This window comes from Ruficoccus amylovorans (assembly GCF_014230085.1).
Lineage (GTDB): Bacteria > Verrucomicrobiota > Verrucomicrobiia > Opitutales > Cerasicoccaceae > Ruficoccus > Ruficoccus amylovorans.
Genome location: NZ_JACHVB010000014.1, coordinates 114,101 through 229,443 on the forward strand (window position 1 = coordinate 114,101; position 115,343 = coordinate 229,443).

Below are 115,343 nucleotides of genomic sequence, written 5' to 3' on the forward strand. Positions count from 1 at the left end.
CCGACCTCAAGGGCGTGCGCCCCGGCAAGCGTGCAGAAGTGCGCTTCATGGGCCACTACGACGAGCCGCTCGACGGCGTGGTTCAGAGCGTGGGGTGGGGGATATTCCGCGCCGACGGGGCCGAGGGGCAGAATCTTTTACCGGTCGTCGCGCCAACGGTGGACTGGGTCCGGCTGGCCCAGCGCTTCCCGGTGCGGGTGCACCTGCTCAATCCCCCGGCGGACCTGCCGCTGCGTGTTGGGACGACGGCCTCCGTGCTCATCCTGCCGGACGCGGTGGAGTACGCGCAGATTCCGGACAACACTCCGACGTTGACCGACGGGCGCGGGGACCCTGTCGCCGTGCCGGAGTATGCGCGGCGTATCGTCAGTCTGGCCCCGAGCACCACCGAGCTTGTTTACGCGCTGGGCGCGGGGGACCGCTTGATCGCGGACACGGAATTTTGTCGCTACCCGGTGCAGGCCCTGGCCTTACCCAAGGTGCAGGGGTTTGACTCGCCCAATGCCGAGGCCCTGCTTGAACTGAACCCCGACCTGGTTCTGGTCTCGGACATCACCCGTCCGGACACGGTGAAGCGTCTGCGCGACCTGGGGCTGTGTGTCTTTGTCCTGCCTTCCAAGGGCCTCGACGGGTTGGTTCGCGACATCGAATTGCTGGGCAACGTCCTCGACCGCGATGAGCAGGCGGCGGACCTGCTGGCCTCCTTTGAGCTGCTTCGCGCCAGCCTGGCCATGCGCTTCGCGGGGCTTCCCGAGGAGGAGCGGCCCCGGGTTTTTCTCTCGTATGGAGCGCTGGAAACCTACACTGCCGGGCCGGGGACGTTCCCGGACCAGTTGATCCGTGAGGCCGGAGGGCGCAACATCGCGGCGGGCGTCAAGGGCGAGTGGGTGGAGCTTTCGCAGGAGACACTGGTCGAGAGCGACCCGCAGGTTATTCTGTTGCCGGGCGATATTTCGCAACCGGTCGAGCAGGCCGGAGAGCTGCTGCTCGCGCGTTACCGGGCGGACCCGGTCTGGAGCAAGCTCGATGCCGTGCGTACGGGGAGGATTTTTATTATTGATAATACCCTGTTCAACATCCCCGGACCGCGCCTGACCGTGGCGCTGGAGGCGTTGGCCGATACGTTTCATCCCGCCTCGCCGGAGGCGGAAGAAGAAAGCGGCAGCCCGTCACCGGCCAGTGCAGAACCCGCCGAAGCCCCCACCGCCGCCGAGGGGATTAGCCCGGAAGTGTTCGCGCAACCGGGCGATCCGGATCAGGACCCGTCTGGCATCTTTACTGCGCCCGCCTCGGAGGCGGACCTGCTGACTCCTGCCCCGGCTGGCGTGGACAAGGCTCCGTGAGGAACGGTCGGGCTCTTCTGCCGCGTGTGTGGAAATGTTGTTGGGCTATACCGTGATTTAGGGGTGACAGGGCGAGGAAGCGGGCTAGTTTTCCCTCAATGAGTCTGGATAGTTTTCTGCAAAACCTGCGTTCGCTGGCCGAGTTTATTTTAAAAGTGCCGTACGGGACGGGGGCGTTTTATCTGCTGCTGGGGGTGGTGCTGTTTTCGCTGCTGATCGTGGGCAAGCTGATGTCGTCGGCCTTCGGTGGGGGCAGCCGGGGCTTTGTGCCGGTGTTCCTCTCGCAGGTGATCGTGGTCGTGCTGGCCCTGGCTTGCGCGGCGTTGACGCAGACTCTGCTCGCGCCGCAGGTCAACAGCGTGCCCCTGCTGCACGGCTCCATTATCGCGGCGGCGGCGATAGGGGGCGTGATCGGCGTCCTGATGACCAGCCGTCTGCTGCTGGGGGTCGTGCCGGGCGTGGGGATTGTCATCACCCTGCTGACCCTCGCGCTGAGCTACGGCGTGCTCTGGGGGGCGGAAAAGCTTCTCCATTCCGTGGGCCAAAGTGAGCAGATAATTGAGCAGTATCAGGCGCGTGTGGCGGAATAAGCCAAGCTGCGTTCTGGTAGATTCTGGATGATTTTTTTCAAAAGCTTTCAGGGGTGATTGACTTTTAGCTGTAAAATTCCTTTATTGAAAACCCGTGACTAACCCCCAACGCACTGTTCCCGCTCCGAAAAAAGTCCAACTCATGGCCACCTGCCTGTGCGACGCGTTTTTTGACGACGTTGCCGTGGCCACCGTCCAGGTGCTGGAGTACCTGGGGGTCGAGGTTGGCTTCCCGGCTGACCAGACCTGTTGCGGCCAGCCCGCTTTCAATGCCGGAGACTGGAAAGCCTCGCGCAAGGTCGTCCGCCACGTCGTGGATACCTTCAAGGGCGAGGACCCGGTCGTGGTGCCATCCGGCTCCTGCGCGGCCATGCTCTTTCACGGTGCGCTGCTGGAGTTTGAAAATGAGCCCGACCTGTCCGAGGTCAAGCAACTGGCCAACCGCTCCTGGGAACTGCTCGACTACATCGTCAACGGCCTGGGCGTGAGGGAGTGGCCCGGCTCGTTTCCACACCGGGTGTCCTTTCACCGTTCCTGCCACCTGCGCGGGACGTGCAGCGGCCCCGCCGCCATGAATCTGATGAAGTCCATCGACGGCCTGGAGTTGGCTACCTTTGGCGAGGCCGAGCAGTGCTGCGGCTTCGGCGGGGCGTTCTCGGTCAGCCACCCGAATATTTCGGCCCGTATGGGCGAGCTGAAGCTTGAGCACATCATCGCCGCGAACCCCGAGTACCTCGTCGCAGCCGACATGGGTTGCCTGCTCCATCTCGGGGGCATTGTGGACAAGTCCGGGATCGAGCTTCCGCGGCTGCACGTGGCGCAGGTGCTGCGCGACGCCCTTGTCTCCGCCAACCTTTTACCCGCCGCCTGACCATGCCGACCAAGACCCAGCAGGACATCGACCGCTACGCCCGCGACCTCAACCCCGAGGTTTACACCTCGGTGTACGGCGGGACCAAGGCGACCACGGAAAAGCGCCACGACGTGCTTTTCCACGACTACCCGGACCCGGACCTGCTGCGGCGTACGGCGGGCGAGGTCAAGCAGCACACGCTGGAAAACCTCGATACCTACCTGCCCAAGGCGGAGGCCGCGCTCAAGGCCAACGGGGCGCAGGTGCACTTCGCCGCCGACGGCGACGCCGCCAACCGCATCATCCTTGAGATCATGAAGGCCAACGGGGCCAAGAGCATGGTCAAGTCGAAGAGCATGGTCAGCGAGGAGACCGGCCTGGGCCACTTCCTCGAAGACAACGGCATGAAGTGCCTGGAAACCGACCTGGGCGAGTTCATCATCCAGATCGACCACGACCACCCGTCGCACATCGTCAAGCCCATTGCCCACAAGAACCGTCGCGACATTGCCAAGAGCTTCGAGCGCGAGGGGTTGGGCGACTACAATGACGACCCGGCCACCATCACCCGCCGGGCGCGCGAATTCCTGCGCGGCAAGTATTTCGAGGCCGATGTCGGCCTGACGGGCGCGAACTTCGTCTCCGCCGAGAGCGGACGGCTCGCCATCGTGACCAACGAGGGCAACGCCCGCTTCTGCATGGCCGCGACTCCGATCCACATCGGCATCGTCGGGATCGAAAAACTCATCCCGCACGACCGCGACCTGGCGCTGTTTACCTCGCTCATCGGACGCTCCGGCACCGGCCAGCACCTGACCGTTTACACGCAGTTCATCAACGGTCCCAGGCGCTTCGGCCAGCCCGATGGCCCCGAGCAGATGCACGTGGTTTTCGTCGATAACAAGCGCACGGAAGTGCTCGCTTCCAATTGCCGGGAAATCCTGCGCTGCATCCGCTGCGGCGCTTGCCTGAATGTCTGCCCGGTGTACCGGCAGGCCAGTGGCCACGCCTACCGCAGCGTCTATCCGGGACCGGTTGGCGCGGTGCTCAGCCCGCTGCTGGCGGGCACGCGCTTCCCAGAGCTGGCTGACCTGCCCAAGGCGTCCAGCCTCTGCGGCGCTTGCAACGAGGTCTGCCCGGTCAATATCCCGATCCCCGATCTGCTTCTGCGCCTGCGTGACAAGGCCAAGACCGAGCACGCGGGCCGGGCCATGAAGGGCACCCCGCCGATGGGGATGTACGGCCTGCTGGCTAGCCAGCCGCACGCCTGGCGCGCCGCCATGACGATGGGCGCGGCCATGAACCTGACCCCGAACGCCGTCATGAACATCATCCCTCCGGCGGCGGCCTGGAACTCCTGCCGCCAGCTCCCGAAGTGGCGCGGCGGCAAATTCCGCCACTGGATGAAAGAACGCGGCAAAAACTGATCAACCCCGAATACTTTACCGGACAATGCAAGACGATCGCGAACTGGTCATGTCGAGAATCCGCGAGGCGCTGGCCCCGCTCAAGGAACGGGCGCAGTACCCCGAGTACGACCCGGAGCTTCCCGTGTGCCGGGCGCACCCGGAGTTCGCGGACGACTGGGAGCTTTTCAGCCATAAAATGAAGCAGGTCAACGGCACGCCGCTCAAGGGACTCGACGCCCTCGGCCAGTGGCTGGCACAGCAGGGCTTCAAACTCGGCTACTGCGACCCGGCGCTGGTCGAGACGGTCAGGGCGCATCCCGCTTTCGCCGGGATCACGCTGGAGACGACTTTCGAGCGCTCGCGGGTGGACGACTACACCTTTGGCATCACGCAGGCCTCGGGCGCCATCGCCGAGACCGGCAGCATCGTTCTCAAGGACAGCGAAACCTCGTCCCGCCTCGGCGCGCTCGCACCCTGGACACACATCGCGATCCTGAAGCGCGCGCGACTGTATCCGGATTCCATTACAGCGATCAGCCACTTCGGTGATGATCCGTCGATCATCTGGGCCACCGGCCCCTCAAAGACCGCCGATGTGGAGGGCATCCTCATCGAGGGTGTGCACGGTCCCGGTGTGCAGGTCTGCTGCCTGCTGGATTAACCGCTGGGTGTGAGGGCCTGACCTGGTAAACTGCTTAAAGCCTCACTTTTGGCTAGTCCGGTCGCCGTGAGTACCAGGCGCGGATGAGCAGCGATTGCCAGAACTGAACGGGCGTGGGGAGTCCGCTGGCACGCAGGAAGTCTTCGATGGCTGCCGGTGGGAGCACATTGACGTGTTCGCGCAGTGTTTGCTCGATCTGTGAGGCCTGTTCGGCGGATGCGCCGCTGAGCTTGTGCAGGGCCTTCCAGGGCTCAATGATGCTGGCGAACTGCGGGGCGTCCGTATCGAAACTTATCTCGGCGTTGATGAGGGTGCCGCCGGGCTTGAGCAATCCGGCCATTTGCGTGAACATTTGCTGACGCTCCCGGTTGTCGCGGATGAAGTGGGTCACGAGCAGGCAGAGCACGGCGTCGTACCCTGCATCGAGGTCCAGCTCGGAGAGATAGGCGTTGTGCAGCTCGCAGCGTTCGAGGATGTTCTCTCGTTCGAGTTTTTCCCTGCACAAAGCCAGCATTGAGGCAGACGGCTCGATCCCGGTGAAGCGCCAGCAGGGGTGGTCACGGGCCAGCATCAGGATCTCCGTCCCGGTCCCGGTTCCGACGCAGAGCACGCGGGCGTCGGCGGGAAGGTCCGCCAACGTCAGCCGGATGAGGAAGTGAAGATTCTCGCTGACCGGAGCTATCTTGCGCGCTTTTTCGTCGTAGACGGAAGAGGTCTTTTGATCGAAGAACCTGGCGGTGTTTTCAGAAGGCATAGCGATAGAGAACGGCAAGATGACTGCTTGACCATGAATGAAGGCGGAGAGGCAAACCATGAGAGGCCGATGCCCGCTCACGCGGTATTTCCGGGATGGGTCGCGGCTATGCGGGTGTCATTGCGCAGAACAACCCCACCGTCGGGCAGCCGTCTTTCTGGCACGCAAGAAGGGTGGCTGATTAACTGATCCAGCCGGACCCCATCAATGTCCAGTGCGGTCAGGCCCTAGAACCAGCCTTTTTTGCCTTCGATGTAGGTGGCGGCAAATTCGGCGTCGCTGCGGGTCAGGTAGATGATGCCTTCGATCAGGCCGATGATCCCCACCACCCAGGCGAGGAAGCCGACGGAGATGACGCTGACCAGAAGCATGATGATCCCTTCCTTGGTGTAGCCGAGGATGAACTTGTGAACCCCGAAGGCACCCAGGAGGATGCCGCAGATGCCAGCGGCGATTTTCTTGCCGGATACGTCTGAAGATACTGCGTCTGTCATAAGAGTAAGGATTAGCGGTTGGGAGAGTGTGAGAGTGGTTTTAGTAGCGGTTTTGCTCAAGCTGTTGCCGGAACTCCTCAAGAAAGTTGGGCGAAGATGCACCGATAACGCCGATGAAGACGATAAAGAGCAGGGCCAGTACGATCGAGAGCAGGGTTATCACCCCCATGATGATGATGAGCAGCTTGATCTTGTTTTGCGCGGTGATCGCGGTCATCAGGTCGCCGCTGAGGGCGGCGTCGCGGGCGCGGTTGGCGGCCTGCCACATGAGCACACCCATCCAGATCGGCAACCAGGCGAAAATGATCCCGATGCCGAAGCTTCCGATGATATAGATGCCCGCGTACAGGAACTGGAGCACGGCCATGAGTTTCAACCAGAAACCGGACTTGGCCAGCGGTTCACTCAGGGCGATGACGGCCGCTTCCTGGATATTCGAGCCGCCACCGAGGTGGCTCGTGGTTTCGGGAAAGGTGGGGGCAGGCATGGCACTGGCCGGACTGGCCATCGGCGTACCGAGCTTGATCGGGCCGGGGGCGGTATGCTTCGGACCGGCAAAGAGGTCGGAGAACTCCGGCAGCTCACCCAAGGGGCGGGCGGGCTCCGAACCCCGGCGCACCAGCGTCTGGGCATTTGCGCGGCCCTGCTGGGCCCATTCGCGGATGGTCATTGCTGAGACGGGGCCGTACTCTTTGCCGTCTCCTCCAGTGATGGTGTAGTCTTCCACAGCGGTAAATAAAGTAGTCAGCGTACTTATCTGTAGGGAAACTAACGCTTACGCCGATAGCAGTGCAAGCCTGATTCCTGATCGGTGGCAAAAGGCGTTTTTTTGATTTTTCCTTCACAGGGATTCCCGCTAGGGTGCGCCCTTATGAGTACCTTCAGACCGGCGACGCTGTCCGACCAGATCTACCGCGAGTTGCAGCGGCGCATCTTGCGCTGTGAGCTGGCTCCGGGGGAGCGTCTGGTCGAAAAGGCACTCTGCGAGGAGCTGGCCGTGTCGCGCGCCAGCCTGCGGGAGGCGCTTAACCGGTTGGCCCAGGACAAGCTCGTTACGCTCAAGCCCAACTGCGGCTTCAGCGTCACCCCGATCACGATTGAGAGCTTCCGCAACGTGTGCGAACTGCGGCGCGTGGTCGAGTCGCAGGTCGCGGCGCTGGCCGCCGAGCGCGCCACTCCCGCCGACATCGCGCAAATGCGCCTGAGCGCGGTGGTCGATTGCGCCTTCGACGACAAGGACGCCTTTGCGGTTTATTGTGAGAGCAACCGCGCCTTTCACCAGAGCATTGCCGAGTGCATCGACAACCTTCTGCTGGAGGACATCGTACTGGCCGCGCTCGACAAGGACCAGCAGCCCATTTACTACGGGATCGATATCTCGGTCTGCACGCGTCCGCTCGATGTGACCGCCGAGCACCTGGCTATCGTTGACGCTATCGAGGCCCGTGATCCGGCCCGTGCCCGCGACCTGATGGCCCAGCATATCGGTAAAAAAGAGGACCGCATCCTCGACGCCCTCAAAGCCAAAGACATCCCAGCATGAGCATGACCAAGACCGAACGCGCCGCCTGGATCGCGGACGAGTTGCAGCGGCTTTTCCCGCAACCGAAAATCCCCCTCGACCACAAAGACCCGTACACACTGTTGGTAGCCGTGCTGCTTTCGGCACAATGCACCGACGTGCGGGTCAACCAGGTGACGCCGCTTCTTTTCGCCCGGGCGGACAACCCGGCAGACATGGCGCGTGTGCCAGTGGAGGAGATTCAGGCCATCATCCGCCCTTGCGGGCTGGCCCCGGCCAAGGCCAAGGGCATCAGCGGCCTTTCGAAGATTATTATGGAAAAACACCGGGGCGAGGTGCCCCGCACGCTGGAGGAGTTGGAGGCGCTGCCAGGGGTGGGGCACAAGACGGCCTCGGTCGTCATGGTACAGGCTTTCGGCCAGCCGGCCTTTCCCGTCGATACGCACATTCACCGCCTGGCCCAGCGCTGGGAGCTTTCCAGCGGAAAAAACGTCGTCCAGACCGAGCGCGACCTCAAGCGGCTTTTCCCGGAAGAGAAGTGGCACGACCTGCACTTGCAAATCATCTACTACGGGCGCGAAGTCTGCCCCGCCCGCGGTTGTGACGGGTTGCGTTGCCCGGTTTGCCAGACCTGTTTCCCTGATCGCAAGCGCCCGCGCAAACGCAAACCGGCTTGAGGGTTTTTTATTCCGCCGGAGGCGAGTCACTCGTCACCGCGTCGTTTTCTGAGGCGGAGGGGTTGGCCGGGAATTCACCTGCGGAGGGAGAGGGCGGGGTGGTCGCTTCTGGATTCAGGAAGCGGATTTTCCCATCGACGAGGAAAATGTTCTGTTTTGCACCTGAGTCATTCTCATTAGTAAGGGGGTTCTCGGACTCTTCGTAGCGCAGGTTGCGCATCTCGGCGGTGTTTACTTTTTTCGCGCTGAGGGCAAAGAGACTTTTCGAGAGCCAGTTGTCGGGCATTGGGTAGTCGCGCGAGGCGATATTGAACAACAGGCAGGTGTTGTCAAAAAGCGCGTGCGCACTGCTCAGGGGCAATACGGCCAGGCAACCGACGGCCAGCCAGCAGGGTAATGAATGGGGGTAGGGCATGCCATTTATCCTGACCATGTGTCGGGATGGTGACAACTGAAAACTGGCCGTAACAAGCATTGGCAAGAGGATGAATCGGGCTTGCTATCCGTTGTCGCGGTTAGTAGGACAAACAACGTGAAATTTTGTCGCGGGCCGGGAAATTATGGCACAGGCCCGCTGATTTACCCCTCGTCTGTGGTTTTATTAAAATGCCGATAAGCTGCTTGTTAGCAATAGATTAAATAGACGTAGACATCGGTCTTTCGCCCGACGCCGGTCTGGAACGCTTTGTGCAAATCCGTTCACCATGAGTATGGACTTAAACCAATTTACCCAGAAAGCCCGTGAAGGCTTCATGGAGGCGCAGGCCGAGGCCCGCCGCCGCCACCATCAGCAGGTCGATACCTGGCACCTGCTTTACGCTTTAATCAACCAGCAGGAGGGCATCGTACCGGCCATCCTGCAAAAGCTCAACGTCACCCCGAGCGCGGTCGCGCTGGCGGTGGGACGTGAGCTTGACCGCCTCCCCGCCGTGACCGGCAGCGTGGACGCCTCGAATATCTACATCACCCAGGCCCTGCAGGACGCCGTGACCAAGGCCGAGGCCGCCGCCAAGCGACTCAAGGACGAGTACATCAGCGTGGAACACCTCTTTCTCGGGCTGCTCGAAAGTTCCGAATCGGGGCTGAAAAAGCTTTTCTCCAGCTTCGGGCTGACCGCCGACAAGGCGCTTGCCGCCATGCAGCAGGTGCGCGGCAACCAGCGCGTCACCTCGGAGAACCCGGAGGCGACCTACGAGGCTTTGCAGAAGTACGGCATCGACCTCGTCGAGCAGGTGAAAAAGGGCAAACTCGACCCCGTTATCGGCCGCGACGAGGAGATCCGCCGCGTCATTCGCATCCTTTCGCGCAAAACGAAAAACAACCCCGTCCTCATCGGCGAGCCCGGCGTCGGCAAGACCGCCATCGTTGAGGGCCTGGCCCAGCGCATCGTGCGCGGCGACGTGCCCGAGGGCTTGAAGGACAAGACCATCTTTTCGCTCGATATGGCCTCGCTCGTGGCCGGTGCCAAGTTCCGGGGCGAGTTCGAAGAGCGGCTCAAGGCCGTGCTGCAGGAGATCAAAAGCAGTGACGGGCGCATCCTGCTCTTTATTGACGAGCTTCACACCATCGTTGGGGCGGGCAAGACCGAGGGCGCGATGGACGCGGGCAATATGCTCAAACCCATGCTCGCCCGCGGCGAACTGCACTGCATCGGCGCGACCACGCTCGACGAGTACCGCAAGTATATCGAAAAGGACGCCGCGCTCGAACGCCGCTTCCAGACCGTCATGGTGGACCAGCCCACGGTCGAGGACACGATCTCGATCCTGCGCGGGCTCAAGGAACGCTTCGAGGTGCACCACGGGGTGCGCATTCAGGATAACGCGCTCGTGCAGGCCGCCGTGCTTTCGCACCGGTATATTTCCGACCGCTTCCTGCCGGACAAGGCCATCGACCTGGTGGACGAGGCTTGTGCCGAGATCCGCACCGAGATGGACTCCATGCCCGCCGAGCTGGACGCGCTCAACCGCCGCGTCATGCAGCTTGAGATCGAGGAAGCCGCGCTGACCAAGGAAAAGGACGACGCCTCCAGGAAGCGTCTCGAAGACCTGCGCAAGGAGCTGGCCGAGCTGCGCGAGCAGACGCACGCCATGCGCACGCGCTGGGAGAACGAGAAGGCCGAGCTGGGCAAGGGCCAGAAGGTCCGCGAGCAGATCGAGCAGGTCCGCCGCGAGATGGAGCAGGCCGAGCGCGATTACAATCTCCAGAAGCTGGCCGAACTTCGCCACGGCAAATTGCCCCAGCTTGAGGCCGAACTCCAGAAGCTCGAAGCCCAGGAAAAATCCGGCGAACACCCGGCTCACACCCTGGTGAAGGAGGAGGTTTCCGCCGAGGAGATCGCCGCCATCGTGGGCCGCTGGACGGGCATCCCCGTCTCGCGTCTGGTCGAGGGCGAAAAGGAAAAGCTCCTCCACCTGGAGGACATCCTGCATGACCGTGTGATCGGGCAGGACGAGGCCGTCACGCTCGTTTCCGAGGCCATCCTGCGCGCCCGCTCCGGGATCAAGGACCCGCGCCGCCCGATTGGCTCGTTCCTCTTCCTCGGCCCGACCGGGGTGGGTAAGACCGAACTGGCCAAGACCCTGGCGGAGTCGCTCTTTGACACCGAGCAGAACATTGTCCGCATCGACATGTCCGAGTACATGGAAAAGCACGCCGTGGCCCGGCTCATCGGTGCGCCTCCGGGGTACGTCGGCTACGAGGAGGGCGGTCAGCTCACCGAAGCCGTTCGCCGCAAGCCGTACTCGGTCGTGCTCTTCGACGAAATCGAAAAGGCGCACCCGGACGTTTTCAACACGCTCCTGCAGATCCTCGACGACGGTCGCCTGACCGACTCGCAGGGCCGCAACGTGGACTTCAAGAACACGGTCATTATCATGACTTCGAACGTCGGTTCACGCTTTCTCATCGACGGCGTGACCGGGGGAGAAATCCCCGAGAGCATCCGCGAGTCCGTCATGACCGAGCTTCGCGCCGGGTTCCGTCCGGAGTTCCTCAACCGCATCGACGACATCATCCTGTTCAAACCGCTCACGCTGGAAGAAATCACGAGGATCGTGGACCTGCTCGTGGCTGACCTGAACAAGCGGCTCGAAGACCGCGGCGTGACCGTTGCACTCGATGCCGAGGCCCGCTCGTGGGTGGCCGAGAAGGGCTTTGATCCAGTTTATGGGGCGCGCCCGCTCAAGCGCTTCCTTCAGAAACAGGTCGAGACCCGTCTGGCCCGGGCCCTTATCGCCGGCGAGGTCGGGGACGGGGCCACCGTCACCTTCACCATCAAGGATGGCGAACTGGCAATGGATACGTGAAGCGCAGGATAATGAGGGCTGGCGACCCTGCGCCGCCACAAGGACGGCTCTCCAGAGCGAATTACATTTCGATGCCTCCGGTTTTTCCGGAGGCATTTTTTATAGGGGTTGTCAGTCGCGTCGCCTGGCGCTGTGTCAAAAAGGCGCAATTTTACAATTTGATGCGTTACAAGTGTGAAATCATCCCTGTAGTGTACGCTGCATGCCCGAGAGCATTCTGATCGTTGACGACGAGAAACATACCCGCGAGGGTCTGGCGGTGGCGCTGGAGGACGACTACGACGTGTACCAGGCGCGTGACGCCGACGAGGCTTTTCGCCTGCTCGACGAGGAGCCCTTCGACGTGGTGCTGACAGACCTGCGCATGGCGGGTAAGTCCGGGCTCAAGGTCATCGACCACGCCCTGCAACTCCCGCAGCGCCCGGTGTGCATCATGATGACCGCCTACGGCAATGTGCAGACCGCGGTCGAGGCGATGAAGCACGGGGCCTTCGATTTCCTGACCAAGCCCCTGAATCTGGAAAAGCTTGAAATCCTGATCAAGCGTGCGATCCAGTCGCGCAAGCTGGAGAGCGAGAACAAGCAGCTCCACCAGCGCCTGGACCGCAAGTTCAGCTTCGAGGGGATCGTGGGCAACTCCGCCGCGCTCAACCACGTGCTTGAGCAGGTGCGGCAAGTCGCGCCTTCGCGGGCCACCGTCATGCTCTACGGCGAGACCGGCACTGGCAAGGAGCTGGTCGCGCAGATGGTCCACCAGAACAGCGGACGGGCGCGCGGGCCTTTCGTCCCGGTTCACTGCGCGGCCATTCCGGCGAATCTGCTGGAGAGCGAGCTGTTCGGGCACGAGAAGGGGGCCTTTACCGGGGCATCCGAGCGGCGCATCGGGCGCTTCGAGGCCGCCGATGGCGGCACGCTCTTCCTTGACGAGATCGGCGAGATCGATGCTCCCACCCAGGTCAAGCTTCTGCGCTTTCTGGAAACGCGCTCGCTGGAGCGCCTGGGCAGCCTCAAGTCTATCCAGGTCGATGTGCGCCTGGTCTGCGCCACCAACCGCGACCTCAAGGAGCAGGTGGACAAGGGCGAATTCCGCGAAGACCTTTACTATCGCCTGAACGTCGTCCCGATCCGTCTGCCCGCCCTGCGGGAGCGCCCGGACGACATCCCGCTGCTGCTGCACCACTTCATGGAGCAGTTCGCGCAGGAGAACGACACCCCGCCAGTGCGGCTGACCGCCGAGGCCCTCAACGTGCTCAAGCACTACAACTGGCCGGGCAACATCCGCGAACTGCGCAACTTCTGCGAAAACACTGTGGTCATGAAGCGGGGCGGGGAAGTGACCGAGTACGACCTGGAGCCGCGTTTCTACGAGTCGGGCAAGCCGGCTTCGCCCGCCGCGACGCGCAGTGAGCCGGTTCTGGCCAACCCCTTGTCCAAGGAGGAAAACGAGAAGCGCCTGCTGCGCAACGCGCTCATTGAGGCCCGGGGCAACCGCACCCGCGCCGCCGAGCTGATGGGAATCAGCCGCCGCACGCTGCACCGGAAACTTGCCCAGTGGCCGGAACTGGACGTGCATCCGTGATGTCGCCAGCGTTGTAAAAAGGTTGAAGCTCCTGAATTTACGTCTCTATACTCCGCATCTATTCCCATGAAATCCACGTTACTCTCACTGTTTGCCGCTTCCGTGCTGGTGCTGCCAGTCCACGCCGATGAAATCGATGTGGTCGGCTCCGACCTGCTTCAGGGGGCAGTGGCTGAGCCGCTGAAAGCCTTTGCCGAATCGAAAGACCTCGATATTGTCATCGACCTGTACGGCAGCATCCCGGCCATGTCGATGCTCCGTAATGACGAGGCGCAACTGGCGCTGATCGCCCGGCCCGACGACGGCACCAAGTTCAAGATCGACGGTTACGACGCCATCCCCTTTGCCTACCAGATCGCGGTCGTGGTGGTAAACACCGATAACCCGATAACCGAGCTCAGCCTGAAAGAGCTGGTCGGGATCTTCGGGACGTCTTCGGACCAGTACTACGGCCGTTGGGGCGACCTCGGCCTGACCGGCAACATCTCCAAACGCTCCATCCAGCCGATGATCGTGGAGATTCCCGATTCTGTGGCCCGCGAGTTGTTCAAGTCCAAGGTCCTCGATCGGGGTGCTTTCAAGTCGAACACGCTCACGATTGAGAATTTCGAAAAAAGCCCCGAACTGATGGTCAGCGATACCGGCGCCATTGGCATTTTCCCCTATGTGCCACGTCAGAGTAGCTTGCGTGCGGTCTCGATTTCCAGTGGTGAGCCGGGCGCTTTTGCCTACGGTCCCAGCCGCGAAAATGTCTATGACGGCTCCTACGTGCTCCGCCTGCCGTTCTATCTTGTATTTAAAAAAGAAAATAAGGCCGAATTGCGTGACATTCTGCGCTTTATGTTGAGTGAAGAGATGTCTAAGTCTTTGGTAGATAATGGGTTTGTGCCTCTTTCAGAAAATGTTAGAAAACGTACCAATCTGGAGCTTGACATAGGGTCCTGAAATCACCACATTACCGAACTTTCAATTAAGCGAGCGTAGCTCAGTTGGTAGAGCACTACCTTGCCAAGGTAGATGTCGAGAGTTCGAACCTCTTCGCTCGCTCCACTTTTAAGGCCCTCTTCGGAGGGCCTTTTTTGTGTCCGAATAGGGCGGGGTGATGCTGCTTTCAGGCAGTCTTTCACGAACCAGAGATTTAACAGGAAGGACGTGAAGAACGCGAAGGAAACGAAGAAAATGAGTAAAAGGGTTTCTTCGTGCCTTTGTGCCTCCGTGTGAGCCTCTCCATTTGATCAAACTTACTTAAAAAAGGTGTTACTTCCCGTCCTTTCTGTTCACTCTCTGATTTGCACGGCTGAGTGACTTCGGAGTTGATGCCCCGGTGTGCGCCCCTAGAGTGCCCGTATTGGATCAGGGAAGCATCATTCACGATTTGACACTGGTCGTCCTGTGCGCGGCGGCGGTGTCAGTTCTTTTCTATAAGCTGCGGCTGCCGGTCGTCCTCGGTTATCTGCTGGCGGGCGTCATTGTCGGCCCCTATACGCCGCTGCTGCCCTCGCTCAAGGACATGGGCTCGATCGAGCAGCTCAGCCAGCTCGGGGTGATCTTCCTGATGTTCTTCGTCGGGCTGGACTTCGATCTGGAGCGGTTGCGGCGGGTATTCTGGCCGGCCTTTATTGCGGCATTTTTCCAGACGATGCTGGTCATCATTATTGGCATCCTGTGCGCACCGCTGGTGGGCTACACGCCGCTGGAGGGGATTTTTCTCGGGGCGCTGCTGACCAACTCGGCCTCGGTCCTGTGTATCAAGATCCTGCGTGACAAGGGGCGGATCAAGCATGCCGATTCGCACATGGCCATCGGCATCCTCGTCTTTGAGGACATGGTGGCGATTATCCTGTTGGTCGTGCTTGGGGAGATCGGTCCCGCCGACAGCCTCCAGATCACCGCCGTGTACCGCATCTGTTTCCTCATCGGGGTGTTCGCGGTCGGGGTGTACTTTTTCGGGCGTGTGCTGGCCCCGTGGATCAGCCGCCAGCTCAAGGGCTCGAACTCGGGCGAAATTATCACCCTGGTCTCGGTGGCGCTCGCGCTCGGGTTGTCCGAGCTGGCGCAGTTCGCGAACTTCTCCATCGCGCTGGGATCGTTCCTGGCCGGGACGGTGATGGCCCAGACGCAGATCGTGGGCGACATTCAGCGTATTACCGACCCCTTCCGTAATCTTTTTTGCGCGATCTTCTTCGTCACCATCGGGATGCTGGTCGATCCGGTCTGGCTGGCCTCTAATTGGCTGGCCGTGGTCTTTATCGCGGTGCTGGTGGTCGTGGGCAAGACGGTGACTTGCTGGCTGGGGCTGTTTGTGGGCGGTCAGAGCGCCGAGACGGGCTTCCGCGCTTCGATTTCGAAGGCCAGCGTCGGGGAGTTCGGCTTTATCATCGCGGCGGTAGGGGCGGCTTCCGGGGCGACCGGCCCGAGCCTGCCCAGTATGGCGGTGGGCCTGGCCCTTGTTACCTACATGATCGTCCCGGTGCTCAATGCCGATCCCGGCCGCCTCTTCGGCTGGATTTCGGAAAAAACACCAGATCAGGTCAAGGTCGCCGGGCGCATTTACGAAAAAATGCTTGATGCGGTCGCCCGGCGGGTTGGGCGGATCACACTGCTGCGGCTGGCGCGTCGTCCGCTGATCCAGATCGTGGGGAATTTCCTCCTGCTCAACGGCCTGCTCATCATCGCCTACATGGGGGCGAAGTACTTCGAGCGCGTCCCGCCGCTGGCCGGGTACACCGCGTGGGTCAACACCGGGGTCTGGCTGCTGGCCGCGCTGGTGAGCCTGCCGTTCCTTTCTTCGATCATCCGCAACCTCGACGTGCTCATCCAGCTCGTGACCTCGACCGTGTTTGTCAGCAGCCGTCACCCGCAACTGCTCAGCGGGCGCATGACCAACCTCGTGCACACGGTCATGCTTTCAGTTGTGATCGTGCTCTTCGGCGGGATTTTCCTCTCGGCGGCCTCGTCGTTCTTTCCCTCGGGGGTGACGCTGGCGATGTTTATCGTCGTCGGCTGCGTGGCGCTAATCATGTTCTGGAAGTCGATCATCAACATCAACAGTCGGATGGAGTACCTCTTTCTCCAGAGCTTTCAGGAACAGACCGCCGAGAACGAGGAGCAACTGCGTCAGGCCACGCTGCGGGAGCTTTCGCACGTGCACCGCTGGCACATCGAGGTCGAGACGGTGACCATCGCCGAGGACTCCATCGCCTGCGGCATGTTGCTGCGCGAGATGCATCTGCGTAAAAAGACCGGAGCCTCCATCGTGGCGATCAGCCGCGGGGGCACGACCCACTACGACCCTTCGCCGGAGGTGCCGATCTTCGCCGGGGACAACCTCGTGCTCATCGGCTCCCAGGAGCAGCTCGACAATGCCCGCCGCACCCTGGCCACGAAGATGCCCGGCAAGCGGGCTGAAGAAAAACCCTTCCGTATCGAACGGGTCTTCGTCCGTGCTGACGCCTTCCTGGCCGGGCAGACGCTGGCCGGGTGTGACGTGCGCCACCGCTACCGGATCAGCGTGCTCGGCATCCAGCGAGGCAAGAAGCGTATCGCCCCGCCGCCCCCCGACGAGATCATCCACGTCGGCGACATCCTGCTCATCGTCGGTAACGACGAGTCGATCCAGATTTTTAAGGACGCCATCGAAACCGATACCGAAATCCTTCCCGCCGAGCCGCCGCCCGAAGGGGACGAGTTGGAGGCTGCGGGGGAAGCGGTCCGCGAAGAAACTGCCGCCTCTGAAGAGTGTGGAGACGCGCCTGCGCCGGACCCGGAAGAAGATGGGCCGGACAAGCCGAGAGGCTAAATATTTCGACGGATTTATAGATTAGCTAGTTGAATTATAGAACTTACAGATATTCTAAAAAATAATTGTAAAGCCAGGCCTCTTTTGGCTTAACAATACCCGCCGGGGCTGTCACATTGGGCGACTTATGACGCCTGTTGACGAGAATCGGACTGAACGTGTGGACCGCCTGGACGGTGTGCACGCCTGGCATCCGTTCACGCAGATGAGCGAGCATAGGGCGCACCCGCGGCTCTTTATCGAGCGGGGCGAGGGCTGCTGGCTTTACGATACCGAGGGCAACCGCTACCTCGATGGTAACGCCTCCATCTGGACCAACGTCCACGGCCACAACGACCCCGACCTCAACGCCGCCCTCGTCGGCCAACTCGAACGCATTGCCCACAGCACGACGCTCGGGCTGGCGCACCCGACCGGCACCCGCTTGAGCGAAAAGCTCGCCTCCATCGCGCCTGAAGGGTTGCAACGGGTTTTTTACAGCGACAACGGTTCCAACGCGGTCGAGATCGCCCTAAAGCTTTCCTTCCAGTACTGGCAGCTCGCCGGTCAGCCGGAAAAGACCGGCGTCATCGCGCTCAACGGGGCCTACCACGGCGACACCTTCGGGACCATGTCGGTGGGCGACAGCGGCGGCTTTCACGGGCGCTTCAGCCCGTGGTGCTTCCCGGCGGACCGCGTGCCCGCGCCCGTCTGCGACGAGGCCGGCGGGATCGTTCACGCCTCCGACATGAGCGCCAGCCTGGCCCGGCTGGACGAACTTCTGGCTGAAAAAGCCGCCACCACCGCCTGCCTCATCATGGAGCCCTGGGTGCAGGGCTCGGCGGGAATGCGCTTGCAGCCGCGCGGTTTTCTCAAGGAAGTGGCCGCGCGTTGCCGCCGGGCGGGAGTCCACCTCATTCTCGACGAGGTCTTTGTCGGCTTTGGGCGGGTGGGGCCGATGCTGGTCTGCCGTGAGGAGGGCGTGGAGCCGGATTTCCTCTGCCTGGCCAAGGGCCTGACCGCCGGTTACCTGCCGCTGGCCGCGACCCTCACGACCGAGGCCGTTTTCGAGGCTTTCCTCGGGCGCTTCGAGGAGTACAAGGCCTTTTACCACGGCCACACCTTTACCGGCAATCCGCTCGGGGCCGCCGTCGCCCACAAGAGCATTGAAAAAATCGAGGCCCGCATGGCCGACGGCCGCCACGCCGAGACGCTGGCCGCCTTCGAGGCCGCCGTCCTCAACTACGGGCTCGGTTCGGGCTTGTTCCCGGTCGTGCGCCAGCGCGGCCTGCTCGCGGCGCTGGAGCTTCCGGCCCGGCCCGTGGCCGAGCGCACCGGGCTCAAGGTCGCCCTGGAGGCGCGCAAGCACGGGCTCATTGCCCGCGCCCTCGGCGACACCCTGCTGGTGGTCCCGCCGCTGGTGATTTCATCCGACGAGATCGAATTTCTTTTCCAACAACTGACCCGCGCGACGCAGATCGTGCTCAACGCCTCGCCCAGCCCCACCGGGGCCTAATTGACTGAGACTATGACGACACTCGACCAACTGAAGGAAATCTACAACCTGCCCCTGACGACGCTGATCCTGCGAGCCCAGGAGGTGCACCACCGCCATCAGGACCCGGCGGGCGTGCAGCTGTGCACGCTCAAGTCGATCAAAACCGGCAAGTGCTCCGAGGACTGCAAGTACTGCCCGCAGTCTGCGCACAATGACACCGGGCTGGAGCCGGAAAAGCTGCTCGATACCGAGCGGGTTATGTTCGACGCCCGCCGGGCCAAGGCCGACGGGGCCACGCGCTTCTGCATGGGCGCGGCCTGGCGCAAGGTTTACACCAACAGCCAGTTCGAGAACATCCTCGAAACCGTCTCTTCGGTCAAGGCGCTCGACCTGGAGGTCTGCTGCACGTTGGGCATGCTCGATGTCAATCAGGCCCGCGCCCTCAAGGACGCCGGTTGCGACGTTTATAACCACAACATCGACAGCTCGCGCGAATTTTACAGCAAAATCATCACCACCCGCACCTACGACGACCGCCTCAACACGATCAAGAACGTGCGCGAGGCCGGGATGGAAGTCTGCTGCGGCGGCATCCTCGGGATGGGAGAAAGCGTCGATGACCGGCTGAAAATGCTCCTTGAGCTGGCCAACATGGACCCGCAGCCCGACTCCGTGCCGATCAACGCCCTGGTCGCCGTCAAGGGCACGCCGCTGGAGGATCAGCCCTTTGTGGACAGCATCGAGTTCGTGCGCACCATTGCCACGGCCCGCATCGCCATGCCGTACTCCATCGTCCGCCTCTCGGCCGGACGCAGCCAGATGTCCGAGGAAATGCACGCCCTGTGCTACCTCGCCGGGGCCAACAGCATCTTCTTGGGCGACCGCCTGCTGACCACGGAAAACCCGCGCCAGCACGAGGACCGCAAACTGCTGGACAAGCTCGGCCTGCACGACATGCACCCGGATAAGGCCCGCGAGATCCACGCTCGCAGCAAGGCCCAGTCCGAGAGCTGCGGCTGCGAATCCGCCTCTGCGGAATCCGCTGTCGTCGTCGAGGCCGGGAAAGCCGCCGAGCCCGTCCTTTCCTGACGCATCGCCATGCCCGTCTTCGTCATTACCGGCAACGACACCGGCGTGGGCAAGACCCGCGTCACTGCCGCGCTGGCGCGTGAACTCTCGCGCCTGGGCGGAGCCGTGCAGATCGTCAAGCCGGTCGAAACGGGCATTCTGCCCGGCGGCCACGGGGACGCCGAGACGGCCCTGCGTCACGCCTCCGGCAAGGCCGAGGCGCACACGCTGTTCCGTTTCGCCGAGCCGATGTCGCCGCCCGACGCGGCGAAGCGCGAGGGCTTTACCCTCACGTTGGAGTCGATGCTGGAGCGCTACCGCCGCCTTCCTCCCGCCGCCTGGCGGCTGGTCGAGGGCGCGGGCGGGATCGCCTCGCCGCTCGACACCGAGGGGCGCGATGTGTGCGACTTTGCCGCCGCTATCGGGGCGGACGCGCTCATCCTCGTGGTGGAGCACCGGCTGGGAGCGATTTGCCAGGCCCGTCTGGCGCACGCCTACGCGGCGCGGGCGGGCGTCCCGGTCTGGCTCTGGCTGAACCAGATCCGGCCCGAGTCGGAAGCGGTTCTCCTGTCCAACCGCGAGGCTCTGACCGGTTACAACCTGCCCCTGTGCGCCGTGCTTGGTCCCGACGCGCAGGAGCCCGACTGGCTGGAGCGGCCATGGCAAGCGACGCCTTCCCGGTGAGTTCTCCCGCTGCCTTGTCTGCGCGTCTCGCGAAGGAGCTAAACCAGCGCCGGGTCGAGGGGCTGGAGCGCGTCCTGCGTGTGCGCCGGGCGGAGGAATCCTTGCTCGACCTGGCCAACAACGACTACCTGCGCCTCTCCCGGCACCCGGAGGTGAAGGCTGCCGCGCTCGCGGCGACCGAACGCTGGGGTTGCTCCTCGGCGGCCTCGCCACTTATCACCGGCTACACCGAGGCACACGAGGGTTTGCTGGCGAAGTTACTGGCGTGGTGCGGCTTCCCGTGCGGGCTGGTCTGGAACACCGGTTTCGCCGCCAATTCGGCCGTCCTCAGCGGCCTGCCGAGACGGGGCGATCTCGTGCTGGCCGACCGGCTGATTCACAACAGCATGGTCAACGGTCTGCTCGCCTCCGGGGCGCGGCTGCAACGCTACCGCCACCTTGATCTCGACCACCTGAGTGAGCTGTTGGAGAAAGCAGCCGGCCAGTACGAGACGGTCTTTGTCGTGTCGGAGACGGTTTACAGCATGGACGGTGATTACCCGGACCTGCGGGCGATGGCCGCGCTGAAGGCCCGTCACGGCTTTGTCTGGATACTGGACGAGGCGCACGCGCTCGGCTGGTACGGCGAGCGCGGCAGCGGCCTGATCGAAGCCGCCGGCGTGGCCGCCGAAGTCGATATAATGGTCGGCACGCTTGGCAAGGGACTCGGCTCGATGGGGGCCTTTACGCTTTTCCGCGACGAGGTGCTGCGCCGCCACCTGGTCAACCACGCCGGGGAATTTATTTATTCGACCTACTTGCCGCCGTCCTGCGCCGCTGCCGCCGAAAAGTCCATCGACCTGATCCGCTCCAAGCCCGCCGAGCGCGCACGCCTGCACGCGCTGTCGCGGGAGTTTAGGGCGTTGTTGGCCGGGGGAACTGACACCAGCCGGGAAACCGATGACGAGAGTCGGGACGTGACTGCCGGGCCGGGTGGGGGAGCTTTCGATGGCGGGAATGATTCCGCCTGCGCGGACGCGCCGATTGTGCCGGTGCGCGTGCCGGATCCGGTCGCTGCCGCCGCCACGCTGCTTGAGCAGGGCATTCGTGTGGGGGCGATCCGCCCGCCGACCGTGCCCGCCGGGGAAGGACGCTTGCGCATTTCCCTCAACGCCGAACTCACCGCCGCCGACCTCCAGCGGGTCGCCGCCGCGGTCAACGCCGTCCGGGCATGAGGCACGTGCTCTGGATAAGCGGTTGGGCCTGTCCGGCACAAGCGACGCTGGATTTCGCGCGCGAGATTTGTCCGCAGGCGGAGCATCGCGTAGCGCTGCCCGTACCGGGTTGTATCGAAAATTTGGATACCGCATGGGCGGACATCGTCGTCGCTTATTCGACGGGGGCTTTCCTGCTTCTTGGAGCGCCGGATAAAATGCGCGCCGCCGGGACTGTCGTGCTGGTTGCGCCGTTCGCGGACTTCCGGGCCGAGTCCGGGCGGGGTGGAAAAACGCCCGCCGCCAAGCTGCGCTTTCTGCTGCGCTGGCTGCGCCGCGACCCGCTGGCAGCTGTATCCGATTTTTATGACAGAAGCGGACTGGGCGTGCCGCCTTCGACGCTGCCTTACACGCCGGAGCATTTAATCTGGGGCATCGAGCAACTCGCCACTGTGGCGCAGTCTGCGCTTGATTTGCAGTCGGCGTCCGACGGGGATCCGGCCCGCGCCCGCCCAACTGTGAGCGGGACAGCTCAGGCGAACGTGATAGCCCTGGCGGGCGATTGCGACGCGCTGCTCGATGCCGACGGGCTGCGTGGGGATTTTCCGGACTTGCAAGTCGTCGCTGGGGCCGGGCACGCGCTGGCTGATTTCAGAAAGGAGCTGGCCGATGCGCTTCGGTGAGCGGGCCCTGGAGTACGCCGAGCACGCCTTTGTGCAGCGGGACCTGATCGGGTGGGGGAGCCGTTGGCTGCCCGAGTCGTTGGATGGTCTCGATGTGCTGGAACTCGGAGCGGGGCCGGGGCTGCTGACCGGCGAACTGCTGAGCCGTGGCGCGGATCGCCTGCTGGCGACGGATCTGGCTCCGGGCATGGTTGAGGCCGGACGGGCGAACTATCCGCAGGCTCGCTGGGAGGTGATGAACGCGTGGAAGCCGCAGGGCGAGTACGACTATATTTGCTCCTCGGCGCTGCTCCAGTGGGCAGCAGATCCGGCTGCTGCCGCGATCCGGCTGGCCGAAGTGCTCCGTCCGGGCGGGCGGATGCTGCATCTGTTTTTTATCGACCCGACGCTGACGGAGTTCCGTCGTCTAGCCCCGGAATGGAATCCCTTTCACTGGCGCACGGAAGCGGCCTGGGCTGGGGCCTTTGCCGGTGTCCCCGGACTCGAAATCCTGCGGCGCGAGGCGGTCACACGCGAAATTATCTTCCCCAATACCCGTGAGCTATTGCGGTTCTTCCAACGCACCGGCGCGGTGAGCCGCAAGCGCGCGGAACCGGGCAAGCTGCGGCATTTTTTGCGTGAGTACGACCGGCATTTCGCCGTAAACGGCGGGGTGGTCAGTACTTGGACCTTCTTCCGCATCGAGGTCCAAAAGTCCGCCTCCAGCATCGTCGCCGTTTAGTTCTGTCGATGGAGTGAACCTGCCGCCGAGGCGATCAGGAGCCGTTGCGTTCGTGATCGCGGAGGATTGCCCGGGTGATGAAGTCGTAAGCCTCGTCCACTTCGTCGCAGTAGCGGAAAAAGTCGAGCGAGCCGCGGTCGAGGGTACCGAAGCGCACCATGGTCTCGAAGTTGATCAACTCCTGCCAGTACTCGCGACCGAATAGCACGATGGGGATGTAGCGCTTGGCCTTGCGGGTCTTCATCAGCGTGTAGATCTCGAAAAATTCGTCGAGCGTGCCAATGCCGCCGGGGAAGATGACCAGCGCGCGGGCAAAGTACATGAGCCAGAACTTGCGCATGGGGAAGGTCTCGAAGTGGAGCGAAAGGCCGGGCGTGATATAGGGGTTGGGACGCTGCTCGGTGGGGATTTCAATGTTGATCCCGATGGTGGGCTGGCCGGCCTGGCTGGCTCCCTTGTTGGCGGCCTCCATGATGCCGGGGCCGCCGCCGGTGGTGACGAGGTGCTGCTCGTCCGAGGCAAAGGTCGCCCGCGACCAGTGGGCAAGCTCACCGGCCAGGGACTCGGCCCCGGCGTAAAAGCGCGACATGTAGTGCTCGTGGCTGGCGCGGTCGAGTTCATCCCATTCCTCGCGGTCTTTCATGACCATGCCTCGGAACTCGCAGTGGAGGCGATCCATGACGGCCTGCGTCTCGGCGGGAGGCTTAATGCGGGCCGAGCCGAAGAAGACAATGGTATTGCGGACGCCTTTGCGGGCTAAATAGTCCGCCGGGTCGCGGAGTTCCTTTTGCAGTTGGGCGATCTGTTCGCGCAGTTCCTGTTCGATGGAGGCAGGGGTCATGGTTGGAATATCGTGTGAGGAAACAAAAGACGGGTAACGACGTGCAAGCCGTTGTCCGGCCCTTGGTTATGCGTGGTCTATACTTTCAGATCATTCTTGGCGCAGGGTGTTCCGCTGACGAATAAAAAAAGTCCCGGCCAGATGACCGGGACTTTTGAGAAATGTGGTTGAAGACCTGAGGGCTTACTCGGCGGGCGAGACGTCCAGGATCGGGTCGGGCTCGGGAACCGGGACCGGTTCGGCCGAGACCGGAGCCGGCGAGGCATCGATCACCTGGTTTTCCAGATCATTCAGGGCTTCCGTCAGTTCCGGGCTGATCGCCTGCGGCGGGTTGACGTTGTTGATCGTGACGGTGCCGTCTTCGTTGACGGTGCCGCTGAAGACCACTTCTTCACCCGGGGCGACTTCACCCGTGCTGAGGGTGTTGGAGTACAGGACGGTACCTTCGCTGTTGGCGACAGTCACGGTGTACACCATCTGGCCGTTGACCATTTCGGAGCTAACCTTGGTCACGAACTTGGTGCCGCGGATACCGGCGGAGCCGATCGGGGTGCTGACGGTATACTCGGACTGCGAGCTGAGGTGCTTGGTTTCACCGGCAGCCGTGCCGTTCTTGAGCGTCAGGTTCGTGCGGGACATGCTCGGGTCCTCAGTCAAGGTGAGGTAGGAGCCCTTCTTGGCGTCGAAGGCTTCCTGCTCGAACTCGGTGACTTCGAACTCGGAGTTCGGCCCGATACGGACGGAAGAGCCGTTGGAGAGGATGATAACGGCCGTGGACGCGTCTCCGGTCGTGAGGGTGGTGCCGTCACGGAAGATGTCGCCACGCTTGAGGGGACCGGTCTCGCCGGTGCTGTTGTTGGTCAAGGTGACTTCACCTTTGACCATCAAAGCCTTGATGTTGCCCTTGTCGAGCGCTTGAGCGTGCATCGCCACAGGAAAGAGAGTTGCCGCAAAAGCGGTCAGGCAGATGAGTTTCTTAATCATGGTGCAGGTAGATGATTGGTTTTTAGAATTATACATAACCAAACTACCTTTGGGGCGCTGTGCTGGCAAGCAAAATAACGGACGCAGAAACCCCTAGGGAATTGGCTTCAGCGGCGGTTTGGGGGTAGGCCTATTTAGCGTGGAGCGAGCGGGAGACCATCGCCGTCCCGAAAGGTGCCCTTGTGCAGAAGCCAGAAGTCCACCAGCGGCCAGATGGCGATGGCGACCATCATGGCAAGAATGAAGCCCACCGCGACGATGTAATGTTTTGTGGTAAAGGCCTGCCAGCCGTAGATAATTCCCGCTGCCAGACAGGCGAGGCTGCTCAGGAGTTGGAGGGTGCCGGTAACGAAGCGCCCTGCGTACAAGCGGTGGGCGCCGAAGCTGCCCAGTGTCACGCACAGGGCGAGGGTGGTGGCGTGGTCCCTGGGACTGTAGAGAAGGGGTGGGGGAGCTGCCTGATTTGTCATCTTTTATGAAAATCTCTTTTTTTAGACTCGTTTTAGCGGAGAAAGTTTTCAAACTTAATAACACTCAGCTATGCAGGTTCTTGGTATTGATATTGGCGGGTCGGGTATTAAAGGCAGCCCGGTTGACACGAACACGGGCGAAATGCTGGGCGAGCGTTTCCGTATCCCCACGCCGCAACCGGCGACGAAGGACGCAGTCCTCAAGACGATCGGGAAAATCGCGAAGAACTTTGACTGGAAAGGCCCGGTGGGCTGCGGTTTCCCGGGCGTCATCCATAAGGGAGTGATTGCCACGGCGGCCAATCTCGACGACTCGCTGAAAGGCGTCAATCTGGCCGAAGAGGTCGGAAAAACGGTCGGTCGTCCGGCTGTGGTCGTCAATGATGCCGATGCCGCCGGGCTGGCTATCATGCGTTTTGGCATCGGACGTGATGAAGAAGGCCTCGTCATGGTCATCACCATCGGCACAGGCATCGGCACGGCTATTTTCTATAACGGCGCGCTCATCCCGAACAGCGAATTGGGGCACGCCTACCTCAAGCTGAAAAAGGAATCCAAGATTCAGGATGCCGAAACCCTGGTCTCCGACTCGGCCCGCAAGCGGGACGATATTTCCTGGAAGCACTGGGGCGGGCGCTTCAACGAGTACCTCAAGCTGATGGAGCGGCTGGTCAACCCGCAGCTCTTCATCCTTGGGGGCGGCGCGGCCAGCAAGGGGGACAAGTTCCTCAAGTATCTCAAGGTGGATACGCCAGTGAAGACCGCTGCCCTGGAGAACCGGGCCGGCATTATCGGCGCGGCTATGGCTTCGCGCGAATTCGGTCAGTAGGGCCGGTGGGCGACATAGCCTCTGTTTAGGCAAGGAGGCTGCCGCCAAGAGGCAAAGGGAACCCGGACTGGATGGGAAAACCAGCCTACGCGGACTCGCTCCGTATCTGAACAGGCCCTAAAGCGTTTCAAATAAAGTCGTAGCCATCAAAAAAGGGCCGAATGGCTAAATGATTAAATGGTTAATTGTTATTTCCTACGTTCGGAATCCAACAATTAACAATTAGCCATTTAGCTATTCAAATCTTGTGGCTACAGTATTTTTTGAAACGCTCTAAAGCATCGACTGCTCGCCCTTGTTCTTGGCGCGCTGGTTGATCTTGCGGATGACGGAGGGGCCGTAGATTTCGCGCAGCTTCTGCTTGCGCAGGGAGACGGCCAGCTCGAAAGCCTTTTTTTCGCCGTACTTGCGGATGGAAAAGGAGGTGCATTTCTGCTGGCCGGGCCGGGGACGCCAACTCACCGAGTAGCATTCGCTGATGCGACCCTGGGAGTCCTTCTTCTTGGTCCGGCTGACACCGAGCACGCCCGTCGTGTTGCGGCTGTCGCGGTAGACCATGCGGCGTTCGCGCGGCTTGGAGGGGATTTTTTCCAGGTCAGAGTAGAGTTCGTCCCGGTAGGCCAGAGCGGCTTTCCAGGCTTCCTCGCGCCCCCCGGACTTGCGGTCACTGAAGAGGCGGGAGTAGGTCTTGCCATTGCGGTAGCCGCGCACGAACCACCCGTGCGTGGAGCCGGAGTCAATCCGGCTGATTCCTTTGGCGTTGCGCTCGTCAGTCATCTTGTGCGGTGGACACGTAATTGCGTTGATCCGTAGATAACTCTGTCTGGAGTCAGGATTAGAAAAAGATTATCTAATTCAAACAGAAAATCAACTGATAGTTTGGAAAAACGGCGTAATACGGACGGATACCCATCCAGATGGCTGTTTGCTGTCTGTCATTTTCACGTGAGAAAGTAAGAAGGCTGCCCGTGCGGTTGCTCCTGCAACAAGATGTTCCATCACCCGCATCTGCTTCTGGGAACTAAGGCGACTCTTCTGGTATATCTTTGCGCCAGCTTTCGCCGCTTTTACGCCGCTTAGCTACTACAGCCCCAAGCGACAGATTAAAGCGAAGATGCTCTATTGTGCTGTGAGCTAAGTTCCTCGCATAAGTTTTGGGGTGCAACCCAGTTTGGATGTTCCTCAGGGATTGTTGCTTTTAGCCAAGCTAAAAGCAACAACCCCAGACGCGATGCGGCAGCATCGAAAGTGCAGACTATGCCTGCTGCGGGGTTTGGGGGCGCATAGCCCCCAAAAATTATGCAGCAAACTTCGGTAACCGCACACTAGGTCTTAAAGCGGGAGATTTCGCTTTGGAGGATGTCGGCGCTGCGTCGGAGGTTGTCGAGCATGCGGTGGGTTTCGCGGACGGAGGCGGCGGTCTGCTGGGCGGATTCGCTGAGCGCGGCCATCGCCTCGTTGATTTGGCTGGCCCCGGCGGACTGGGACTGCATACCCTCCAGTATCTGGTCGAAGCGCGGGGGCAGGCCCTGCACCTGCTGGATGACTTCGGTCAGGCGCTGGCCGATGCCGATGATTTCCTCCACGCTTGACTCCACCTTGCGGGAAAAGGCGCTCATGCTGCTGACCCCGGTGCTGACCGCCCCGAGCATGTCCTTGACGCTGGACTCGATCTCCAGTGTGGAGACGGCGGCCTGATCGGCCAGGCGGCGGATCTCCGTCGCGACCACGGAAAAGCCGCGCCCGGCTTCGCCCGCCTTGCGGGCCTCGATGGAGGCGTTGAGCGAGAGCAGGTTCGTCTGGTCGGCCACCTTGGTCATGGTCAGGACGATGCTGCTGATGGCGGTGGCTTTGGCCTGAATGAGGTTGAGCTGGTCGGAGACCTCGGAGTTCGAGGACTGCAACTCGCCCATCGAGTGCTGGAGTTGCTGGAGAATATCGAGGTCGGCCTCGGCATCGACTGCGACTTGCTGGGTGATCTCGTTGACCTTGCGCATGGTGCTGGTCAGCTCCTGCGCGGTGGTGGAAATCTCGCGGGCGGTGGCGTTGACCTCGACGGAGGAGACGCCGGTCTGCTCGGCGGTGGTGACCTGCTGCCGGGTCGAGGAGGAGATGTGCTGCGCGGTTTTGGAAATCTCGCCCCCGGCGATTTTGACCTTGCCGATGAGGGACTTGAGACTCGCGGCCATGGTGCGGGTGGAGTTAGCGAGCTGGCCGATCTCGTTGTGGGCGCGACAGTCGATGCTGGTGGTCAGGTCGCCCTTGGCCATGCGGTTGGCGGCGAGCGTGAGATTGAGAATCGGCCGGGTGATAGTGCGGGAGAGCAGGAAGGCCACGATAAACACGATGATAGCGGTAGCGATCCCCATCCACAGGGAAATACGGGCCAGCCGGATGACGGGCTTGAAGACCTCGTCCTTGTCGATTTTGATAACAAGGCCCATGCGCAGGTTGGGCAGGTAGTTCCAGCCGGCGAGGACTTCATTGCCGCGATAGTCAGTCGTGAGGGCGCCGCCGCTCTCGCCACGCACGGCCCGCTGGACGGGCATGAGCGGCTGCCCCGGCTCGGGCGCATAGGGGACGGTGAACTTGAAGGCCGCGTTCGAGCTGTAACGCGGATCGTTGAGGAAGAGAATTTTATCGCCTTCGCGGGAAGCGAGGATGATGTCGCCGCTTTCGCTGATGCCGCCGTAGTTGTTGACGGCGGCGTAGATGTCCTCGTTTTTGGGAGCGAGGATGACGATGCCCAGGAAACGCCCTTCGTGCAGGACGGGAGAGCTCAGGTAGAGGGCGGGCTGGCCGGTGGCCGGGTCGAGCCGGAAATCCCCGGCCTGGTTGCTCATCATGCGCTCGGTGCGCTTGAAAAGGTCGCTCAACTCGCTGTTGAGGTTGTTCTCGGCCAGCAGGTCGAGCCGGTCTTCGGGCAGTTGCGGGATGGAGAAAACGATACGCCCCTGCGGGTTGACGAGGTAGAGGCGGTTAAAGCCGAGCTTGCTGACGAGTTTTTGCATCTCGGCCTGATGTTCCTGCTTGAACGCCTGGACGCCGGGGTGATGCGGGGGCGGGGCAGTTAGAAGCGGCGGTGCCTGAGGCACTTGGGCCGAGTCGTCCGGGGCGGGGGACTCGCTCGCGGAGCTTCCCGTCGGGGCGGCGGGAGAGGCGCTTTCGGCGGTGGCGCTGGCGGTCGAAGCGTTAACGGGTGCGGGTTGGGCGGCTTCCGTTGCAGTGGCCGTGTCTGGAGCGGCTTGGGAAGAGAGGCGGGCATCGTGCTCCAGGGTCAGCCAGACGCCTGGGCTCATGGCCACGAGCGAGGCGATGTTCTGCATCTCATACAGGTAGGTGCGGATGCTGTCGAGCTGGCGGGCGGCGATGGCTTCGAGGTACTGGGTCTCGGTCTTGAGCAGGGTTTTCTGGGAAAGCAGAAAGGTGACGGTGGCCACCACGGCCAGCGGAATGAGCGAAATGAGCAGGAAGTACGCGACCATGCGGCGGCCGATGCGGCTGCGTTCGGGGCGTGTCTCGTCCACCTGGGGGGAGGTGCGCGCGCCGCCCGGGGGCGTGGGCCGGGCCGAACGGGAACCGGAAGTGCCGAGTGGGAATGGATTGTCCGCTTGGGCCATGAGCGTGGGTGCGTCGGTGAGAGTGGTTTGACTTAGGGAGCGGGAACAGGCGCGGCGGATTTGCCGTCGCCGTCGCCGCATGAACAATCGCTGCACGCGCAACTGGGACACGCGCAACCGGAGGGGGAAGGAACGTCCGCTTTGGCGGCAGAGGCGTCCGCCGGGCAGCAATTTGGCGTCGCGAAAAGCGTGGCCTTGTCGCCTTGAGGGGCGTGTTGGGGGCGGAGGAGAGTGGCGAGGTCCTGCTGGTAGCGGTCGGTTTCGATCAGCGCGATGAAATCGCCGGTGTTGAGGGGGGCACTTTCCCCGTCGGTAAAGACTATAAACGTCGTGGTGTCATCCGCGTAGCGGGTCTTGAGCGGTTGGTAAAGCTCCGGCGCCAGGTAGTAAAGCCCGAGGAGGCCGTAGGCGCGCTGGACGGGTGAGCCGCCGGTGGCCCAGATGGAGAGGCCGTCGATGGGGTCGTCCGAAGCGAGGATTTGGCGGAAAGCCGTTTCGTCGGTCGAAAGCTCGATTTGGGCAGCGGACGTGTTGGCCGGGTGGAGGGCGAATGCGCCCTCGGCGGGGGCGGGGAAATGCTCCTCCCGGACGTGCTCGGGCAGGAAGCGCTTCAAGGTGCTGTCGTAGCGGCCCGCCTCGATGTTCTCGGTCAACTGCTCGTAATTGAGCGTGCTGACGCTACAACCCTCCATGGTGGGAACCTGGAGGTGCTGGTCGGCGAAGCGCGCCTTGCTCATCTCGTAGCGCTCGGGGTCGAGGTAGTAGAGGGCGACGAGGGCGTAGGCCTTGCCGACGTTGCCGCCGTCCCTGAACCACGCGCGGAAGCCCGCCTCCGGGTCGTCCGAGGTCATTATTTCGCGGAACTTCAGCTCTCCCGGCGACGTGGCCCCGGAGAAGCCGATTCCGCCGAAGGCGAAGACGCCGGGCTGGTTGCCGCTGATGGCGCGGGCCGGGGCTGCCGCTGTTGCGAGTAGCAGGAGGGTGAGGAGGAGCGGTTGGAGTCGGGCGCGCATGGGGGAGTCGTTGGCGGGTGTAAAACGGAAGCGGCGGGCAGGCCATCAGCGTGGCGCGTCCCAGGCGCCGCCCCACTGGCGGTTGAGGTTGGTGATGACGGCTTCCCACTCCTCCTTGCTGCGGAAGACCGGGTAGGGCTCGGGCCGGATGGGCACATCGCTTTGCCAGACGATTTCAAAGTTACCGTCGGCCTGGATACGACCGATGCGGACGGTCTTGTAGAGGTGCTGGTTTTGCGCGTCGACGAAGACCATGCCTTCGGGGGCCTGAAGACTTTGCGAGCCAAGGAATTGCAGGACAGCGTCGGTGTCGTAAAAGTTGCTGTAGGTCTTGATCTCGGCCTGGCGGGCGTCGGCCAGGCTTTTGGCCCAGAGCATGACGCCGTCGTAGGCAGCTTCCATCGGGTCGGACGCACTGGCCGTTTCGCCATACTGGGCACGGAGTGCCTCGATAAAGGCGCGGTTGGTGGGACTTTCGATGCTCTGGAAGTAGTTCCAGGCGGCGTAGTCGCCGACCATGTCGCGCACACCGGCCTCGCGCAGTTCGTTCTCGCCGATGCTGAAGGAAAGGGAGGGAATGTCCTTGGAGGTGATCCCGGCTTCGCGCAGCTTGCGGAACAGGAGGGTGTTGAGGCTGCCGTTGAGCGTGTTCAGGATGACGGAAGGACGGGTATCCTTGATTTGCTCCACGATCGCGTCCAGCTCGCCTTCGCGCAGGGCCTGCGTGCTCATGGGCAGGTAAACCTCCCCGGCGACTTCGGCTCCGAAGGCTTTTAGCTGGTCCTTGATAATGGTGTTGGCGGCGTGCGGGAAGAGGGTATCCGACCCGACGAGGAAGAACTTACTGCCCAGCGTTTCCATCGCCCAGTGTACGGCGGGGATGATCTGCTGGTTGGGCGCGGCCCCGAGATAAACGACGTTTGGGGAGCTTTCAATGCCCTCGTACTGCACCGGGTAAAAGAGCAGGCTGTCGTACTGCTCGACCACCGTCTTGACGGCCTTGCGGCTGGCGGAGGTCCAGCAGCCGAAGATCGCCACCACGTCCTCCTCGGTGATGAGGCGCTCGGCCTCGCGGGCAAAGGTGGCCGGATCGGAACGCCCGTCGGCGATGACCCACTCGACGCGCACGCCAGGGATCAGGCGCTGTTGGTTGACCTGCTCCAGCGCGAGCACGGTGGCGTCGATGACGGGCTTTTCCGAGGCGGCCATCGGCCCGCTCTGCGAGTGCAGGATCCCGACTTTGACCACCTGGCGGTGGTGGTCGGCCTTACCGCAGCCCGCCGCCAGGAGGACGAGCATGCCCGTTACGATCACTGCCAGCGCTTGACGGAAGCCATTCATCTGCCTGAGGATTGTTGGCAAAACCCGCTCAGTATCAACCTTTTTCGCGGGGGCGGAGAACGGTGCAGGCCACCCGGGCGGGAACAACGGCCGGTTTTCTCTTTCTACTTCAGGGGCTTTTGCTAATGTTGCGCGCTGGCCAGGTAAAATAGCTTTTACTTGTCCGCGCCGAAGCTGTGTTCTTCACTGTTTCGCGTATCTGCTGATTTGTCCGTACCGGTTATATGAAAATCCTCGCCTTCGTCTCGCTGATCCTCGCCCTTGTCCTGGCGGTGGCGGGACTGCTTGTGCCGGTGCAGTTTGGCTCCGTCCCGGCGGTATGGCTGGAGGCAGCCGGGCGCGTGCCCGGCGGGCAGTCGCTGGAGGACGAGGCGCAGGCTTACCTCGACTTGGGGAAGACAGGCCCGGCCCGCGTCCTCATGGAGGCGGACCGTCAGGCCCGCGAATTGAACGCCCTGCCGCCGTCGGGTTCGCCCCTGCCGCTGGAAATCGCGGCCTACCGGCAGGAACATCCGCAACTGGCCTATGTGGGCGGGCCGGATCCGTTTTTCGAGCAGTTTCTGGAACTGATCAAGCGCCCGAAAGAAGAGGGGCCGGTTTCCGTCAACGCCTTGCTCATCCCCGCCCGCAACCGGGCCGAGTTGCTGGCCTTTCTCAAAAACTCCAGCAACGCCACCGTGCTCAAGCTGCTCGAAACCCGAGACCTGACCACGGTGACGCGGTTCATGCCGGTGGCCACGCCGACGGGCGTCCCACTGGAAAGCGCTATTCTGACCTCGGCCCTCCTTGCGCAGGGGGACGATTTCCAGGCCGAGACGCTGCGCGCCATTCGGCGGCTGGCGGCGGCTGCGGTGGGCGGTGACTTACCCTCGGTGGACAAGCTGGAGGCCTTTTACCTTTCCGTGCTCGGCTCGGCCGCACGGATGGACTGGGTGACGCTGGCCGAGTGGACCACCCACGCCGGAACCTGGACCGACCTGGTCGCGCTGACCACGATCTTACGCCAGAACAGCGATTACCTGCCGCTGGTCTATGCCGCCGTGCTGCTCTCGGATGACCCGCAGGGCGTCGCCAACTACCTCAATCAGCCGGACGAAACCACCTGGCGCGACCTCGGCCTGGCCCTGGCCAACGGCAGGACCGCGCTCAATGCCGTGCTGGAGTCGGGGCGTCCCGTTTACCGGGCCCCGGCCTGGCTGGCCCCGCTGGTCGAACGTGTGCCCGAGTCCTGTGTGGACCTGGCCTGCCGCTACCCGCGGGCGGCCCTTGCGGTCAAGTTGGGGCTGTTTTTTCTGGCCGGGTTCTTTCTGGCCATGTTCCTCAAGCGCATGCTGGCCGGGCAGGCCATGCGGGAAGCCCGACGCCGGGGCCTGCTGGCAGTGCTGGTGGACGCCGGGCTGGGCGGCATGCTGGTGCTCATCCTCGTACTCGTGTCCGAGCCCAATCTCATGGCCCAGCCGGTTTCCGAGCCGGGCAAGAATTTTTTGGAGTTTGAATTCGCCAACCCTGTCGACATTATCAACGAACAAGCCATGGACATCACTCAATTCGACCAGGTCACCATGCTGGTGCTGCTGATTTTCTTCGTCATGCAGTTGCTGATCTACTCGGTCTGCCTGATCAAGCTCGCCCAGGTCCGCAATGCGCCGGTCCCTGCGGCGATGAAGCTCAAGCTGCTCGAAAACGAGGAAAACCTCTTCGATACCGGCCTTTATCTCGGTCTGACGGGCACCATCGTCTCGCTGCTCATGCTGGCGATGGGCATCGTGCAGGCGAGCCTTGTGGCGGCCTACGCTTCCACGCTCTTTGGGATTATCTTCGTCGCGATGCTGAAGATTTTCAACGTCCGCCCCCTGCGCCGCAAACTCATCCTTGAGGCCGGTGTCCGCTGACCATGCCCGTGATCGAGCCGCTGATTGACCGTTTTCCGATTCTTTTGCCATGAACCGCTCCCTGCTACTGGTGATCTGTGACTTCCTGCTGCTGAGCATGCTCGCGCTGGCGAAGTTCGACGAACCCGAGGAGGTGCAGCAGGAGCAGGTCACCGAGGCTGTCCAGCACGACACACTGGCCGACCAGGACCTGATCGAAGTGTTGCGTATGTCGCTGGAGAGCGAGCGCGACGATCGCGTGGAGCTGGCCACCGACCTGGAGCAGACTCGCAAGGAGCTCGACGAGCGCGAGCAGACGCTCAAGCAGAAGGAAGACAGCCTGAACAAGACCCAGGCCAATCTCGACGAGACCCAGCGCCGGGCCAAGGAACTGGAAGAGCAGCGGCAGAAACTGGCCAAGGAAGCCGCCCGCCTGGAAGACGAGCGCAAGCTCTTTGCCCAGCAGTTCGACGAGTCGCAGGACCGGCTGAAAAAGGCCGAGGCTGACCGCGTTGAGCTGGCCAAGAACCTCGGGCAGCTCAAGGAGGACTCCGCCTCCTCCAAGGAAAAACTCCGCCACCTGCAAGAGCAGATGCAGGAGAAAGAGGCCGCGCTGGCCGCCGCCAAGGCCGAGCGTGAAAGGCTGGCCGAGCAGGCCCGGCAGGCTGAGGAGGCCAAGCAGCAACTCTCGACGCGGCTGGAAGTCGCCCAGGCCCAGAGCCGCGTGCTGGAGGAGAGCCTCCAGACGGCCCGCGCCGACGTGCAGGTCACGCGGCAGGAGAAAGAGGTCGTCATGCAGCACGCCGACAAGCTGGCCGAGGGCGTGACCGTGCTGGCCCAGTCCACGGACCGCATTGCCGAGTCCACCGACCGTCTCAGCGAAGAGGTCAAAAAGAGCAACCCGCTCTCCCTCAACACGATTTACCAGAGCTACCTCAAAAACCGCGTCTCGGTGCGCTTCTCGACCGAGGAGAACGCTCTCATCGGCACCAGCAAGGGCGAGTACACCATCGGAACCAACCTTATCAAGGTAGACGACAAGGCCTTCGCTGTCATCCATCTGGAGGACACCCCCTTCAAGCTCGGCTCAGCGGGGCGGGGGCTGATCAACGTCGATGGGCGTATCCAGATCGGGGCCAAGGCCTACCGCTTCAAGCGCCTCTATTTCCTCTCCGCCGACCCGCGCCTGGCCGCCGTGCCCCTGCCGCTGACCACCGCCGAGGAGAACGGCGTGGAAACCTTTGTGCTGGCCGAGGACCCGCTGCGCTACCCCGAGGCCGTCCTGATTGACAGCGGCAACGGCGGCTACGGGGAAATTCCTTTCAAGCTCGACCCGCAGGACCAGCATTATCTCTCGATGCAGACTGACCTGTTTAACCGTATTTTCGGGGATTTCTCGCCCGGAACGGGGGATGCGGTCTTTGCCAAAACCGGCGACTGGATCGGGCTCATGGTCAACTCCGACACGGCCCCGGCCATTCTCAGCCTCGCCGTCAACGGCAGTATCGACCTGGGGGACCAATTCAACGCCGAAGCGACCCAGCAGGCGCTGGCCGCGCGTAAGGCCGCGCTCGCCCGCCTGCCTTCAAGTGTGCGCTGAGGGCGGTTTCATTCAGGCCAGTTTGTATTTTTGACCGCAAAGACGCAAAGAGGGAGAAACGACAGCTCCTTAAATCAACACGTAGTCGCCTGCTGGAAGGCCGAATGGCTAAATGGCATGAGGGGTACCCCTTTGATACATGCGCACCGCTGATCGTGGTTTTCCGTCAACCAGCGATAGCGCTTTGTGCCCTCTGTGTCTTTGTGGTTTTATAAAAAAAGCCGCCCGTGGTGTACGAGCGGCTTTTTTTCGCTGCGGGAGCGGTAAATATCTAGAAGAAACGGATGGTCTTGGAGGCCATACGCTCGTGTTCTTCGTCGGTGCAGGGGGCATCGATCGGCACATCGACGGCCTTTTCGCTGGGTTGCACGAGTTGGTTGCTGAGCATGTAGTTTTCCACTTCCTCGCCGCTGACATCGGCCAGCATCACCCCGTCGATCTCGACGCAGGGGGAAAGGGTCTGACCTGATTTTTCCACCATTTCGGCATAGTTTTCGGGGAAATTGATGATGTCGATATCCTCGTAGTCGATGCCGTACTTGCTGAAAATAGCGCGGACGCCGTTGCTCCATCCGCAGTGTGGCTTCAGGTATGCTTTTACTTTCATTGAGACTTTTTTGATTAGGTTATTGCTGTTGTTGGAGTGGAAACACTGTAGTATTAATGGGGCAGGACTACCAAAAGATCAACTGGTGCAACAACAAAAAGTTAACACTGCTGTCACAGATAAGTCCAGCTTTCATCTTGGCTCCCGGATATAACCGGCCTTGGCTGCCGTCTGATCGAGGGATGAGGGGGCGTGTCAGGGCCTGTCCGGTAAACGGAGTAATCTACGCTTGGAGCGGCGGCGGGTTTTGCCCATGCTGCGGCGATCATGGGCAGTGCGTGCGCAGGTGAAAAGGGGTCCGGGGGGCAGCTGTGCTGGTGGCAGTGGCCGAATGTCCTCGCTGTGGACGCGGCGCTCATCGCGGTCATCTGGCAGCAGTGGCTGGGGCGTCCGGGCATGGCGGCGGGCGCGGTCCTCGGGCTGTCCGTCTGGCTGATGTATACGGGTGATCGCTGGCTGGATGTGCGCGGCCTGCCACCGGAGCGCATCCTGACCGCCCGCCACCGCTTCGCCCGCCGTTGGGCAATGGAACTGCTCGTGGTCTGGGGCGCAGTGCTGGTAGCTGCCGCCGTGCTCTCGGTCGTCGGGTTGACGGTGGCGCAGTTCTCGGCGGGCGTGGCCCTGCTGGGGGTGTGCGTCCTTTATTCGGTGGCGGTCCACCGGCATCTGCGTGTGCCCAAGGAATTGCTGGTGGCGTTGATTTTCGCCGCCGGGACGGGGATTTTTCCGCTGACGTGGGATCACCTGGCTTTTCGGCTGGACGGGCTGGCGGCACTCTTTCTGCTGGCCTTTGCCAACTGCTCGCTGATCGCGTTTCGGGAGCTGTCCATCGACCGCGAAATGGGCCGCACCTCGCTGGCCCGGCAACACCCGGCGAGCCGCGTCTGGGCCTTTCGGGGGCTGGTGGTGGCGTTCGCGCTGGGGGTGGTTATGGCTGTTGGAGCTTCTCCGCAATACCTGATGGTCAGTGTGTGCGCGGCGGGGATGTTTGCGCTCGGGATGGGGGGGCGGCGGCTTTCCCCCGAACTTTTCCGCGTGCTGGCGGATTTGATTTTGCTGCTGCCGGGGCTGTGCCTGTTGTTCAACGCCTGATCCGAAGCCTGTCCGATGAAAAAGCGCGCCTCCACCGCCCCCCGCCTCGAAAACCGGCACCCTGGTTTTGACCGGGTGGCACGGGCCTATCCGGGGCTGGAATTCATCGGCTACGGGCGACGGCTGGAGGCGGGGCGGCTGGCGTTTCTGGACAAGCTGCGCCCATGCCGGAATCTCTTGCTGCTGGGGGAGGGGAACGGGCGGTTTTTGAAAAATCTCCTCCTGGCCAATCCCGACTGCGCGGCCACGGTGGTGGAAATCAGTCCGCGCATGATCGCCTGCGCTCGGGCCGCGCTCGGGCCGGAACTCTCCTCCCGCGTGCAGTGGATCGAGGCCAGCGTGCTCGATGTGAAATTACCGCGGGCCGCCTTCGACGCGGTGGTCACGCATTACCTCTTCGACTTGTTCGAGCCGCAGGGGCAGGCGCGGCTGGTGGCAACGGGGTTGCAGGCGCTCGCCCCCGGCGGCTGGTGGCAGGATACGGAATTTCTCGCAGACGGTCCGACCCGGCTGATTCGGCTGCGCAACCGGCTGCGGCTTGCGCTCAGCTACCGCTTGCTGGGGGCGTTGTGCGATTTTCCCGCCCGGCGGCTTACCGACCACACCCCGCTGATGCGTGCGGCGGGGTTACGGCTGGCGGACGAGAAAGACTTTGGACATCATTTCGCCGCCCGCCTTTGGCAGCGCCCGGACGCGGGCTGACCCGACACGGGGGGGCAGCGGGGAGATTTCCCTCCCGACGCGGTTGAAAGATCTGGAACTTGGGGCGTTTCAGCTTTTATAATCATAGTATGATTTTGCTTCGCCGCCTCATCTGCCTGCTGCTTTTTTCGCCGATTACGACCTTTGCCTTTAGTGACCTGCCGCTTTTCCCCAGCAAGTCCGAGCTTGTCGCGCTGAGCAACACCGATGGCGTCGTGCTCAATGCCGTTATTCACGATGTCTGGCCGGACCGGCAGAGTGTGCGTATTTTTGTGCGCGACAAGGGCGACTCTTTTGACCTGCCGTTGTCCGCCTTTGACGAGCCCTCGCAGCAGTTGCTGAAAGACTGGTACTTCAAGCGCCTGATCAGCGAGCGGCTCAACCTGAAAAGCGAACGCGAAACGCTGCGCGACACCCATCTGCGTGGACCGCGGGACAACCTGCCGACACCCGAAAGTGGCGCGCGGGATGTCAAGGTCAACGAGAGCACCCGGGCACAGCAGGTAAAGACGAAGGCATACAACAGCTCGACCTTTCCGCTGACGGGGCTGGAGGTGCGCTACGGCGTGCAGGTGGTCCGCACCATTTCCGGGGACAGGAAAGGCGAGTACGCGCAGATGTACCTGACCGAAATCCACGAACTCGATATCCCGGGCCGGAACGAAATCGTCATCAGCAGCGAGGCGCTGCCTCTGATCGATTACCGGCTGCGCTACGAGACCGTTTCCAGTGGTTTCGATGCTTATGGACGTCCGATGGAGTACACGACCCGCAAGACGATCAAGTCGGACGACCGGATTGCGGCCTATTACGTGCTGGTTTATTACAAAGGCGAACTCGTGGCCGGGGATACCAACCAGCCCCGCCTGATCGAAGACAGCATGAAATACCTGGCGAAAACACCGGGGCCCTCGTCGGGCTCCCGGTTGGAGAGGGGGGATGGAGCCACCGTTGCTGAACCGACCTTCCCAAGGCGCGGGGGGGAGGAAGTTCCGCCATCGCCCGGCAGGCTCGATTTCCTGCGGTGAGCATTCCGGGGTCCGACTCTTGCCCGCTGCCGGTCCATTGGAGCCCTTGTGCCTCGTGGCTGGAGGCCGAACGAGAGATAATTTATAGACGTGACCTAAAGCCTTGACTGTGGCGGGGACTCCCGGGAGCATCCGCGGTCTATGAAATTGGTCTGTCTCGACCTTGAGGGGGTCTTGATCCCGGAAATCTGGCTGGCGGTTGCGGAAAAAACCGGCGTGGACGGCTTGCGCCGCACCACCCGCGACGAGCCCGACTACGACGTGCTCATGAACTACCGTCTCGGGCTGCTCGCCGAGCACGATATCCGGCTGCCCTTCATCCAGGAAGTCATCGGTACGCTCCGGCCCCTGCCGGGCGCGAAGGACTTCATCGACTGGCTCAAGAGCGTGACGCAGGTCATCATCCTTTCAGACACTTTTAGTCAGTTCGCGACTCCGCTGATGCGTCAGCTCGATTTCCCGACGCTGTTTTGCCATGAGCTGGTGGTGGACGCCGAGGGCCGGATCACCGGCTACGCCCTGCGCCAGGACGACCAGAAGCGCAAAGCGGTCGAGGCGTTTCGCTCGCTCAACTTCGAGATCATCGCCTCGGGCGACTCCTACAACGATCTGAGCATGCTTCAGAGTGCCGATGCGGGCATCCTTTTCCGCCCCTCAGACGCCTTCGCCGCCGAGTACCCGGACTTCCCCGTCACCCGCGAGCACGCCGAACTGCGAGCCGAGATCGAGAAACGCCTCTGACTCCGGCCATCACGGTTCGCCCTTTGTCCTCACGGCCAAGGGCTTTCCCGAACCGGGGTTCCGTCCGAGAACGACACACCTTCGAAAAAAAACGGCCTTTCCGTGCCGCCCAGATTTCCCTAAAAACACCTTTACCGTGGCAGATTCCAAACCAGATACCGGCCGTTACGCCGCCCGTGGCGTTTCCGCAACCAAGGGCGAAGTTCACGCCGCCGTGGACAAGCTCGATCAGGGGCTTTTCCCCGGGGCCTTCTGCAAGATCGTCCCTGACGTGCTCACCGGCGACCCCGCCAAGTGCAACCTCATCCACGCCGACGGCTCAGGCACGAAGTCGCTCATCGCCTACCTGCATTTCCGCGAAACGGGCGAGGCGGGCATTTTCCGTGGCATCGCCCAGGACAGCATCGTCATGAACATCGACGACCTGCTCTGCGTCGGCGCGACCGGCCCGATCCTCATTAACAGCACCGTCAACCGCAACGCCCGGGCCTTCCCTGGCAATGCGCTGGCCGAGTTGATCAACGGGACGGAGGAATTTCTGGCCACGCTGCGCGAGTACGGCGTGAACATCGTCAGCGGCGGTGGCGAAACCGCCGATGTGGGCGACGTGACCGACACCGTGACGGTGGACAGCTGCGCGGTGGCAGTGATGGACCGCGACAAGGTGATCACGGGCGAGAACATCGTCCCCGGCCTCTCCATCATCGGCATCAGTTCCGCCGGACAGGCCAGTTACGAGTCCTTTGTCAACAGTGGCATCGGCAGCAACGGCCTGACCAGTGCCCGCCATGAGTTGCTCAGCCCCTACTACCGGGAAAAGTATCCCGAGACGTACGATAAGGCGACGCCCGCCGACCTCGTTTATTGCGGCCCCTACAAGCTGGAAGACCTCCTTCCCGACGGTGACGGCATGACCGTGGGCCAGGCCCTTCTCAGCCCGACCCGCACCTACGCCCCCATCGTGGCGAAGCTCCTTGGCGACCATCGCGAAAGCGTGCGCGGGCTCGTCCACTGCTCCGGCGGCGGGCAGGGCAAGTGCCTGCGCTTCGGGCGCAACGTCCACTTTATCAAAAACCAGTTGCTGCCGATCCCGCCCGTTTTCAAGGCGATCCAGCACGCCAGCCAGACCCCGTGGAAGGAGATGTACCAGGTCTTCAACATGGGGCATCGCCTGGAGGTTTACTGCTCGCCGCAGGACACCGACACCCTGCTCGAAGTCATCCGCTCCTTCGGCGTGGAGGCCGCCGTCGTCGGTCGCACGGAAAAAAGCGAACAGCCCGACGCCCGCAACCACCTGACGATTTTCCACGGCGAGGAGATGCTCACGTACTCCCTCTAGGTCGTGTCTTAAGTTCCCGGCATAATTATTGCGGGCCTGCGCAGCCCGCACCCGCGGCAGGCAGATTGCTGGTCCAGCCGGACCTTGCACTTTCGATGCTTGCAGCATCGTCTCTGGGCTGCATCCAAGATGGACCACCAACTACGCCGCAAACTGTAAACTCACCACACTAGATTTTTTCCAGCAGGACAGTGGCGTGGGCGGCGATGCCCAAGGCGCGTCCCAGATCGCCGATTTTTTCATTGGTGGTGGCTTTGAGGCCGATCTCGGTCGTTTCGACGCGGAGGTTTTGGGCCAGGACTCGCTTCATGGCGTCGAGGTGAGGGGCGATTTTCGGCTCCTCGGCGATGAGGGCGATGTCGCAGTTGCCCACGCGGTAGCCGCGGTTGTGGGCCTCCTCGACGGCGCGGCGCAGGATGTCCTGCGAGTCCATGCCCTTGCAGCGCGGGTCGTCGTTGGGGAAGAAGTGGCCGATGTCGGGCAGGCCGAGCGCGCCGAGCACGGCGTCGGCGAGGGCATGGGTCAGGCAATCGGCGTCCGAGTGGCCGTCGAGCCCCTTGCTGTGCGGGATTTCAACGCCGCCCAGGATCAGCTTGCGCCCTTCGGCGAAGCGGTGGATATCATAGCCCAGTCCGATACGAAATTGACTCATGCCGGCCATTGAGGGGATGGTCGCGCCGACTGGCAACCTTATACCCGCTTTTGCTGCGAATGATCAAAGGCAAGGCGTTGCCGGTGAAGCCCTTCTTGTCCTCACTTGACTCCTTTGAAGGCAGTGGGGCTCAGCCCAGCCGCCGGGATATGAGAAACTCCAGGTAATCGAGGTCGCCGGGGACGGTCAGCTTGGGGTTGGGCCAATCGTTCTCGACCAGGGTGACGCCGATGTGCTGGTGGGCGAGGGCGGCGGTGTCGTCCGTCACGCTGAGGTTTTCGAGGCGCAGGCGGCGGTAGGCTTCGACGATCATCTCGCGCTCGAAAGCCTGCGGCGTTTCCATCGCCCAGAGTCCGGCGCGGGGCACGTCGCGCAGCTTGCGCTTGCTCAGGGTGCGGCGGGTGGAGGCTTTTTTGATCGTGTCGGTCACGCGGTGGGCGAGCACGGCGGCGCGGTCCTTTTTCACGGCAGCTGACAAGGCCCGCAGGGCCTCCGGGTGGACCAGCGGCCGGGCGCAGTCGTGGATAAAGACGTACTCGACCAGCAGGGACAGCTCGTTGAGCGCGTTGAAAACCGAGTCCTGACGCTCGCGGCCGCCCTCGACCCAGTTGATGGGATACCCGGCATCGTTGTGCTGAGCGAAGGCTTTTTCAATGTCCAGACGCTGCTCCTCGTCGCGGTAAACGACGGTGATCTGGTCAATGATGCCGGCGGTCTGGAACGCCTTGAGCGAGTGCACCAGCACGGGAAGGCCGAGCAAGGGTGTGAGCACCTTGTCGTGGACGGCTCCGCGCATGCGGGTGCCGCTTCCGGCGCAAAGGAAAATGGCTGCTTGTGACATGGGAAAGGTTCAGGTTGCTCCCCGGTACGCGGACCGGACGGGGTGAAGGCTCATCGCTCACGGCTCCGGGGAAGGGAGCAGGGATGGCGATAAAGCGAAGATTTGTCTACCTTTGAGCCGGGCAGAGGGTGAGGTTTTACACAACTGACACGGTTAGCAGGGCGAGAGGCATGGGCCGGGGCCGGGAGCTTGTTTGCCGCTCAGCGCAGCTCGGCGAGGATGCGGCGGATGGCCTGGCTGGGGTCCTCGGCCTTGAGGATCGGGCGTCCCACGACGATGAACGACGAACCCTTCTCGCGGGCACCGGCGGGCGTGAGGGTGCGCTTCTGGTCGTCGGCGCTGGCACCTTCGGGGCGCACGCCGGGGGTGATGATGGCCAGCTTGGGGCCGAGTTCCTTGCGGACCAGCGGCAGCTCCAGCGGCGAGCAGACCAGCCCGCCCAGGCCGGACTCGGCGGTCAGCCGGGCCAGTCGCAGGACCATGGCCTCGGGGTCGTCGTCAAAGCCGATGGTGGCTAGGTTGGTGCGGTTCATGGAGGTGAGCACGGTGACGCCGAGCAGGGTCAGCTCCGGGTTAATCTCGGCGGCGGCTTCGGCGGCGCGGGTCATCATCTCCTGTCCGCCCATGGAGTGGAGCGTGAGCATGCCGATGGGCAGGCCCTTGAGGCTGCGCACGGCGGAGGCCACGGTGTTGGGGATGTCGTGCAGCTTGAGGTCGAGGAAGACCGCGTAGCCCTTGTCGGCGATCTCCTTGACGAAGTCCGGGCCGTACTTGACGAACAGTTGCAGGCCGACTTTGACCCAGCGCAGCTCGCTGCCGCAGCGTTCCAGCATGGCAAAGGCTTCCTCGCGCGTGGGCACGTCGAGGGCCAGTATCAGTTTACAATCCTCTCTGGGCTGACTCATGGTGTGAAAAAGGTTAAATGGCTAAATGGTTGGAAAGTCGCGAGCGGCTCGCCAGGCCGGGGAGGGCTGGCGGGGTCCGGGTTTTCGAGGCGGCGGGCCGGGTTTTTGACTGACGCCCCGGCGCGGCTCCTGTAGAACCCTGGGCTCATAAATGGCTTTTCATCCCAACGCATAGCCGACAGTGTGCCAACTTCTTTTGACTGAAAAATGAGTGCTGAAAAACTGACCCTCTCCGCCCCGGCCAAAGTCAACCTGCTGCTCGCCATCACCGGCATGCGCGCGGACGGCTTTCACGACCTGGTCAGCGTGGTCGCGCCCCTGGCCTTTGGCGACACGCTGGAAACCGCCTACGACCCGGCGGGCGAGGCCGATTCCCTGCGCTGCGACATGCCCGGCGTGCCCCTGGACGAGAGCAACCTCGTGTTGAAGGCGGCGCAGCTCTTTCGCGGCAAGACCGGGGTTAAGGGGGCGTTTTCCTTCGACCTGGACAAGCGCATTCCGCACGGCGCGGGGTTGGGCGGGGGAAGCAGTGATGGGGCCTCGGCCCTGCGCGCCATGAACCGCCTGACCGGTGAGCCGCTGAAGGAGTCCGAACTGGCCGCGCTGGCGGCGGAACTGGGCTCGGACTGCCCGCTGTTTTTGCAGGAAGGGCCGGTCGTGATGCGCGGGCGAGGTGAGCACATCGAGCCGCTGACGGGCAAGGCTGCCGAGGCGCTTCGCGGGGTGGGGCTGCTGGTGTTCAAGCCGCCCTTCGGGGTCGCCACCGGCTGGGCTTACGGACGGATGAAGGCCCGGGGCGATGTCTATGCCGAGACGGCCCGGATCGAGGCCGGGCTGGCCGAGTGGCAGGCCGCGCCGGAGTTGGACAAGTTCCCGTTTTACAACAACATGCAGACGGTCGCCTTCGAGAAGTACCGGGCCCTGCCGGTTCTGCTGGAGCAGTTGCGGGCGGACTTCGGGCTGACCTGCCTGATGAGCGGCAGCGGGAGCGCCTGTTTTGCCCTCATTGACGGGCTGGAGCCGGAAAAACTAAGCACCGTGCGGGGGGCAATTTCCGCCGCCTGGGGGCCGCAGGCCTTTATTCAGGCGACCTCCACGCTGTAGGGGCATGGAAGCGGGCTTGGACCGGGGTGCAGAAATTCCTTGCCTTCATGGTTTTCTCGCACGGAAATAGCTATACAACTATGCCGCTGGTTATCGGGTATGTTAGACCGTACTAATAAAAAAGAAGAAGTTCTACAAGGGGTTGCCGCTTCGCCCGGCGTCGCCCATGGGGAAGTCTTCGTCATTCACCAGCGGGATCTCGAAATTCCCGTCCTCGAACTGGAACCGGCCTACATCCCCCGCGAGATTGAACGTTTCGAGCGAACGCTGTTCGAGACGCGCAAGGAGATCCTCCGCGTGCGCAACGAAGTGGCCGAACGCCTCGGCGAGGGCGAGGCCAAGATTTTTGACGCTCACCTGCTGGTGCTCGAAGATACCGCGCTGATCGACGAGACGATCCGCCAGATCGAGGAGACGCACCACAATGTCGAGCATTGCTACGCCCAGGTGGCGCAGCACTACATCGAGGTCTTCGCCGCGCTCGACGACGAGTACATCAAGGAGCGGATGACGGACATCCGCGACGTGACCCGGCGCGTGCTCCAGAATCTTCTCGGGCAGACCGCACAGAACCTTTACGAACTGACCTCGGAGCGCATCGTCGCCTCCGAGGATGTCTCGCCCTCCGATGCCGCCCAGTTGGAGGGCAGCAAGGTGATCGGCGTCGTCACCGACGCCGGCAGCCGCACCAGCCACGCGGTCATCATGGCCCGCTCGCTCAAAATCCCTGCCGTGGTCGGCCTGCACGATGTCACCAAGCGCCTGAACAGCGGTGACTATGTGCTGGTCGATGGTTATGACGGGACGGTGATTATCAACCCCGGCGAGGAGACGCTGTTCCGCTATGGCAAGCTCAAGCAGGAGCGCCAGAACATCCAAAAGGCTTTCGAGAAAAGCAGCCTGCTGCCCGCCACCACGCTCGATGGGAAAACTCTGAAAGTTTACGGTAACATCGGCGGGCCCGAAGAGTGCCCCGGTGTGCTGGGTAACGGGGGCGCGGGCGTCGGGCTTTACCGGACCGAGTCGCTCTTCATCAGCCGGGACAAGTTCCCCACAGAGGAGGAGCAGTTTCAGGTTTACCGGCGGGCGGTGGAGGCCATGCAGCCCAACCCGATGATCATCCGCACACTCGACCTCGGCGGCGATAAGATGGTCAGCAGCTATCAGTACGCGCAGGAGGAGGAGAACCCCTTCATGGGCTTCCGGGCGATCCGTTTCTGCCTGGAGCATACCGATGTTTTCAAGGACCAGCTCAGGGCCATCCTGCGGGCGAGTGCATTCGGCGAGGTGCAGATCATGTATCCCATGATCAGCAGCGTGGAAGAGCTTCTGCGCGCCAACCAGGTGCTGGAAGAGGCCCGCGAGGAACTGCGCAACCGCCATGCCGCCTTCGACGAGAACATCAAGGTCGGCAGCATGATCGAAATCCCCGGCGCGGCCCTGGTGGCCGACTTGCTGGCCGAGCATTGCGACTTTTTCAGTATCGGTACGAACGACTTGATCCAGTACCTGCTGGCGGTTGACCGGGTTAACGACCGGATCGCGCACCTTTACCAGCCAAACCACCCGGCGGTGGTGCGGACACTGGAGCGGATCATGGACGTGGCCCGTGAGCACAAGGTGCCGGTCGGAGTCTGCGGCGAGATGGCGGCGGACCCGATTTATGTGCCCTTGCTCTACGGGCTGGGGGCCGAGTCCATCAGCGTGACACCCGCCTCGCTGCCCGAGATCAAGTACCTGCTGCGGCGTATGAAGCTCAAAGAGGCCCAGGCGCTGGCCAAAAAGGTCGCCCGCCTGTCCGATCCGGAGAGCATCTATATGACCCTGTCCGCGTTTTACGCCAAGGTCATGGGCGATCTTTTCAAGGAAGAGTCAGAGTCCTGAGGCCGATTCTTACCGAAGGGATTTAACAGGAAGGTCGGAAAGGGCGAAAAGATGCGCGTCCAGCCCTGCCATTGTTGCCTCCACGGGGGACGGATTATCAGGTCTTGGGCATCTCTATGGCTGAAAATAGAAATCGCCGCGGGGGGCTGGTATTCCTTTCTGATCTTCCCGTCCTTTCTGTTAAATTCCTTGTTTTATCAGACGCCGCGCTTGCTGCCGTAGAGGTGGACGTGCAGGCGGTCGCCGAAGCGGTAGCCGTGTTGCAGGCAGAGGGGGGCGAGCCAGCGGCTTTTTTCCCGCAGTTCGTCGGGACTGGTTCCTTCGGGCATGAGAAGGATGCGGCTCTGCGGAATGTCGTAGCGGTTTTGTAGCGTGCGGACTTCCTCCAGGTCGGCGGCATTGGCGACGACGAACTTGAACCACGCCCGCTCACACCGGGCGAAGAAGGCGATGGCATCCGGCTTTTCGCGTTCGGTGGGGGAGTTGCCGGAGTTCGAGAGCTTGGGGGAGACGTTGTACTGCGCTATGTGCGCATCGAGAGCCGGGGGCGGGCGCAGCGTGCCGTTGGTCTCGACCTCGAAACGGCAGGCCGGATCAAGCCTGAGCAGATGCGCGGCCAGGCGGGCGAGTTCCCGCCCCTGGAGTAGCGGCTCCCCGCCGGTGAAGATCAGGTTGCGCGCCCGAAACTTGAGGATAAGTTCAGCCACGCTTTCGCAGTCCAGTTCGATGATTTCCTCCTCGCGGCGGTACTTGCGGGGGGCGTCGGGGGTGTCGTTAACGTGCCTGTACTGGGTATTGGTCCAGTTCCAGGTGTAGGCAGTGTCGCACCAGGTGCAGTGGAGGTTGCACAGGGAGAGGCGGACGAAGACGCTGGGCACGCCCATGCTGAGACCTTCGCCTTGCAGGCTTTCGAAGATTTCGGGGCCGGTGCCGTGTCTGGCCAGTTTCATACCCCTAAGCGTGTGAGGATGCGCGCCGGACAAGGCAACCCCAAAGCGGAGACATTGCTGCGTTACGGGCAGGTGGTGAGGCGGCGTCAGAGATAAGCTGGGAGATGGCATGCTGTTGACTCCAGCTTTTGATAAACCAGACGATCCCCGCCGCAGGCGGCGCGGCTCACTCCTCCATCAGGACAAGCGTGTAGGCATCGCTGTCCACGACGCGGAAGCTGCCCTGGGCCAGGTTGCCGTCGTCGAGGCTTTGGTCCACCATTTGCATCTGCTCATCGTCCACTCTGGCGGCTCGCAGGGAAACGCCTGCCGCTATGCCAAAGACCCCACACTCCCAATCCCAGTTACCGCCCATCGGAGTGGTGTTTTCAAAATCGTGACGCGGGATATAGCCCTCCATCTCCGGCGGGAGGATCCCCTCATTGGTGTCCTCGGGCCAGAAGCCGTTCTCCATCTCGTACATGGTAAAAGCCCCTTTGAACTGCCGGAATGCGTTAAGTATGATCGTATTCTGGGAACGAAGCCGCACCTGATGAAACGATGATACGGCCAGCACCGCCAGTATGCCTACAACAATGACAACAACCATGATCTCGACCAGGGTGAATCCGGGCCGATTCTGAAGCGAGAGAGGACTGAGCTCACGCTTCCCGGGGCAGGGCGCAGAGCGACAGGTGCGAGCTTCGCACATGGGTCGGGAGGGAGTCATACTGGCGCATGATTAAACGGATTCAGGCGGGGATTTATGTGCGGCAGAGTGAATCAGGAGGGAAGATTGGGCTGTTTGAAATTATCCCACTGGGTGGTATCCCTTAACTATGCGCTACAGGAGACAATAGACAAGCCGATAAGGTGTTGACCTGCATAAATAACAGTCCGTGAGGATACTACCTCTCTCAACATGCTTAATACCAACTATTAGCGCCACGTTAAAAGTTCGCTAATCTTGCGCAGAGGATATGGATGGGGCCGGTATTTCGGCCCGAATCATCCGCTGGGGCCGATTTTCAGGCTTCCTCGAACTTGCGGGAGAAGAGTTCTTCCAGCTCGTTGAGGAGGTCGGGGGCCTTGTCGCCGGTGGCGATGAACTTGAGTTCGGAGCCCTGCCCGGCGGCCAGCATCATCAGTCCCATGATACTTTTGCCGTTGATCTGGTCGCTGTCTTTTTCGACCCAGACTTCTACGCTTTCGTATTTGTTGGCAATCCGCACGATCATCGCAGCGGGCCGCGCATGGATGCCCATCTTGTTCTGTACTTTGAGAACACGGGTGACTTCGTTGCCATTGTCGGCTCTGTCTTTCAAATCCATATCAAAGGCCAAGTTTTAGAGACGCGGGGGCTACCTTGTCAAGGAGAGGTGACAAGTAAAGCGAATTCGTCTCTGGTAAACGGGGCAAAGTCTCTGCTGATCTGTGAAAATAGCATTGCCCTGTGCCGGAGTATGTCAAATGATCGCCGACCAGAAGCTTTAACACCCAACCCGTTGATCCTTATGTTCATAAAAGCGTCTTTCTGCTCACTTCTCGTTATTTCCTCACTGGGCTTGTATGCCGACGACCACTTTGAAGCGGCTCAGGTCTGCACCATGCAGGGGCAGAGCGAAGCGGCCGACCGCTACGCGCAGATGGACTTCACGCGCTTTGTCGCGGGTAATGCCACGCTGTTCAACGACAATAATACCGACACGACGGTGAAGGGCTTCGCCTACTTCGACCTGGAAGACGACGATCTGCGCGAGGAACTGAAGGAAAAGACCAAGGAAGGCTACTCCGTGCTGCTGAGCTTCGTGCTCCAGCAGGTCGTGGGCAAGCCGCGCCCGCTGCGTATCGAGTACATCGGTACGGTCAACGACAAGGACTCCGACAAGAGCCGCGCCCAGCAGTTTCAGGCCAATCAGATTTCCCGGGCCAACAACGTGCTGGAGCAGACCTCCGAGCCGGGCCTCAAGGTAGTGGACGTGACCAGCCTGGTCAAGCACACGCTCAAGGGCCGCTGGCTGGTCCTGCGCTTTGAGCAGGACGGGCTGCGCATCGAGGACGGCGGTAACGACCTTTACCAGTTCAACCCGAACAACAGCACCGTCCGCCTGACCTTCACCAAGGACAAGAAGAAGCTCAAGGGCGTCATCGATGGCTACCATGAAGACGGTCTTGGCGGCCTCCTGCCCGACATGCAGACGAATATCCTGCCCGATATGCAGAGCGACATCGTTCCGGACATGAGCAGCGATTTGGTCCCCGATATGCACAAGAATATCCTGCCGGATATGGATACCCAAAACATCCTGCCGGATATGCCGCAGGGCAGCATCATTCAGGACCAGAACAACCAGCAGTAGGTGAGTACCCGACCGACCGCTCCGGCACCGGAGCCTTTGAGCGACGCGCAGATAGTCGAGGCGGTGCACCAGCGCCAGCAACAGCGCCCCGAAGGTCTGCGCAAGGGCGTGTTGGTCCTGCTCGGGTTCGTGCTATTCGCAGTGGTCGGGCTGATTCCGTTCAGCCTGGATTATTTCTGCCTGCTGGCGGTGGCGGTGATCGTTCATGACCTCGGACATCTGCTGGCCATGAAGCGCTCCGGCTGCGCGGATAGCGGGCTGTTTGTACTGCGGTTTTTCAATCGCTGGGTCAATGATATGCCTTCGGCCAAAGATCCGGCGGTGTGCCTGCGCCTGGCATTGGCCGGGCCCTTGGTCGGCACGCTTGGGATCTATCTCGCCATGTGCCTGGCGCCGTGGATCGGCTACGCCGGTGCGCTGTGGTTTGTGTGGGCGAGCTGCCTGTTTAATCTTTATAATGTGCTCCCGGTGAAACCCCTCGACGGGGGCCGCGTGCTTCAATACACGCTGGTGGGCAGGCACCCGTTGCTGGACCTTTCGGGAAAGTACCTGGTCGTTGCAGCACTGCTTTATGCGTCGGTGGCGAGCGGGTACTGGTTTATCGCGCTGATCGGGTTTTTCCTTTTTCTGTCCTCGGTCTTTACCCAGCCGGTGGTGAATATCTCCCATCGGCTGCGTGGTGAGCCGGGGTTCGGGGAAGGCGAGCTGACTGCTGAGAAAGTTGCCCGCATCCGGAAGGAAATCCGCACGCTGAGTCCCGCGCTGGAAAAGGGCCGCAACGCGGGTGACCAGGCGGGTACGATCATTAAGGTCTGGGAGGGCGCGAAGCAGCGCTACGCTCCGGCGGGCTTATCGGCGGCCGCGCTGGCGATTTATCTCCTGCTGATCGGACTGCTGGGACATGCCTACTACCGAATCATTCTCGGTGGATAGGGGGTCGGAGGCAGCCCGCAATGGGTTGACAGTATCGCGGACGCCATGAACGGGGCGATCTGCTGCTGAGGCGGGAAAGGGGGAGGTGTCCCTGATATACGTGACTGTGAGCCGGGCGAGCATCTGTTATAATGGCCGTCACCGTTAACCCAGACAACCATTCTGCCCCGCATGATTTTTCTCGCCCGTAGATTTTTCGTGTTCCTGCTCGTCGGCTGTTTCCACTTTTGTGCACGCCGAGGCCCTGGTCGAGCGAACGTGACCCAAAAAAGGCATCTGCGCTGTACACGTGTTGGCCGGGGATCGTTTGAAGCAACGCCGTCATTCCCCGGTCAGTGTGACCAGTTAATGGGAGAATAACAGACAAACATTTAAATCGCATAACCTAATGATCATCTGGAAATCTTCCCTCCTGGCAGGGATCACAGGAGTCGTCTTGTGGGTAAACGCGGCCTGCCTGGCCCCTTCCTTGCACGCTGGCGTCGATGCTCCGGTGCATTTGCGCTGTGAGGGTCAGGAGGGGCCGCTGGGGATTTATCCTCGTTCCCCGCGCCTGAGCTGGCAACTGGCCGATACCGGAAGCGATGTGCGCCAGAGCGCCTACCAGGTGGTGGTCGCCTATTCGAGAGAAAACCTCGACAAGGGGCATTTCTGGTGGGACAGCGGAAAAGTCATTTCGGACCAATCGGTCGGCGTCGTCTATGGTGGTCCCGAGCCCGAGGCGCGGCAGCTGTATTTCTGGAAAGTGCGGGTCTGGGACCGGAGCGGAAACGTCTCCGACTGGAGCGAGGTGGCCACTTGGGAGACCGGGTTGCTAGGGCGTGGTGACTGGAGCGCGCGCTGGATCACTGGCCACGAGCGCGACACCGCGCAGAGCATGCCAGCCGTTTATTACCGTACGCAGTTCAATATCCCCCCCGCCGGCCAGGAGGGCGACAAGGTCGAGTCGGCCCGGCTTTACGTGAGCGCCCGAGGGGTTTTTGAAGGCTGGATCAACGGCCAGCGCGTGGGCGAGGACTACTTCGCGCCCGGCTGGACGGACTATAACATCCGCAACCAGTACCTGACCTACGACGTGACTGACGCCCTGCGCAAGGGCGAGAATGTGCTCGGTTTCATCGTCGGCGATGGCTGGCACAACGGCTATCTCATGTGGGGCAAGCATCACCGGAAAAACTGGTATGGCGAAGATACGGCTCTGCTCGCGCAGTTGGTGATCCGCTACCAGGACGGCAACGAACACATCGTCGCCACGGATGAAAACTGGCTCAACCGCACTGGCCCGATTGTGTCCTCTGATTTCTATGACGGCGAAACCTATGATGCCCGCCTCGAACTTGGGAACTGGAGCGAGCCCGGCTACGATGCCGAAGGCTGGTGGCCGTGTCGCCTGCTGCAGGCTCCGCAAGTCCCGATGGAGGCCAAGCGCTTCGGGACCGTGCGCCAGCACGAGACGCTCAAACCGGTTGCGGTGACGCGCGGGGAGAAGGGCGAATGGATTTACGACTTCGGGCAGAACATGGTCGGATGGGTGAAGCTTCGCGTCTCCGGCGAGGAGGGGGACTCGGTGATCCTGCGTTTCGCCGAGACGCTCCACCCGGACGGAAGCCTGTACACGGACAACTTGCGCAAGGCCAAAGTGACCGATACCTACCACTTCGCGCGCGCAGGCACGGTCGAGTGGGAGCCGCATTTCACCTTTCACGGTTTTCGCTATGCCAGCGTTTGGGCCGCCCACGAGCCGGAGTCGGTCGAGGCGGTTGTCATGCACACACAACTACAACCGGCGGGCTCGATTGAGACCTCCAATCCGCTGGTCAACCGCCTTCAGCAGAACATCGTCTGGAGCCTGCGCAGTAATTTTCTCGAAATCCCCACCGACTGCCCGCAGCGCGATGAGCGGCTCGGCTGGACCGGGGATGCCCAGGTCTTTATCCGCACCGCGATCTATAACCGTGACGTGAAAAACTTCTTCGAAAAGTGGCTGACGGACCTGCGTGACGCGCAGGGCAAGGACGGCCAGTTCCCGAACATCGCTCCGCGGCTGAACCAGAAAAGCAGCGCCGCCGGATGGGGGGACGCCGGGGTGATCTGCCCGTGGGCGATCTACCAGTTTTACGGCGACCGGCGGGTGCTGGAGGAGAACTACGAGGCCATGAAGGCGTGGGTGGATTTTCAGGAACGTTCGAGCGACAACCTGATCCGCCCCGAGTCCGGATTTGGCGATTGGCTGGCGCTGGACAAGGAGGATTCTCGCGGCCCCGGCGACACCGCCACGCCCCGCGCCCTGGTGGCGACGGCTTTCTTCGCGCACGCGGCGGACCTCGTGGCACGCACAGCCGAGGTGCTTGAAAATGAGCGCGACAAGCAGCACTACTCCGATCTGCACGAGCGTGTGCGCACGGCGTTCCAGAAGGAATTCATCAGCCAGGGCGGGCGCGTCAGCGGCGATACGCAGACCGCGTATGTGCTCGCGCTCGGGTTCGGCCTGGTGCCCGAGCGGCTGCGCGAGACGGCCTCCGGTTATCTGGTCGATGATATCCGTGCGCGGGACTGGCACCTCTCCACCGGATTCATCGGGACCGGCCTGCTCATGCCCGTGCTCAACGAAATCGGCCGCAACGACGTGGCCTACCGCCTGCTGTTGCAGGAAACTTATCCGGGCTGGCTCTACTCCGTGCGCCAGGGGGCGACCACGATGTGGGAGCGCTGGAACAGCTACTCGCATGAGAATGGTTTCGCTCGCGGCGGCATGAACTCCTTTAACCACTACGCCTACGGCGCGGTCGGGCAGTGGCTGTATGCGGTAGTCGGCGGTATCTCGCCGCTGGACCCCGGTTTTAAGTCGATCCTGATCCGCCCCGTGCCCGGCGGCGACTTGACCTGGGCTAAAACCCACTACGACTGCCCCTACGGGCGGATCGAGACGGACTGGAAAGTCGAGGGCGACACCTTCACGCTGAAGGCGATTGTTCCTCCGAACACAAGCGCGGTGGTCGAGCTGCCCGATGGCCGCCGTGAGACGGTCGGCTCGGGCGTCCACAACTACACTTGCACCTTGCCCGCCGCTTCCCGGGGCTGAGCTTTGGCAGCTATTGTTTTTTTCGTTGTTAATCTTTATCCTGAAAGAACCAGTATGAATGCACTCAAGCCTTTTGTTGTCAGCGTGCTGGGGCTGTTTGCCGCCTTATCGACGTTGCAGGCCGCCCAAATCGTCCACTACGCGATCGATGTCGGCAAGGCCCGGACGGTTTCGCCGCAGCCTGCCACCTTCGCGAGCGAGTATGTGAAGGCGGGTGACTTGTCGCCCTTCTGTAATGGCGAACCTAGCACCAACCCGGCGATCGGGCGCGGGCCGGGTTTCTTCTTCAACTTCGGCTTTCTGGGGAACCTGGGGTTTACGCCCGGCATGGGGGAGAATTACTTTGCCTTCGCGCTGGAGATCAAGAAGGGGTACCAGATTGATTTCAACTCGTTCAGCTTCTACTATCGCGCTCCCAATCTCAATGGAAAGAAAGTCTATTGGGATGTCCGCAGTAGCGCGGATGACTACCGGAACTCCCTTGCCACGGTGACCACGCGGGTCAGCGGCGGGAGCAAGGGCAGTCCCGGTGAAAGCGGCTACAACAGCGGCGATCTTCCCATCCTGCCCTTGAAGGGAATCAGTGGTCAAATCACATTCCGCGTCTATCTCTACGAGGAGGAAGAAGGGACCGTGACCGGCGGCATCGGCCAGATCGGAAACATCTCGGTGACGGGCACGGTCTCGCCCGTCTCTACGACTGGAGCCGGACCTAAGCCCTGAGCCCTGCAGTGAAGCCCTGACTTTGATTTCTAACCTACTCCAAGCAATCCCAACATCCATGACAACATGAGTTATCCTGTATCGCATTCGTCCATACGGTCGCTTCTGGCCGGTGGTGCTGTCTTTATCGCGCTGAGCGGGGCCGCCGCGGCTGCCAACATGTCCTTCCAACAAGGCATGCTGCCGTCCGAATCCTACGAGGGATCGGCCAGCGCCTATATCCAGAGCGGAAACAGCTCCGGCAAGGTTGTTTTCCTCAGTTTGAAGGGCCAGTTCAAGGGCTCGCTCTCGCTGGGGTCAAATGGCAAGGACAGCAACCGTCGGCGCGTGCTGCTGAGCTTCGACCTGTCGGACCTCCCCCAGGGGGCGGTCGTTGATACCGCCACGCTCACGCTGTATGCCAGCAACACGGACAAGAACAGCGCGGATGCGTCGGTGAAAATCGACCTGGTGGAAATGACGACCGGCTTCGACCCGCAGGTGGCAACCTGGGATACTTATGCCGATAGCGGTAATGCGGCTGTGCTCTCCAGCACCACCGCCAATCCCGGAACGATCAGCAAGGAGGACGGCACCATCGTTTTCTCCAGTTCCGAGGCACTCGTCGCAGCTCTTAACAAGGCCCTCGCCAGCGAATCCGATACGGTGAACCTGATGATCAAGCTGCCTGATTCTGTGGAGGAAGGCGGCGTGCAGGTGCTCTTCAATCTGTGGTCAACCTACAGCGCAGGAAACGTTTCGGAGTGGCGTCCCAAGTTAGATATCGACTACTCGGTCGCTAAGTAGCGAAGTAACGCCCGGCATCGAGCCTGCGGTGTTATCCGTCAGGCCTGTCATGGAAAACGGATACGATTTAGAGCGTTTCAAAAAATACTGTAGCCACAAACTTTGAATAGCTAAATGGCTAATTGTTAATTGTTGGATTCCGAACGTAGGAAATAACAATTAACCATTTAATCATTTAGCCATTCGGCCCTTTTTTGACGGCTACGACTTTATTTGAAACGCTCTAAAATCAAGGCCCCGGAATTTTTCCGGGGCTTTTTCTTGTGTGGATTCTCCATGACAACAAAGAGGCGGCTGGTTGGTCCGCGAAGTCGTGCGAACAGGTGGCCGAGAAGATGCTGTCCGTCGCGCGAAATACGAGCAACTGCGCGGAGGCGCAGTCATCCTCCAGAGCCTCAGCCCTCTGTGCTGTCGCAGCTCATCCATTTTATTTACAGGGTCGATTGGGTGTCGGAAAAAAGAAACTCCCGCGTCCTTCGTCCGCAGTAGCGGACCCGAACGCGGGAGCTGTTAGCCCTGTCTTGTGTTCCTTTGCTTACCCCTATCGGGATAAAGACTTAGTGTGTGCCGTCGCGGGTTTCCTTGACGAAGGAGACCGGGCCGATGAGACCGGCGGGGATCGGCTTGTCCTTGCCGGGCTTGAACCAGCCTTCCTTTTCGCGGAAGAGGGTCCAGGTCACGCGTTCATCGGGGGCGAGTGCGGCGTCGGCGATGAGGCGGTTTTTCCAGGTGTTGGCCACCTTGATCTCGACGGTGTTCTCACCAGGCTGGATGACATTCGTGACATCGACGCGGAAGGGAGGCTTCCAGACAGCGGGCAGTGCTTTGCCGTTGAGCGTGACTTCGGCCACATTTTGCACCTCGCCGAGGTCGAGCAGGATACGCTCGCCGTGCTTGGACTTGAGGGCAGCGTCGGGCGCGGTGATCTGGCGACTGTAGGTAGCGACACCGGAGAAGTATTTCACGCCCTCGTCGCTGTTCTCCGAGAGGGAGGCCAGTGCGGGCAACTCGATTTGGTCGGGCGCACCGCGTCCGGGTTGGAAATCGACGGTCCAGGCCCCCTCGACCGTGCCGAGAGTCTGGTAGTCACCGAAGTTGGCCACGGTTTTGGCGGGCGGCTCACCGGCCTCGCGGAAGACGATGAAGTAGCTCTCCGCCGGGGTGAAGGTGAGCGGGATGATGGTGCGACCGTCCTCGACGCGCCAGTCGGTCAGCGGGCGCATTTCGCCGGTCTCTGGGTGCCAAAGCTCGGGCTGGCGGCCTGTGACGCGGAAAGCCACTTCGATGTCGCGGTCTTCAAGCTCCTGGTTCGACACGAAGTAGAAGTCCGCGTCCTCCGTGCGTCGGTGGATGGAGGCGAAGGTGGGCGAGGAATATTCCATTTCCAACTCGGGCTTGTGCTCGGGGTCGGAACCTCCGTTCCAGGACGCGTTGTTTTTTTTCACCTTCTTGCCGCGGTGGACCCAGGACATGTCCGCGCCGATGAATTCCACATCGAAGGGAGTGTTGTTGGCCTGAAGCACTTCGGTCGGGGTCACGCCCTGCACGACGTTACCCCAGGTCTTCGAGACGATGCTCTGGAGCTTGCGATCCGACTCGGGGTAGTCCGTGAGACTGTAAGTGACGTTGGGGCGGGGGCCGATGACGGGAACACCAGCCGTGGCCAGCTCGCCGATTTTGGCGGCGACTTCCGGGCTCATGCGCATGCTGTTGGGCAGTACGAGTACGCCGTAGGAAACGCCGTCGGGCAGGACCATGCGACCGTTCTTGGCGGAGGCGCGGGTGAGGAGGGCGTCGCGGTTGATGCAGTCGTAGTCGTAGCCGAAGGGGAGGGCAGGGTTCAGGTCCTGACGCTGAATGGCGTCATTGGGAAGCTCTTCACCGATGAAGTAGCAGGCATCCGCCACGGGGATACCCTGCTGGAGCATGGCCTGGCTGCGCCGCAGGTAGTCGTACCAGGGGCGGGCGAGGTCGTGCCAGGGTTGGTTCCCGCTGAAGGCGGTGCCGTAAACATTGAAGAGGGTGACGCCGGGAACGCGGTCCGGGAAAGCCTGGTGGGCCCAGACGTGAAGAGCGAAGCGATTGATGCCGTTGGCGAAGCTGAAATCGCCCAATGCCTTCAGGAAGTACGGATCTTCGGTCCACTTGATGACGCGCTCGGTGAAGGCTTCGGCCTGGACGAAGCGCTTGCCGTAAATGTGCGCGCCGGAGGAACCGCGGGGGTACATGGCCGAGCCCTGCCCGTGCGAGGCGATCCAGAACTCGTTCATGGGCACATCAACCTCGCGGTAGAATTCGAGCGAATCGGTCAGGATGCCAGCCATCGTTTCGGAACTGTAGGTGCCGCCCGTTTCGTTGGTCAGCTCGACGGAGGTGCGGAAGAAGGAATCCAGAATGAGATCATAGACCGTGCGGCGGAAGTCCCACAGGAAGCGCTCGGACTCCTCGGCGGAGCCGATCGGGATGCCGGTCATGGCGGGAAGGTATTTCACCGGGTCGTAGCCGCGGCGGCGGATGAACTCGTCCCGCAGCACGGGTGACCAGTTCTGGCTGCCGCACTCCCAGCTGTCGCTGTGGTTCATGGAGAGAACCTTGCCGGCGAGTTCGGGGCCGACCTTTTCCACGGCCTGGCCGTACCAGTTCTCGAACTGCACGCGGATGGCTTCGGGGTTGAGCTTGTCGGCTTCCAGTCCCATCCCGATAAGGCTGGTGGGGCGGTTGGTCTCGCCGGTGGTGACGGAGCCGAAACGCTGGATGATCCATCTGCCGGGCGGGGGCGTCCACTGGAGATCACCGTTTTCGTCCATCTGCCCGGACAGGTCGATGACCTTGTCCAGCGGCACGGTTTTGTCCGGTGTGACGCGCACGCCGGGGGTCCAGTTGGCGGCTTGGGCGGTGCCGAAGCGTGGGGACTTCATGCCGTTTTTAATATCAACATCAGTGATGAGCTGCGCGGGCTTCAGATTGTCCTCGGAGATATCTCCCCAGCCGGGGGCGACGGGGTAGGCGAGGACGGCGACATCGCGGTAGTAGTCCTTGTACTGGTCGAGCTTCCACATCCCGGCCTTGAGGTCGTTTTCTGGCTGCTTCAGGCGCAGGTTGAGCGGCTTGCCACCCTCGACGATGGTGGTGCTGGAGATCAGGTTCTGCATGGACAGCTCGGGGGTGATCCACGGCCCGCCCGCCAGTGCCCAGCCATCACAGGCATTCAGGGCGATGCGCATGCCGAGCCGGTCGGCCTCCTGCACGGCGAACTTCACCATGTCCCAGAAACGTTCCGAGTTGGCCGTGGCGGGCTGATCGACCTTGACGTATTGCTCGTAGCCGGGGCGGTCGATAGCGAAGATGTAGGCACCGCCCAGCCCGGCGCGTGACATGGCTTCGAGGTCGTAGGTGATGCCTTCGGGCGTGACGTTACCGCTCAGCCAATACCAGAAGGCCCAGGGGCGGGCTTCCTCGTCCGGGTTCCTGAAATGGCTTTCAATATCCGACTGAAGCGAAGTCTGCGTGATGGCGGCATGGTCTGATGCCGCCGGTAAAGGAGTACCCAGCGCAAAGGAGGCGGCCAGGCCGAGGACGGCGAGCGGTTTCAGGCGTTCTTTGGCCGTAGAGTGGCCGGGAAGGAGGGGAGTAGGCATGATTACAGTTGTATTTTATCTTAAGGTTTCAGCACCCGATGAATAAAAATAACAGGATAAACTGGATAAGAGGAGGCGTTCCGCAGCACGGTTGGGAAGAGGGAGTTTTGCTGGACGGGGTTGCCCTGGGGTATTGGGTATTGGGGGATTATATCGTAAAAGACTCCCTGCGTCCTAGTCACGAATATCTGGGACATCGTGGAGGTCTTTCGTTGGACGGGAGGGATGGATAATGGATTTGCGCGCAAAGACAAAAGGACGTGTCACGCACATACGTGACTATATAGATGAATGGCAGTGCGGTATGATTGGTTCATGTCCGATACGTCCTGCTAATTGACCGGCGTGAGCTTGACCAAGTGCCATGCTGTCAAATGGATAACACATAACCCCTCCCGTCCCCCCTATAGCTACCGACACACTCGTGGATAGATTGGCGGATCGGAGGCCGTTGCAGCATCGAACCGTTAACACATTCACCGATGGCAAAAGGCTGTTCGAACATCCACTAACCCCAATGATAATGATTATGAATAAACGAAAATTTTTCACCGCCGTGTGTTTTGGGCTACTGACCAGTTGCTCGTGGGCGAATGCTGAAACGATTGTCGACTATGGCTTTAGTGTGGGAACGGGCCGCGACGGCAGAACGACGACACCGCAACCGGCGTCTCTCGTGGCCGGGCATGTCACCGCGGGTAAGTTGACCCCGGTACTGATGGGCGCCCCCAGCTCGGATAACACCGCGAACGGGATGGGTTTCGAGGGCACCTGGGGCTTTCTCGGACCGAGAAAGTACCCGCGCGGCATCGACAATATTTATTTTTCATTCAGTCTGAATATCGCTGACGGTTTTCAGGCCGATTTCCAGGCACTTAGCTTCACCTACCGCGCTCCCAAGCTCGACGGTGAGCACAGTGTGTACTGGGATGTGCGCTGCAGCGTGGACAACTTTCAGCAACCCCTGAAAGTCGTCAGCACCAAGGAAACGGGGCAGGGCAAGCCCACGCCTTCCGGAGATATTTCTCTGGAGTCGCTCAAGGGCGTGAAGGGGAATATCGAGTTCCGCATCTATATCTATGAGGAAACCGAGGAAACGGTCACCGGCGGCCAGTGCCGCCTGGGTGACATCAAGGTCACAGGCACGGTCGTTCCTGCCGCCTGACCGGAATACCTCTCGAACTCCTCGGGATATTCCGCTGATGCCCGCTTTACGGCGCCCTCAAGAGGGGGCGCTTTTTTGTGCCGGGATGCGGGGGCGTCTGCCAGACGGGGTTTGTACGGGATTATATACGCCGGCACGAGAGCGCTTGAGACCTCTGTTCCGGTCTGTATAATCATGAAAAAAACAGGTCAAAATAAATGGCGATGATGGTATGTTAGGTCGGAGGCAGGCGAAAGTGTCACGGATATTCGCGACTAGGCCTTTTTGAATAATCAGGCTATACTGTGCTCATACTACTACCCCTTTATGACTATGCCCCGATTGCGTAAGATTGTTACGTGTTCCATTGCCATTGCTGTGTGCTGCCTGAGCGCACACGCGCAGACCTCGTCCAGAAATACGGAGCAGGTTCAGGTCTATATCCTCTCCGGCCAGTCCAACATGCAGGGCATTGGCAAACTGGATGAAATGCCCCCTGCCTTTTCGGAGCCGCTGGACAATGTTTACTACTGGCACAAGGGGGCGTTTGTCCCGCTGGTGCCCGGTGAGACGCGCACCAGCAACCGCCCGGACGAGTTCGGTCCGGAAATCGGCTTTACCCACATGCTTCACCAGATGGATCCGCAGACGCCGGTTTTCGTCATCAAGTCGTATTCCCAGGGCAAGGCTCTGCATTGTGGCTGGGACGGCCCCCAATGGAAAGGCGAAGAGCCCGGCCCCAACCGCAGAAATTTCTATCCGGGCGAAACCCGTGAGGACCCGAACGTAGGCGTCCACTACCGGGACTTGCGCAAGACCTGCGAAGACGCCATCGGCTATCTGGAGGAATCCGGACTGGACTACCGGTTCGCGGGGATCGTCTGGGTGCAGGGCGAGCAGGACGCCAAGAGCGAAGTCTCCGCCCGCGAGTATGCCAGGAACCTCGGCCAGTTCAAGCAACGGCTACAGGAGGATCTCGGACTAGGGGATTTGCCGATGGTTTACCAGCAGGCGCTTCCATTCCCGATCGAGACCCCGCGCTTCGCCTACCGCGACGAGGTCCGTGACCAGATGCGCCGCGCGGATTGCCGCTCGGGTGAGGATGTCGCCGTCTCGCAGGCCTACATGGTCTCGACGGACGGCCTTCCGCTCATCTCCGACCTTGTCCATTACGATGCCGCCGGACAGCTCATGCTCGGCCAGCAGATGGCCCTGGCCATGAGCGAGGCCCGGCAGATGGCCCAGTGGCAGGCACAGCACGAGGACATGGTAAGAGCCGCGGACGAGATTTTTGCCGAGCGCGCCCGCCTGCGTGCCGAACGACAGAGGCAGCAAGCCCAGAAAAACCAATAGCTCACTCTGACAGCAACCGGCGCGCATTCTATATATTGTTTTCGGACAAAGCAAACGAACGGTCGAAAGGCTCAGCTTAGCGACAACACTTTTAAACCATCCGGCATATGAACTTGAAACGCAGAGACGAGGCAGGATTCGCGCTGGTGGTGGCATTGACCTTGATGGGTTTTGTGCTGCTGCTGTCGATTACGCTTGTTTCGCTCGTTCGGATGGAGACTGCCTCGGCGGGGTTGGCCCGGGAGAGTGTGATCGCTCGTCAGAATGCGCTCTTCGGCCTGCGGCAGGCTTTGGGAGAGCTTCAGGTCGTGCTCGGCCCCGACCAACGCGTTTCGGCCACCGCGGGGCTTTTACCCAACACCGCTCCCAATAAAGCCAACACGACCGGTGTCTGGGTGAGCGACCCGAACGGCAGCAGTGTGCACGGAACCAATTACGGCGAAGGCGATCTTGTGCGCTGGCTTGCTTCGGACGCAGTGACTGCGACCGGCGCCGCCAGCCTGAATTATAACCAGGTGCCCGCCCCGGCTATCGGTGCGAATAATTCGGTCGTGCTGCTGGGGGCCGGAAGCCTTGAGGACGCCGACTCCAATGGCCGCCCAGATGACCTTGCGCAGGCCGTGGTGGTTGATCTTTCGCGCAGTACCGTGGAGGAGAACGACACGACCACCGGCTACTATGCCTGGTGGATTGGTGATGAGGGTGTGAAGGCCAGGGTCAACCTGTCCACGAAAAACCTGAGTGCCTACGAGGACGCAAAGGCGAAGAAGCAGGCCTCAATCCTCGCACTCAACCAATCCGATCACGGAGATATTCGCGGGGTCAGCGAGGGGGACTTCAGTCATTTAGATATCTACTCCACGGGCCTCGCAGACCGTATTCATGGCGAGGGACAACTCAAGATCGCCGCCTCCAGGCAGGGTATCACGGGGGCTGAGGACAAGATCGACAAGCGTTTTCACGACCTGACTTACTGGAGCCGGGGAGTGCTGGCCGATGCCCGTAACGGCGGCCTCAAGGACGACCTTTCGTTGGCTTTTGAAATGTCCGACAGCGACTTCAACAGCTCGGAATTCGGCGCGGGCGGGGACTACCCGATCAGCGTGTATGGCTTCGGCAACAACAGCCTGATGACTCAGCCGCTCTTTGTGAAGGGTGGGGCGCTCGGCCCATCCTGGAGCCTGCTGCGGGATTATTACCGCCTCTACCACCGGGTCCAGACCCCGATGAACAACCCGACCCTCACGGCCCAGGACGCTTTTCCGAGTCTGCTGGATATACTTGGTGCTGGTGTTTCGCTCATCCCCACAACAGTGGATAACTGGGTTCCTACGGTGCATCCGGTCGGTCTATGGGGGCGAGGAAGTGGTGCGGGGGGGACGCTCAACGGGTACTCGGTCAACCTTGCGACGCAAGGTAACGAAGGCGATACGCTGAGCCAGAACCGTGTCACTCCTACTATGACACGTGGTTCCTATTGGCCTTACCTGAATCGTTATATCGAGGACATCTCTCTGTATTTCGTCAAGCATAAGGATAGTACCAATACATACCCCTACGTCTTGTACATTCAGGATGCAACGACAGCGGTATTTCATAACCCGTATAACGTTCGTCTTGTTATGCCCGAGACATGGATGTCAACGGGGCAGATCATGCGCATTGGCGCGGAGGTGGAAGTCACGGATGGGGACGGCAATGTAACCACCCCGAGCGAACACCGCGTGCTGGTGGATTCTGTCTTGGCCATTTCCGACACCTTCGAGCCCGGTGAGTTGAAATACCGAAGCGGGAGGAAAAACATGAACGGGGTTACGACATGGAATACCCCGTCCAATACGCATCCCGACTGGTCCAACTCCAGGCAGAAGGAGGTAGGCCTTATTCATGTTCCTGATGGTGCTGCAGCCTACAGTGTGACTTTTACACCTCTTGTCGCTGACAGTGGTTCGTCGATTCAATACTCGATTTTCGGGAACGGAATGAGCTCCACCGGCCTGCCTGTGATTACGGATAAAAAGGATATTCAGCAAAAGATGGCCCTGCTGGACTACGTTCAGATGGGGGCGTTTACGCTTCCGAGTGGGTGGGGAAGCACCACGGATGGCGTCGATTTTGGAGCGAATGACTTGGCGAATTACACTGCGGCGAGTCCTTGGAACCTTTACCGCACGGAGCTATTTATTAAACCGAGTGGGACGGACTATCCCTATCCGCCCTTTGTCCTTACAAACCCGACAGGCGCGATGAATTACGGGCCAAATATGATGCCCGAAACCGGGACCGGGTTTCCTATCTTCACTCCTGATCGGCAGATCCGTGTCGAGTCGCTACAGGGGAACATGTCTTCGACCAATCCAGGCCGTTGGGGAACCTCAAACGAAGCGAGTGGCCAGGACAATGTCGTTTTAATCGACCTTCCCACTTCGCCCCCGCTGTCGCTGGGCAAGTTCCAGAACGCCAACATCACCACTGTCGGCTACATGCCCGCGATGGCGATTGGTAATTCCTTTGCCTCGCCTTACATCCCCTGGGATCAGACGGTGACGACTTTCAATAATTGGAACAATCGAAGCCGTCTATTCTATGACCTGAGCTACCTCTCCAATGAGGCCCTCTGGGACCGCTACTTTTTCTCTTCGTATTCGGTGCCCTATAACGCCTCGGCGGACGACTACGATGCCAGTTCGGATACGCCAGGTGATTCCTTTGACGCGGCTTTCAACCCTGACTATAGTGGGAATTTCGCCACGGGCAGCTTGCCCAATCGCCGGATGTCTCTGTTGGTGGATCGGCAGGAGGACTTGGCCGACGTGCGCGACAAGCTCTTCGACGCGAACGGCGCGCCGCGCTCCGGCGGTTACCGTCGATCCGCGGAAAACCTCATGGTTGAAGGCGCTTTCAACGTGAACTCGGCTTCGGTCGAGGCGTGGGTTGCGGTGCTTTCGTCGGCACGCGGGATGTCCGTGTACGGCAGGACGACGAACAGCCCGACCACTGATGACGAACGCACGCCGATCTCGCGTCTTTCCCAGCCGCTGGAGTCGGCCTACACGGGGGGTAATGACGAGAGCGACGAAGCCTGGGCCGGTTTCCGTCACCTGACCGACGCTCAGATACGCACGCTGGCCGAGTGCATCGTCGAAGAGCTCAAGCTGCGCGCCGACGAGGTCAACGGAGGGCGGCCGTACCTGTCGTTGGCGGATTTCGTCAACCGTTCCCTGACGAACGAGGATTACCACTCCTGCGGCCTTTTGCAGGCGGCCATCGACAAGTCCGGTCTGAACGATTCTTTTAACAACGCCATCACCCGTGTCAGTCGCAGTGATTTGAGCAGCGCGAATTTTCCCAACCCCGATGCCATAAAATCGGGCGATGCCGACTCGCGTTCGGCTTCGGCCATGGCCCCCGGTTACATCCTGCAAGGCGACCTGCTGACCAGCCTGGGGTCGGCGATGAGCGTGCGCAGTGATACCTTCCGCATTCGTGCTTACGGAAACTTTGTTGACCCGTTGACAAACCGGGTCAAGGCGCAGGCCTGGTGTGAAGCGATTGTCCAGCGCGTGCCCGCTCCGGCGGCTTCGGTGACCGGTTCCGGACCCGATGATGCCGACTATTGGGAGCCGCAGAACGGGCCGGTATCCGGAAGGCTCGGGCGCCGTTTCGAGATCGTCGAGTTTCGCTGGTTGAACAAGGAAGATGTCTGACTACATACCCTCCATGAGAATCTCCAGCCTGCTATTTATTCTGTTTCTGCTCAGCTTCGCGCATGTCGTTACCGCGCAAGAGCCCGCGGTAAAGACCAGGTTTACCGTCCTGTCTATCGGTGGCTCCGTGCCCGATATTTCGGTTGTCACGGGCGGGGACACGGTCGAGACATTTGGCGCGTACACGACGGGGCGTGGAAGGGTTATTTCCTACGCCGGGCCGGAGAAGATTGTGTTATTCCGCCAGTTGGCCGGTGTGGATGCCGAGGGGAACCCTTTGCGCGAAGAAATCTCCAGTGTGCATGTACGGCCGGGAGTTCAGCGTTGGCTTTTCATTTTTCAGCGGGATGAGGGGGGTAAGTACAAGGTCTCGCCGATCCCTGATGATTTGAAGGGCTTTGGTCCGGGCCAATGCCGCTTTATCAATTTCAGCCCTTATCAAGTCGCGGTAAAAATGTCGAAAGAGACGCTGAACATCCCCGCGCACGGTTTTTCCGATTTCAGCCCGAGCCAGCGGGAGGAGGGGTATCAAGAGACGTTCATGGTCTCTGTGACCAAAGAAGGAAAAGCGCGCCGGGTCTTCGAGGGGAAGCTCTACTATTCCCCGCAACTCAGGTTCCTCTACCTGCTTCTTCCGGATCTGCGCGGTCGGGAGGGCAGTATACGCTTTGTGGGAATTCCGGAGCGTATCGGCTCGGATAATCCGTTGCCGTAGCCTGTCCGTCGATCATGCCAGTGTTTTTAGCTATTTAATTAGTCCTTGAAATATCAAAAATAATTATAATGACGAAGAAAATTAAGATGTATAATGCTCAGCACATGCGCTCGCCCGGTGCGTCATGGCGATGGAAAATCTGCGGTGCGGTCACTGGCGCGATGATGCTGGGAAGTGCCTTGGTTGCGGCGCCGCTGGAGGTCAAGGTCAAGGCCTCGTCAGAGTTGCCGCAGACACCTGCTTTTCTTGCTGCCGACGGGGATGCGGCTCTGCCGTGGAGCCCTGCGGATTATTCGCAGGAGAACTGGATCCAGTTTGATCTGTCCGAGCCGCAGTTAGTCGAGACGGTCGAGCTGATGTGGCAAAGCGGTCTCAATAACTGCGATTACAAGCTGGAGCTTTCCGCTGACGGTCAGGAGTGGGTGGAAGTCTGGAAGGGCAAGGGCAACAAGTCCCTCACTGGAGAGACGGCCAAGATAAAAAAGCCGATGAAGGCCGCGCACCTGCGCGTAAAGACGAAGGGCAACCGCCAGGGGCTTTCTGAGCTGAAGGTAAACGGGCGTGATTTACGCGATCCGGCGGTGGCTGCCATTCCCGCCATCCCGCAGGATGCGCCGTACCGCGACACCGGTCTGTCGCCCGAAGAACGCGCCGCCAACGTCGTCTCCATGATGACGGACTACGAGAAATTCCAGATGGCCGGCGGCTATAACAACCGCTACGTGCGCGAACTGAAACGCTTTGGCCTGCGGGAAGTTTTCATGGCCGACGCTTCAGCGGGGATTCACCTGCTGTCGAAGTTCATCGATGCGCCGGAGCCGGGCAGCATCTCGTATCCCTGCTCAGTCGCACTCGCGGCCACCTGGAACACCGATCTGGCGCGCGATTACGGCCAGGCCCTCGGCCTGGAATGCCGCCAGTTGGGCGTGGACATCCTGCTCGGACCGGGCTTCAACCTGTACCGCACCTCCAGTAATGGCCGCAACTTTGAGTACATGGGCGAAGACCCGGTGCTCGCCGGTGCGATGGCCACTTCCTACATCCAGGGTATGCAGGAGGAAGGTGTCATGGCCGTGGCCAAACACTTTATCTGCAACAATAACGAGTGGCGCCGCCACGACACGGACGTCATCATCGACGACCGCACGCTGCACGAGCTCTACATGCTGCCCTGGTACGACGTGGTTCATAACGGCGATGTCGATTCCATCATGGGCTCCTACAACTGGCTCAACGGCGAGAAAGTCAGCTGCGGCCCGATCGCGCTGAACGGACTCCTGCGCGGCGACATCGGTTTTGAAGGGCTGATTATGTCCGACTGGGGCGCTTCGTGGTTCAGTGACCAGGCGCTTGTCAGCGGCCTGGACATGTCGATGCCGGTCATGCGCGACATGACAGTCTTCTCCGAGGCTATTACACCAGAGACACAGGGTGACCTCGACGCCATTTCACAGCGTATCCTGACGACTCTCTTCCGCCGTGGCATCTACGACCGTGCCCAGAAGTCCCCCGAGTTAGCCGCCGACCGCTCCGAGTGGGAAGCGGTCTCGCTCGCAACCGCCCGCCAGGCGGTGACCCTGCTCAAGAACGACGGCGTGCTCCCGCTCAAGTCCGATGGTGACGTGCTCGTGCTCGGCCCCTCGGCTGGCAACACCTGCTACAGCGGTGGCGGCTCCGGCTGGGTCAAGGGCTACGACCATGCCAACATCGCTCCCGAGCTTCAGCGCCTGCTGGGTAAGGACAAGGTCGAGTATGTCGAGAACTGGAAGAAAGTCACCGACGCCCAGCTCAAGGATGCCGAGTCCATCGTCGTTTGCGTGGACCTTCAGACCAAGGAGGGCATTGATTATTATCCGAAACTTGAAGAGGAACAGGAAGCGCTGGTCCAGCGTTGCGTGGATCTGAATCCGCGCACGGTTGTCGTGGTCAACTCTGGCTCGGGACTGGAGATGGAATGGGACAGCAAGGCCGCCGCCGTCGTCTGGGCGTACTACCCGGGCCAATACGGTGGCACCGCCATCGCGGAAGTCATCACCGGCGAGCTTAATCCCTCCGGCCGCCTGCCTTACTCGATCGAGCTTAAATTCGAGGATTCCCCCGCCTACGGCTACATTCCCGAGGGGGCGACGTGGACCCAACGCAAGGAGAACGACGTGGACCGCTCGCTGCCGGAGTGCCCGCCCGTCGAGTACAAGGAGGGCGTTTTCATCGGCTACCGATGGTACGATGAAAAGGGCCTGGACGTGCGCTATCCCTTCGGCCACGGCCTGAGCTACACGACCTTCGCCTATGAGGATCTGAAGGTGAAAACCGAGGGCGACGAGATCGTCGTGACCGCTAAGATTCGCAACTCCGGCGATCGCGCCGGGGCCGAAGTCGTCCAGCTTTACGTGGGCGACCGTGACGCCTCAGTTGAGCGGCCCATCCGCGAACTGAAAGCTTTCGCGCGGATTGAGTTGAAGCCCGGCCAGAGCGAGGAAGTCGAGTTCCGGCTCAATCCGGTGGCGCTGGCCTACTACGATGTGGACGGCAAGAACTGGCTCGTCGAACCGGGCAAGTTCACCATCGACATCGGGGCCTCCAGCCGCGACATCCGCCTGTCGGAAGAGCTTAACTGGTCGAAGCAGCTTCGCTACCAGCGTCCGAGCGACAAACAGTCCATTTAACCCGCGGCGCCGGGAGACGGAACGCTCTGTCTCCCGGCGCTTGCTTCTCCCATCCGTCAAGCCCGGCTGCTACTGGCTCCATCAACCACAGCGCAGAACATTCGCGAGTCACACCCCTGACCTCAAAATGAACGTTGCTATATTTCGTCCGCGTCTTTCAGCCCCATTGTCCCTGGGACTAGCCATTGCGTGCCTGTCGGGCGCATTGCCAAGCTCCGCCGCCCCCAAGCCTTCGAAAGCGCCCGTGACCGTCTGTGAACCGGTGCCGGAAGGGACGGTTTTTACAGAACCGGCGTCGGCCCCCGGGAGTCTGAATGTGCTCTGGTACCGCCAGCCTGCGAGCAAGTGGATCGAGGCCCTGCCCATCGGAAACGGGAGCTTCGGCGGCATGGTGTTTGGCGGCATTACGCGTGATGTCTTGCAGTTTAACCACGACACGATCTGGTCGAAGCCCAAGTACCCGGAGGGTATGACTTACGAGGACCGGTTGCCCGACCGCACGGCGGCGATTGAGGAAGTGCGCCGCCTGATCTTTGCCGGGAAGTACGCCGAGGCCGACGAGCTTATCAAAAACGACGTGCTCATCAAAGGCTATCAATGGGGATCGTATCAACCTTTCGCTACACTGGAGAGCACTTATGATGTCGATGTCAGCGGCGGGGTGGGGCAGTACCGCAATCAGCTAGACATGGGTACGGGCGTGGTCAGCACACAGTACCGGGTGGCGGGCACGCTGTACCACCGGGAGGTTTTCGCCGCGAGTGGGAAGAACATCCTCGTGATTCGCATGAGCGCGGAAGGCGAGGGCGATATTACCGGGAGCTTCACGCTCTCTCGCGATGCCAACCGGGACAACTACTCGCCGGTCAGCGTGAGCAACGACACTATTTCGATTATCGGCCAGGCCGAGAATATGAACGAGTACGGGGTTCGCTTTCAGTCGATGGTGCAGGCGGTCGGGACCGGTGGGGAGATCACGTCCGCCGACGGAGTTATCCATGTGCGCGGCCTCCGCGAGCTGACGCTTTTTATCGTAGGAGCGACCGATTACAATCAGACCGAGCCGTATCAGCCGCTTGATATTGATTTGGCTGCGGCCTGCGAAAAACTGCTCGCCGACGTGCACGACGAAGGGGCGGAGTCGCTCCAGGCGCAGGCGCGCAAGGATCACGGAGAACTTTTCGGGCGGGTGGACTTGCGTCTCGGGCATGATCTCAATAACGATGTCCCTACGGATGAACTGATCGCCGCCGCGAAGAAGTCCGACCCCTCGCCGCTGCTGGCCAGTCAGGTCTATCAGTTTGGCCGCTACCTGCTCATTTGCTCGTCGCGGCCCGGCAGCATGCCGGCCAACCTGCAAGGGCTCTGGAACGACCGGATTTCGCCACCCTGGTATTCGGATTACCACTACAATATCAATGTCCAGATGAACTACTGGATGGCCGAGACGGCCAACCTCTCCGAGTGCCATCTGCCGTACTTTGACCTGCTGGAGGGGCTGGTGCCGCACGGCAAGCGGGTCGCCTCGGAGATGTTCGGGGTGCGTGGCTTCTGCGTGCCGCACGCCACAGGCGGATACTTCACGGTCGTTCCGACCGGGAGTGCGCCCTACGCACTGTGGACGATGGGCGGAGCCTGGGGAACGCAGCATGTGATGGAGCATTACCGCTTCACTGAGGACAAGACCTTCCTGCGTGAGCGCGGACTACCGCTTTTGCGAGAGGCAGCGCTGTTTTGTCTGGACTGGCTGGTGGAAAACCCGCAGACGGGCAAGCTGGTCAGCGGGCCGGATGTTTCGCCGGAAAACTTTTTCCTTCTCGATGACGGGGAGCGTGCCGCCATCGACATGGGCTGCGCGATGAATCAGCAGATCACCTGGCAGGTTTTTACGGACTATCTGGAGGCACTGAAAATATTGACTGTCACCGAGCAGCCACTGGAGGACGAAGTCCGCGACGCGCTCACGCGTCTGGCCGATCCGGTGCAGATCGGCGAGGATGGGCGCGTGATGGAGTGGTCCGCCGAGCTCGAGGAGCGCGTGCCCGGGCACCGTCACCTCTCGCAGCTTTTCGCGTTTTGCCCCGGCAACCAGTACCACCGCCTGAACGCGCCCGAATTGGTTGAGGCTGCCGTACGCAGTGTGGACTACCGGGTGAGCAAGCCCGGCGGCGCTGGTAAGACCGGCTGGAGCGCGGGCTGGGTGAATGCGCTCTATGCGCGCTTCGGCATGGGCGACAAAGCTTACGGGGCGTTGGTGCGATTTTTGCAAAACAATCTCTTCCCCGACATGTTGGCGATTTACCCGCCCGACTTGTTCCAGATCGACGGCAACTTCGGCTATACACTCGCGCTGACGGAGATGCTGCTGCAGAGCCACACTGGCGAGATCGACCTGCTGCCCGCCTTACCGGAAGCCTGGGGCGATGGACGCGTGAGCGGACTGGTCGCGCGGGGCGGCTTCGAGGTCAGGATGGAGTGGCAAGGGGGAAAACTGACGGGCGGGAGTATCCGTTCACGGTTGGGCAATCCCGGCGTGGTTAACTACGCTGGCCAACGGATTGAGATCGCTTTGGGTGCCGGTGAATCCGCGGATTTGGGAACGCTCTTCGATCTAAAGTAGTAACTTCTACCGGAAACAGTTTTTTTATAAAAACATGAATCGTCAGATACTATCCTTGGCCGCACTGCTGTGCGCGGTTGCGACAACCGCGCCTGGTGCGGAGACCCCGACCAGCTCTGTATTGATTATGCACTACGGGCAGTCCAACGCCGGTATCACTCCCGCCGGGGGGAGCCTGATCGGAGGCGATCAACTCAGTCCGGGCGTGCCGGTCTTCATGCCTGAGGACGGGAAGGGCACGCGGGGCTTGATGGGGAAGGCGCCCAGTGCCCCGATGGCGGCCCTGGTCCCCGCGGTGGACGATAAATCCAGCTTCTACGTGCAGAGCGTAGTACTCCCGGCAGGCTTGACCTTCATTGAACTGTGGCAGGGCGAGGGCGCCCCGGCTGTGCTTGTGCGTTCGGAGGCCAAGGGTGGGCAGCCGTTTCTCGGCGAGGTCGGACGGGACAATTCCTACGGCCTGCACACCAAGGATGGGGTCAAAACTCAGTCCTACCTGAATCTGGTCAATTCGATCAAGGAAATGGTTGCTCTGGCGCAGGCCGACGGGATGCCGGTGCAGGTCATTTATATCCCGTTCACGCACCAGGAGGCGGATAGGGGGCTGCCGGGCGAGGTCTATCTGGCGCAGATGCGGGCCTTTATGGCCGATGTGGAGGCCGACCTGGCTCCGCTCAATATCCCGGTGGTGTGGCTGCTCGACCAGGCGGGCGGGACGACGGGCGGCGGCTCCGGCGGGAATTGGCCGAACCGCCTCGTGCTCCAGCAGGCCGCGGATGAGTCGGACAATATTTACCTGATCGGACCGCGCTACCCGTACCCGATTTTTGACAACATTCACTGGACGAATCAGGGCAAGGCCATGTATGGCGAACTGCTGGGCTACGCGATTTCGCAGATTTACCAGGGCAAGGCCTTTGAACCGGCCCGGCTGGAAAATGCCGTGCTGGACGGCGCAACGATCCGCCTGTCCTTCAAGAGCCAAAACCCGCTCGTCTTCGACGAGTCGGAATTTCCGATCAAGGCTTCGGTCAAAGGTTTTACGCTAAACGGTGTCACCAATGGCGCGAAGATCGAGTCGGCGGACATCTCCGGGCCGCGCGAGGTGACGGTTACACTCGACAAGGCTCCCGAAGGCAAGGACATGACCCTGCGTTACGCCTATCGCCCCCGGGAGCGTGGGATCGACGAGGACATCAAGGAAGTGCCGGACTGGGCGATCTCGAACGGAGCCCTGCGCGAAGACTGGTCGCGCCCGTCACGCTTCGTTCCCGGCAAGAACATTTACAAATGGGTACCGGCTTTCGAGTGCAGCCTTGGCCAGGGTTGAGCAAGTAGCTCGATAACGCTAAATTTCCATCCTGATTATAAATGGTGAAAGCTGTTGGCAGTGAATGTCCTGCATGGGGTGTTGCGCCCCCCGCTACCGGGGCAAATCGGTGGGCGTCACGTTATCGCGTGACTAGACCCGTCAGGGATTTGCTGTTATACCTATCTTCAGAACTTCGCCTGACTTTTGGCTCGATGCTTTTCTCGCGTTATCCAAGTAGATTTCTCTTACCGCCTGCGGCTGAAACGGCTGCGGCGAATACGCGAGGATGCTTCGTTCCCATTCAGGCATAATCCACTTTATTCTGTGAAAACTTTACGACTGTTAACGGGACTACTGGCGAGTCAGGTACTTTTTCTGCCCTTTGCCCAAGCCGGAAAGGCGGAAACAACGGGCGCGGCAAAGGCACCGCCAAACATCCTGATGATCCTGGTCGATGACCTGGGCTACGCCGACCTGACCTGCTACGGGAGCGACCTGTATCAGACGCCCAACGTCGATGCCTTCGCCCAGGAGAGCATCCGCTTCACCAACGCCTACACTGCGGCTCCGATCTGCTCGCCGACCCGGGCCTCCATCGTGACCGGCAAGCACCCGGCCCGGCTTCACCTGACGGACTGGATTCCCGGCCACAAGCACGAGAACACCAAGCTGCTCGTCCCCGACTGGCAAAAGTCCCTTCCCAAGACGGAGAAGACCATCGGCAACCTGCTGCGCGAGCAGGGCTACGCCACCGCGTGGTTCGGGAAGTGGCACCTGCACGGGGCCACGCAGGACTTCGGGTTCGATGCGGGTGAGCAGGACTGGGCCCTGAACGAAGGCAAGAGCCAGAACGACCCCAAGGGCGTTTTCCAGCTCACCGAACAGGCACTCGACTTCATTAACCACACCGGCGACAAGCCGTTCTTTGTCTGCGTTTCCCACTACACCGTGCACACGCCGGTGCGTTTTAACAACGATGTCAAAAAGAAATACGACGCGCTTGTTACTCCGGAGAACAAGCAGCAGAACACCCGCTACGCGGCTATGGTTGAGGCGATGGACGACAGCATCGGCCTGCTGCTGGAAGGTCTGGAAAAGTCGGGCAAGGCCGGCAACACCATCGTGATTTTCTACTCCGACAACGGCGGACTGGAAAAGCTGACCAGCAACGCCCCCATGCGCGCCGGTAAGGCCACTCTCTACGAGGGCGGCATTCGCGTGCCGATGATCGTGCGCATGCCCGATGGTGCGGGCGCTGGCACCGTCAGCGACGAGATCGTTACCAGCACGGACCTGTTGCCGACTTTTTTGGACATTGCAGGAGCCCCGGAAAAATCGCCCGCCGATGTCGATGGAGTCAGCCTGCTTTCGATGTGGAGCAAGGGTGAGGAACTGGACCGTGAGGAGATTTACTGGCACTACCCGCATTACCACATCACCAATCCGGCCGGTGCCGTCCGCAAGGACAACTACAAGCTGATCGAGTACTTCGAGGACGGAAAGCTTGAGCTGTACGACCTGGAGATAGACCCGTCCGAGACGAAAAATCTCGCCGACAAGATGCCTGAAAAAACTCAGGAGCTGCTAAACGACTTGCGCGTGTGGCGCGAGGAAGTCGGCGCTCAGATGATGTCGGCCAATCCGAATTACGTAGAGAAATGAAGCTGCGGATTGTCAGCATTAGCGCCTGGCTCATCGGCCTGGTGCTCGGAAGCAACGCCCATAGCGAAGCGATCAACGTGACTGTGGACTTCGGTCAACGGCTCCAGATGATCGACAATATCGGCTCTTCGACCGGCATGCACGGCGATTACATCGCCCGTGAGTGGGACCAGAGCGTTGTCGATCAAATCGCGGATCTACTTTTCAGCCAAGAGCTTGACGACAAGGGGCAGCCGAAGGGGATCGGGCTTTCATCCTTTCGCATGCAGATCGGAGCCGGAGCCAGCGGCGACGAGAGCGGCATCAGCCGCGTCTGGCGACGCACGGATTGCTTCCTGCGTCCGGACGGCTCCTACGATTGGGAAGGGCAGGGGATTGGCACCACTTACTGGCGGCGCAAGTGCGAGGAGTACGGCATCGCGACCACCATCGGATACCTGAACTCTCCGCCGGTTTATTTCACGGAGAATGGCTACTCCTTCAAGACCGAGGAGACCTTTACCTCCAATCTCAAGCCGGAGCACTACGGCGACTACGCGTCGTTTCTGGCCGAGGTGGCGGCGTACTACCAGCGGATCGGACTGCCCTTTGAGTACATCAGCCCGGTCAACGAGCCGCAGCACTCCTGGCTCGATGTCCCCGGCAAGGCGAAGCAGGAGGGCACGCCCTGGACCAACTCCCAGATCGCGCAACTGCTTCGCCTGACGGACAAGGTTTATCAGGACAAAGGCGTTTCGACCCGGCTGCTGATCCCCGAGTCGGCCAGCTACGACGCGCTGGTCAAGTACCGCGAGGGCAAGGAGTCCGCCGCGGCCAGCGACCAACTCGCCGCCTTCTGGGACAAGGACAGCCCCGACTACGTGGGCAACCTCGCCGCGGTGAGCAAGATTGTCGCCGGGCACGCTTATTTTTCCGATCAGAGCGTCAACGCCATTGTACGTACACGGCGTGATTTGAGGACGGCGATTGAGGATTGCAAAGATTCGCTCATCCTGTGGCAGACCGAGTACAGCCTGCTGGGCGACCGCTACTCGGCCGAGGTCCCCCGCGACTCGGTGGACGAGATGCGGGCCGCGCTGCTGCTGGCCCGGGTCATCCACGCCGACTTCACCATCGCCGAGGCGAGCGCCTGGCAGTGGTGGTCCTCGACCGAGCCGGACATGTTCCGCGTGCCGCGCTTCGCGCTTATCGTCTCCAGTCGCGACGGGGAGGAGAGCTTCCGCGCGACCAAGCTTCTCTGGGCTCTCGGGCAGTACAGCCGCTTCGTCCGGCCCGGTATGCAGCGCATTGGCGTGAGTTCGGAGGAGTCCGTCAACGAGCAGCTTCAGACGGTTATGGCCTCGGCTTTTTACGATGAGAAATTGGGCGAGCTGGTGATGGTCCTGATCAACTTCAGCGAAGAGAAGCAGGACGTGAACCTTAATGTAAAGGGTCGTCCGGCAACCTCCGGAGCGACAACGGTTGCCGGTTATCGCACGACTGCCACAGAGAATATGGCCCCGGTCAAGATCGACAGTGGCACGATTAAAATGCCCGCCAAGAGCATTATTACGATTGTGTCTTCGCCCACGCTTTCCTCCCAAATGGTGAGAAACAACTAGAGTTTGAAACATGCAGAAAACCCTGCCCCTTTTGTGTCTGCTGACTATGGCCGCGCTACGCTGTGGTGCTGCGTCCGATGAGACGAACCGCACCCTGCCCCTGCCCCCGCGGGCGAATCCGCCCGGCCAGGCGCAGCCGGTTTTCGGGGCGGGCGAGGGGAGCTTCACCTTTGACGGTGAACCAGCGGTCATCATTTCGGGTTCGGTGCACTACGCCCGTGTGCCTCGCGAGTATTGGCGCGACCGTATCCGCAAGGCCAAGGCGATGGGCTTCAACTGCATTGGCACCTATATCTTCTGGAACGCGCACGAGAAAAAGCCGGGCGAGTTCGACTTCAGCGGCAACCTCGACATCGCGGAGTTCGTCCGCGTCTGCCAGGAAGAGGGCATGTGGGTCATCGTGCGTCCGGGTCCCTATGTCTGCGCGGAGTGGACGCTGGGCGGCATCCCGCCGTGGCTCCTGGCCGAGCCGGACCTGGATATCCGCACAAACGACCCTCGCTTCCTGGAGGCGACCGGGCGCTACTTCAAGGCGGTCGGCGAGCAGTTGAAAGACCTGCAGGTCACGCACGGCGGACCGATCATTCAGGTGCAGGTCGAGAACGAGTACGGGCAGTTCGGTCGCCCCGGCAACGCCGATGACATCGCCTACAACCAGGCCATCTACGACCTGCTGCGCGAAGGCGGGTTCGACACCATGTTCATCCGCTGCGACTGGCCTGTGGAGGAAACCATTTCAACTGCTGACATTGACGGGGTTTACACGACGATGAACTTCGGCGGCAGCGCGGACAAGGCCTTCGGCTTTTTCGAGGAAAAATACCCCGGCATGCCGATGATGTGCGGCGAGTACTGGGTCGGCTGGTTCGACCACTGGGGCGCTAAGCACCACACCAAGGCGCTGGCCCCCTTTATCAAGGAGATCGACTGGATGCTCGACAATGGCGTGTCCTTCAACGTGTACATGCTCCACGGCGGGACGAACTTCGGCTTCAACTCCGGGGCCAACTGGTCTTCCGGCCAGTACAGCGCTGACACCACCAGCTACGATTACGACGCGCCCATTGATGAGCTCGGCGGCATCACCGAAAAGTTTTACACCTTCCGCGACACGATTTCCAAGTACCTCCCCGAGGGCTACGAGATCCCCGACGCGCCCGAGCCGCTGCCCCGCATGGCCATCCCGGCTTTCGATTTGCGGGAGCAGGCCGCCTTCCAGCAGTTGATGCCGCCCCCGCTCCATGTGGAGGAGTTGCCCACGCTCGAATCCATCGGGCAGACGCAGGGGCTGACGCTTTTCCGCACCACGATCGACATCCCCCGAGCCGGGAAATACAAGCTCGCCTTCAGCGCGCTCAAGGACCGTGCCATCGTCATTGTCAACGATCAGCGCGTGGCCACGCTTGACCGCCGGATGCGTCAGGACAGCACGATGCTGGAGCTTCCCGCCGGGAAGGCCGAGCTGGAAGTCCTGCTTGAGAATATGGGCTACCTGAACTACTCGCGTGAGATGATGCAGGACCGAAAGGGCCTGGGCGAGGTCACGCTCGACGGCGAGAAGGTCACGGGCTGGGACATCTATCCGGTGCCGCTGGAACTGGCCGACGTGGCCTCACTGGAGTTCGGTCCGGTGCCGGTGGGCGACAGCGTACTGCCTGTTTTCTTCCGCGGCACCTTCGAGGTCGATCAGCCCGCCGACACGCTGCTCGACATGAGCGGCTGGGGCAAGGGCATGGTCTGGGTGAACGGGGTCAACCTCGGACGCTTCTGGGACATCGGCCCGCAAAAGACGCTCTACCTGCCCGGGCCGTGGATGCGCAAGGGCGAGAACGAAATCATCGTCATGGACATCGAGCCGACCGGCAAGACCACTATAAGCGGCGTGACCGAGCCGATCTACGCACTCAAGGTTGACAAATCGCTGGCCTACTCGCGCAAGCCCGGTGAGACGCTCCGGCTCTCCCCGAAACAACTGGTGGCCGAGGGTGCCTTCGCCAACGGCGATGTGGCCGAGACGGTTGACTTCGGGCGCGAGGTGCAGGCCCGCTATGTTTGTATCGAGGCGCTCAACTCCTATTCGAACGACAACCACGCCGCCATCGCCGAGATCCACCTGATCGACGGGGAGGGTAAGTGGCTGGACCGCGACGGCTGGAAGGTCATTTACGCCGACAGCGAGGAGATCATTGCCGAGCCTTCACCGGCCTCGAATATCATCGACAACCAGCCCGTCACGTATTGGCACACCCGCTACGCCGGGGACGAGGGCGAGACACCCTTCCCGCACCAGATCGTGATCGATCTGGGCGAAGTCCAGACCATCCGCGCACTTCGCTACCTGCCGCGCAACGGTGCCAACCCGGGCAAGGTGAAGGATTACCGGATTTACACTGACCAGGCTCTTTTCAAGGGACTCAAAGGCAAGGGCTGATGGGCGGGTTATTTTTAATAGAAAATACATATGAATATTCTCGAGGTTGCCCTGTTTGTTATTGCGATTACCAGCGTCATTGGCTTGGGGATCTGGAAAAGCCGAGACGAAAATACCCAAGGCGAGAATGGCGCGGCGGACTACTTTCTGGCCGGCCGCGGTCTGACCTGGTGGCTGGTCGGCTTCTCGCTCATTGCGGCCAATATCTCCACAGAGCAGTTCGTGGGGATGTCCGGTTCCTCCGCCAACTGGCTGGGCATGGCCATCGCCTCCTACGAGTGGATGGCGGCGATCACCCTGGTCTTTGTCGCTTTCTGGTTCCTGCCGCGCTTTTTGCGTTCAGGCCTGTACACGATTCCGGAGTTTCTCCAGTACCGCTTCGACGGTGTGGCCCGTTTGTCCATGGCTATCCCGGCCGTGGTGACGCTAGTCTTTGTCACCACCTCGTCGGTGATTTTCTCGGGCGGTAAATTCGTCTCCGAGTACTACAACACCGTTCCTGTCCTGAACAACCTGACCGCGGTCTGTTGGATCATCGCGATCTTTGCGGCGGTCTATGTCTTCGTTGGCGGTCTGAAAGCCTGCGCCTGGACGGACCTCATCTGGGGCGGGGCGCTCATCCTGGGCGGTGTAATCGTGATGGTGCTGGCTTTTGGCGAGCTTTCCGAGCGCAACCCCGAGGAGCTCGTGCAGACCAAGATGGAGAACTCGGCAGCCACGGTGGAGGATCTGCGCGACGCCAATGCCTGGGAGCGCTTTATGCTGCTCAACGACGGCGTCGAGGGCGAAGCGGTGGCCAAGAACGGCCCCAACGGCACTGGCGGCAAGGTCCACATGGTCCGGCCCAAGGAGGATTCCGACCTGCCCTGGACGGCTCTCATCATCGGCCTGTGGATCCCGAACTTTTTCTACTGGGGGCTGAACCAGTACATCGTGCAGCGCACGCTCGGCTCGAAATCGTTGGCCGAGGGGCAGAAGGGGATTATCTTCGCCGCGAGCCTGAAGTTGCTTATCCCGTTTCTCGTGGTGATCCCGGGGATACTGGCCTACAATTTGTTTCGGGAGGACCTGCACGCCGGTGCGATGCAGCAGAACGATGCGCTCATCGCCTCGCTCCAGCCGCATCAGGTGGTGCAGGTCGATCCGGAATTCGTGCGCCTCAAGCCGGAGGTGGCGATGGAACTGTACTCGCATAACGCCGCCGCCTCGGGGGACTCGACTGCCATTTTAAAAAGCGACATGCCTCCCTTTGAGCTGGCCGCCGCGATCAACGGCCTGGCCTCCGAGCGCGTGGCCCTTGGCGGTGAATTGGCCGGGACGATGAAGGGCTGCGACTACGACGCCGCCTTCCCTGTGCTCGTGCGTAATCTGATCAAGCCATACCCGCTGGTCTCGTGGTTTATCCTCGCGGCGCTGGCCGGGGCTGTTATCAGCTCGCTGGCCTCGATGCTCAACTCTGCCTCGACCATCGCGACGATGGACCTGTACGCGAAGTTCAGCGGAGAGAAATCGCCGCAAAAGCTGGTCAAGGTCGGTCGTATCTTCGTCGTGATCTTTGTCATCCTGGCGGCGATTGTAGCTCCGCTGCTGAACAATTTCACCAGCATCTTCGCCTTCATTCAGGAGTTTCAGGGCTTTATCTCGCCCGGTATTCTGGCGGTCTTCATCCTTGGGTTCTTCTCGCCGCGCACGCCGCGTTACTTCGGGGCGGTGGGCATCGGGATCAACATCGTGGCCTACGGCGCGCTGAAGTCCTTCCTCGGTCCGTGGATTGCCAAGCACGGCTGGTGGTACGCCGACCAGATCGCCTTCCTCGACCGCATGGCGATCTGTTTCTTTATCGTGCTGCTGGCCGGGCTGATCCTGACAGTCATCCGTCCGATGCGCGAGCCGGTGTCCATGCCCGTGAACGACCAGATCGAGCTGAAAGACTCCAAGGGGGCGAAATTCGCCGGGGTCATCGTCCTCATCGCGACGGTCGCACTCTACGTGATCTTCTGGTGAGGCCGTTCGAGTCTGGTGCGGGCTTCAACAGCTTCAGCAACAACTGGGGCAGCCTGACCCAGCGCGACCATCGGGCAGTGGGTCGTTGTTCCTGAATCGGCCCAATTGGCCGGTGTGATAGCCCTGGGAGTGCTGCTGATCGTCTTCACCCGTTGATTTACGGTTGGGGGGTTGCGATTTCGGCTAAGGCAATTATCTATAGGTGAAAATGAAAAGCGTTCCCCTTGCACCTAATCTTGAAACCGAGGGCATGATGTACTTTGCCCGCATGCTCGACAAAATCCGTAAAAAAGCTTCCGGCGAACTACGGGAAGATTTCGTGCCGCGTATGGGGGAGGGCTTCGATGCTCTTTGCTGTGGCTTCCTGCGTGTGGATTATCCTACGCTGACCGAGCGCGTACTGGCTGGCGGTACCGACGAGGAGATCCTCCAGTGGTGCTTTGACGAGGGCCGAAAACTGGACACGAGCGATCTCATGATCTGGAACAATTACCTGCAAAAAGTCGGCTGGCGCGATTTCGCCTCCGAGCGCCTGAAGGAGTTCAAGGAGGAAGGCGGCTTCGCGGACCGTGACGACATCGACACGATCTTCGCCTTCATGGATGCGGACGAAGGCCGCAGCTAAGGCCACCTTCTAAAATCAGGGATTTAACAGGAAGGCCGGAAAGAACGCGAAGTCGGTCGGGAGGCATGCCACGCCGTCTTCACTTCCCGTCCTTCCCGGTTTTATCATTTCAACTGCCAAACGGCACAATACCGCTTCTCTCAACACGTCGAAGGCTGTCGTTCTTGCGAAGGAACGCAGTTCCGTCTCAAACGTTTTTTGGGGAGAGCGCGAGAGGGTGTTTTTTTTCAAAAAACACCCTCTCGCATACCCCTCAAAAAACTGAAAGCGAAAGGACGCTAGAAGGGGAAGCCGAGGGCGACCTGGAAGGTGCCTTTGGGGTCGAAGGGGCGGCGCTTGACGTTGTGGCCGTACTCGAAGCGCAGGGGGCCGACCACGGTGCGCAGCGAGATGCCCGCGCCGACGCTGACCAGCACGTCGTTGAAGGGGTAATCCTGGATTTCGGCGGCGTTGCCAACCGTGTCACAGAAAACCACTACAGAGATCATTTCGGTCAGGCGCTGCTCGAATTCGACTTGCCAGAGCATGTAGCTGACAGCGCCGATCTGCTGGTCCAGCGAATTAACCGGCGAGGCCTGGTCGCGCCGGTAGCCGCGCACGGTGTTTTCGCCGCCGAGGAAAAAGCGCTTGGGCACGGGGATATTTTCGCTGGCCGAGCCGAAGGAGGTGACCACGCCGGTCTTGTACCCGGCGTGGAAGACCAGCCCGCTGTCGGTAATCGGCTTGTGCCAGGCGCCGCCGATTTCAATGCGCTGGAAATTGACCTGCCCGCCGAGTTGCTTGAAAGCGAACTCGGAGGAACCGAAGACCTGCCAGCCGTCTGTCGGGAAAAGCGGGTTGTCGAGTTCGTTGCGGTTGGCCTTGAGGGTGATGCTGGAGACGAGGGACTTGGTCGGGCCGGGCGGGGAGGTGATATCCGAGTTGCGGGCCTCGACCTGACCGTAGTTGAACTGAATGCTGGCCGCGGTGTTGATGTCGCTGAAGAAGTGCTGGAGCCCGGCCGAGCCGCCATACTCCTCGCGGTCGAAGGTGATTTCCTCGCGGCGCAGGTAATTGGCGGAGAGGAAAAAGTCCAGGTCCTCGCCGAGAATCTGCGGGATCGTGTAGGTATAGTCCACGTAGGTGGCGCGGACGGACTGGATGGCGCTGAGGTGGGACTGGTGGGCCAGACCCCAGAGGTTGTTCTGGAGAACCTCAAAGCCCCCGCGTACGATGTCGAAGCTGCCCACGCCGAAGATGAGGTTGACCACCGTCTGCTTTTTCATGTCGGCGTCATAGATCACGTTCCAGGTGCCGTCTTCGGCCTCCTCGTAGTCGATGCGGATGGTGCGGAAGACACCGAGCCGGCTCAGCCGTTCGCGCCCGGCCTCGACCTGGGAGCGGTCGAGCAGTTCGCCTTCGTGAAGATTGGCCTGTTGTTCGAGCAGGTCGCGATTGACGCTCTCGGCGTTCTTGAAGCTGATCTGGCCGATACGTACGACCGGGCCGGGCTCCGCCTTCAGCGTGACGTGTGTGCGGCGGATGTCGCCTTCGTCGCTGAGGACTTCGACCTCCTGCGTGATGACAACATCGGGGTGTCCGCTGGCGTAGTAGCGGTTGCGAAGTTTTTGCGCCTGGAGCTGGAGCCAGGACGGGTCGAGGCGCTGGTCCTCGGGCAGTGTGTCTTCCAGCGCGGTTTCATCTCCGGCGGCAGGGGCGTCGAGGGTGAGCTTTTCCACGTAGTAGAGGGGGCCGGGATTGACCTCGACCTGCACATCGACCGCACCGGTTTCACGGTCCTCGGCGATGACTTTACCCTCGGCTTTCACGTCGCGGTAGCCGAGCCCACGCAGCGTCAGTACCAGCGAGTCCACTCCCGTGGCCAGTCGTCCGGCGGAGAAAAAACGGTCTTCCTCGGAGACGTAAAGCCGGTCCGTGGCGTAGAAGAAACCTTGCGGATCGCGGGTGATCTCGTCGGGAAGTCCGTTGGTCTGGATGGTGCTGAAGTAAAAGAGCACGCCCGGCTCGATGTTGAAGGCGACGGCGTCGCCCTCCTTGCGGGGCGGGAGTTTCGGGTCCACGTCTCCCTCCTCCCAGCGGCCTTGCCAGACAGTTTCGCCCGCGTTGGTGAGGCTGGCCTCGATGGCGGGGTAGAGGTAGCCGCGGCGCTTGAGCTCGCCGGAGAGAATCCAGAGCGAGTCCTCGACGTAGATGCTGTTGAACTCGATCTGCTTGCCTTCGCCGGGCTCAAGGATCTCCAGCGAACGGGTGAGCGAGATGTCCCCGAAGAAGCCGAAGCCGTTGATGTCCACGTTCGGGTTGCCGATGAGGCCGAACAGTTCCGCCCCGCGTCCCGGCGAGGCCGGGAGCAGGCTCAGCAGGCACAGCAGGCCGAGCGTGCGGGTCAGTCTTCGTAAACAGTCCATTTCAAATCAAGGGTGTAGGCGTCGAAGCGGTCGTACTGGCCGACAATCGACCAGGTGTCGTCGATGCGGTAGAGTACGCGGATGGTGTCCTTGCCGGTGAGGGTGACGTCCTCGCCGACGAAGACCTGCAACTGGTCGTCGAGCGGGTCGATCAGGCCCATGTCCACGAGGATGGTGTTGCCGACGAAGACGCCCAGCCCGGTCAAGCGGCTCTGAGTGGAGCGCTGGTCGCTCTCGGGCATGCGTCCGGCGGTGATCATCAGGAGGATGTCGCCCTGCTCCAGCGCGGGGGTGGAGGAAAAGGTGAGCTGAGGGTCGTCGGGGCGACCGGTGAGGCGCATGACCAGATCGTAGCCGTAGGCGCGTCCATTGGCGGTGATATCGATGACGGGGTCGTAGGGCTGGTCCTGGCGGATGGTGATGTTGCTGCCCTCGGCGATGCGGAGGTTGGCAAAGGGGAACATGACAATGCCCTGGTCGATCGTGACCTGGCCGATGGCCTGGGGCTCGCGCAGGGTGCCGAGCATGTTGAGGTCGGCGGAGAGGATGCCCTCAAAGACCGGGATGCGCACGCGCAGGAAGCCGTCGCCCTCGACTTCGATGCGCAGCCGCCAGTCGGCCATCGGCTCGTCGTCGATGGAGAAGTAGGGGAAGCGTTTGTCCGGCGCGGCGGCGGCCCCGCCTCCGCCGCCCTGGCCGAGAGCGGTCAGGTCGATGGTGTAAAAGCTCTCGTTGAGCACGACCTTGCCACCGAGGGTGGTCACGCCGTCGGCATCCGTCAGGAGGGTGAGGTCCGGGCTGCCGCGCACGATCAACCCCGGCGAGCGTACGAAGGGGATCTGCTCGCCCTTGATCGCGAGGTCGAAGCGCGGGTTCTCCGGCGACTCGATGCCGATCTCGCCCGTGATGGCCAGCTCCTGCCCGCCGAGCAGCGCGGAGGCACGGGTGATCTCCAGCCGGGGACCGGCGATCGCAAGCTGTGCCTGGATCTCCGAGACGGAGCCGATCTGTGGCAGGGGCAGGGTTTCGACGCCCTGGACGGAAAGCTCGCCGCTCCAATCGAGGCCGGGCTTGAGTTCGGCACGCAGGTTGATCGTGCCGCTGGGGCGAAGGATGTCGGGTAAAAACTCGGCGAACGCGCTCAGCGGGACCGACTCGAAACGCAGCGAGCCGGTGGCTCCGGTCAAGTCCGGCTCCCGGCCTTCCTCGATCAACGCGAGCCAGGCCTCTTCGGTCATGGGGAGTCGGCCGTTGGCGGTGAGCGGATGCCCTGCCAGGTCCAGCCCGAGCTGGTTGACGGTGATTTCCTCCGGGGCAAACATGGCCTCCACGTGCAGGTTGTCCACGTCGGGGATGTCGGGCAGTTCGCTGCCTTCGGGGATGTCGAATTGCTTCAGGTGGGCGCTGAGCTTGCCCGTGGGCGAGGCCAGGGTGCCCTCCACGTCGAGGGTCAGGCTCGGCTCATCGAGCACGAGCTGGTACTCTTTTTGCAACCAGTCCCAGATGCTGCTTTGCCCCGGAGAGACCGCGAGGTGAAAATCCGCCGGGGCCTCGGCCCGGAACTGGACGAGCGTCTCGGCGGCGGGAACGACCGCGACCGGGAAGTGGCCCCGGGCTTCGGCCAGCACGGTTTCGCCCTGCTGCGCGGTCAGGTGGTTCATGCGGGCACCGTCGGCATCTCCGGCCACGTCGAGCGAGAGGGTCACGGGCTGCTGGTTTTCCGGCTCGCCGGTGGCCGTCGCGGTCAGGGTGTAGGTGAGCGGGCTGTTGTCCCACCGGACCCCGGCCTGGACCTGGCTTAAGTGCGCGGGGAAGGGGAGCTTGGCGTCGGTCAGGAGTTTGAGCCAGTGCGGGCCTATATTGGAAACGGCCAGGTCGAGCTGCCCCGACTCGGGCCAGTTCACGTTCGCCTGAGCCTGCACGCTGCTGCCCTCGGTGTCGGCGATGGAAAGTTCGGTCAGGGTGATTTCACCGCTGGCAAGGTGGGTGAGCGTCACGGGCTGGGTAAGGCGAAGTTCGGAAAAATTCCGGGGGCGCAGGCTGGCCTCGCTGACGGTGATCCGCTGGCTGTCCGGGCTCAGATCGGCGTTGCCCTCCCAGTTAAAGTCGAGCGCTTCGCCGCCGCCTTTACCGGACAGGACTTCGAGTGCGCCGTGTTCGCCGCGCCAGTGCAGGGAAATGTCCACGCGGTCTTCGGCCCATTCAAACTGCTCCAGCGTGAAGTCGCCTTCGTGGCGGGGGCGGGCGAGGGGGCCGTCGGCGGTGAAGTCCGCCTTCAGGGCCGAGAAGGCCGGAGCCTCGGGCGCGTAATGGCTGACCAGCGCCCCGCTGATGACGAGCGAAGCCTTGATCGCGCTGAGGTGTTCCTGTTCGAGGTCGTAGCTGCCGCTGAGCGAGAGCGAGGAATCCTCCGGCAGCGTGACCGCGCAACTGCCGAGTGTGAGCTGCGGCCAGTCGAGTACGGCCTCGACCTCGACGGTGTCCGCCGTGTAGTCCTCGTAGGCGAGGTCGCGGGCGTCGAGTCGGGCCGTCACCAGCGGATAGGCGGAGTCGGTCTGGTCGTCCGCCACCAGCGAGGCGTCGAGCTTGCCCCGGATGGGGAAAAAATTCTGCTTGGAAAGGTCGGCCTCCAGTTCGAAACGGGCCGGGGGCAGGTCGCTCAGCCCGGAAAAAGGCACCGTGACCGGCTCGGCCAGCCGGGCCGTGATCCAGCCGCCCTCGACGGCGATTTTATCCAGCGAAACAGCTTCCAGGTCCCCGGCGGCCTCGATCCGGGCGGTCAGCGGGGGGAGGCCGTCCTGCTCGGGGCGGGCTGTGGCGTCGAGGCTGAGCGTGTAGCGCTGGCCGTTCCAGTCGGCTTGCGCGGAGGCTTGGGGGGCGGCGTAGCCCTGGCGGTCCTCGCGGGCGAGTATCTCCTCGGGCAGCGTCCAGTCGCGGGCGCTGAACGTCGCCTCAGCGGGGAGGAGGCCGCTTCCGCGCCAGCTCGCACCAAAGGTGCCGGGCTGTTCGCGCCAGTCAATTTGCCCGGTGAGGGCCAGCTCGCTCGGCGCGGGCAGGGCGATGCCGATTTCGACCGTGGTGGGTTCGGGGGAAAACGCGAGCTTGAGCGTGCGTGCCTGCGCGGACTCGCGGCTGAAGGTCAGTTCGGCCCGCTGCTCGCTCAGCGAGGTGCCCAGCACGGTGCTGAATGTGCCCTCAGTGTACTGCGGGCTGTCTGCTGTCACCGACAGGTCGCCGGAGGTATAGAGGACTTTTTCAACCGTGATTGCGACCGGCCAGCCATCGAGCAGCTCCAGCGCGTCAAAGGCCTGGCGGGCGAGTGCGGCGGGCTGGATTTCCTCGTCGGCGGCGGGGGGCGGAGGCGCCGGCTGGGCGGCGGGCTGGGCTTCGGTCTGCCTGACCTCGATGGTGCCAAGGGTGATCTCCGTCGGCTCGCCGGTGAGTTTTTTCCAAAGCAGGGCCGGGGGGGTAGCGGTTTGCAGGGTGCTGATGTCGGCCTCCAGCCCGGCTTGCGGATCGGCATAGCGGATTTCGCTCAGACGGAAAGTGCTGTAACCGACCCGTTCGTAGCGGTCAAATCCGGCTCCGGTGCCCTTCAGGGCCATCCCGAGCGCCCATCCCAGCCACCACGGCGAGGAGGCAAAGGCGACCACTGCCAGCAGCACAAAAACGAGGACCAGCCGCAGAAGGACTTTACGTGTTTTTCGGAAAGGGAGGCGGCGCATGGGTCGATGGTCGGGGCTCACGGCGAAGGCGGGAAAGGAAAAAGAGAGGCCCTACGATCACGGAGTAAACCGGGCGCTGCGCCAATCAAATTTTCACGTTCTTTGGCCCAGACGGTTTGCCCAAAAAGAAAGGCGGAATGAAGGGGTTGCCCGCGAACTCACGCAAGCTTCTGTTCCTCTTCATCCGGGGAAGTTCGGAAAAAGCCGTTGAGCCTCTTCGCGTGACTTCGCGGACAACCGGTCTTGTGGCGCTTCCCCGGACCGGTCAGTGGTGGTGATGCCCGGTGGGAACGCCCCAGGCCCAGCGTTTGCCGGACCACAGGAGTTGGCCGTCGTTTTCGATGCGTATGCTCACCTTGTGGTGGGAGAAGGGATTCATCTCGGCCTGCGTCGGGCCGAAGAACTGGTATTCCGCATTCCAGGGGAGCGTTTCCGGGCCGAAGTCACCCTTTACCGTGACCACGGCGCCGGGGGGGAGTTCGGGGTCGGCCAGGAGTGCCAGGTGGTTACCGGCCCAGCCGAGTTCGATTTTAACCGGTTCGCCATCGACCTCGACGGTGTAAACCGCGCCGTTCATTTTGCCGCGTTCGGCGTGGGCGGACTCGGCGGATTGCCAGGCCTCGTAGGCCGGAATCGAAATCGTCGCTCCGATGATGCACAACGCGGCTATCACCGCACCGATGAGCCGCCAGTTCGGGCCGCTGGGCGGGATCAGGTTGGGGTTGTCCGACGAAACGTAGGGGGCGGAGGGTGACGTCATGGCGTGAGAGTGTTCGGAAGATGATTGTGTCAAACGCACCGCGTCGAAATCGACATCGGGGGCCTTTGATGCAATGCTGTTGCGATAAGTAGCCGCCTGCCCGCGTCTTGTCAAGGGCATGGCCGGAATGAAGGGGGGATGTTTTCCCGCTTGGCGCGGCGGCGATTTTCCTAAAACTTATGCGCTTCCATGAGTGAAACAAAAGGCCCGGAGTATTTTAACCGCCTGAGCGGTCGGATCGAGCACGAGTCGGTTTATGGGGAGGCGTGGCTGGACTGGGCCTATAATCGCCCGCTGGGGCGACTTACGGTCGAGCTGGCGGCCAAGCGGACGTGGTTCTCGCGCTGGTACGGCTGGCGCATGAGCCGTCGCGCCAGCGCGAAAAAGGTCGTGCCCTTCATCCGGAAGTACGGGCTCGATATCGCCGAGATGCAGCTGCCGCCGGACCATTTCGCGAGCTTCAACGACTTTTTCAGCCGCCGTCTCAAGCCCGAGGCCCGGCCCATCGACCCGGACCCCGCCACGGTGGTGTTTCCCGCCGACGGGCGGCATCTCGGCTTCGCCAACGTGGCGCAGACGGACCGCTTTTACGCCAAGGGCCAGCGCATGGACCTGGCAAAACTTCTCGGCGACCGCGCACTGGCGGGCCGCTACGAGGGCGGCTCGATGCTCATTTCCCGGCTGTGCCCGGTGGATTACCACCGCTTTCATTACCCGGCGGAGGGCGTGCCGGGCGACACGTTGCCCATCAACGGCGACCTCTATTCCGTCAACCCCGTCTGTCTGCGCCGTCGCCTGAGCGTTTTGTGGGAAAACAAGCGCACCCTGACCGGTCTCCAAACCGAGCGCTTCGGCCAGATCCTTTGCCTGGAAGTTGGCGCGACCTGCGTGGGCAGTATCGTGCAGACACACGTCCCCGGCCAGTACACGCCCAAGGGCGGCGAAAAAGGCTACTTTCGCTTTGGCGGGTCGATGTGCATCACGCTCTTCGAGCCGGGGGCGGTCACGCTGGCGGCGGACCTGCTGGAGCATTCCACCGCCGGGCGCGAACTGTACGCCCGCATGGGCGATGTGGCCGGGCGGGCAGCGTCGGCCTGAGCGTTTTTACCGCAGAGGCGCAAAGACGCAGAGATTTTGCTCAGGGATAGGGGCTGTTTTTTCGCGCTGCTTTGGGTCTTTTGTGGCGATGCGTTTTCTTGAAAATCTCTGACGGAAAGGCCGGAAGTGAAAAGAGGTCGTCCCCTCCGGCCTTACTTAACGTTCTTCCTTAACGACCTTCCCGGCCTTCCTGTTAAATCCCTTCCTTTGCCGGGCTTTTCGGGCGGCGGTGTCATTTCCCCCGGGTGTAGTCCGGTCCGAGGGAGCGGTTGACCATGTCCGTGGCCTTGCTGTGGAACTTGGCGCGGGCTTCGATCATGCGGTGGAGCTGGACTTTGAAAATGTCCAGACCGATCATCCAGGCGAGGTTGTAGAGCCAGACCAGGCCGATCCATTTCCACGGCAGCGGGGGCATCAGCCCGAGCCCGAAGGCGCAGATAAGGACCGCCACGACCTGCGTGGCCACGATGGCGCCCAGTAGTTGCCAGGAGGGCAGGGGCGGGCGGAAAAAGGGCTTGTCCGTGCGGGTGAGGAAGAGTAACAGGTGCCCGGCCACGACCAGTTGCAGGAAGAGCATCGTCTGGAGGTGTTTCGGATCGTTGGACAGCCCGAAGTAGTCCATCCCCAGCCATTGCAGCCCGAAGGTCTGTACGACCGAAAACGCCCCCAGCGCCGAGGACACGGCGATGACCCGGGGCATGTTCCAGCGCACGGGCTTGGGGTCGATACGGGTGTTGTCGTAGGCGATGGTCATGATCGGGATGTCGTCGAGCAGGGCGAGCAGGATGATCATGATCGGGGTCAGCGGGTAAAAATGCTGCCCGGCCACGACGGGGAAAAACAGCATCGAGAGCACGACGAAGAACATGATGTCGATGGTCATGGCGATGCGGTAGATGGTGTAGCTCATCATGCGCTCGAAGATCTGGCGCGACAGCTCCACCGCCTTGATAATGACGGACAACCCAGGTTGCGTCAGAATGAGCGCGGCGGCCCCGCGGGCGGCGTCGGTCGCCCCGGAGACGGCGATCCCCACGTCGGCCTGTTTGAGCGCGGGGGCGTCGTTGACCCCGTCGCCGGTCATGCCAACGAGGTGCCCCCGGTCCTGCAGCGCCTTGACGATGCCGTACTTATGCTCGGGAAAGACCTCGGCGAAGCCCTCGGCCCGCTCGATGGCGGCTCCGGTGTCCGGCGAACTGTGGGCCATGTCCGCCCCGTCCTGAAAGAACTTTCCCGCCGGGACAATGTGTGTGCCCATGCCGAGTTGGCCGGAGATTTCAGCGGCGATGGCGGCGTTATCGCCGGTGACCATTTTGACCTCGATGCCCCGGGCGCGGGCGTCGGCGATAGTCTGGGCGGAGTCTTCGCGCGGTGGGTCGAAGAGTGAAAGAATGCCCAGAAAACTCCACTGCCCGCCGCTCTGGCGGGCCACGCCGAGTGTGCGGTAGCCCTTTTGCGCGTAGGCAAGCACGTCGGCCTCGGCCTTCTGGCGGGTGGGGGTGTCGAGTGCGCACAGGTCGAAGATCACCTGCGGCGCGCCCTTGGTGAAGGCCAGTTGCGCCCCGGTTGCGGGGGCAGCGGACGGGGTGCTTGCGGCGGGATTGCCGTCGCAGGTGACGGTGGCCTCCGTGCGTTTGCTGACCGGGTCGAAGGGGGTGAAATTGACCAACTTGTAAGCACTGAGCGCGGAGCGGTCGGCCAGCCCCGCGAACACGGCCAGATCGATGGCGTCGTTGTTCTCCTCCTTGGAGGCGAGGGCTCCGGCGAGGATCAGCTCCTGGGCGTCTTTGGCCGCGTAGAGAACCGGCTCGCCCAGGGTGATTTTGTTCTGGGTGAGGGTGCCGGTCTTGTCGGAGCAGAGGATGTCGATCCCGGCCATTTCCTCAATGGCCTGGAGGCGCGAGACAATGGCCTTTTGGCGGGAGAGGGCGAGCGCACCGAGCGCCATCGTGACCGAGAGCACGGCGGGCATGGCCACGGGGATCGAGGCCACGGCCAGGATGAGCACGAACTGGAGCACGTCGAGGAAGTGGTCCCCGCGGTGCAGTTGCACGGCCACGAGCAGCACGCAGAGCACGAGCGCGACCACGATGAGGAAGTTGCCGATGTGCAGGACGGCTTTCTGGAAATGGCTGACCGCGCCCGCGGTTTCGACGAGCTTGGCCGTCTTGGCGAAAAAGGTCTGCCCGGCGGTGGCGTTGACCAGGCCGACCATTTCCCCTTGCTTGGCAATAGAGCCGGAGTAGGCGATCTGTCCGATTTTTTTGCTCACCGGGAGAGATTCTCCGGTGAGGGCGGCCTGGTCGATACTCAGGTACTCGCCCTCAATCAGCTTGGTATCGGCGGGGACGACATCGCCCAGGCGGATGCGGATGACATCGCCGGGGACCAGTTCGCGGGCGGGGATCTCCTTCCACGCGCCGTCGCGGCGCACGCGGGCTTTGAGCGCGAGCTGGGCCTTGAGCGCGTCGAGGGCGTCGGAGGCCTTGTATTCCTGCCAGAAGCCGATCCCGGCGTTGATCAGGAGCAGGGCCAGGATGATGATGAAGTCCATCCAGTCACGGTTGATGACCGAGAGGACGGCGGCGATTTCGATCATCCAGGGGATCGGCCCCCAGAAGTACCCGAAGAGCATTTTCCAGCGGCTGTTTTTTTCTACTGTCAGCTCGTTGGGGCCGTTGGTTTGCAGACGCTGGGCGGCCTCCTGCGAGGAGAGCCCCTCCGGCGAGCTTTGCAGCTTTTGAAACAGTTCCTGGACCGACATCGGCTCGGCCTGTTTGGCATCCACGACTTCAACCATTTCACGCCTTTCTCTGAGGGTGGGATAAACAAGGGGGTTCTATGTGGAAAAAATAACGCTAACGTGCCTGTGCGTCACGGTTAAAAACACCGGAATGATCGATTATCCGTGAAAAAACGAGGGTTCGCGGGCGAAGTTACTGTGTGCGATCAATCGGAAACCATTGACAGCAGTAGGCGTTTTTAACAGGGTTCAATGTTTGTCACGGGCCGCCAACGGCATAAAGTTTGCTGTGCGCCTGAGTCAAATTGAGCAGGATATGTTGAGCACTATGGAGAACGATCTGGCCCGGATACTGGTCAGTGAAGAAGACATCCGCACCCGCATCCGGGAACTGGGCGTGGAAATCACGGATACGTACCGCAGACTGGGGGCCGAGGAAATCGCCGTCATCTGCGTTACCAACGGCTCCATCATGTTTGCGGCCGACCTGCTGCGGCAGATCGACCTCTACGCGCAGCTCGACTGCATCCGCGTCTGCTCCTACCAGGACGACATCAAGCCCGTTTCCGTGCCCGAGATCGTGGATAATATCCGGCTCGACATCAGCGGGCAGCACGTCCTGCTCATCGACGACATCCTCGACACCGGGCGCACGCTCGAGCGCATCGTCCAGGTGCTCAAGGGCTTCCGCCCCCACAGCCTGCGTACCTGCGTGCTGCTGGACAAGGAAGGCCGCCGCGAAGTCGGCCACGAACCGAATTTCGCCGGGTTCACCATCCCGAACGAGTTTGTTGTTGGCTACGGTCTGGACTTCGCCGAGCGCTACCGCAACCTCGGATGCATTGGCATCCTCAAGCCCGAACTGCAAAACCCGCCCGAGTGGCATTAATCGCGGTCGCGGTTTGCCAATACCCTCTGAAACTGGTATGGCTTTCGCAGGTTTCAAAAGTACAAGCATGACACTGGCAGATAAAAAACAGGAATTGATCGAAGAACTGACGATCATCGAGGATCCGCAGGAGCGTTTCGCGTACATTATTGACCGGGCCCGCGCGTTGCCAGCGCTTCCGGCTGAATACCAGATCGAGACCTTCCGGATTGAGGGCTGCCAGTCGAATCTCTGGCTTGTCCCGAGTTTCGAGAACGGGCTGTGCCACTTCCGCGTAGACTCCGACGCCGTCATCACCAAGGGCGTGGCCGGGCTGCTGACCGAACTCTACAGCGACTGCCCGCCGGAGGAAATTCTCCAGCACGAGCCGACCTTCCTGGCCGAAGTCGGGGTCAACCAGCACCTGACCCCGAATCGCCGCAACGGCCTGAGCAATGTCTGGAAGACGATCAAGGCCTACGCCGAGCTATGTCTGAGGAATCAGGCCAGCCAGGTGGAGAAGTAAAACCCTGGCGTGCAATCAGGGGTATGCCTCCGCGCGATTAAGTGGAATATCCCCGGGCCTTTGGGCTCTAAGGGGTATATTCAACTCTTAAGAAAAGTGTAAAAATCGCGATAGGAAAGATGTAAGCGTTCCTGTCGAGCACCTTTTTAGAAAGACATTTAGTCATGAGCGGAATCCAAGTCCTGATCGCTGAAGACGATTTCATTTCCCGCAAGCTGCTTGAAGCCAATCTGTCGCAAATGGGCTATGGTGTGTCCATCGCCGAGAATGGGGAAGATGCCTGGCAGCAGTTCAATGCCCAGCCTACCCGTATTGTCGTGAGCGACTGGCTCATGCCCGGCATGGATGGGCTGGAGCTGTGCCAGAAAATCCGTGCCCGCGAGAACACCGACTACACCTACTTCATCATGCTCACCGCGAACATCGGCGAGGATGAAAACTACTTCATGGCGATGGACAGCGGGGTGGATGACTTTCTGACCAAGCCTCTGGACCGCAATCAGTTGCAGATCCGACTAAGGGTCGCTGAGCGCATCCTGCGCAGCACCTCGCGCATCCAGTCCCTCGAAACCATGCTCACGATCTGCGCCTATACCAAGCGGATCAACTTTCCCGAAGAGGGCTGGCAGACGATTGAGGACTTTTTGTGCAATCACTTTGGCATCCAACTCTCGCACGGGGTCGATCCCGGCTATTACGAGACCCATATCAAACCGGAACTGGCCCGTCTGACCGCCAAGCACGCCGGCACCGGAAAGTGATCCCGTTTCTCAGTCGGGATGCTAATGAGATTCGGATTTAACAGGAAGGCCGGAAAGGGCATAAAGAAGTGTCAAAATGCAAATTTTCCGCGCTTTCCGACCTTCCTGTTAAATCCTGTCTTATTTCCAGGTGAATAGCGGTATTAGATGTCCTGCTGGGCGTCGCCGAGCTTGCGCAGGGTGTCCCAGGCGTAGATGCCGGTGTTGTGGCCGTCGCTGAAAGTGAAGACCACGGCGTAGTTGCCCGCGTATTTCCACCCGTCCACGGTGACGCCGGGGAATTCACGGGAGCCTTTGCCGCCGTACTGGTTGCCGAAGATGTCCTTTTCGCCGATGTTTTCGGCGCTGGGCGAGTGTGCGCGCAGGTACTCCGGGTCGAAGTAGTCTTCGCGGCCGTCGGGCCAGCGGATGGCGATTTCCTTGCCGATCAACTGAATGTCTTCGGGGGGCGGTGTCATGGCTCAACCTTGCGTTATGTCCCTGCGCCTGCGCAAGCCATAACCCTTTCCAAATCGATCCCGCCCTGACTTCGGGGTAGAGCGAAATCGGCTCAAACGCCGGGTGTTTGGGCCCAGCGTGCTTACGCGCTGGCGAAGTGCTTGCGGGCGCGGGCCATGGCCATGAGGGGGAAGTAGTGCCGGTACATGTTGTAGTTGATCATGAACCCGCGGGCCAGCTCGCGGCCTTGGGAGAGGGCCTCGGTGTTGCCTTGGAGGGCGATGCGCTCGCCCACGCCGTAGCCGGGGAAGCCCGTGCCGGTGTATTCCTTTTGCTCCCAGGTGCCGTTTTTCTGGGTGCGGATGAGGTAATCGAGGCCGCGCTGGATGGACTCGTCGTAGTCGTGAGTGTTCATGGCCAGCAGGGCCATGAGCGCCCAGCCCGTCTGGCTCGGCGTGCTCGGGCCGACGCCTCGCAGGGCGTCGTCCATGTACGAGCCGCAGGTCTCGCCCCAGCCGCCGTCCTCGTTCTGCTTGTCGAGGAGCCATTGGCCGCACTTGCGGATGCGCGGGTCGCTCATGTCGAAGCCGACCGCCTGCAAACCGGGCAACACCAGCCCGGTGCCGTAAATGTAGTTTACGCCCCAGCGCCCGAACCACGGGCCTTCGGGCTCCTGCTCGGACATGATGTAGTCCACGGCCCGCTTGACGGCGGGGTCGGACATGTCGTAGCCCATCAAGCCGAGGGCTTCGAGCTTGTGGCCGGTGAGGTCGGCGCTGGGCGGGTCGAGGACTTCGCCGAAGTCGCAGAAGGGGATCTGGGTCAGGGCCTTGGTGTGGTTGTCCTTGTCGAACGCGCCCCAGCCGCCGTTACTGGACTGCATGGCACGTAGCCACTTCTCGGCCCGGGCGAAGGCGCGGGTGATGCGCTTCTGGTAGCGTTCGGGGGCGATCTGACGCATCTGGCAGAGCACGGTCAAGGCCACGGCGGTGTCGTCCAGGTCCGGGTAAAAAGTGTTGGCCCGCTCGAAGGCCCAGCCGCCACACTCGACGTCCTTGACCGTCATGGCCCAGTCGCCCTTGGTCAGGATTTGCTTGTCGAGGATGTACTCCAGGGCGGGCTCGAACTGCGGGAAGCTCTCCCAGGTCGCGCCGGTGTCGAGGATGGCCTGCATGGCCAGCAGGGTGTCCCAGATTGGGGATTCGCTGGCCTGGATGAAGATCATGTCGTCGCGCTCGTAGGACCAGTGGTTGTTCCAGGCGTTGATCCCGGCGGCCACGACGGGGTGCTCGGGGTGGTAGCCCTCGACGTGGAGCGCGAGCAGGGCGTAAATCCACGGCGGCTGGATACCACCCCAGGCCCCGTCGGCGTCCTGGTGCCTGATGATCCACTCCAGCGCGAGCTTGATGGATTTTTCCCGTCCGGGTTTCCAGGGGAGCTTTTGCCAGAGGTGGAGCGCCTTGTCGGCGGTGCGGAAAAAGGTCGGCCAGAAGCCCTCCAGCCGCCGGGGGAAGGAGAAGTCGAAGTTCTCGCGTCCGTGCGGGTAAAGCTCGTCCAGGCGGCGGTCTGGGGGGAGGGCAACGACGGGGCGGCGGGCCGATACGATGCTCATCGACATGAACGTGGCGCGTGCCCAGGAGGCGAACTGGTAGATGTTGAACGGGGCCCAGGTCGGGATGCGCCCGATTTCCGGCGGGATGATGGGCAGGGTGTCCCAGGGCCACTCGCCGATGGTGGCGAGCCAGAAGCGGGTGAACATGCGGGCCTTGGCCAGCCCGCCGTGGGCGAAGATCCACTCACGGGCGCGGCGGACGGGTTCCTCGTCGGGGCCGAGCCCCGCGCTGCGCAGGGCGGCGTAGCATTCGATAGTGGTGTTGATGTCACCCAGTTCGGCGTCGTGATAAATGTCCCACGAGCCGTCCTCGCGCTGCTTGTGGATGATGCCCTTGATGATCTTGTCGTACTTGGGGTCGTCGGTGCGCCCGAGGAAGTGCATGGCCAACACCCACTGGGCCTCCATGCAGCAGTTGGATTCGAGGATGTCGTTCCAGGAGCCGTCGGGCTTCTGGTTGCGGGCCAGCCAGTCGAGCGCGCCCTGGATGCTCTGGTCGAGCGTGAGAGTCTGGTAATGGCTGGCCGGGACGGGAAGCAGCTTGGGCGCGTCCCCGGCGATCAGCTTGGTCGGCCGGGCGGAGGCGCTGTCTGTGGGCTTGGGTGTCATCGTTGTTTCTGGCGGTTGTAGCTTTAAAGTTAAAAAAAGGTGGTCCGGGCTTGGCGATAAAAGGGAGCCGGGCCTAGCGGGCCTGGGCGTCTGCGGTGAGCGGTTCCGGCGGACGGGTGGGGAGACTGTCCCGGATGTCGGAGTAAAGGGCCTCCCATTCGGGGTCTTTCATCTTCATAAAGCCGAAGGTGCGCAACACAAAGGCTCCCTCCATCGCCATAAAGGCCAGGCGGGCCTGACGCCCCTCCGGCGTTGCAAGGTCGAGGTGCGAAAGGTGCTCGTGGTACCAGGCGCGGACAAACTCCATGTGGTCGGGGCTTTGCAGGAGCATGGCCATGAGTCCGGCGGCGCGGGCGTAGGAGTGCTTGTTGGTCTGGGCGGTAGCCTCGACGTAGCCGACGATGGCGGCGACCGGGTCGTCGGTCTGGCGGGTGCGCTCGTCGATCTCCGCCTGGAAATCGTGGCACCAGCGCTCGACCATGGCGTCTATCAGACCCTTTTTCGTCCCGAAGCAGTACTGCACGCCGCCCTTGGTGATGCCGACGGCCCGTGCCACCGCGTCGATGGTCAACTCGGCGGCCCCGCGCTCCAGCACGATGCGTTCGGCGGCGTCGAGTACCTGATTGCGGTCAATGTGTTGCGGGCGGCCCATCTTTTATTCCATACGTACGTATTTATATGGAGGGTGCGGTCAAGCGCTATTTTTTTCAAGGGCGGTGCGAGGGCTGGAATCGGGGACCGGTCGGAAGGGAGGGTGAGCATGTGGTCAGAAGGAAAGCTCGACGTGAGACCCGCGTCAGGTTTGTTTTCAATCATGGCGAATCACGAGGACGGTACAGCTTCGGAGAGCAACGGGGCTATTGAGGCGGAGCAGGCAGCGGAGCTGTCCTCCCCGCCGGACAATGTGATCTCGTCCTCGACCGAAGGAGGTTCTTCCCCGGTAGATACGGTTCGCGCCGGGCTCACGCTGGCGGCGTTGGGGGTGGTTTTTGGGGACATCGGGACGAGCCCGCTCTACGCCATGAACGCAACCCTGGCCTTCGCCGACCCCAACGGGCTGAACAAGTCCGTGCTCGGGATCGTGTCGCTGTTTTTCTGGACGCTGATGCTCGTCGTCACGGTCAAGTACCTGCTGTTCATCATGAAGGCCGACAACGAAGGCGAGGGCGGGGACTTCGCCATGCACGCGCTGCTGGAGGAGAAGATGAAGTCCTCTCGGCGCACGCCGTTTATTTTCCTGCTCATCGCCTTCGGGGCAGCTCTCTTGGTGGGGGACGGCGTGATTACCCCGTCGATTTCCGTGCTCAGCGCCATCGAGGGGCTGGAGGTGGCAGGGCCGGACATGGGACATCTGGTGGTGCCGCTTTCGCTGGCTATTTTGATCGTGCTCTTCGCGATTCAGCGCTTCGGGACCGGGGGCATCGGCAAGGCCTTCGGACCTGTCATGCTCGTTTGGTTCGCGGTGCTGGGGGCGCTCGGGGCGTACCAGCTTTTCCAACACGGCCCGGAGGTGCTCATGGCGGTCAATCCGCTTTACGGGCTGGAATTCCTCTGGCACGAGCGGGCGCAGGCGCTGATGGTACTCGGGGGCGTCGTGCTGTGTGTGACCGGGGTGGAGGCGCTCTACGCGGACATGGGGCACTTCGGGCGCAAGGCGATCCAGCGCGGCTGGCTCTTTGTCGCCATGCCGGGGCTGTTGCTGAACTACTTCGGGCAAGGGGCGCTGGCACTGGCCAGCCCGAAGCCGCCGGAGAACCTCTTTTTCAGCCTCGTGCCGCAGGGCTGGATGACGTGGGCGCTCGTCGTGCTGGCCACGGTGGCGACGGTCATCGCCTCGCAGGCAGTCATCTCGGGCGTGTTCACACTGACTCGGCAGGCGATCCAACTGCGCTACTGCCCGAACCTCTCCGTCGTGCACACCTCGAATGAGGTCGAGGGGCAGATTTACGTGCCCATCGTGAACATCCTGCTCTGCGTGTTGTGCGTGGCGACGGTGGTCATGTTCAAGACTTCGGAGTCGCTGGCGGCGGCCTACGGGATGGCGGTGACGGCGGCGATGGGTGTCACCTCGCTGGCGTACTTCTACGTCCGAATCAAGGTCTGGAAAAAGGGCTTTGCGCTCAGCCTGGTGCTGCTGGCGCTGTTCTGGGTGATTGATCTGTCCTTCCTCGCCTCGAACGTTTTAAAATTCTTCTCCGGGGCCTACTACCCGCTGCTGATCGCGGGCGGGCTCTTTGTGCTCATGCTGACCTGGCGCGTGGGGCGGAGGCTGATCCACAACTCCATCTTCGAGTACCTCGACCCGCTGGATAAGTTCCTGCAAGAGCTACCGGAAAAGCCGCACACGCCGCTCAAGGGCACGGCGATTTTCCTGACCGCGGACAACCACTACGCGCCGGTCGCCTTGCGGGACCAGATCGAGTTTTACGGCGTGCTGCGCGAACAGAACATCCTCCTGACCGCGCTGCCCGACGTGAAGCCCGTGGTCCGGCACGGACGGATCGTGGAAATGGAAAAACTTGAGCACGGTTTTTACCGGATCACCTTCCGCTATGGCTACCGGGAGCGGCCCGACCTGATGGAACTGCTCCGCTACGTCCGCGACGAGGTGGGGAGCAAGATCGACATCGACGACGTGCTTTTCCACTTCAACCGCGAGCGGGTTTTCATCACGCGGGCCCGCACGCTCTGGCTTCCGCTAAAAATGCTGTTCTCCTTCCTCGCCCGCAACTCCCGCGCCACGCAGGAGCGCTTCGTCTATCCGCCCCGGCGCGCCGTCGAAACGGTGCACCCGGTGTTTTTGTAGGGGGATTTTATTGCTCACACGGAGGCACAGAGGCACGGAGGAGAGGGAGTGGAAATGCCTGCACTTTAAGCGGTCGCCATAGATAAAGGATAGCAGTGTTTCGAGAACCGATTCTCTTTGTGCCTTGGTGTCTTTGTGGTTAAATCTCTTTTTTCATCTGAGGCGGCTTTCACACTTCCACTCAGGTCAGGCTATTCCACCTCCGTGCCTCTGTGCCTCCGTGTGAGCAATAAAAAAAAAGCCGCGGGCGATGAAACGCGCCGCGGCTTTGAAAAAAGAATTCGTTGATTGTCCGTTTGCTTCCCTGGGGGAGGAGCCTTTCTGGCTTCGTAGGGGCGGATTGCTGGTCCCCTTCAGTGCCAGCGGGTGCAACCCGCTTAGGGGAGCTGGGAGACGCCCATGAGGTACTTGTCGCACTCGCGGGCGGCGGCGCGTCCCTCGTTGATGGCCCACACGACGAGGCTCTGGCCGCGGCGGCAGTCACCGGCAGCGAAGACGCCTTCGACCGAAGTGGTGTGCTGGTTGTGCTCGGCCTTGTAATTCGAGCGCGGGTCGGTTTCCAGCCCGAGTTCCTCGACGATGCCTTGTTCCGGCCCGAGGAAGCCCATGGCCAGCGTGACCAACTGCGCCGGAAGCGTGCGGCGCGTGCCGTCAACCTTCTTCGGCACGAAACGGCCCTGCTCGTCCTTGCCCCACTCGATGTCCACGATTTCGACGCCGGTCAGGTTGCCCTTGCCGTCATCGACGAAACGCTCGGTCATGACGAGGTACTTGCGCGGGTCTTCGCCCTGGAGCGCGGCGGCTTCCTCCTGGCCGTAGTCCATCTTATAGACCTTGGGCCATTCGGGCCAGGGGTTGTTCGGCTGGCGCTCCATCGGGGGCTTGGGCATGATCTCAAGCTGGACCACGCTCTTGCAGCCGTGGCGGATGGAGGTGCCGACGCAGTCCGTGCCAGTGTCGCCGCCGCCGATGACGACGACGTCTTTACCCTTGGCGTTGATCTCGGGCAGGCTGCCGTCGAAATCCGTGTCGAGGATGTGCTTGGTGTTGCCGGTGAGGAACTCCATCGCGAAGTGCACGCCCTTGAACTCGCGTCCGGGGGCGGGGAGGTCGCGCGGTTTGGTCGCGCCGGTGCACAGCACAACCGCGTCAAAGTCTTTCATCAGCTTCTTGGCCGGGAGGTCCTTGCCGATTTCGGTGCCGGTGACGAACTTCACGCCCTCGTCCTCCATCAGCTTGACGCGTCGCAGGACGACGTTGCGCTTGTCGAGCTTCATGTTCGGGATGCCGTACATGAGCAGGCCGCCGATGCGGTCCGCGCGCTCGAACACGGTGACTTCGTGCCCGGCCTGGTTAAGCTGGTCGGCGCAGGCCAGCCCGGCGGGGCCGGAGCCGACGACGGCGACCTTCTTGCCGGTGCGCTTCTTCGGGGCCTGGGCCTTGACCCAGCCTTCTTCCCAGCCCTTGTCGATGATCGAGCTTTCGATGTTCTTGATCGTGACGGGCGGCTCGATGGAGCCGAGCACGCAGGAGCCTTCGCAGGGGGCGGGGCAGACGCGGCCCGTGAACTCGGGGAAGTTGTTGGTCTTGTGCAGGCGGTCAAGCGCTTCGCGCCAGCGGTTGCGATAGACCAGGTCGTTCCACTCGGGGATCAGGTTGTTGACCGGGCAGCCCGAGGCCATTCCGCTGACGAGGAGGCCGGTGTGGCAGAAGGGCGTGCCGCAGTCCATGCAGCGCGCACCCTGTTGGACCAGGTGCTCGTCGGCGGGATGTTCCTTGAACTCGTCCCAGTTCTTGATCCGCTCCAGCGGCGGAAGTTCGGCAATCGTCTGCCGTTCGATTTCGAGGAATCCGGTAGGTTTACCCATTAAAAAGATGGTTAATTGTTAATTGCTAAATGGTTATTGGGAGCAAGCCATTAAGCCATTTGACCATTTAGCCATTTAATTTAATTGCCGCCGACGCGGGAGAGATCCTTGAGGTTTTCTTCAAACGCCGCCATGGCCGCTTCGTCGCCGGAGAGACCCTGCTCTTCGACTTTCTTGAAGCAGTTGAGCATGCGTTCGTAGTCGCGGGGCATGACCTTGGAGAATTTCGCCAGGGCCGCGTCCCAGTTGTCGAGGATTTCCCGGCCACGCTCGCTGCCGGTGTACTTGACGTGCTTCTCGATTTCGGCCTTCACGCTGGCAATCTCCGCGTCGTCGCACTCGACGAGTTGGTAGAGGTTGACCATATCGTGGTTGAGCCGGTTCGAAAAGTCGCCGTCCACGTCGTAAACGTAGGCCACACCGCCGGACATGCCCGCGGCGAAGTTGCGTCCCGTCGAGCCCAGGCAGATCACCTGGCCACCGGTCATGTACTCGCAACCGTGGTCGCCCACGCCTTCGATGACGGCCTTGACCCCGGAGTTGCGCACGCAGAAGCGTTCGCCCGCCACGCCGCTGACGTAGGCGTGCCCGAGGGTCGCGCCGTAGAAGGCGACGTTACCGGTGATGATGTTCTCATGGGCCTTGAAGGCCGAGCCCTTGGGCGGATAAACAATGACCTTGGCACCGGAAAGGCCCTTGCCGAGGTAGTCGTTGGTGTCGCCCTCAAGTTCGAAGGTCATGCCGGGAGGCGCGAAGGCCCCGAGGCTCTGGCCGGCGCTGCCGGTGAAGTGCATCCAGATGGTGTCTTCGGGCAGGCCCTGCGCGCCCCAGCGGCGAGTCAGTTCGCTGCCGGTGATGGTGCCCACAACGCGGTTGATGTTGATGATGGGCAGGTCGATCTTGACCTTCTCGCCCTTTTCGAGGGCGGGCTTGCACATCTCCAGCAGGTGCGTGTTGTCGAGGGCGACATCGAGGCCGTGGTCCTGCGGCATCTGGCAGTAGTGGCCGACTTCCGGGCCCACGTCGGGGCGGTGGAAAATCGCGGTCAGGTCGATGCCTTTGGCCTTCCAGTGGCTGATGGCTTCGCGGGTATCGAGCAGATCGACACGGCCGATCATGTCCGTGAACTTGCGGAAGCCCAACTGCGCCATGATCTCGCGGATTTCCTGCGCGATGAAGGTCATGAAATTGACCACATGCTCGGGCTTGCCGGTGAACTTTTCACGCAGCTTCGGGTTCTGGGTGGCGACGCCGACCGGACAGGTGTTCTTCTGGCACACGCGCATCATCAGGCAGCCCATAGTCACGAGCGGAGCCGTGGCAAAGCCGAACTCCTCCGCGCCCAGAAGGGCACCGATCACGATGTCGCGACCGGTCTTCATCTGGCCGTCGGTTTCAAGGACGACGCGGCTGCGCAGGTTGTTGAGCAGCAGGATCTGGTTGGTCTCGGCCAGGCCGAGTTCCCACGGCACCCCGGCGTTGTAGATCGAGGACAGGGGCGAGGCGCCCGTGCCGCCGTCATGGCCGGAGATGAGGATGACGTCGGCATGGCCCTTGGCCACCCCGGCGGCAATCGTGCCCACGCCGACTTCGGCCACGAGCTTCACGTTGACCCGCGCGCCGGTGTTGGCGTTCTTGAGGTCGTGGATCAGCTCCGCGAGGTCTTCGATGGAGTAAATGTCGTGGTGCGGGGGCGGGGAGACGAGCCCCACGCCGGGGGTCGAGTGACGGACCTTGGCCACCCACGGGTAAACCTTCGCGCCGGGCAGTTCGCCGCCTTCGCCGGGCTTGGCACCCTGGGAGACCTTGATCTGGAGCTCGTCGGAGTTGACCAGGTATTCGCTGGTCACGCCGAAGCGGCCCGAGGCGACCTGCTTGATGGCGGAGCGCTTGCTGTCGCCGTTGGGCAGGGTCTTGAAACGTTCGGGGTCCTCGCCTCCTTCGCCGGTGTTGGACTTGCCGCCGATGCGGTTCATGGCGATGGCGAGCGTTTCGTGGGCTTCCTTGGAAATCGAGCCGTAGGACATGGCCCCGGTCTTGAAGCGCTTCAGGATGGCCTCGACCGGTTCGACCTCTTCGAGCGGAACCGGCTCGCGGTCCTCCAGCTTGAACTTCATCAGCCCGCGCAGGGTGGCGAGGTTCTCGGTCTGGTCGTTAACCAGCGCGGTGTACTCCTGGAAGGTTTTGAAGTCGCCCGTGCGGACGGCCTTCTGGAGCGTATGGATGGTGCGCGGGTTAAAGAGGTGGTACTCCCCGTTGCGGCGCCACTGGTACTTGCCGCCCGGGTCGAGCGCGGCCTCGGCGTCTTCGATGTGGCGGTCCGGATAGGCGCTGGTATGGCGCTGGGCGACCTCGTCGGCGATAACACCGATGTCGATGCCCTCGATCCGGCTGGCGGTGCCGCAGAAGTACTTCTGGATGATCGAGCTGTTGAGTCCGATCGCCTCGAAGATCTGCGCGCCGCGGTAGCTGGCCACGGTGGAGATGCCCATCTTGGCCATGGTCTTGACCACGCCCTTGATGGAGCCCTTGAGGAAGTTGTAAACCGCCTTGTCGAAGTCGATGTCGAGCATGTCCTGCTGGATCATGTCGTAGATCGACTCAAAGGCCATGTAGGGGCAGACGGCGTCCACCCCGTAGCCGAGCAGGACGGCGAAGTGGTGCACTTCGCGCGGCTCGCCGGATTCGAGGATGATGGAAACCTTCGTGCGCGTGCCCTGCTTGACCAGGTGGTGGTGCAGGCCGCCGACGGCCAACAGCGCCGGGATGGGGGCGGCGTCGGGGCCGATCCCGCGGTCGGAGAGTACGAGGATGTTAACGCCCTGCTTGACGGCCTTGTCGGCCTTGGCGAAGAGCTTTTCGAGCGCCTTTTCCAGCCCGTCGCCGCCGCTCTTGGCCTTGAAGGTCATCTCAAGCGTGTCGGCCTTGAAGCCGGGCTTGTCGATCTGGCGGAGGGTTTCGAGCTGCTTGTTGTCAATGAGCGGGCTGTGGAGCCGGATCATGCGGCAGCTTTCGGGCTTGGGCTCAAGCAGGTTGCCCTCGGAGCCGATGAAGGTCTCCGTGGCGGTGATGAGTTCCTCACGGATGCAGTCCAGTGCCGGGTTCGTGACTTGGGCGAAGATCTGCTTGAAGTAATCGTAAAGGAGCTTCGACTTGTTCGAGAGCACGGCCAGCGGGATGTCCGTCCCCATCGAGCCGATGGGCTGGACGCCGTTGGTGGCGGTCGGGCCGAGGATAAAGCGCAGGTCCTCGTAGGTGTAGCCGAAGGCGCGCTGGCGCTCGAGCACGGTCTCGTGATCGACACCGGGAACGTCGGCGGGCACGGGCAGGTCTTCGAGGAAGAGGCGGTTTTCCTTCAACCACTCGGCGTAGGGCTGGGCGGTTGCGATCTGGTGCTTGAGCTCCTCGTCGCCGATGATGCGGCCCTCGCGGGTATCCACCAGGAACATGCGGCCCGGTTGCAGGCGGCCCTTTTTGACCACAATCTTGGGGTCGATGTGGACGGTGCCCACTTCGGACGCCATGATGACGCGGTCGTCGTTGGTGACGTAGAAGCGCGAGGGGCGCAGGCCGTTACGGTCGAGCGAAGCGCCGACCACGGTGCCGTCGGAGAAGGTGATCGAGGCCGGGCCATCCCAGGGCTCCATCATGCAGGCGTGGTACTCGTAGAACGCCTTCTTTTCCGGGGACATGGTCTCGTGCTTTTCCCAGGGCTCGGGGATCATCATCATGACGGCGTGCGGCAGACTGCGGCCGGTCAGGTGAAGGAATTCGAGCACGTTGTCGAAGCGGGCCGAGTCGGAGCCATCCTCGTTGATGACGGGGAAGACCTTCTTGAGTTCCTTGCCGAAGATGTCGCTCTCGCACTGGGCCTGGCGGGCCTTCATGAAGTTGACGTTGCCCATGACCGTATTGATCTCGCCGTTGTGCGACATGAAGCGGTTCGGGTGGGCGCGGGGCCAGCTCGGGAAGGTGTTGGTCGAGAAGCGCGAGTGCACAATGGCCAGCGCTGACTCGAAGTCCTTGTCGTGCAGGTCGTGGAAGTAGGGGCTGATCTGCTCGGGGGTGAGCATGCCCTTGTAGATCATGGTGCGGGCCGAGAGGCTGACCATGAAGAAGAACTCCGCCCCGGGAAAGGCCACCTGCGCGTCCGAGAGCACGGCGTTGTGGTGCTTGGAGGCGACGGAAATCTGGTTGTGGCGGATCGCGTAGTGGATGCGGCGACGGATGATGTAGAGCTTGCGCTCCCACTCAATGTCGTCGGTGATCTCGGGCGAGCGCTTGATGAATATCTGTTCCATCACCGGCTCGTAGCTCTTGGAGGTCTTGCCCAGGATCGAGCTGTCCACCGGCACGCGGCGCCAGCCGAGCAGCTTCTGGCCTTCGGCGTTGATGATCTGCTCACAGACTTCCTTGGCGGCGCTGCGCTCCGGTGTCTCGGGAGACATGAAAATGATCCCGGCGCCGTACTGGCCTTCCTCGGGCAGCTTGACTCCCTTGGCGGCCATTTCGCGGCGCAGGAACTTGTCCGGCATCTGGACGAAGATCCCGGCACCGTCCCCGGTGTCCGGCTCGCAACCGCAGGCTCCGCGGTGGATCATGTGGTTGTTCATCTCGATCGCGTCCTCAATGATCTGGTGAGAACGCTGCCCCTTTAAGTGGCAGACGAAGCCGACGCCACAGGAGTCTTTTTCCCGCGAAGGATCGAACAGGCCCTGCTTCTCGGGCCAGCCAAGTTCCGTATTCGGACGATTTGCCATACGCGTGTTTTTTACTAATACTGGGTTAAGAGGTCATAGATTCCTCCCTGCCGAGGCGGGGGAAATGTGAAAATGTCGGCACGGGAAACAGGAGCACAACACACCCCCAGCCATTCCTGGAATGGAGAAGCAAGACACTTGTTTCCCTCGCGAGCGGAGTAAAATTGGACTTCGATGACGGAAATGCAAATTTTTTATTTATAGTGTCGTTAAGCAGTCGCTATGCCAGCGAAGTGGATAACGCGATGAGGGACGGGAATTCCCGTTGCCGTGAGATTATAGTGGAAATGCCCCTTGGAGCCTGATCTGACGGCTAATCAGGGCGATTTTCGGGCGGTTGGGTAGGGGGGAGATGGTCTTTTTCCGCTCCGGCTTTCCCCTAAAAAAAAGGGGAACCTCGGAAAAGGTTCCCCCTGGGAAAACTGGCGCAATAGGTGTTTAGCGTGAGTGGACACGGACCATGCGTCGGGCCGTGATAAAGCCGAGAACTCCGAGCGCCAGGACGGAGGCGTAGGTTGAGGGCTCGGGAACGCTGTAGAAGAAGCCCTGGACCGCCCCGGCCTGGATGCCGCCCTGGTTAAAGTTATCAGCTCCCCAGACGAGGATCAGATCACTGTCGAGATTGCTCAGATCGAAAATCCCGGATGCGAAGGTGGCCGTGTAGGTGCCCGATACGGTATCCCCGGTCGTGAAATACCCACCATTGGTCTGGAAGTAGATTGAACTGGTCGAGGCGAAGCTATCGGTCATATAGAGATCGATAGGTGTACCGGCCACAGCCAGATCGCTCGAGGTCGGGGTCAGTGTCGTGCTGGGGCTCAAGATCCAGTCATTATCTGTCGGATCGGAGGCCACTATCATCAGCGAGCGTCCGAGGCTCGCCGGGGCGGGGCCTGTCAGCGTGCCTGAGAGTGTGAAGCTCAGAGCCGTGTCGGTGAAAGTGACATTGCTGATCGTGACATCAGCCTGTGATGTCTGCGCGCCAATAACACCCAGCAGGGCCCCCATAATCAGTGTTTTTAGTCTCATTAAGTTAATTTATTTTTTTGTTAAGGGGTATGCTGTTTCTTATTTTGGGTATTAGCGTTCTTGTCAATACATGGGTTTAAGTGACTAGTAGATTTAAGAGCCAAAGACTCTATTCTGGCGGATTTTAAAATGCCTTTTCCGTGCTTCGCCCCACATGCCTGGCCTGTGCGCATCTCGCTACGCTACGTCGCTTCACCTCGAAAGCCGAAAACCAGCCTGGGCGGACTCGTTCCGCAATTTGAAGACAGTCCTTAGAACAGCTCGGGCTGGGGGGCGGGCGAAGGCTCAGGGCTGGGGTCGCCGTCGTCGTCACGGTGCAGGTGGCGCGGGGGTTGGCGTACCCGGCGGGCGAGCAGTTCCTCTTGTTCCCCGACAATGCGGTCGCAGATTTTTTCCACCTGCAGGCGCAGCCAGCGGCTGGTTGGAGAGCCGGGGGTGTAGTCCGCCGGGCCGTAATTATGCACGCGCCCGTCTTCGCAGAGCCGGTCGTTCTGGGCGAACTCCGCCTCGCTTGTCGGGTTGTACACGGCAAAAGTCTTACCTCCGGCCTTGCGCACGACGGCGAAGCAGGGCACGTCGCTGGGGCCGTCGGCGATGTAAATCATGTTCGCGAAGGGCACCCGGCGGTCTTCTTGGACCATCTTGAAATTGACATTGATGGCCGGGTTTTTGTTCGAGCCCTTGTTGATCTCAAAGAGGTAGCGGGTTTTGATCGTGTTGTCCACGATGACGCCGATCTGGCTGATCTCGAAGTCCGTCTGGATCTGAAGCTCGTTCTGACGGCTGAAATACGGGGGCAGGGGGCACTCGATCAGCTCACAGGCGAAAATCCCGTCCACGGCCCCGGCAATCTTGCTGCCGCGGATCATCTCGGCCAGGCCGGTGCTGATGATGTAGTGCTCCAACCGGATTTCGTGTTTTCTGTAATCGGGCTTGGACGTGGCGAAGTCCTTTAATTCGCCAAAAAACTCCGGCAGCCCCGGGAAAAACGGAATCTGCCCGCCCAACTCGTGCAGATGGCGGTTTTGCAGGCCCTTGAGCGGGCCGTTTTTGATGAAGCTGAGCAGGTGGTTGAGGTAAACGGTCTCGCGCGAGACGGTAATGCCGCGCTTGGCGTAGATGTCGGGCAGGGCGTTGACCTCGGCCCAGAAGTGCTCCTCGTCGATCCCGTAGCGCTCGAAAATCGGAGCCTGCATGTACCCCGGCGTCAGGGTCTTGTCGAAGTCCCAGATCACCGCCACCACGTTGCGGTTGTTCAGCTTGTTGGTCGAAGAAGTCATTCTGAGAGAAAAGAAAAAACGTCGTCCGGCTGACGGGGCCACAAGGCCGCTTTGCCAAAGATGAAAAAAGATTCACTGCAAAGGCGCAAAGAGGCAAAGTTTTTTCTGAGCTACATGCTGCGTGCACTTGAAGATGCGTTTTTAACTAACCACAAAGACACAGAGCCACAAAAAGCACAGAGGGAGATTGTGTGGCCAATAAAGTCAGCTTCCCTCTTACTTCTTTGTGCCTTTGCGCCTTTGTGGTTAATCTATTCTTTTAATCGTCGCTGCTTCGATTCGGCCCCCGCATCTTTAGCCTTGTCTTTGCGGGCGGGCTTTGCGGCGATGGGGGGCTTTAGAAAATCCATGGAAGGCATCCCCGACATCGCTCCGTTCAGGAACCGCAAGGAAGAACTCGACGCCAAAATGGCCGAGCCGGACTTTTTCTCCGACCAGCGCCGTGCCGCCGAGCTCTCGCGCGAGCATACCCGGCTGAGCGGCATCGTGGCCCTTTACGATGCCGCCGACAAGCTCGAAGCCGACCTGGCGGGCAATCGCGTCATTATCGACGATCCCGAGACCGACCCAGAGCTCAAGGAACTGGCCGCCGAGGAAATCGCCGGGCTGGAGGAGCAGGTCGCTCAGAAGCGCGACGAACTGCTGCTGGCCATGCTGCCACCGGACCCGAGCGACTCGCGCAACACGATTGTCGAAATCCGTGCCGGGGCCGGGGGGGACGAGGCGTCGCTCTTCGCCGGGGACCTGACGCGCATGTACCACCGCTTCGCCGATCAGCGAGGCTGGACCGTGGAGCCAATGGGGGCGAGCGAATCCGATGCGGGCGGTTTTAAGGAAATTTCCTTTCTCATCACGGGCGACGACGTTTACAAGGTGCTCAAGTACGAGAGCGGCGTCCACCGCGTGCAGCGCGTGCCAGTGACCGAGGCCAGCGGGCGCATTCACACCTCGACCGCGACCGTGGCCGTGCTCCCCGAGGCCGAGGAAGTCGATATCGAGATCAAGACCGAAGACCTCGAAATCACCACCACACGCGCCAGCGGCGCGGGCGGTCAGCACGTCAACACCACCGACTCGGCCGTGCAGATGACGCACAAGCCCACCGGTCTGACCGTCTATTGCGCCGACGAGCGCTCCCAGCACAAGAACCGGGCCAAGGCGTTGACCGTGCTTCGCTCCCGTTTGCTGGAGCAGAAGCAGCGCGAGGAACAGGAAAAGTACGCCGCCAACCGCCGCAGCCAGATCGGCACTGGCGACCGCTCCGAGCGCATCCGGACGTATAACTTTCCGCAAAACCGTCTGACCGATCACCGCATCGGCCTGAGCCTTTCGCTGCCGCAGGTGATGGAGGGCGACCTCGACGATCTCGTCGAAGCCCTCCGCCGGGCGGATCTCCAGGCCCGCCTCGACGCAATGAACAAGTAGGCGCGGCCTGCCCGCCAGCGGGCAGAGATATTCGATCTGCCGGCTTTTGTGAGCCATCCTTGTGTGGTCACATGGCTGAGGATATGGAATGCCCAATTCCCGCGATTTATCCGTACATCAAAAAAATGCCGCGGATGTTGGTCCGCGGCATTGAGAAAAAAAGGTTGCGCTCGGTCCGCTTAGCGGCCGGTCGGGGCCTGCTGTTTCTTGCGGGGGCCGTTCGAGCCGAAGGACTTGCCGCCACCGAAGGACTTACCGCCGCGCGAGGGCTTTTGGCGGAAGCTGCCACGCTTTTTGAAGGAGCCGCCTTTGCGTCCCGCAGGAGCGCGGTCTTCGCGGCGCTTGCTCGGGTTGCGGTAGCGCAGGGCGACGGGCTCGGCGTGGAAGGGGTGCTCCTCCTCGACCGGGATACTCTGCCGGATGAGCTTCTCGATTGAGAAGAGCAGGGGCAGTTCCTCGGCGCTGTTGAAGGAGACGGCCAGGCCGCTGGCTCCGGCACGGGCGGTGCGCCCGATACGGTGCACGTAGCTGTCGGGCTCCATCGGCAGGTCGAAGTTCACGACGAGCGTCACGTCTTTGACATCAATGCCACGGGCGGCCACATCGGTCGCTACCAGCACGCGGATTTCGCCGCTGCGGAAGCGGTTCAGGGCCTTCTGGCGGGCGGCCTGGGTCTTGTTGCCGTGGATGGCGTCGGCGGGGATGCCTTCGTGGGTCAACTGGTTGGCCAGGCGGTTCGCGCCGTGCTTGGTCTTGGTAAAGATCAGGCTCAGTTCGTCGGGGTTGCCGTCGGAACGCTCGTTGAGCAGGTGCGTGAGCAGTGTGCGCTTGTGCTCGTGCTGCACGAAGTAGAGCTTCTGCTCGACCTTCTCGGCGGTGGTGGCCGCCGGGGCGATACGGATTTCCTTCGGGTTGCGCAGCAGGGTGGTGGCCAGCTCGGCGATCTGCCCGGCCATCGTGGCCGAAAAAAGCAGGGTCTGGCGCTTGGGCGGCAGTTCCTTGGCGATGCGGCGGATGTCGTGGATGAAGCCCATGTCGAGCATGTGGTCGGCTTCGTCGAGGACGAAGGTTTCCACCTGATCGAGGTCGAGGCAATTCTGCTGGTACAAGTCCAGCAAACGGCCCGGTGTGGCCACGAGTACGTCAAGGCCGCCCTTGAGCGTGCGTTCCTGCGGACGCTGGGAGACGCCGCCGTAGACGAGCCCGACGTTCACGCGCAGATACTTGCCGTAAGTGTGGAAGCTGTCGGCGATCTGCACGGCCAGTTCCCGGGTGGGAGTGAGCACGAGCGTGCGCACGCTGTAGGGTTGCGGGCGTGACTTCATCTTGGACAGCCGGTCCAGCATCGGCAGCGCGAAGGCTGCGGTCTTGCCGGTACCGGTCTGCGCACAGGCCAGCAGGTCGTGGCCTTCGAGAAGGACGGGAATGGCCGCCGCCTGGATGGGCGAAGGCGTCGTGTAGCCCTTTTCGGACAAAGCGCGGTGAAGGGGCGCTGCGAGAGGAAGCGCCTCAAATGAGGATTCGGACATGGTTGTTGGGGGCAGCTATGACGCCGCTGCACATGGGCTCGATGAGGACTATTTAGATAAACCCGAAACCAACCGCTCACCGTCTGGACCGAATCAGGGGATGGCAGCCACGATTCAAAGGAATTCGCTACCACCAAAATGCAAGTCGCGGATAGTGCAGGTCCGCACGCCGGGTGCAAGCTAAATTATTAACTTTCTGCCATTTGTGGCCGAGGGCGCCGGTGGCGGTAGTGTAATGTTGAAGTCTTCAGAATAAGTTTGGCTTCTATTAGTATCTCTTGACATAAAGGGGCCTTCGCCATTGGATGACGTGCTAATCTTATTGAGGAAGACTGACTAATGCCAACGCCTGAATTCGTATATCAAGAGGTCCTGCCGCTGGGCGAGGACAAGACCGAATACCGCCTCCTGAGCAAGGAAGGGGTTTCGACTGTGTCCTTCGAGGGGCGCGAAGTGCTCAAGGTAGAGCCGTCGGCGCTCGAGTTCCTGGCCCGCGAGGCATTTCGGGAAGTGAGCTTCAAGCTGCGCCCGGCGCACCTCAAGCAGGTGGCCGCGATTCTCGATGACCCCGAGGCGAGCGAAAACGACCGCATGGTCGCGCTCACCATGCTCCGCAACGCTGAGGTCGCCGCGCACGGCGTGCTGCCTTTCTGCCAGGATACCGGCACCGCGACCATCGTCGGCAAAAAAGGCCAGCAGGTCTGGACCGGCGGCAGCGACGAGGCCGCGCTGAGCAAAGGCGTTTACGACACCTACACGCAGGAGAACTTGCGCTACTCCCAGACTGTCCCGCTGGACATGTACAAGGAGAAGAACACCGGCTGCAACCTGCCCGCGCAGATCGACCTCTACGCGACTGAGGGCGAGGCGTACAAGTTCCTCTTCGTGGCCAAGGGCGGCGGCTCGGCTAACAAGACCTACCTTTACCAGGAGACCAAGGCGCTCCTGAACCCCAAGTCGCTCGAAAAGTTCTGCATCGAGAAAATGGCCTCGCTCGGCACCGCCGCGTGCCCGCCGTACCACCTGGCCTTCGTCATCGGCGGTACCTCCGCCGAGATGTGCCTGAAGACGGTCAAGCTCGCCTCGACCAAGTACCTCGACGCGCTCCCCACCGAGGGCAACGACTACGGGCAGGGCTTCCGCGACGTGGAGTTTGAAAAGCTCCTGCTCCAGCGCGCCCGCGAGAGCGGGATCGGTGCGCAGTTCGGCGGCGCGAACTTCGCGCTCGACGTGCGGGTGATCCGCCTGCCGCGCCACGGGGCCTCGTGCCCGGTCGGGCTCGGCGTGTCCTGCTCGGCGGACCGCAACGTCAAGGGCAAGATCACCCGTGACGGCATCTTCCTCGAAAAACTGGAGGACGATCCGGGCCAGTACATCCCCGAAGAATTCCGCCAGATCAATACCTCGGAAAAGGCGATCAAGATCGACCTTAACCGCCCGATGCCCGAGATCCTGGCCGAACTGAGCAAGTACCCGGTGACGACCCGGCTCTCGCTCTCGGGCACGATTGTGGTGGCCCGCGACATCGCCCATGCCAAGCTCAAGGAGCGTCTCGACGCCGGGGAAGGGCTGCCGGAGTATCTCAAGAACCACCCGGTTTACTATGCCGGTCCGGCCAAGACTCCGACGGGCTACGCCTCCGGCTCCTTCGGCCCGACGACCGCCGGTCGCATGGACAGCTACGTGGATATTTTCCAGGCCGCGGGCGGCTCCATGGTCATGATCGCCAAGGGCAACCGTAGCCAGCAGGTGACCGACGCGTGCAAGAAGCACGGCGGCTTCTACCTCGGCTCCATCGGTGGCCCCGCCGCCATCCTGGCCAAGGACAACATCAAGAAAGTCGAACTGCTCGAATACCCGGAACTGGGTATGGAAGCCGTCTGGAAAATCGAGGTCGAAGACTTCCCGGCCTTCATCCTGGTGGACGACAAGGGCAACGACTTCTTCAAGCAGTTGCGCTAAGTCGCCATCCGCGCAGGCGCATGCGCCTGTCATGGTTTTTCACTACAAAAAAGGGAACCCGTGCGGTTCCCTTTTTTTTGTCGGAAGCGGCGGCGACAACTTCTTTTAAGAAGGCCCGAATATGCCTTCGCGGTCGTGGCGGTTGAAGCGGGTGAAGTGGCGCTTGGGCAGGGCCTCGATGAAGTGCCGCCCGTACTCTTTTTGCAGGATGCGCGAGTCGAGGATGACGATGCGGCCCCTGTCGTCCTGCTTGCGGATGAGCCGTCCGATGCCCTGCCGGAACTGGATGACGGCCTCGGGCAGGGTCATCTCGGCGAAGGGGTTGCCGCCGCGCTTACGGATCCACTCGGCGCGTGCCTCGGCCACCGGGTGGGTGGGGATCTCGAACGGCAGGCGCGTGATGACGACTTGCGAGAGCGCCGGGCCGGGCACATCGAAGCCCGTCCAGAAGCTCTCCGTGCCCAGGAGCACGGCGTTGCCCGCCTCGACGAAACGGTTCTTCAACTCGGAGCGCGAGAGACCCATGCCTTGCCACAGGAGCGGGCGGCCCGCTTTTTCGAGCACGGGGGCCAGTTGCGTGGCCACGCGGTTGAGGTCGGCGTAGCTGGTAAAGAGGCCCAGTGTGCCGCCCTCGGTTCGCAGGGAGCAAAAGCCGATCATCTCAGCCAGGTAGGAAATATCGAGCCGGTTGCTCGTGCGGTCCGGTCCGGGAGCGTCCTCGGCGATGGCGATTTCGACGTGGTTCTCGTAGTCGAAGGGCGAGGCCTCGATGCCGGTTTCCTCCCCCTCGGCCCCGGTGCGGCGGAGAAACGGGGCCATCGTGCGCCCGCTGGTCAGGGTAGCGCTGGCCAGGGTGATGGAAGTGTCTTTTTCAAAAAGCGTTTCGCGCAAAAACTCGGCCACATCGACGGGGGCCGTGCGCAGGGTGACGATCTGGCGTCGGCGTCCGGTCTTCTCCAGCCAGTAAACCTCGCCCTCGTCCTGAAGTGTGAGGCAGTGGGTGATGCCCTTGAGGTAGGCGTCGAGACGCTGGGCGTGGTCGGTCAATTCCTGTTGCGTGCCTTCGTCGGTGATGTCCTGACGGAGGCGCTTGAGCATCCCGGTGACGGTGCCCAGCGGGCGGTGCAGGAGCGGATCGGTCCAGTCTGGTTTGAGCAGGCGCAGCACGTCGCGCTTGTCGAGGTATTGGCGGCGGATGGCGTTGAAAAACGATTCGCTCGCGCTGATGGCTCGGACCACGCTTTCCTGGTCGGCACGCTGGGCCAGACGCGAGAGCAGGCCCTTTTTCGTCTTCGGGTTGTAGAGGATTTTCAGGGCCCGCTCGATGGCGTAGGAGCTGATGTTGAGCCCGCAGTGGTTGGTGGCGATTTCGGGCACGGTGTGCGCCTCGTCGAGCACGAGGAAGTCGTCCGGAAAGAGCACACCGCGCGCGCCTCCGGCCGGGGAAAGACCGGCGCTGATGAGGCTGAAAAGCAGGCTGTGGTTGACGATGACGACCTGCGCCTGCGCCCGCTCGGCCAGCGCCCGGCGGTAGAAGCAGGTTTCCGGTGAGCAGTTTTTGGAGTTGCAGGAGGAGCCGTCGGCGTTGACCCACTCCCAGACTTCGGGGGAGGGGGCCGGGGCGAGTTCCTCGCGCAGCCCGGTTTTGGTCTGGGTGGACCATTCGCAGATGCGTTCCAGTTCCTCGGCCTCGATCTTGTTAAAGAGGTCGCCACGGGTCTGAATGGCCCGCGCCAGGCGGTGTCCGCACAGGTAGTTACCGCGTCCGACCATGAGCGCGACCCGGAAGCCCCGGAACGGCTCCAGCTCCGGCACCTGATCGAAGAGGCGGCGCACGAGCGGGATGTCGTGGTTTTTCAACTGCTGCTGGAGCGCGATGGTGTGCGAGGAGACGAGCAGCGGGCGTTTTTCGGAGACGGCCTGGAGGATGCCGGGCACGAGGTAGGCGAGGCTTTTGCCGACGCCCGTCCCGGCCTCGAAAACCAGCGGCGTGTCGGTGGCCATCGCGCGGGCGACGGCCTGGGCCATGGCCTCCTGCTGCGGACGATGCTCCAGCCCGAGCCGCCGGGCGAGCCAGCCTGTGGGCGCGAACACCCGGTCCGCCAGCTCCACGGCCGGCGGAGTCGAGGGCAACGGGCTTCCCCCGCCTTCACGAAATCCGATCATCGCCCCGCAGCATCACCGCTGGTTCCTGCTTTGGCAAGGAAGGACGGATCAAGGTGCGTGGTCGCACAGGACAATGAAGGGGGTGGTACTGAGTTTAGGGGCGCGGGTAAATCTGTTCGCCCGCGTCAAGACCGTCCTGGATTTCCTGTTTGGACTTGATGAACTTGACGTTCGGGCCGGCCTTTTCCCAATCGAAGGTCTTGCCGACCACGTAGTAGGTGACGGGCAGTTTCGGGACGTTTTTGATCGTGGCGGTGGCCTTGGCGGCGGTGATGACCTGCGCGGCCATGCTGTCGCTCTGGCTCAGGCTGGCTATGGCCCACATCTCCTGCCCGACGACCCAGACCTCGTCGATTTTCAGGCTCCAGGCCGGGGAGGGGACCTGCAAGGTCAACCCGATGAC

The 115,343-nt window shown here is 61.6% G+C and carries 84 protein-coding genes and 1 tRNA gene (2 of these 85 running past the window's edge); 52 read left to right on the top strand and 33 right to left on the bottom strand.

Annotation, left to right across the window (positions count from 1 at the left end):
- From H5P28_RS05005 to H5P28_RS05025, 5 genes are all read left to right on the top strand, one after another.
- Positions 1-1,343, top strand: partial view of an efflux RND transporter periplasmic adaptor subunit gene (locus H5P28_RS05005; protein WP_185674621.1) — the 3' portion only. Its footprint begins 592 nt before the window's first position; 1,343 of the gene's 1,935 nt are visible here — the last part of the coding sequence; its start codon lies beyond the left edge, outside the window; it ends in the stop codon at positions 1,341-1,343.
- 98 nt (positions 1,344-1,441) lie between these two features.
- Positions 1,442-1,933, top strand: a complete 492-nt coding sequence (locus tag H5P28_RS05010) for a hypothetical protein (protein WP_185674622.1) — start codon at positions 1,442-1,444, stop codon at positions 1,931-1,933.
- A 94-nt stretch (positions 1,934-2,027) separates the two neighbouring features.
- Positions 2,028-2,804, top strand: coding sequence for a (Fe-S)-binding protein (locus tag H5P28_RS05015; RefSeq protein WP_221773360.1), 777 nt, complete (start codon positions 2,028-2,030; stop codon positions 2,802-2,804).
- A gap of 2 nt (positions 2,805-2,806) precedes the next feature.
- A complete protein-coding gene (locus H5P28_RS05020; protein WP_185674623.1) occupies positions 2,807-4,213 on the top strand; it encodes a lactate utilization protein B in 1,407 nt (468 codons plus the stop codon).
- 25 nt (positions 4,214-4,238) lie between these two features.
- On the top strand, positions 4,239-4,856 hold the full coding sequence (locus H5P28_RS05025) for a LutC/YkgG family protein (RefSeq protein WP_185674624.1): 618 nt from the start codon (positions 4,239-4,241) through the stop codon (positions 4,854-4,856).
- A gap of 52 nt (positions 4,857-4,908) precedes the next feature.
- Here H5P28_RS05025 and H5P28_RS05030 read toward each other — a convergent pair whose 3' ends face one another.
- From H5P28_RS05030 to H5P28_RS19705, 3 genes are all read right to left on the bottom strand, one after another.
- A complete protein-coding gene (locus H5P28_RS05030; protein WP_185674625.1) occupies positions 4,909-5,610 on the bottom strand; it encodes a class I SAM-dependent methyltransferase in 702 nt (233 codons plus the stop codon).
- A 227-nt stretch (positions 5,611-5,837) separates the two neighbouring features.
- Positions 5,838-6,104, bottom strand: a complete 267-nt coding sequence (locus tag H5P28_RS05035) for a TM2 domain-containing protein (RefSeq protein ID WP_185674626.1) — start codon at positions 6,102-6,104, stop codon at positions 5,838-5,840.
- Between the two features lie 40 nt (positions 6,105-6,144).
- A complete protein-coding gene (locus H5P28_RS19705; RefSeq protein WP_185674627.1) occupies positions 6,145-6,831 on the bottom strand; it encodes a DUF5362 family protein in 687 nt (228 codons plus the stop codon).
- 144 nt (positions 6,832-6,975) lie between these two features.
- On the opposite strand from H5P28_RS19705, the gene H5P28_RS05045 reads away from it, so the two are divergent.
- Together H5P28_RS05045 and nth are read left to right on the top strand one after the other, a co-directional pair.
- Positions 6,976-7,647 carry a GntR family transcriptional regulator gene (locus H5P28_RS05045; protein WP_185674628.1) on the top strand — a complete coding sequence of 224 codons (672 nt, stop codon included), beginning with the start codon at positions 6,976-6,978 and terminating at the stop codon, positions 7,645-7,647.
- Positions 7,648-7,649: 2 nt separating this feature from the next.
- Positions 7,650-8,303 carry an endonuclease III gene (nth, locus tag H5P28_RS05050; RefSeq protein WP_185674824.1) on the top strand — a complete coding sequence of 218 codons (654 nt, stop codon included), beginning with the start codon at positions 7,650-7,652 and terminating at the stop codon, positions 8,301-8,303.
- A gap of 7 nt (positions 8,304-8,310) precedes the next feature.
- On the opposite strand, the gene H5P28_RS05055 is transcribed toward nth, so the two are convergent.
- Positions 8,311-8,718 carry a hypothetical protein gene (locus H5P28_RS05055; RefSeq protein WP_185674629.1) on the bottom strand — a complete coding sequence of 136 codons (408 nt, stop codon included), beginning with the start codon at positions 8,716-8,718 and terminating at the stop codon, positions 8,311-8,313.
- 295 nt (positions 8,719-9,013) lie between these two features.
- Between H5P28_RS05055 and clpB the strand changes: the two genes are divergently transcribed.
- The 11 genes from clpB (at position 9,014) to H5P28_RS05110 (ending at position 22,815) form a co-directional block, all read left to right on the top strand.
- Positions 9,014-11,611, top strand: a complete 2,598-nt coding sequence (gene clpB / locus H5P28_RS05060; RefSeq protein ID WP_185674630.1) for an ATP-dependent chaperone ClpB — start codon at positions 9,014-9,016, stop codon at positions 11,609-11,611.
- A gap of 202 nt (positions 11,612-11,813) precedes the next feature.
- Positions 11,814-13,190 (top strand): sigma-54-dependent transcriptional regulator, encoded by a 1,377-nt coding sequence (locus tag H5P28_RS05065; protein ID WP_185674631.1) that lies wholly within the window; start codon positions 11,814-11,816, stop codon positions 13,188-13,190.
- Positions 13,191-13,256: 66 nt separating this feature from the next.
- Complete coding sequence (locus tag H5P28_RS05070; RefSeq protein WP_185674632.1) at positions 13,257-14,135, top strand: PstS family phosphate ABC transporter substrate-binding protein; 879 nt, start codon at positions 13,257-13,259, stop codon at positions 14,133-14,135.
- 29 nt (positions 14,136-14,164) lie between these two features.
- A tRNA-Gly gene (locus H5P28_RS05075) sits at positions 14,165-14,240 on the top strand.
- A 325-nt stretch (positions 14,241-14,565) separates the two neighbouring features.
- A complete protein-coding gene (locus tag H5P28_RS05080; RefSeq protein ID WP_185674633.1) occupies positions 14,566-16,989 on the top strand; it encodes a cation:proton antiporter in 2,424 nt (807 codons plus the stop codon).
- Positions 16,990-17,116: 127 nt separating this feature from the next.
- A complete protein-coding gene (bioA, locus tag H5P28_RS05085; RefSeq protein WP_185674634.1) occupies positions 17,117-18,484 on the top strand; it encodes an adenosylmethionine--8-amino-7-oxononanoate transaminase in 1,368 nt (455 codons plus the stop codon).
- A gap of 12 nt (positions 18,485-18,496) precedes the next feature.
- Positions 18,497-19,555, top strand: a complete 1,059-nt coding sequence (gene bioB / locus H5P28_RS05090; RefSeq protein ID WP_185674635.1) for a biotin synthase BioB — start codon at positions 18,497-18,499, stop codon at positions 19,553-19,555.
- A 9-nt stretch (positions 19,556-19,564) separates the two neighbouring features.
- Complete coding sequence (gene bioD, locus H5P28_RS05095) at positions 19,565-20,218, top strand: dethiobiotin synthase (RefSeq protein ID WP_185674636.1); 654 nt, start codon at positions 19,565-19,567, stop codon at positions 20,216-20,218.
- Positions 20,194-21,432, top strand: coding sequence for an aminotransferase class I/II-fold pyridoxal phosphate-dependent enzyme (locus H5P28_RS05100; RefSeq protein ID WP_185674637.1), 1,239 nt, complete (start codon positions 20,194-20,196; stop codon positions 21,430-21,432). Before bioD ends, H5P28_RS05100 begins: the two co-directional genes overlap by 25 nt.
- Positions 21,433-21,554: 122 nt before the next feature.
- On the top strand, positions 21,555-22,094 hold the full coding sequence (locus H5P28_RS05105; protein WP_185674638.1) for a hypothetical protein: 540 nt from the start codon (positions 21,555-21,557) through the stop codon (positions 22,092-22,094).
- The gene (locus tag H5P28_RS05110) at positions 22,081-22,815 is read left to right on the top strand and encodes a methyltransferase domain-containing protein (RefSeq protein WP_185674639.1); all 735 of its coding nucleotides are present in this window, start codon (positions 22,081-22,083) and stop codon (positions 22,813-22,815) included. Before H5P28_RS05105 ends, H5P28_RS05110 begins: the two co-directional genes overlap by 14 nt.
- 34 nt (positions 22,816-22,849) lie before the next feature.
- On the opposite strand, the gene H5P28_RS05115 is transcribed toward H5P28_RS05110, so the two are convergent.
- The 3 genes from H5P28_RS05115 to H5P28_RS05125 all read right to left on the bottom strand — a co-directional run bounded on the left by H5P28_RS05115 (position 22,850) and on the right by H5P28_RS05125 (position 25,110).
- Entirely contained in the window at positions 22,850-23,656 is an 807-nt protein-coding gene (locus tag H5P28_RS05115; protein ID WP_185674640.1) for an LOG family protein, read from the bottom strand.
- 183 nt (positions 23,657-23,839) lie between these two features.
- Positions 23,840-24,640 carry a FecR family protein gene (locus tag H5P28_RS05120; RefSeq protein ID WP_185674641.1) on the bottom strand — a complete coding sequence of 267 codons (801 nt, stop codon included), beginning with the start codon at positions 24,638-24,640 and terminating at the stop codon, positions 23,840-23,842.
- A gap of 134 nt (positions 24,641-24,774) precedes the next feature.
- Positions 24,775-25,110, bottom strand: coding sequence for a TM2 domain-containing protein (locus H5P28_RS05125; protein WP_185674642.1), 336 nt, complete (start codon positions 25,108-25,110; stop codon positions 24,775-24,777).
- Positions 25,111-25,180: 70 nt separating this feature from the next.
- Here H5P28_RS05125 and ppgK point away from each other — a divergent pair, with 70 nt between their 5' ends.
- A complete protein-coding gene (ppgK, locus tag H5P28_RS05130) occupies positions 25,181-25,939 on the top strand; it encodes a polyphosphate--glucose phosphotransferase (RefSeq protein ID WP_185674643.1) in 759 nt (252 codons plus the stop codon).
- Between the two features lie 273 nt (positions 25,940-26,212).
- Here ppgK and H5P28_RS05135 read toward each other — a convergent pair whose 3' ends face one another.
- From H5P28_RS05135 to H5P28_RS05150, 4 genes are all read right to left on the bottom strand, one after another.
- Positions 26,213-26,716, bottom strand: a complete 504-nt coding sequence (locus tag H5P28_RS05135; protein WP_185674644.1) for an AP2 domain-containing protein — start codon at positions 26,714-26,716, stop codon at positions 26,213-26,215.
- 548 nt (positions 26,717-27,264) lie between these two features.
- Complete coding sequence (locus tag H5P28_RS05140; protein WP_185674645.1) at positions 27,265-29,559, bottom strand: methyl-accepting chemotaxis protein; 2,295 nt, start codon at positions 29,557-29,559, stop codon at positions 27,265-27,267.
- A 32-nt stretch (positions 29,560-29,591) separates the two neighbouring features.
- A complete protein-coding gene (locus H5P28_RS05145; protein WP_185674646.1) occupies positions 29,592-30,572 on the bottom strand; it encodes a hypothetical protein in 981 nt (326 codons plus the stop codon).
- Between the two features lie 45 nt (positions 30,573-30,617).
- Positions 30,618-31,913 carry an urea ABC transporter substrate-binding protein gene (locus H5P28_RS05150; RefSeq protein ID WP_185674647.1) on the bottom strand — a complete coding sequence of 432 codons (1,296 nt, stop codon included), beginning with the start codon at positions 31,911-31,913 and terminating at the stop codon, positions 30,618-30,620.
- Positions 31,914-32,137: 224 nt separating this feature from the next.
- On the opposite strand from H5P28_RS05150, the gene H5P28_RS05155 reads away from it, so the two are divergent.
- Positions 32,138-33,805: a hypothetical protein gene (locus tag H5P28_RS05155; RefSeq protein ID WP_185674648.1), complete on the top strand. Its 1,668-nt coding sequence runs from the start codon at positions 32,138-32,140 to the stop codon at positions 33,803-33,805.
- Between the two features lie 49 nt (positions 33,806-33,854).
- Positions 33,855-35,384, top strand: coding sequence for a coiled-coil domain-containing protein (locus tag H5P28_RS05160; RefSeq protein WP_185674649.1), 1,530 nt, complete (start codon positions 33,855-33,857; stop codon positions 35,382-35,384).
- A gap of 271 nt (positions 35,385-35,655) precedes the next feature.
- Here H5P28_RS05160 and H5P28_RS05165 read toward each other — a convergent pair whose 3' ends face one another.
- The gene (locus H5P28_RS05165) at positions 35,656-35,991 is read right to left on the bottom strand and encodes a glutaredoxin family protein (RefSeq protein WP_185674650.1); all 336 of its coding nucleotides are present in this window, start codon (positions 35,989-35,991) and stop codon (positions 35,656-35,658) included.
- A 267-nt stretch (positions 35,992-36,258) separates the two neighbouring features.
- On the opposite strand from H5P28_RS05165, the gene H5P28_RS05170 reads away from it, so the two are divergent.
- From H5P28_RS05170 to H5P28_RS05190, 5 genes are all read left to right on the top strand, one after another.
- Positions 36,259-37,083, top strand: a complete 825-nt coding sequence (locus H5P28_RS05170) for a hypothetical protein (RefSeq protein ID WP_185674651.1) — start codon at positions 36,259-36,261, stop codon at positions 37,081-37,083.
- A gap of 15 nt (positions 37,084-37,098) precedes the next feature.
- On the top strand, positions 37,099-37,785 hold the full coding sequence (locus H5P28_RS05175) for a class I SAM-dependent methyltransferase (protein WP_185674652.1): 687 nt from the start codon (positions 37,099-37,101) through the stop codon (positions 37,783-37,785).
- An 89-nt stretch (positions 37,786-37,874) separates the two neighbouring features.
- Complete coding sequence (locus H5P28_RS05180; protein ID WP_185674653.1) at positions 37,875-38,813, top strand: hypothetical protein; 939 nt, start codon at positions 37,875-37,877, stop codon at positions 38,811-38,813.
- 141 nt (positions 38,814-38,954) lie between these two features.
- Entirely contained in the window at positions 38,955-39,554 is a 600-nt protein-coding gene (thrH, locus tag H5P28_RS05185; RefSeq protein ID WP_185674654.1) for a bifunctional phosphoserine phosphatase/homoserine phosphotransferase ThrH, read from the top strand.
- A 136-nt stretch (positions 39,555-39,690) separates the two neighbouring features.
- Positions 39,691-40,893: an AIR synthase related protein gene (locus tag H5P28_RS05190; RefSeq protein ID WP_343075467.1), complete on the top strand. Its 1,203-nt coding sequence runs from the start codon at positions 39,691-39,693 to the stop codon at positions 40,891-40,893.
- Positions 40,894-41,062: 169 nt separating this feature from the next.
- Here H5P28_RS05190 and ispF read toward each other — a convergent pair whose 3' ends face one another.
- From ispF to pyrF, 3 genes are all read right to left on the bottom strand, one after another.
- Entirely contained in the window at positions 41,063-41,545 is a 483-nt protein-coding gene (gene ispF, locus H5P28_RS05195) for a 2-C-methyl-D-erythritol 2,4-cyclodiphosphate synthase (protein WP_185674656.1), read from the bottom strand.
- 130 nt (positions 41,546-41,675) lie between these two features.
- The gene (gene ispD, locus H5P28_RS05200; RefSeq protein WP_185674657.1) at positions 41,676-42,386 is read right to left on the bottom strand and encodes a 2-C-methyl-D-erythritol 4-phosphate cytidylyltransferase; all 711 of its coding nucleotides are present in this window, start codon (positions 42,384-42,386) and stop codon (positions 41,676-41,678) included.
- 200 nt (positions 42,387-42,586) lie between these two features.
- Positions 42,587-43,291 (bottom strand): orotidine-5'-phosphate decarboxylase, encoded by a 705-nt coding sequence (gene pyrF / locus H5P28_RS05205; RefSeq protein ID WP_185674658.1) that lies wholly within the window; start codon positions 43,289-43,291, stop codon positions 42,587-42,589.
- A gap of 207 nt (positions 43,292-43,498) precedes the next feature.
- Between pyrF and ispE the strand changes: the two genes are divergently transcribed.
- Positions 43,499-44,395: a 4-(cytidine 5'-diphospho)-2-C-methyl-D-erythritol kinase gene (ispE, locus tag H5P28_RS05210; protein ID WP_185674659.1), complete on the top strand. Its 897-nt coding sequence runs from the start codon at positions 43,499-43,501 to the stop codon at positions 44,393-44,395.
- Positions 44,396-44,494: 99 nt separating this feature from the next.
- Positions 44,495-46,279 (top strand): phosphoenolpyruvate--protein phosphotransferase, encoded by a 1,785-nt coding sequence (gene ptsP / locus H5P28_RS05215; RefSeq protein ID WP_185674660.1) that lies wholly within the window; start codon positions 44,495-44,497, stop codon positions 46,277-46,279.
- Positions 46,280-46,476: 197 nt separating this feature from the next.
- On the opposite strand, the gene H5P28_RS05220 is transcribed toward ptsP, so the two are convergent.
- From H5P28_RS05220 to H5P28_RS05230, 3 genes are all read right to left on the bottom strand, one after another.
- On the bottom strand, positions 46,477-47,229 hold the full coding sequence (locus tag H5P28_RS05220) for a 7-carboxy-7-deazaguanine synthase QueE (protein ID WP_185674661.1): 753 nt from the start codon (positions 47,227-47,229) through the stop codon (positions 46,477-46,479).
- A 166-nt stretch (positions 47,230-47,395) separates the two neighbouring features.
- Positions 47,396-47,920 (bottom strand): prepilin-type N-terminal cleavage/methylation domain-containing protein, encoded by a 525-nt coding sequence (locus H5P28_RS05225; RefSeq protein ID WP_185674662.1) that lies wholly within the window; start codon positions 47,918-47,920, stop codon positions 47,396-47,398.
- Positions 47,921-48,236: 316 nt separating this feature from the next.
- Positions 48,237-48,539: an HPr family phosphocarrier protein gene (locus tag H5P28_RS05230; protein WP_185674663.1), complete on the bottom strand. Its 303-nt coding sequence runs from the start codon at positions 48,537-48,539 to the stop codon at positions 48,237-48,239.
- Positions 48,540-48,722: 183 nt separating this feature from the next.
- On the opposite strand from H5P28_RS05230, the gene H5P28_RS05235 reads away from it, so the two are divergent.
- The 5 genes from H5P28_RS05235 (at position 48,723) to H5P28_RS05255 (ending at position 55,092) form a co-directional block, all read left to right on the top strand.
- Positions 48,723-49,568, top strand: coding sequence for a hypothetical protein (locus H5P28_RS05235; protein ID WP_185674664.1), 846 nt, complete (start codon positions 48,723-48,725; stop codon positions 49,566-49,568).
- Positions 49,569-50,501, top strand: coding sequence for a zinc metalloprotease (locus H5P28_RS05240; protein WP_185674665.1), 933 nt, complete (start codon positions 49,569-49,571; stop codon positions 50,499-50,501).
- Between the two features lie 388 nt (positions 50,502-50,889).
- Entirely contained in the window at positions 50,890-53,583 is a 2,694-nt protein-coding gene (locus tag H5P28_RS05245; protein WP_185674666.1) for a glycoside hydrolase family 78 protein, read from the top strand.
- Positions 53,584-53,637: 54 nt separating this feature from the next.
- The gene (locus H5P28_RS05250) at positions 53,638-54,306 is read left to right on the top strand and encodes a hypothetical protein (protein ID WP_185674667.1); all 669 of its coding nucleotides are present in this window, start codon (positions 53,638-53,640) and stop codon (positions 54,304-54,306) included.
- Positions 54,307-54,372: 66 nt separating this feature from the next.
- Positions 54,373-55,092 carry a DNRLRE domain-containing protein gene (locus tag H5P28_RS05255; protein ID WP_185674668.1) on the top strand — a complete coding sequence of 240 codons (720 nt, stop codon included), beginning with the start codon at positions 54,373-54,375 and terminating at the stop codon, positions 55,090-55,092.
- Positions 55,093-55,649: 557 nt separating this feature from the next.
- Here H5P28_RS05255 and H5P28_RS05260 read toward each other — a convergent pair.
- Positions 55,650-58,730 carry a glycosyl hydrolase gene (locus H5P28_RS05260; protein WP_185674669.1) on the bottom strand — a complete coding sequence of 1,027 codons (3,081 nt, stop codon included), beginning with the start codon at positions 58,728-58,730 and terminating at the stop codon, positions 55,650-55,652.
- Between the two features lie 529 nt (positions 58,731-59,259).
- Between H5P28_RS05260 and H5P28_RS05265 the strand changes: the two genes are divergently transcribed.
- The 12 genes from H5P28_RS05265 to H5P28_RS05325 all read left to right on the top strand — a co-directional run bounded on the left by H5P28_RS05265 (position 59,260) and on the right by H5P28_RS05325 (position 80,570).
- On the top strand, positions 59,260-59,895 hold the full coding sequence (locus H5P28_RS05265; protein WP_185674670.1) for a hypothetical protein: 636 nt from the start codon (positions 59,260-59,262) through the stop codon (positions 59,893-59,895).
- Positions 59,896-60,207: 312 nt separating this feature from the next.
- A complete protein-coding gene (locus tag H5P28_RS05270; protein WP_185674671.1) occupies positions 60,208-61,227 on the top strand; it encodes a sialate O-acetylesterase in 1,020 nt (339 codons plus the stop codon).
- A gap of 107 nt (positions 61,228-61,334) precedes the next feature.
- A complete protein-coding gene (locus H5P28_RS05275; protein WP_185674672.1) occupies positions 61,335-64,934 on the top strand; it encodes a pilus assembly PilX family protein in 3,600 nt (1,199 codons plus the stop codon).
- A gap of 127 nt (positions 64,935-65,061) precedes the next feature.
- Entirely contained in the window at positions 65,062-65,649 is a 588-nt protein-coding gene (locus H5P28_RS05280) for a hypothetical protein (RefSeq protein ID WP_185674673.1), read from the top strand.
- A 68-nt stretch (positions 65,650-65,717) separates the two neighbouring features.
- Positions 65,718-68,315 carry a glycoside hydrolase family 3 C-terminal domain-containing protein gene (locus H5P28_RS05285; RefSeq protein ID WP_185674674.1) on the top strand — a complete coding sequence of 866 codons (2,598 nt, stop codon included), beginning with the start codon at positions 65,718-65,720 and terminating at the stop codon, positions 68,313-68,315.
- A gap of 244 nt (positions 68,316-68,559) precedes the next feature.
- Entirely contained in the window at positions 68,560-70,935 is a 2,376-nt protein-coding gene (locus H5P28_RS05290; protein WP_185674675.1) for a glycosyl hydrolase family 95 catalytic domain-containing protein, read from the top strand.
- Between the two features lie 34 nt (positions 70,936-70,969).
- Positions 70,970-72,265, top strand: a complete 1,296-nt coding sequence (locus tag H5P28_RS05295) for a hypothetical protein (protein WP_185674676.1) — start codon at positions 70,970-70,972, stop codon at positions 72,263-72,265.
- 423 nt (positions 72,266-72,688) lie between these two features.
- The gene (locus H5P28_RS05300; protein WP_185674677.1) at positions 72,689-73,909 is read left to right on the top strand and encodes a sulfatase; all 1,221 of its coding nucleotides are present in this window, start codon (positions 72,689-72,691) and stop codon (positions 73,907-73,909) included.
- Entirely contained in the window at positions 73,906-75,510 is a 1,605-nt protein-coding gene (locus H5P28_RS05305; RefSeq protein ID WP_185674678.1) for a glycoside hydrolase, read from the top strand. The genes H5P28_RS05300 and H5P28_RS05305 overlap by 4 nt, the downstream gene beginning before the upstream one ends.
- Before the next feature lie 10 nt (positions 75,511-75,520).
- Positions 75,521-77,941: a beta-galactosidase gene (locus tag H5P28_RS05310; protein ID WP_185674679.1), complete on the top strand. Its 2,421-nt coding sequence runs from the start codon at positions 75,521-75,523 to the stop codon at positions 77,939-77,941.
- Positions 77,942-77,971: 30 nt separating this feature from the next.
- A complete protein-coding gene (locus H5P28_RS19560) occupies positions 77,972-79,945 on the top strand; it encodes a sodium:solute symporter family transporter (protein ID WP_221773362.1) in 1,974 nt (657 codons plus the stop codon).
- 208 nt (positions 79,946-80,153) lie between these two features.
- Positions 80,154-80,570: a DUF5069 domain-containing protein gene (locus tag H5P28_RS05325; RefSeq protein WP_185674680.1), complete on the top strand. Its 417-nt coding sequence runs from the start codon at positions 80,154-80,156 to the stop codon at positions 80,568-80,570.
- Between the two features lie 278 nt (positions 80,571-80,848).
- Here the strand turns inward: H5P28_RS05325 and H5P28_RS05330 are convergent, their stop codons facing one another.
- From H5P28_RS05330 to H5P28_RS05340, 3 genes are all read right to left on the bottom strand, one after another.
- Positions 80,849-82,975 (bottom strand): BamA/OMP85 family outer membrane protein, encoded by a 2,127-nt coding sequence (locus tag H5P28_RS05330; RefSeq protein WP_185674681.1) that lies wholly within the window; start codon positions 82,973-82,975, stop codon positions 80,849-80,851.
- Positions 82,954-86,700 (bottom strand): translocation/assembly module TamB domain-containing protein, encoded by a 3,747-nt coding sequence (locus H5P28_RS05335; protein ID WP_185674682.1) that lies wholly within the window; start codon positions 86,698-86,700, stop codon positions 82,954-82,956. Before H5P28_RS05335 ends, H5P28_RS05330 begins: the two co-directional genes overlap by 22 nt.
- A 265-nt stretch (positions 86,701-86,965) precedes the next feature.
- Positions 86,966-87,580, bottom strand: coding sequence for a hypothetical protein (locus tag H5P28_RS05340; RefSeq protein WP_185674683.1), 615 nt, complete (start codon positions 87,578-87,580; stop codon positions 86,966-86,968).
- Between the two features lie 69 nt (positions 87,581-87,649).
- Here H5P28_RS05340 and H5P28_RS05345 point away from each other — a divergent pair, with 69 nt between their 5' ends.
- Entirely contained in the window at positions 87,650-88,558 is a 909-nt protein-coding gene (locus tag H5P28_RS05345; protein WP_185674684.1) for a phosphatidylserine decarboxylase, read from the top strand.
- Between the two features lie 232 nt (positions 88,559-88,790).
- Here H5P28_RS05345 and H5P28_RS05350 read toward each other — a convergent pair whose 3' ends face one another.
- Complete coding sequence (locus tag H5P28_RS05350) at positions 88,791-91,358, bottom strand: plasma-membrane proton-efflux P-type ATPase (protein WP_185674685.1); 2,568 nt, start codon at positions 91,356-91,358, stop codon at positions 88,791-88,793.
- A 259-nt stretch (positions 91,359-91,617) separates the two neighbouring features.
- On the opposite strand from H5P28_RS05350, the gene hpt reads away from it, so the two are divergent.
- From hpt to H5P28_RS05365, 3 genes are all read left to right on the top strand, one after another.
- Entirely contained in the window at positions 91,618-92,190 is a 573-nt protein-coding gene (hpt, locus tag H5P28_RS05355; protein ID WP_185674686.1) for a hypoxanthine phosphoribosyltransferase, read from the top strand.
- Between the two features lie 67 nt (positions 92,191-92,257).
- Complete coding sequence (locus tag H5P28_RS05360; protein WP_185674687.1) at positions 92,258-92,695, top strand: SufE family protein; 438 nt, start codon at positions 92,258-92,260, stop codon at positions 92,693-92,695.
- A gap of 164 nt (positions 92,696-92,859) precedes the next feature.
- Positions 92,860-93,456, top strand: a complete 597-nt coding sequence (locus tag H5P28_RS05365) for a response regulator (RefSeq protein WP_221773363.1) — start codon at positions 92,860-92,862, stop codon at positions 93,454-93,456.
- Positions 93,457-93,599: 143 nt separating this feature from the next.
- On the opposite strand, the gene H5P28_RS05370 is transcribed toward H5P28_RS05365, so the two are convergent.
- The 3 genes from H5P28_RS05370 to H5P28_RS05380 all read right to left on the bottom strand — a co-directional run bounded on the left by H5P28_RS05370 (position 93,600) and on the right by H5P28_RS05380 (position 96,767).
- Complete coding sequence (locus tag H5P28_RS05370) at positions 93,600-93,914, bottom strand: gamma-butyrobetaine hydroxylase-like domain-containing protein (protein WP_185674688.1); 315 nt, start codon at positions 93,912-93,914, stop codon at positions 93,600-93,602.
- Between the two features lie 122 nt (positions 93,915-94,036).
- Positions 94,037-96,115 carry a squalene--hopene cyclase gene (shc, locus tag H5P28_RS05375; RefSeq protein ID WP_185674689.1) on the bottom strand — a complete coding sequence of 693 codons (2,079 nt, stop codon included), beginning with the start codon at positions 96,113-96,115 and terminating at the stop codon, positions 94,037-94,039.
- 73 nt (positions 96,116-96,188) lie between these two features.
- Complete coding sequence (locus H5P28_RS05380; RefSeq protein WP_185674690.1) at positions 96,189-96,767, bottom strand: TetR/AcrR family transcriptional regulator; 579 nt, start codon at positions 96,765-96,767, stop codon at positions 96,189-96,191.
- Positions 96,768-96,929: 162 nt separating this feature from the next.
- Between H5P28_RS05380 and H5P28_RS05385 the strand changes: the two genes are divergently transcribed.
- The gene (locus H5P28_RS05385; protein WP_185674691.1) at positions 96,930-98,921 is read left to right on the top strand and encodes a potassium transporter Kup; all 1,992 of its coding nucleotides are present in this window, start codon (positions 96,930-96,932) and stop codon (positions 98,919-98,921) included.
- Between the two features lie 377 nt (positions 98,922-99,298).
- On the opposite strand, the gene H5P28_RS05390 is transcribed toward H5P28_RS05385, so the two are convergent.
- The 4 genes from H5P28_RS05390 to H5P28_RS05405 all read right to left on the bottom strand — a co-directional run bounded on the left by H5P28_RS05390 (position 99,299) and on the right by H5P28_RS05405 (position 107,858).
- Positions 99,299-100,789 carry a glutamate synthase subunit beta gene (locus H5P28_RS05390; protein WP_185674692.1) on the bottom strand — a complete coding sequence of 497 codons (1,491 nt, stop codon included), beginning with the start codon at positions 100,787-100,789 and terminating at the stop codon, positions 99,299-99,301.
- Between the two features lie 80 nt (positions 100,790-100,869).
- Positions 100,870-105,549, bottom strand: coding sequence for a glutamate synthase large subunit (gltB, locus tag H5P28_RS05395; RefSeq protein ID WP_185674693.1), 4,680 nt, complete (start codon positions 105,547-105,549; stop codon positions 100,870-100,872).
- A 438-nt stretch (positions 105,550-105,987) separates the two neighbouring features.
- Positions 105,988-106,578, bottom strand: coding sequence for a PEP-CTERM sorting domain-containing protein (locus H5P28_RS05400; RefSeq protein ID WP_185674694.1), 591 nt, complete (start codon positions 106,576-106,578; stop codon positions 105,988-105,990).
- Between the two features lie 251 nt (positions 106,579-106,829).
- Positions 106,830-107,858, bottom strand: coding sequence for an HAD family hydrolase (locus H5P28_RS05405; RefSeq protein ID WP_185674695.1), 1,029 nt, complete (start codon positions 107,856-107,858; stop codon positions 106,830-106,832).
- A gap of 348 nt (positions 107,859-108,206) precedes the next feature.
- Between H5P28_RS05405 and prfA the strand changes: the two genes are divergently transcribed.
- The gene (prfA, locus tag H5P28_RS05410; protein ID WP_185674696.1) at positions 108,207-109,283 is read left to right on the top strand and encodes a peptide chain release factor 1; all 1,077 of its coding nucleotides are present in this window, start codon (positions 108,207-108,209) and stop codon (positions 109,281-109,283) included.
- A gap of 179 nt (positions 109,284-109,462) precedes the next feature.
- On the opposite strand, the gene H5P28_RS05415 is transcribed toward prfA, so the two are convergent.
- Entirely contained in the window at positions 109,463-110,812 is a 1,350-nt protein-coding gene (locus H5P28_RS05415) for a DEAD/DEAH box helicase (RefSeq protein ID WP_185674697.1), read from the bottom strand.
- Positions 110,813-111,151: 339 nt separating this feature from the next.
- Here H5P28_RS05415 and H5P28_RS05420 point away from each other — a divergent pair, with 339 nt between their 5' ends.
- Complete coding sequence (locus tag H5P28_RS05420) at positions 111,152-112,774, top strand: fumarate hydratase (protein ID WP_185674698.1); 1,623 nt, start codon at positions 111,152-111,154, stop codon at positions 112,772-112,774.
- Between the two features lie 105 nt (positions 112,775-112,879).
- Here H5P28_RS05420 and H5P28_RS05425 read toward each other — a convergent pair whose 3' ends face one another.
- Together H5P28_RS05425 and H5P28_RS05430 are read right to left on the bottom strand one after the other, a co-directional pair.
- Positions 112,880-114,940, bottom strand: coding sequence for an ATP-dependent DNA helicase (locus tag H5P28_RS05425; RefSeq protein WP_185674699.1), 2,061 nt, complete (start codon positions 114,938-114,940; stop codon positions 112,880-112,882).
- A gap of 94 nt (positions 114,941-115,034) precedes the next feature.
- On the bottom strand, positions 115,035-115,343 hold the 3' portion of the coding sequence (locus H5P28_RS05430; protein WP_185674700.1) for a hypothetical protein. The gene runs 195 nt beyond the window's last position; only the last 309 of its 504 coding nucleotides appear in the window; the start codon falls outside the window, past its right edge — the gene reads right to left on this strand; its stop codon occupies positions 115,035-115,037.

What these genes read in the sequence shown, in the direction of transcription:
- H5P28_RS05010 (WP_185674622.1), top strand. Translation starts at nt 1,442, where the DNA reads ATGAGTCTGGATAGTTTTCTGCAAAACCTGCGTTCGCTGGCCGAGTTT.
- H5P28_RS05020 (WP_185674623.1), top strand. Translation starts at nt 2,807, where the DNA reads ATGCCGACCAAGACCCAGCAGGACATCGACCGCTACGCCCGCGACCTC.
- H5P28_RS05025 (WP_185674624.1), top strand. Translation starts at nt 4,239, where the DNA reads ATGCAAGACGATCGCGAACTGGTCATGTCGAGAATCCGCGAGGCGCTG.
- H5P28_RS05030 (WP_185674625.1), bottom strand. Translation starts at nt 5,610, where the DNA reads ATGCCTTCTGAAAACACCGCCAGGTTCTTCGATCAAAAGACCTCTTCC.
- H5P28_RS05035 (WP_185674626.1), bottom strand. Translation starts at nt 6,104, where the DNA reads ATGACAGACGCAGTATCTTCAGACGTATCCGGCAAGAAAATCGCCGCT.
- H5P28_RS05045 (WP_185674628.1), top strand. Translation starts at nt 6,976, where the DNA reads ATGAGTACCTTCAGACCGGCGACGCTGTCCGACCAGATCTACCGCGAG.
- nth (WP_185674824.1), top strand. Translation starts at nt 7,650, where the DNA reads ATGACCAAGACCGAACGCGCCGCCTGGATCGCGGACGAGTTGCAGCGG.
- H5P28_RS05055 (WP_185674629.1), bottom strand. Translation starts at nt 8,718, where the DNA reads ATGCCCTACCCCCATTCATTACCCTGCTGGCTGGCCGTCGGTTGCCTG.
- clpB (WP_185674630.1), top strand. Translation starts at nt 9,014, where the DNA reads ATGGACTTAAACCAATTTACCCAGAAAGCCCGTGAAGGCTTCATGGAG.
- H5P28_RS05065 (WP_185674631.1), top strand. Translation starts at nt 11,814, where the DNA reads ATGCCCGAGAGCATTCTGATCGTTGACGACGAGAAACATACCCGCGAG.
- H5P28_RS05070 (WP_185674632.1), top strand. Translation starts at nt 13,257, where the DNA reads ATGAAATCCACGTTACTCTCACTGTTTGCCGCTTCCGTGCTGGTGCTG.
- bioA (WP_185674634.1), top strand. Translation starts at nt 17,117, where the DNA reads ATGACGCCTGTTGACGAGAATCGGACTGAACGTGTGGACCGCCTGGAC.
- bioB (WP_185674635.1), top strand. Translation starts at nt 18,497, where the DNA reads ATGACGACACTCGACCAACTGAAGGAAATCTACAACCTGCCCCTGACG.
- bioD (WP_185674636.1), top strand. Translation starts at nt 19,565, where the DNA reads ATGCCCGTCTTCGTCATTACCGGCAACGACACCGGCGTGGGCAAGACC.
- H5P28_RS05100 (WP_185674637.1), top strand. Translation starts at nt 20,194, where the DNA reads ATGGCAAGCGACGCCTTCCCGGTGAGTTCTCCCGCTGCCTTGTCTGCG.
- H5P28_RS05110 (WP_185674639.1), top strand. Translation starts at nt 22,081, where the DNA reads ATGCGCTTCGGTGAGCGGGCCCTGGAGTACGCCGAGCACGCCTTTGTG.
- H5P28_RS05115 (WP_185674640.1), bottom strand. Translation starts at nt 23,656, where the DNA reads ATGACCCCTGCCTCCATCGAACAGGAACTGCGCGAACAGATCGCCCAA.
- H5P28_RS05120 (WP_185674641.1), bottom strand. Translation starts at nt 24,640, where the DNA reads ATGATTAAGAAACTCATCTGCCTGACCGCTTTTGCGGCAACTCTCTTT.
- H5P28_RS05125 (WP_185674642.1), bottom strand. Translation starts at nt 25,110, where the DNA reads ATGACAAATCAGGCAGCTCCCCCACCCCTTCTCTACAGTCCCAGGGAC.
- ppgK (WP_185674643.1), top strand. Translation starts at nt 25,181, where the DNA reads ATGCAGGTTCTTGGTATTGATATTGGCGGGTCGGGTATTAAAGGCAGC.
- H5P28_RS05135 (WP_185674644.1), bottom strand. Translation starts at nt 26,716, where the DNA reads ATGACTGACGAGCGCAACGCCAAAGGAATCAGCCGGATTGACTCCGGC.
- H5P28_RS05140 (WP_185674645.1), bottom strand. Translation starts at nt 29,559, where the DNA reads ATGGCCCAAGCGGACAATCCATTCCCACTCGGCACTTCCGGTTCCCGT.
- H5P28_RS05145 (WP_185674646.1), bottom strand. Translation starts at nt 30,572, where the DNA reads ATGCGCGCCCGACTCCAACCGCTCCTCCTCACCCTCCTGCTACTCGCA.
- H5P28_RS05150 (WP_185674647.1), bottom strand. Translation starts at nt 31,913, where the DNA reads ATGAATGGCTTCCGTCAAGCGCTGGCAGTGATCGTAACGGGCATGCTC.
- H5P28_RS05155 (WP_185674648.1), top strand. Translation starts at nt 32,138, where the DNA reads ATGAAAATCCTCGCCTTCGTCTCGCTGATCCTCGCCCTTGTCCTGGCG.
- H5P28_RS05160 (WP_185674649.1), top strand. Translation starts at nt 33,855, where the DNA reads ATGAACCGCTCCCTGCTACTGGTGATCTGTGACTTCCTGCTGCTGAGC.
- H5P28_RS05165 (WP_185674650.1), bottom strand. Translation starts at nt 35,991, where the DNA reads ATGAAAGTAAAAGCATACCTGAAGCCACACTGCGGATGGAGCAACGGC.
- H5P28_RS05170 (WP_185674651.1), top strand. Translation starts at nt 36,259, where the DNA reads ATGGGCAGTGCGTGCGCAGGTGAAAAGGGGTCCGGGGGGCAGCTGTGC.
- H5P28_RS05175 (WP_185674652.1), top strand. Translation starts at nt 37,099, where the DNA reads ATGAAAAAGCGCGCCTCCACCGCCCCCCGCCTCGAAAACCGGCACCCT.
- H5P28_RS05180 (WP_185674653.1), top strand. Translation starts at nt 37,875, where the DNA reads ATGATTTTGCTTCGCCGCCTCATCTGCCTGCTGCTTTTTTCGCCGATT.
- thrH (WP_185674654.1), top strand. Translation starts at nt 38,955, where the DNA reads ATGAAATTGGTCTGTCTCGACCTTGAGGGGGTCTTGATCCCGGAAATC.
- ispF (WP_185674656.1), bottom strand. Translation starts at nt 41,545, where the DNA reads ATGAGTCAATTTCGTATCGGACTGGGCTATGATATCCACCGCTTCGCC.
- ispD (WP_185674657.1), bottom strand. Translation starts at nt 42,386, where the DNA reads ATGTCACAAGCAGCCATTTTCCTTTGCGCCGGAAGCGGCACCCGCATG.
- pyrF (WP_185674658.1), bottom strand. Translation starts at nt 43,291, where the DNA reads ATGAGTCAGCCCAGAGAGGATTGTAAACTGATACTGGCCCTCGACGTG.
- ispE (WP_185674659.1), top strand. Translation starts at nt 43,499, where the DNA reads ATGAGTGCTGAAAAACTGACCCTCTCCGCCCCGGCCAAAGTCAACCTG.
- ptsP (WP_185674660.1), top strand. Translation starts at nt 44,495, where the DNA reads ATGTTAGACCGTACTAATAAAAAAGAAGAAGTTCTACAAGGGGTTGCC.
- H5P28_RS05220 (WP_185674661.1), bottom strand. Translation starts at nt 47,229, where the DNA reads ATGAAACTGGCCAGACACGGCACCGGCCCCGAAATCTTCGAAAGCCTG.
- H5P28_RS05225 (WP_185674662.1), bottom strand. Translation starts at nt 47,920, where the DNA reads ATGTGCGAAGCTCGCACCTGTCGCTCTGCGCCCTGCCCCGGGAAGCGT.
- H5P28_RS05230 (WP_185674663.1), bottom strand. Translation starts at nt 48,539, where the DNA reads ATGGATTTGAAAGACAGAGCCGACAATGGCAACGAAGTCACCCGTGTT.
- H5P28_RS05235 (WP_185674664.1), top strand. Translation starts at nt 48,723, where the DNA reads ATGTTCATAAAAGCGTCTTTCTGCTCACTTCTCGTTATTTCCTCACTG.
- H5P28_RS05245 (WP_185674666.1), top strand. Translation starts at nt 50,890, where the DNA reads ATGATCATCTGGAAATCTTCCCTCCTGGCAGGGATCACAGGAGTCGTC.
- H5P28_RS05250 (WP_185674667.1), top strand. Translation starts at nt 53,638, where the DNA reads ATGAATGCACTCAAGCCTTTTGTTGTCAGCGTGCTGGGGCTGTTTGCC.
- H5P28_RS05255 (WP_185674668.1), top strand. Translation starts at nt 54,373, where the DNA reads ATGAGTTATCCTGTATCGCATTCGTCCATACGGTCGCTTCTGGCCGGT.
- H5P28_RS05260 (WP_185674669.1), bottom strand. Translation starts at nt 58,730, where the DNA reads ATGCCTACTCCCCTCCTTCCCGGCCACTCTACGGCCAAAGAACGCCTG.
- H5P28_RS05265 (WP_185674670.1), top strand. Translation starts at nt 59,260, where the DNA reads ATGAATAAACGAAAATTTTTCACCGCCGTGTGTTTTGGGCTACTGACC.
- H5P28_RS05270 (WP_185674671.1), top strand. Translation starts at nt 60,208, where the DNA reads ATGCCCCGATTGCGTAAGATTGTTACGTGTTCCATTGCCATTGCTGTG.
- H5P28_RS05275 (WP_185674672.1), top strand. Translation starts at nt 61,335, where the DNA reads ATGAACTTGAAACGCAGAGACGAGGCAGGATTCGCGCTGGTGGTGGCA.
- H5P28_RS05285 (WP_185674674.1), top strand. Translation starts at nt 65,718, where the DNA reads ATGACGAAGAAAATTAAGATGTATAATGCTCAGCACATGCGCTCGCCC.
- H5P28_RS05295 (WP_185674676.1), top strand. Translation starts at nt 70,970, where the DNA reads ATGAATCGTCAGATACTATCCTTGGCCGCACTGCTGTGCGCGGTTGCG.
- H5P28_RS05300 (WP_185674677.1), top strand. Translation starts at nt 72,689, where the DNA reads ATGATCCTGGTCGATGACCTGGGCTACGCCGACCTGACCTGCTACGGG.
- H5P28_RS05305 (WP_185674678.1), top strand. Translation starts at nt 73,906, where the DNA reads ATGAAGCTGCGGATTGTCAGCATTAGCGCCTGGCTCATCGGCCTGGTG.
- H5P28_RS05310 (WP_185674679.1), top strand. Translation starts at nt 75,521, where the DNA reads ATGCAGAAAACCCTGCCCCTTTTGTGTCTGCTGACTATGGCCGCGCTA.
- H5P28_RS19560 (WP_221773362.1), top strand. Translation starts at nt 77,972, where the DNA reads ATGAATATTCTCGAGGTTGCCCTGTTTGTTATTGCGATTACCAGCGTC.
- H5P28_RS05325 (WP_185674680.1), top strand. Translation starts at nt 80,154, where the DNA reads ATGAAAAGCGTTCCCCTTGCACCTAATCTTGAAACCGAGGGCATGATG.
- H5P28_RS05330 (WP_185674681.1), bottom strand. Translation starts at nt 82,975, where the DNA reads ATGGACTGTTTACGAAGACTGACCCGCACGCTCGGCCTGCTGTGCCTG.
- H5P28_RS05335 (WP_185674682.1), bottom strand. Translation starts at nt 86,700, where the DNA reads ATGCGCCGCCTCCCTTTCCGAAAAACACGTAAAGTCCTTCTGCGGCTG.
- H5P28_RS05340 (WP_185674683.1), bottom strand. Translation starts at nt 87,580, where the DNA reads ATGCCCTTGACAAGACGCGGGCAGGCGGCTACTTATCGCAACAGCATT.
- H5P28_RS05345 (WP_185674684.1), top strand. Translation starts at nt 87,650, where the DNA reads ATGAGTGAAACAAAAGGCCCGGAGTATTTTAACCGCCTGAGCGGTCGG.
- H5P28_RS05350 (WP_185674685.1), bottom strand. Translation starts at nt 91,358, where the DNA reads ATGGTTGAAGTCGTGGATGCCAAACAGGCCGAGCCGATGTCGGTCCAG.
- hpt (WP_185674686.1), top strand. Translation starts at nt 91,618, where the DNA reads ATGTTGAGCACTATGGAGAACGATCTGGCCCGGATACTGGTCAGTGAA.
- H5P28_RS05360 (WP_185674687.1), top strand. Translation starts at nt 92,258, where the DNA reads ATGACACTGGCAGATAAAAAACAGGAATTGATCGAAGAACTGACGATC.
- H5P28_RS05365 (WP_221773363.1), top strand. Translation starts at nt 92,860, where the DNA reads ATGAGCGGAATCCAAGTCCTGATCGCTGAAGACGATTTCATTTCCCGC.
- H5P28_RS05370 (WP_185674688.1), bottom strand. Translation starts at nt 93,914, where the DNA reads ATGACACCGCCCCCCGAAGACATTCAGTTGATCGGCAAGGAAATCGCC.
- shc (WP_185674689.1), bottom strand. Translation starts at nt 96,115, where the DNA reads ATGACACCCAAGCCCACAGACAGCGCCTCCGCCCGGCCGACCAAGCTG.
- H5P28_RS05380 (WP_185674690.1), bottom strand. Translation starts at nt 96,767, where the DNA reads ATGGGCCGCCCGCAACACATTGACCGCAATCAGGTACTCGACGCCGCC.
- H5P28_RS05385 (WP_185674691.1), top strand. Translation starts at nt 96,930, where the DNA reads ATGGCGAATCACGAGGACGGTACAGCTTCGGAGAGCAACGGGGCTATT.
- H5P28_RS05390 (WP_185674692.1), bottom strand. Translation starts at nt 100,789, where the DNA reads ATGGGTAAACCTACCGGATTCCTCGAAATCGAACGGCAGACGATTGCC.
- gltB (WP_185674693.1), bottom strand. Translation starts at nt 105,549, where the DNA reads ATGGCAAATCGTCCGAATACGGAACTTGGCTGGCCCGAGAAGCAGGGC.
- H5P28_RS05400 (WP_185674694.1), bottom strand. Translation starts at nt 106,578, where the DNA reads ATGAGACTAAAAACACTGATTATGGGGGCCCTGCTGGGTGTTATTGGC.
- H5P28_RS05405 (WP_185674695.1), bottom strand. Translation starts at nt 107,858, where the DNA reads ATGACTTCTTCGACCAACAAGCTGAACAACCGCAACGTGGTGGCGGTG.
- prfA (WP_185674696.1), top strand. Translation starts at nt 108,207, where the DNA reads ATGGAAGGCATCCCCGACATCGCTCCGTTCAGGAACCGCAAGGAAGAA.
- H5P28_RS05415 (WP_185674697.1), bottom strand. Translation starts at nt 110,812, where the DNA reads ATGTCCGAATCCTCATTTGAGGCGCTTCCTCTCGCAGCGCCCCTTCAC.
- H5P28_RS05420 (WP_185674698.1), top strand. Translation starts at nt 111,152, where the DNA reads ATGCCAACGCCTGAATTCGTATATCAAGAGGTCCTGCCGCTGGGCGAG.
- H5P28_RS05425 (WP_185674699.1), bottom strand. Translation starts at nt 114,940, where the DNA reads ATGATCGGATTTCGTGAAGGCGGGGGAAGCCCGTTGCCCTCGACTCCG.